The organism is Vibrio sp. HENC-03 (assembly GCF_000305755.2).
Taxonomy (GTDB): Bacteria; Pseudomonadota; Gammaproteobacteria; order Enterobacterales; family Vibrionaceae; genus Vibrio; species Vibrio owensii.
In genome coordinates, this window is record NZ_JH976047.1 from 127510 (window position 1) to 212941 (window position 85432).

Here is an 85432-nt window from a genome sequence, read left to right on the forward strand (position 1 = left end):
ATTCACGTTAAACGTAGCAACAGATGGCACTTACGATTTTACGCTGCAAGGCCCGATTGACCATGCAGCTAACAGTGACAGCCTGACGATTGATTTCCCAATTATTGCCACCGATTTTGATGGTGATACGACTTCGGCAACCATTCCAGTCACGATTACGGATGATGCACCAATCATCGATAATGTCGTGCCTCTGGCTGTGGATGAAGATGATTTGTCAGGCATTGGCTCAGACCAAACTGACGCTGTGTTTGTTGAAGGCGCGTTTACGACCACTCAAGGTTCAGACCGAGTGGTGAGCTACCAACTTGATTCAACTTCTGATCCTGTTTCAGGTTTAACTTCTCAAGGTGAGCCTGTTACTTTGGTAGAGACTGCGAATGCAGATGGCAGTTTCACTTACGTGGCTACCGCGGATGGCAATCCTGTCTTCACCATGAACGTGAATGCAGACGGCACATACAACTTCCGTCTAGAAGGTCCGGTTGATCATGCGTCAAACAGCGATGAATTAGTTCTAAACTTCCCAATCATTGCAACAGACTTTGATGGCGATACGACTACTGCGACCATTCCAGTTACGATTACTGATGATGTTCCAACCATTGATAACGTTGTCCCACTGACAGTAGACGAAGATGATCTCGCCTCAATTGGCTCAGACCAAAACGATGATGCGTTTATGTCGGGGTCTTTCAGCACAACTGAAGGCTCAGACAGCGTTGTTAAATACCAGCTTGATGCAACGGCAGACCCAGTAGCAGGGCTAACCTCTCATGGTGAGCCTGTCGTACTTGCTGAGACAACAAATGGTGATGGCAGCTTTACTTACACAGCCACAGCAGATGGCAATGCCGTATTTGAATTGGTTGTGAAACCAGATGGCAGCTACACCTTTACTCTGCAAGGTCCACTAGACCATTCGGTAAATAGTGACAGCCTACAAATTGATTTCCCGATTATCGCGACAGATTTTGATGGCGATACCTCAACAGAAACATTGCCTGTCACCATCGTTGACGATAAACCAACCATCACTGACGTAGATGCAATCCGCGTGGATGAAGATGACTTAGCGACGATTGGCTCTGACGGCTCAGATCCAATTTCAATCGATGGCAACTTCACTACAACGCAAGGCTCTGATGGGGTAGTAAGCTACCAATTAGATACTGCTGCAACGCCAGTTGATGGTCTAACATCACAAGGTGTGGCCGTCACGCTGGCTGAAACCGCAAACGGCGACGGTAGCTACACTTATGTAGCGACAGCAGGAACTGAAGCAGTATTTACGCTGACCGTTAATACGGATGGCTCATACAACTTCACGCTCCAAGGTCCAATCGACCATGCGACAGACAGTGATGAGCTGACGCTGAACTTCCCAATCATCGCGACGGATTTTGATGGTGATACCACCACAGAAACGATCCCAGTCACCATCGTGGATGATAAACCGACTATTACCGATGTCGATGCCATTACGGTTGATGAAGATGACTTAGGCACGATTGGCTCAGATCAGACTGACCCGATTTCAATCGATGGCAACTTCACCACCACACAAGGCTCTGACCGAGTAGTGAGCTATCAGCTCGATGCTTCTGCAACACCAGTGGCTGGACTCACATCACAAGGCGTGGCCGTCACGCTAACTGAAACCGCAAACGGCGATGGCAGCTTTACCTATCAAGCAACAGCAGGCACCGAGTCGGTCTTTACACTGACAGTGAACACTGATGGCTCTTATAACTTCACGCTTGAAGGTCCAATCGATCATGCTGTTGATAGTGATGAGTTAACGCTCAACTTCCCAATCATCGCGACCGACTTTGATGGTGACACCACAAATGCTACTATCCCGGTCACCATCGTGGACGATAAGCCAGTTATTACTGACGTGGATGCCATTACGGTTGATGAAGATGACCTAGCGTCAATCGGTTCAGACCAAAGCAATCCAATTTCTATTGATGGTAACTTCACCACCACACAAGGTTCAGACCGAGTGGTGAGCTACCAGTTAGATGGCTCATCAACACCAGTTGACGGTTTAACATCGCAAGGTGTGACGGTCACATTAACTGAAACTGCAAACGGTGATGGCAGCTTTACCTACGAAGCAACCGCGGGCTCTGAAGCGGTCTTTACGCTGACAGTGAATACTGATGGATCTTACAACTTCACGCTAGAAGGGCCGATTGATCACGCTGTTGATAGTGATGAGCTGACACTGAACTTCCCAGTTATTGCAACCGACTTTGATGGCGACACTGTCACAGAAACCATTCCAGTTACGATTGTTGATGATGTACCGACCATCACAGCGGTGGATGCGTTAAGTGTCGATGAAGACGACCTTAGCGGTGTGGGTTCAGACCCTGGCGGCGATCTGTTCGTTGAAGGGGCGTTTACAACCACACAAGGCTCTGACCGAGTGGTGAGCTATCAACTGGATTCAACCGTAGATCCTGTTGCGGGGCTGACCTCTCAAGGTGAGGCGATTATCTTGGTGGAAACCGCCAACGGTGATGGCAGCTTTACTTATGTGGCGACCGCAGACGGCAATCCGGTATTCACGTTAAACGTAGCAACAGATGGCACTTACGATTTTACGCTGCAAGGCCCGATTGACCATGCTGCCAACAGCGATAGCCTGACGATTGATTTCCCAATTATTGCCACCGATTTTGATGGTGATACGACTTCGGCAACCATTCCAGTCACCATTACGGATGATGCGCCAATCATCGACAATGTTGTGCCGCTGGCTGTAGACGAAGATGATTTATCAGGCATTGGCTCAGACCAAACTGACGTAGTGTTTGTGGAAGGCGCATTTACGACCACTCAAGGTTCAGACCGAGTGGTGAGCTACCAACTTGATTCAACGGCTGATCCTGTTTCGGGGCTAACCTCCCAAGGCGAGCCTGTTATTTTGGTAGAGACTGCGAATGCCGATGGCAGCTTCACTTACGTGGCTACCGCGGATGGCAATCCTGTTTTCACCATGAATGTGAATGCTGATGGCACATACAACTTCCGTCTAGAAGGTCCGGTGGATCATGCGTTAAACAGCGAGGAATTAGTTCTAAACTTCCCAATCATTGCAACAGACTTTGATGGCGATACGACGACCGCGACCATTCCCGTCACGATTACTGATGACGTTCCAACTATCGACAACGTTGTTCCACTCACGGTGGACGAAGATGATCTCGCCTCAATTGGCTCAGACCAAAACGATGATGCGTTTATGTCGGGTTCTTTCAGCACAACTGAAGGCTCGGACAGTGTTGTTAAATACCAGCTTGATGCAACAGCAGATCCAGTAGCAGGGTTGACCTCTCATGGTGAGCCTGTCGTGCTTGCAGAGACAGCAAATGGTGATGGCAGCTTTACTTACACTGCCACAGCAAATGGCAATGACGTATTTGAATTGGTGGTGAAGCCAGACGGCAGCTACACCTTTACTCTGCAGGGCCCACTAGACCATGCGGTGAATAGCGACAGCCTGCAAATCGACTTACCGATTATCGCAACAGACTTTGATGGCGATACGTCGACAGAAACACTACCTGTCACCATCGTTGATGATAAACCAACCATCACTGACGTAGACGCGCTCCGCGTGGATGAAGATGACTTAGCGACCATTGGCTCTGACGGCTCCGATCCAATTTCAATCGATGGAAACTTCACTACAACGCAAGGCTCTGATGGGGTAGTGAGCTACCAATTGGATGCGGCTGCAACGCCAGTTGATGGTCTAACATCACAAGGTGTGGCCCTCACGCTGACGGAAACTGCAAACGGCGACGGTAGCTACACTTATGAAGCGACAGCAGGAACTGAAGCCGTATTTACGCTGACCGTGAATAAGGATGGCTCATACAGCTTCACGCTTCAAGGTCCAATCGACCATGCGACAGACAGTGATGAGTTAACACTGAACTTCCCAATCATCGCAACGGATTTTGATGGTGATACCACCACAGAAACGATCCCAGTCACCATCGTGGATGATAAGCCAACTATTACCGATGTTGATGCGATTACCGTTGATGAGGATGATTTAGGTACGATTGGCTCAGACCAAACTGACCCGATTTCAATCGATGGTAACTTCACCACCACACAAGGCTCGGACCGAGTGGTGAGTTATCAGCTTGACGCTTCTGCAACACCAGTGGCTGGACTCACATCACAAGGCGTGGCAGTCACGCTAACTGAAACCGCAAACGGCGATGGCAGCTTTACCTATCAAGCAACAGCAGGCACCGAGTCGGTCTTTACACTGACAGTGAACACTGATGGCTCTTATAACTTCACGCTTGAAGGTCCAATCGATCATGCTGTTGATAGTGATGAGTTAACGCTCAACTTCCCAATCATCGCGACCGACTTTGATGGTGACACGTCTGCTGAGACAATTCCTGTCAAGATCGTTGATGACAAACCGACACTTGGTGGCATCGAAGCAACAAGTGTGCAAACGGTTGACGAGGACGATATCCCAACAGTCGGATCTGATGGTACGCAGTCGAACAGCATTGCAGGTAACTTCATCGCGACTGATGGCTCTGATGGCATTGTGGAGTACAGCGTTTCTGACCTAACGACTCCAGTACAAGGCCTGACCTCTGGTGGTCAATCACTGGTTATGGTTGAAGTATCAAACGCAGGTGGCGTTTCAGTTTACGAAGCTCGTATTGATGGCACGACGACACCAGTATTCCGTGTAACCCTCGATGCCTCTGATGACAGCTACACGTTCGATTTGCTTGCTCCTCTCGATCATCCAAATGCTGATGGCCAAAATGAACTTGTCATCAATTTGCCGATAAACGCGACTGACTTTGATGGAGACGTGTCGAACAACATCACCTTACCAATTACGGTTGTGGATGATGTTCCGACCATTGATGGTTTACTAGCAAGCAGCGAACAAACCGTTGATGAAGATGACCTACCAGCAGGTACGGATGCTGCAAGTGCAGAAGATACTGTTATTTCCGGTACTTTTGATATCACCGAAGGTGCTGACCTAGTTGCTTCTATTCAGCTGAGTGACCTGACCACGCCTGTTGCGTCACTGACTTCAGATGGTGAAGCTATCACCTTAGTTCTGTCTTCTAGCGCAAACGGCGTGAACGTATACCAAGGTGTCGCAGGCAATCCTGCTGAAGTGGTGTTCGAACTGACGTTGGATGCAACGAACAACACCTACGAGTTCGATTTACAGAAGCCGCTTGATCATCCCGATGGTAGTCAGCAAAACGAGATTGTTATTAACCTCCCTGTGACGGCGACAGATAATGATGGTGATACTTCACCAGCCTTCACATTGCCAATTACCGTTGTGGACGATGTTCCAGTTGTTACCAATATTGAAAGTCTACGTGTCGACGAAGATGACTTACCTCTTGGTTCTGATGGAACGAAAGAGCCATTAACGGTATCAGGTGAGTTCGAAGTCACTAGCGCAGATGGTATTGATGCTTTCGAATTGGATCTAAGCTCAAATCCTATCCCGAATCTGAAATCGGGTGGAGAAGAGGTAACACTTTCTCAAGACGTTGGCGCTTCAACTGCTGACGCGCTTGTTTACGTGGGACAAACACCGGGTGGAGTGACGGTCTTCACGTTGACACTTCATCAAGATGGTAAATACGACTTTGAGTTATCTGGTCAGTTAGATCACGCGGTTAACTCTGATGAAATTTTGTTGAATCTACCTGTGAAGATCACGGATGGCGACAACGATACCATCACTGCAACCTTGCCAGTGACGATCGTAGATGACAAACCAACCATTGATGCTATTAGCTCTGGTAGTACCTTGTCTGTGGATGAGGATGATATTCCAAGCCAAGGTTCGGACGACACGCCAGAATCCAATATCATTGGTGGTAACTTTGACGTTACGGATGGTGCCGACTCTATCGTTAGCTTCCAGTTGGATAGCTTGACGTCACCTGTATCTGGACTTACCTCAGGTGGTCAACCGCTTGAGTTGGTTGAGTTTTCAAATTCAAACGGTGTGATTGAGTACCGAGCTTATGTACAAGGTACGACGGACACCGTCTTTAAACTGACGCTAAATGGTTCAGCAGACAGTTATGAATTTGAACTGTTGGGTGCACTTGATCATCCTGCAGGTAACGATGAAAACTCGTTAGTCATCAACTTCCCAGTCAACGCGACTGATTTTGATGGCGATGTGTCCAATAACATTACCTTGCCGATCACCGTGGTGGACGATGTTCCTGCGATTGTAAAAGTGACAGACTCTAGCCAACAAACCGTTGATGAAGATGATCTTGCCGGTGGCTCAGACACGACAAGTGGCGATTCAACGGTATTAACCGGCGGATTTGAAGTCGTTGATGGTGCGGATGAGATTGTCAGTTACCAAGTTTCTGACCTCGATGCCGTTGTGTCTGGCTTAAATTCGAACGGCAACAGCATCGAGTTGAATGTGGTGAGCTCGGTTGGTGGTGTAACCAGTTACGAAGCGGTCATCACTGGTACATCAACTAAGATCTTCACGCTGTCTCTTGATGCGAATAACGACAGTTACCAATTTGAACTGTTGGGGCCAATCGACCATGACGCTGTTCAAGGTGAAAACAACCTTGTCATTGATATTCCAATTACAGTGACAGATTTTGATGGTGATACGTCATCATCATTGAACCTTCCAATCACCATTGTTGATGACATTCCTGAAATTACATCAGCAGATGCTTTGGCTGTTGACGAGGATGATCTTGCTAATGGCTCTCAGGCAACCAACAAAGACAGCCAGGAAGCAACGGGCAATTTCGATACGGTAGAAGGGGCAGATACGGTTGTCTCTTACCAGTTGGATCTTACTTCTAACCCGATCCCAGGAGTCACTTCAGGTGGTCTCGCGGTGACGTTAGTTCAAACCGCGGTAAGCAACAACAACTTTACTTATCAAGGTCAAACACCGGATGGTAACTCAGTGTTCACGCTAGTTTTGAACGCTGACGGCTCTTACAAGTTTACGCTTGAGGGTGCGTTAGACCATTCAACCCAAGGCGAAGATACACTCATACTCGATCTTCCAGTCTTCGCGACAGATGTCGATGGCGATACGGCCGGTATTCACTTACCAGTGACGATTACCGATGATGTTCCAACCCTGCACGATGCGTCTATTTCACGTATTGAGGGACAAGGAAACCGCACAGTTCGCTTATTCCGAGACCCTGTAGAAGGTGATGATGATCTTGGTGCTGACGGCGCACAAGTGACGTCATTCTCGGCTGATGATTCGGGTATTTACTTCAAGCAAAACGGTGTTGACTCGGACTCTGTTGATTTAAACGGCAGTAACCAAGTTGTGTTCGTTCACAAAGTTCTTGACGGAGTGGATACCGAAATCGGTCGTTTGATTGTGCGAACCGACGGCCGCGTGTCTTTCCGTCCAAATGACGATCTTGACCATACAGAAACCGATTCGATTGATTTCACCATCAACGTTGTTGCAACCGATGGTGACGGTGATACTAGTGATGCAGATGTTGATATCTCAATCACCGACCGTAACGCACAGATTAATACGTCATCCGTCACCGCGTTCGAGGACCAAGGTCGTGGTGGTGTTGTCGCAGGCGTGGATTCTGCAAATACCCAAGATAACCTATCAACCTTGGATGTGACGCCAGCGAAAGTCGATTTGGTTATCGATTTGCATGATATCGATCGTAACGAGAGCCTAGGTGACATCACTATTCGAGATGCCAATACTCACAACGGTACGTTTTACTATCGAGACGGTAGCGGCAACTACATTGAATTAACGCCTGTCGGTAATACGGTTGTGCTTGATGCATCAAATGTCGAGCAATCATTCAATGGTGAGCTTGTCTCGCTAGATAACTTGTACTTTGTACCAGATCGCCATTCCTCAACTGATGCTTCTGGTATCGATCCTCGTATCCGTGTGGAAATTCTTAACAATGGTACGCCAGACCACACGATTAATGGTCGCTTGGATATTGAAGTTGATGCGGTTGCTGATATTGCAACGTGGAACGCTAGCAGCACCTTCGATTACACCGTTGATGAAGATGGCAACAATGTTGAGTTAGACATTGAAGCGAACACGCAAGATATCAGTAACCCAGAGTCTATCGTATATGAACTTGTCTTTACCGAGGGTGGAGACAATGCGACGTTGGTTTACTCAGATGGTACACCTATTCCAGAAGCAGGTGGCAAATACCTAGTGGATGCGAGTCGTATTGACGAGGTTGAAGTGGATCCTTCGGAGCACTTCTCCGGCCAAATTAAGCTAGATGTAACCGCGATCACCACTGAAAGCACCAACCCACTAACAGGCAAAGAAACGGCGCGTTCTGAAACCGAAGAAATTGTGATTAACGTAAACCCAGTCGCTGACCAAGCAGACTTTGTGGTGAATCGCATCAACATTTTTGAGGATAACGCTCGAACTCAAGATACCGTTGACCCAGTGACAGACCACGATCCGCTCCAGTTGAGTGAAGTCATAACGATGACACCATCTGTTGATATCGACGGTTCGGAAGAGTTGTTTGTTCGTATTTCTAACTTTTCTGAAAACGGCGTTACGTTAGTGTGGCTGGATACTGCGAATCCAAGTCAAATAACCACAGTGACGGATGGTAGCGGTAATGTGCTTTATTATGAGATCCCGGAAGCGAATTTGGCGGATGTTGAAGTGCTTCCTGAGTTACATAGCAACAATGACTTCACATTCGATGTTGAAGGGATTGTAAAAGATAACGCTACGCTTTCTACTGGCTCAGTTCAAGATGTTCTCTCACTCGGAACTCAAACGGTTAATGTTGCGGTTAAAGGTGTTGCTGACATCCCAGACATTATCTTGCTTGACAAAGATATGGATTGGAAGGTCTTTAGCGATGGAACGACATCAGGTATCGAGACGACTATTCCAGAAAACGGCTCTGCGTCACTCAGTTTCTCGGTTGTTTCTGGTGAGTTCAAAGATAAGCCGTTAGATGGGTCTGAATCTTTAACTGTTATCCTGTCGAACATTCCAGACGGCGTTAATGTTGTGGATGCCGATGGCGGCAGTGTTGATTTAACCTTCGTAGGTTATGACGACAATGGTGAACCGATTTATGAGGCGAACATTACTGGATTGAACTTCAATTCTGGTATTCAAATCGTTCCGGAAAACTCGTCGACTGAAAATATCCATATCACAGGAACCATTATTGTCACAGAAGATGATGGTCATACTCGTGAAGTTGAGCGAGAAGTTCGCATTAAAGTTGAACCAGTGATTGATGCTCAAGACAACTATGTCGTTACGTCTGAAGGTAATGAAGATGCTCTGATAAACATTAATTGGGATCCAACCAACGCACAGAGTCCGGATACAGATGAGTTTTATGCTCAAGTAACCATTAGTGGTTTCCCTCCAGGCAGTTCTGTGTATGTTGACGGTGTATTACAAACTCTTACAGGAGACAGTATTACACTATCGCCAGAGGTAAATGAATCTGAGCAAGACTTCTCTTCACGCGTTACGCAAAGAGGGTACATTCAAGTTCAATTTGAACCAGATTCCAGCACGGATTTCAGCTTAAGTACGGAAGTTCTCGTAAAAGAAATCGATGCCGAGTACGTTGATTCAGCGAACCCAGGTGAGGGTATCGCTTCAGAAACGATTAATGGCACCGTCAATGTTCAAGTGAATCCGGTTGTAGAACCTGAAGACCTCAATGGTCCAGTCTCTGATCAAACCCGCCTGTTGGTTGAAGAATCTGATGGAACGGTTACGGATGTGATTCGTGCTGATGCTCAAGGCCATATCGATTTCACCATTAATAGCAGCGCAGGTGGCCAAACCGGTGCCAACATCATCAAGTATCAAGAGTTTGATAGCTCGTCTGATGAGGTGGTCACCCAACTTGTTGTGCAATTCGACAACATTGCCCCTGAAGTACTCGACCAGTTGATCATTGTTGGTGCGTCGAATGAAGGTAATGGCCGTTGGACGATCACTGACGAAGAAAACTTTACGATTATCGCGCCAGCAGGCTTAGACCTGACCCCTAACGACGACAGTGATGATGCGGATAATGGTGGCATCTCTTCTATTGGTTTGACGATTTTTGCTTTGGTTAATGACCTTGGCGAAGACACTGTAGAAGAAGATGCGACGGTACAGCGTCAGACCGATATCACGTTAGAATTCCCGACCACAATTACGCCGCAAACGAGCGTTGCTGCAGAAATTGAAGTGGATGATACGGTTCAGATTGATGGCAACGAAGATAATGTTGTTGATTTTGGTACTCAATTAGCCGCAAAAGTCACGACAGTCAATGCAGATGGTGTCGAGGATGTCCTTACTCTTGTTATTGACCCATCATCGCCAAATGTTGCACCGGGCCTAACAATAAGTGGTTCAGACGTTGATTTTGTCGATGGTAAGTTTGTATTCCAAGCGACAGTCGATGCGAGCGGCAACATTACTGGTCTAGATGGGCTCACATTGACGGTCGCACGTGACTGGGCGGGAGACTTTACGCTGCCGGTTACTTTTGTCACCACGGATACCGATTCTGGTGATGAGAAGATGATCACCGAACTCATTCCGGTTCAAGTATTGCCAATCGCTGACGTGCCAAGTTCATCTGGTGACCAACCATTAGATAACAATGTGACACCAGATGTTACGGTCGATATTACGGGCACGCTCGGTCTAGATGTTGACAAGCAACCAGTTAACGACCTTAACAATGATGTTCCGACTAACGATGGTATTGGCTACGAAGATGGCTTGATTCAACTTAACTTGAACGTCGACTTTGCAGACAATCGCAACAACTTACAATCAGGTAGAGAAACACTTACCAACATTAAACTCACGCTTGACGATACGACGTTAGGTGAGTTTGTTGACGCGAGTGGCAACTCATTGGGTACCAGCATCGAATTCAGTGCTGCTGAAATTGCTGCAGGTGCTCTAGATGAAGTGTTGTTCAAGCCGAAAGAGAATTACCCAGTTGGTGGCGGTCAAAATACCGTTCAAATTAATATCGAAGGGGAGATCACGGATACAGCAATCATCGATCAAACAACGCTTGCTAACCCTGGCGACGATACCGATGTTCGCACCTTCACTGATAACGTGTCGTTTGAAATCACACCAGTGGTTGATGACATTACGATAAGTGGTGCAGATCCTTCTCAACCTATCGTTGTCACAGGCGATGAAGATACCCTTGTTTCATTGACGCAGTCAGGCTCCGGCGTATCGGTGAGTCTAAATGATGATGATGGTTCAGAGCAGTTTGTTTCCTTGAAGCTTACTGGATTACCGACCGACTTTATTGTGACTTCTAGCTCTCCTGATTACACGGTGAAAAACAACGGTGGTGGTGAGTGGAGTGTTCAACTGAATGATTTGACACAAACGTCCGTTGATTTGAGCTCAATTCAAATCCAACCACCGAAAAACTTCAGTGGTGAAGTTGATATTGGTATTACAGCGTTCACACAGGAAGAGTTGCTTAAAGTACCTACGGAACACACTGGCAACTTCAAAGTGATCATTGATCCAGTTGGTGATGAGGTCGATGTTAACCCAGACACCTTAGTTTCAGGTAATGAGGGTGAAGACATTGAAATCAATATCAATGCTCTTGTGGTCGATAACCAAGAGTCGATTGGTGATGGTGCGAATTATGAAGAGAACGATCCAGAAACGCTTCGTGTAGAAATCGCGAATGTGCCAGACGGTGCAAGCATTGAACTTACCGACGGCACTGCATTTGCCGACCTAGGTGGCGGTGTGTTCGTTCTAGAGATTGATGCTCAAGATCTGGATAAAGTGGTCTTTAACTCTGGCGATCGCAACGATAACTCTTGGAATGGCACATTAGAGTTTAAAGTGCAGGCGGTTGATACAGGCTTAGATGGAAGCCAAAGCCTAGGCACACCGAAAGAGTTCGATGTTAATGTCGAAGTAGAAGCTGTTAACGACCGCCCAGAGTTCGTGAATACAGTGGATGTTGAAACGCAAGAGGATACTCCGTTACTGCTTGATGGCTTCAGCATCACAGACGTTGATGCGGTGCTAGATGATCCGAACGCTGAGTACGTGCTCAATGTTAATGTAGACAGCGGTATCTTGGAGCTCAACCCAACTCTCATCACTACTTACAACCTAACCGTGAGCGGTGATGGTACGGATTCCGTTGAGCTGAAAGGCACTGTGGCCGATCTAAACAATGCCATTGCAAACGGCCTGATTGAGTTCAATCCAGACCTGAACTTCTTTGGCGACGTTCAGGTGGACGTGACAGTCGATGACCAAGGCAATGAAGGTATCGTGATTGGTGGGGTAGATGACACCCTAAATACCAACAGCAGCAGCTTCAATATTGAAGTGATAGCGGTGAACGATACTCCAGAAACTACGCCAGTGTCGCTACCGGATATTGCAGAAGACAGTGGTGTGTTCTCTATCGCTGAAGCGGATCTTATTGCGAATGCGACAGACGTAGAAAACGACAACCTCACTGTTAGCAATGTTCAGTTAACCGATCCAAGTTCGGGCAGCATTACTTTCAACAGCGGTACTGGTGAGTGGGAGTTTACTCCAGCACCAGATTACAACGGTCCAGTTGAAATCACGTACACCATTACAGATGATGGCACGACAGATGGTGCATCCGATCCTAAATCGGTTAATGGCAGCGCGTCGTTCAATGTAACGGAAGTAAACGATGCACCAACAACGTCTGAAGTGACACTTTCTGATGTTGCGGAAGACAGTGCGGCGGTTGAGATTACCCAAGCTGATTTGTTGGCGAATGCCTCTGATATTGAGAACGACACGTTGACAGTGAGTAGCGTTCAATTGGTCGACCCAAGTAGCGGTACATTGGACTTCGATAACGTCTCAGGCACATGGTCATTTACACCAGCTCCAGGCTACAACGGTACGGTGAATCTGACTTACACCATTACCGATGACGGTACGACGAATGGTGCTTCTGATCCTCAGGCAGTGTCAGGAACGGCAACCTTTGAAGTCACCGAGGTGAACGATTCTCCGGTAACATCTGAGGTAACGCTAAGCAGTACGGAAGAAGATGGTGGCGCGGTGACGATTACTGCGACAGAACTTCTGAGTAATGCGAGCGACCCTGAATCGGATAACTTGACCATTAGTAATGTTGCTTTGGCAGACCCTTCGTCGGGTACGCTAACGCAAGTCAGTGCGACAGAATGGACGTTTGAACCTGCTGCAGATTTCTTTGGTGACGTTAACTTCACTTATGAAATCACAGATGACGGAACCACTAACGGTGCGCCAGACCCAATCACAATTGCTGGCACAGCAGTGTTGAATGTTGAAGCGACCAATGACGCACCTGAAATCACAGCTACGTCGGTAACGGATACGATTAACGAATCCGATGGCCAGAAAATTACGGGTATTAGTGTAAGCGACATCGACTTCACTGGTGCACAGGCGAACGAAATCATGACGGTGACTCTAGCGGTGACTGAAGGTGACGTTCGTGTTGAGCCGCCGGCAGGTAGTGGTGTCACTGTAGGGGCGGGTATGTTTGGTGAAATTATCCTAATGGGTACACCAGATAACATTAACTCCGTTCTTGGTGCGACAGATGCTTCTGAGGGCGTATTTGTGGATGCAGGAGACGTGGATGCCGCTTCAATCACCTTATCGGTGAAAGTTGAAGACAACGGTGTGTACTTCGAAAATGCATCGGGTACAGCATTGGAGGCGAATCAAGACTTCACTATCAATGTGACCCCAGTGGCTGATGCGCCAACGTTAGGTATCGATCCTCAGTTTAACTACGTTCGTCAAATTGCTGCTAGCCAAACCGCGAGCAGTCAAGGCCTTGCAATTGTGGGTATCATGGCGGCGTTGACTGACATTGACGAGGTACTTTCACTGGAACTAACGGGTGTACCTGCTAGTGCAGAGGTGACAAGCGGTGTTTCTCCATCAGACATTAGCTTCGATGGCACCACTTGGACAGTACCAAGCGATGAAATTGATACGCTAGAAATTGTGGCGACAGACACCAACAGTGGTATTGATATCGGTTCTTACGATATTTCGGTTACTGCGATATCAACAGAATCTAATGGTGATGAAGCGCAGTCTTCGCCTGTCCAAATTAGTTTGGATGTGAGCGGTGATAACGACGATATTGATCAGTCAAGCGCAACAGACGACAGCTACTTAGTTGGTGGAGACACAGGCATTAACTTAACTGGTGGGGTAGGTGACGACCTTATCGTAGGTGGCGATGGTGATGACGTGCTCATCGGCGGTTTAGGTTCAGACATCCTAACTGGTGGTGACGGCAGCGATACGTTCAAGTGGACGGTGGATTCTGTTGACGAAGGAGCAGTGGATACTATTACTGACTTTACCGTGAACGAAGACAGTATCGATTTGCGCGAGGTCATCTCTGATCTTAACAATCCGATGATCGATATGGATGATCTGCTTGGCCACATTTCGGCAGACTACGATGCGGCTACCGAGGCGGTATCGTTAAACATCACGACCGACACCAATGTGCACCAAACCATCGTTGTTGAACACTTAGGTGATGCGCTGGACTTTAACGGTCTGAGTTCGAACGAGATTGTTGAGTCACTGCTAAACAATAATGTGCTTGCCAATGGTTAACACAGCCTAAAAGCAAAAGCGCGATAGCTAATAGAGTTATCGCGCTTTTTTGTGTCTGGTATAAAAAGCAGTGTGCTGATTGATATTTGAAGCGTTGTTTAAACGTGAATGTCGAGTAGGCTGCCGATCACTTCATTGTTCTTATCAACAACTGATGCACCGATTCGGTTATAGCTTGCAGCTTGAGTTAAGTTAACGAGCGGTTCGATTGGATTTGAAGGCAATTCTGAGGAGACTTTATTGAAATTAAGCTCGTTGTCTTTGACGAGGTCAACTTTGTTAAACGCTAAATCGTTTTCTTTCACAAAGTCTTGTTGAATTTCATGCGCAGCACCTTCAGCCATCTTCTGCGACAGCTGAATCATATTATACTCGGACTGAATTCCTGATACTGGCATGTTAACTCTCTCACTTGTTATGCTTTTGTTAGCATAGGAAGTGTTGCAATTTCGTGCAAGTTCTTTATTCGAACGGTTTGATTATGCAAACAGTTTTGAAAGCATATCGCGTTCTTCGTTAGAAAGAAGCGGGCTTTCCTTTTTGTTAAGCGAATGACTAATATCACCTTGTAGTGATTTTAACTGAGCAGCAGTGAGCTCGTTAATCTTCTTTCTTAACTCATTAAACTGTTGAGTAGTCATTTCGATCTCCTCACATTTCTTGGGCTTCTCCTTCATCCACCCACCTCAGCGACCTCCATGGTCACAATTAAAGAATGTTCTAATATTCTTAGGTTAGTTTTTGAATGGTGTTTTTTTGTCCGAGTAATGTCAGTAAGCCTCAAGTAACTTGTAAGACTTTTCCTATGAATAAAGGCGGTAATCATAAAGGGGTAGAATCATAGTCTACCCCTTTAATATGCCTCGTTGGTTCAAGAGGCTTGTTTAGTTCACACGAACGGCAAACTTAGAGGCAAGAGAGTGTAACTCAGGCAGCATGCGGTAGATGAGGTGCAATTGCTGAAGCACCATTCGCGCAGAATGATCATCTTCATCACGCCATTCATTCAGGCGTTGTTCCAAATTGGTATCGTCGATCGACGACAAATCACACTCTTCACTGTTGTGATGCAATTGTTGATGTAACACGTCCAAATGTTGGTGAATACATCGATGAGCATCAAGAACAAGCTGGTGGATGGATTCATCGTCAATCCGAGTCCGATGCGCACCTAATGCTGATATATAACTCAACATTGCATGATTCAACGTTAAGAAACGGAAACTTTCATCCACTGCCGTTCGATATTTTCCCGGTTCCGCCAACATGGTGCTGATCGCGGAAGAGAGGTTAGCATCAGTGTTGTGTGCCTGACGACGAGCGATTCGATAGCTCAGGTTATCTTTCTTACCGATTCGATACTGACCTATGATCTGACCAAGGTATTGTTTATTGGCATCTATCGCGTCGGACATCACTTTATGCAGGCGCTTCGACTGCCAGTCCGGCAGAATGACTAAAACGGCACCAACCGCCAATACACAGCCAATCAAGGTATCAGCAAGTCGAGGCAGTACCACGGCGTAGCCTTCGCCTAATTGGTTGAACAAGAACAACACGAGCAGGGTGATAAAGCCGGTCGCATAACCGTAGTTGTTGATGCGAAACGCAAAGAACATTACCCCAGAGATGACAATAAAGACCAACTGGCTTTCTTGAGAAGGGAAGAAGGTCAGCAGGGGCACACCAATCAACAAACCTGCGAGTGTCCCGATAACGCGGGCTGTAAGTTTTTGTCGTGTTGCGCTGTAGTTAGGTTGGCAAACAAATAGCGTGGTAAGCAGAATCCAGTAACCACGGTCAATGTCGAACGCTTGGATAATTCCGTAACCAGCAGTTAGGGCAATCGACATGCGCAGTGCGTGGCGGAACAGCATCGAATCTTTGTGTAAGTTTGCAGAGATGCGTTGCCACATGGCTTTAAGCGTATGTGGGTTCGTATCATCCAGCACATCTTCTTCGAGGCGCTCTGCGTCTGGGTTATTAATATTGCTGAGCTGTTTTTCTACCGTCGCCAGGTTATTGAACAGGTAGGTAAGCTGAGCTAATAAGCGTTTCCAATGACTTTGCTCTTGTTCTTCCAAGTAACCTAGGGAGTTTTGTAGCTCTGCCAATGCAAGAATAGATTGGTCTGTGTGAGTGTACTCGTTGCCTAGTCGAATCGCATGAGCAATATCGCGACAAGCTTGCGCTTGAGATTCCAGTAAGTACTTAAAGCGGAACAAAACGTCTGAGCGCTCAAATTCGGTTGCCAAATCTTGGTATCGATAGTGGCTTGAACTCACGCGCTCGTGAATGTCTTGTGCAATAAAGTAAATATTAAGGAAGCGGTCGCTTGGGCCATCAATATGACCGCGCTTAGAACGGCTTAATAGCGTTGCTTTACAAGCATTCAGTGCATTAACGGTCGCAGCATTTAGTTTTGCCGCCTCGATGCGCATAGGCTGCGGAGTTAGGTTCGTGACTGGGTGGAATAGTTTCGCTTTGGCATCAAGGTAGTTGGCGATTTGTAAGAACACCGTCGCTAAGCTTTGTTGAACAGGTTGAAGTGGCCAGAACATCTGCCAAATCATCGACATGAAGTAGTACCACGCCGCACCGGTCAAGAGCAGCAATGGTTGGAACCAAATATTGGTGCTTTCATGAGCGCCAAGCATGGTGTAGATGGCTATCAATAAAGAGCCAAACGCGATGCTGGCGTATTTAGGCCCAATAGCGCCAAGCATAATAAAACCGAACGTTGAGATAAACAGGCCGATGGCAAAAGCCCATGGTGTATCAAATAAGATCTCAATTGAGAAAGCAGCGACGGCGAAACAGATGAAGGTAAGAATGAGCGCTTTTATCCTGCCCGTGAAACTGTCGTCGCTCTCAGCCAAAGCGGCAGCAATCACGCCCAAGATAAGAGGAGTAATCAAGGTATGTTGCTTAAAATACCAAGCAGGAATCACCACGCCTAAAAGGGTGATAAGAATCAGAATGCTGTAGTTAATGGTTTTGTTTGCCCAATAGAGGCGAAGTTTTAAAGCAGCTTGCACGATGCGCCTTTCGTTGCCGGTGGAAAACAGGAGAATTTTAACAAACTCACTATAGCGTGTTTATGACCTAATTTAATAAAAAACGTCACTTGCTCAGGAAATCAACAGAATTGTCATTGACTTAACTTGTTGTGAGAGAATCATGAACGAGCCGCTGTTCACAAATTCAACAGTAATGTGAATTTTAATTAAGAATACCGACAGAAGGCGATTTGTGCTTCATCCATCGCTACAATTTAACTGACTAAAATGATATAAAACGAGAACTTCTCTATCAAAAGGCGCACCTTTCATGCAGCTTACTGCCACTAATAAAGCACAGTTTTTTATTCAAAATGAGTATTACCAAGTCGAAATAAAAGAAAACAGTGTTTTATTAAGTTCAGTCGGCAGTGAAGAGCACATTCCATTTACGATTTGGAATGGCAAAGTTGGCGTTAAACGCGGCTTGATCTGGAGCTCTCTGCAGTTTTTTGCTCATGAACAAGATGGCAAGCAACAAAGCTGGTTAGTGCAAGGTTTGCCTTGGCCACAATGTCGTAAATTTGCTGTCGAAGCGGTTCGTCATTATCAAGACTGGCACAATACCCAGTGTCGAAAACTTGCTGAATACCTTCCTAAATGGGAAGACGAATTGTATCAACTCAAGCATCTTCCAGCTTACCTATCACACTCGAGAGTGCAGAATTGGGTCGACCAACTTAACGGCGAACTTGTTGAAATCAAAACCAGCTTGGTCGAAGCGAAAATGCGTATGCCTAAGCGTATGGCGGAGATTGAACCATGGCTGTCTGAGACTTCTCAAACCTTGAGTGAGCGTAACCATGAATGGCTAGAGAATGAACGTCCAAACTGGGAAGTTCTGTTCAGCCGTATTGAGTCTTCACCGCTTAACCTTTCTCAGCAGCATGCTGTGCTGCTCAATGATGATCATAACCTTGTACTTGCAGGGGCGGGCTCTGGTAAAACCAGCGTACTGACCGCTCGCGTGGCTTATTTACTTCAGAGCCACCAAGCGCAGGCAGAAGATTTATTGATGCTGGCATTTGGTCGTGATGCCGCGAAAGAAATGAAAGAGCGATTGGTCGATAAAGTGGGGCTCGCAGCAGAAAACGTGCGAGTGAATACTTTCCACCAACTTGGCTTGCGCATCCTTAATCAAGTTGAGCCTCAACCGGTTGAAATTAGCCCACTTGCTTTGGACGACAATCAACGCTCAGCATGGTGCATTGATTGGCTCAAGAAGCATTGGATGACGCCAACCAACTTCAAGCGTTGGCAAAAGCATTTAGATAAATGGCCGATTGCCTACTTGAAAGGCGATGATGAGCTTGGTAGCCACTCAGAAAACCCGAAACTGATCGCGTGGCTCGACAACCAACTTTCGCAATTGGCTGCCGTTGGCTTAACTAAGAAACAAGTCCAAGAAAAGCTTGTAAATCATCAAGATTACACGCGTTTGAACAGTGAGTTAGCACTTTGTTGGCCATGTTTTAGTGCGTGGCAAAAGATGCTTAAGGAAACCAATCAGGTTGATTTTCCAACCATGATCAGCCGTGCGACAGATTATGTGACGAAAGGTAAATTCATTTCACCTTGGCGTTTTATCATGGTGGACGAATACCAAGACATCTCACCAGACCGCTTAGCGCTTATTGAAGCGTTATGTGCATCAACCGAGAAGCAAACTGGTGCGACTTTGTTTGCAGTAGGTGATGACTGGCAGGCAATTTATCAGTTCGCAGGTGCAGATGTGGATTTGACGACTGGTTTCCAAGAACGTTTTACACATTCAACTGTGCATCACTTAGACACGACGTATCGCTTCAACAACCAAATTGGTGATGTGGCGAATACCTTTGTCCAAGAGAACCCATCTCAGTTGCCGAAGACGCTTAACAGCCACAAGCAACGTAAACAGAAGAGTGTGCATACTGCACCGAGCAACCAAGTTGAGAAGATCCTCGACCAACTGAACCAGCAAGCGAAGAAAACCAAGTCGGTGCTGCTGTTAGGGCGAAACCATTATCACAAACCCGATCTATATGACGATTGGTTGAAGCGTTTCCCGAACCTAGAGATTCGTTTTATGACGTGTCATGCGAGTAAGGGTAGAGAAGCTGACTTTGTGATTATTCTGTCGGTGGATGAAGGTCAATTCCCAGCGAAGAAGAAGCAAGCACATATCGATGGGGCATTGAGTGAGTCGAAAGACAAATACCCTTATGCAGAAGAACGACGTTTGTTCTATGTTGCTTTAACTCGTGCGAAAGAGAAGGTTTGGATCACCCACACAGGTGCAGGTTCTGCTTTTGTACAAGAACTGGTGAATGGCGATTATCCAATCGTCACTTCAAGATAATATCTTCCCATTTCTTGGGTAAAACAAAGGCGATACTGAGTATCGCCTTTGTTGTTTTTGCTCTATGAAACGCCGTTAATCGAAATTACGTGCGCTCAGCAAGGTATGCTTCGTAATCTGGTACTTCAATATCCACTTCTTGATCGATCAGCGGAGAGTTGAACAGGAATTTAGCGGTCGCACGGTTCGTTGCCACAGGAATATTCCATACGCTTGCAATGCGCAGTAGGGCTTTTACATCAGGGTCATGAGGAACGGCATTCAGTGGATCCCAGAAGAACACAAGCACGTCAATGTTGCCTTCAGATATCAAAGCGCCAAGTTGTTGGTCGCCACCCATTGGGCCGCTAATCATGCTCTTGATCGCAAGGCCAGTTTCTTTACTCAGCATGTGACCCGTTGTGCCGGTCGCGTACAAGAAGTGGCTTTGCAGCTTCTCTTTGTTCTCTTTTACCCAACGAAGCAATTCAGGTTTGCAGTTGTCGTGGGCAACCAATGCCACATGTTTGTGCGCTGGCATGGTACGAGTTGTTTTTTGCATCAAGTTATTTCCGTTTTTATGATTTTAAATTCGCTGCATCCAATAAAACACGTTTTTTGCCCATCAATCAACAGCCTTAACGCTGAATGTAGGCCTATATTCTGACGGAGATAACGAATCTTCAATTGTGTCGTCATGAAGTGTCTTTGGCGTCAGTGCTTTAATGGTAGGAGAAGCGTGTTTTTCATACGGTTGATGACGTAAGTAGTGCACTGCCTGCATGACAGAAAGGCGACCTTGTTCCACCATTTTGTCTGTTGGTGCGAATAAAACTTTGTGGCGCAACAAGCCACGATAAACACCATGACTTAGGTACACAGAAACCAAACCAATCTCCTCGGTTTTTTCTGCACTGCGCAACTCGCTGATAGCAGCTTCAATCGCTACCGCGCTGCCAACAATGTAATCAATGTTGCCCATATCAATGACACGTTGCACAAGGTTACGTTGAAGCTCTTTGTCGTTATCTGCCCAGTACGAATCGACGATACGGATATCGCTGTCTTTAATGGCTTCGTAAAAACCAGTTGTGACAGGTTTTGTTCCACCACGGGTTCTAGGGCCCAACAAAAGAGCGATATTGGTTTTTCCTGATCCTTTCGGGTGCTTCTCTGCAAGGTACTTACCCGCTTCATAGCCCATCCAGTACCAGTCAACACCGACAACGCCTTTGAGTAACTTTGATTGCTTTTCGTCGAGATCGAGTTGATTGACGGTGGCAAAAACAGGCGTCTTACCGACCCAATTTTTTAAATTGTGTTCATAGGCTTGAGGATCAACGGTACCAAGAATTATTGCATCTGCACCCCACTGGGTACACAGGGCGAGTTGTTGTTCTTGACGAGTTTTGTTCGGGTAGCCGCCCGCTTCGAGCACACGAAGGTCAACACCGAGTTTCTCCGCTTCGGAAACCATTCCATAGTTTACTGACAACCAGTATGAATCCTTTAAATGAGGGTATATGGCACAGATTTTCTCAGCCGCAAAAGTAGGCACTGAAGCGAAAAGTGACAATGCGAGTGTAGAATGCTTGAAAATTGTGCGAAATGAACGCTGATTTATAACCATGAAATGAAGTTCGTTGGCATAGATTAAGTAAACACTGCAAAATATAACGTAATATGTCGCCGAACACGAACATTAAGGTCAGGAAAATATGTTGCTAGCTACTGCAAGCATCGGTCGAAAACTGCTGTTGTCTTTCATTGCGATGGCAATGCTGGTGATGATATCAGCATTAATCGGTGTATCAGGGTTTTCTCTGGTAGCAAAAACAGAAAGGAACGTCGTGGACAGTGCCATTCCGGCAATGCTAGAAGCTCGACAAGTTTCTGAGCTCAGTACACGAATTATTTCGTCGGTACAAATGCTCTCTAATGCTCAGAATGAGCAAGAACGTAAAGAAGCCGGGCGCGTTCTTTTTGAACAGCTCGAATCGTTACTTACGCATATTAAAGAGCTTGGTAGTGAGTCGTTTGACTCCAAGCTGCTTGAAGCATTGGAAAACAATGTCCAGAACGTCATTGATAACTTAGCAGAGCTAGGCGTTACAGTCGAACGCAAGCTTTGGCTGACGAAAGAGATCGACACGCGCGTAGAAGAAATGCGTTTGCTGAGTGAAGAGCTAGAGCAGTTGACTCGTACCCAAGTGCAAAACACCAGCACGATTGCGGTCGCGAACGTAACGCACATTTATGACCTTCTTGACGCTAATAAGAAAGCGCAAGCATTCCAAGCTTTGGATGCTCTTGTTGAAGTCGATCTAGACCTGACAGAACGACTTCATGAGCTGCACCTGCTGGCGTTCAAAATGCTTAACCAAATTGAAGAAGCGCGCACGCTCACCAACGTTGACCGCATCCAACAAATACAAACCGCCTTTGAAGACAACCTGAAAATCATGAAGCGCCGCGTGCTTGCTGTAGAAGACCCGACGCGTTCAGAGCAAATGAGTCAATTACTTACCGAGCTTGGCAAACGTCAGGTCGTGTTTACTATTTTGCTTCAACAGTATGAGAACAACGAGCAATCTCAGCAATTAATGCAGAAAACTCTGGAGCTCTTTTCAGAGCTAAACGGGACAGTAAACAAGCTGGTGGATGATTCTAATAAAACGACCAGAATCGCCGTTGAAAAGCTGACTAGCACGCTCAAGTTTGCACAGTGGTCACTGACGGTGATCTCCATCATCGGTTTGATTATCGTTGTACTCATCCTTTGGCGCGTGGTTTACGTTTCGGTTATCAAACGCCTAGGTGAATACTCCTCTGCATTGCTTTCGGTTGCTCAAGGTAACCTCGCAGTAGAGTTGGAAGTGAAGGGCAAAGATGAACTGGCACACATGGGGCAGGCGATCATCACGGCGAGAAACACCGCACAAGCATTAAAAGTGGTGGCAGAGGGTGAAGCGCAAGCGAAACGTGAGTTGGAAGAGCACAAAGAACACTTAGAAGAGTTGATCGAACAGCGCACTTCTCAGTTGAAACAAGCGAACCGACGATTGAACGAAGAAGTGCTGAACCACGCAAAAGCACGCAAACAAGCGGAACAAGCAAGCCGTGCGAAATCGGCCTTCTTGGCCACCATGAGCCATGAAATTCGTACTCCAATGAATGGTGTTCTTGGTACGGCGCGTCTATTGATTGATTCTGGTTTGAACCCGATTCAGAAACGTTACGCTGAAATCATCAACCGCAGTGGTAAAACGCTACTGGCGATTTTGAACGATGTGTTGGATTACTCGAAAATCGAAGCGGGACATTTGGAAATACGTAGCTTAGGCTTTGATTTACACCAGATGATTGAAGATACGTTCCAATTGATGAACGGCAAAGCACAAGAGAAAAAACTGTTGTTCTCTTACCACATTGAAAGCGATGTAGGCCGCTACTGGAAAGGTGATGTCATTCGCATCAATCAGGTGTTGAACAATCTTGTTGGTAACGCGATTAAGTTTACCGAGCAGGGTGAAATCGACATCTATGTCAGCTTGAATCCAGAAGATGAAACGCAGGTTCTGTTTGAAGTTTCTGATACGGGTATCGGTATTGCCAAGAAAGATCAAAAGACGTTGTTTGATGCCTTCACTCAGGCTGAAGGCGGCATGAATCAAACTGGCGGAACCGGATTAGGCTTAGCGATCAGTCGACGTATTATCCAAGCGATGGGTGGTTGCTTGGAAGTAGACTCAGACGAGGGACACGGCAGCCGTTTCTGGTTCTCTATTCCTTTAGAGGAAAGCGAACCGGTAGAAACCGTATCGATCGCTAGTGCGCGTTGTAAGATTCGAGCGAAGGTCCTTGTTGTGGAAGATAACCCAGTGAACCGTGTGGTAGCGGAAGGCTTCTTGGAGAGCATGGGACACGAAGTTATTTTGGCAGAAAATGGGCTGGAGGCGGAGCAGATCATTGACAAGCATGATTTCGACATTGCATTGGTCGATATAAACTTGCCAGATTGCAATGGTGCTGATTTAATCCACCGCCTTAAACGTATCGAGCGCAATAAGCCTTCGGATAAAGCACTCAATCCAACGCCAATGGTCGCGGTTTCTGCCCATGTATTTGCGGAAGAAGTGGAAAGCTATTTGGCGGCGGGCTTTGACGGATATCTGCCTAAGCCGATGGAAAAAGAAGCGCTTTCTGCACTCATCCAAGATATGTTGGATGGCAAACAATTACTGCTTCCCCAAAGTGGGGAGTGCCTTGCTCAGGATGAGATAATTACAACAAGTGACAACGACACTGTGTCCGTCACAACAGACCTAACAGCAGAGGAGCCAGCGATGGTTATCATCAACCCTAATGTGATTCAGTCAGACATGAAGATTTTGGGCAAAGAGAAAATGCTTCACATCATCGACTTGTTCCGACAAACCAGCGCTGATGTTTTGAGCCAAATGGAAACTTCTGCACAAAATGGTGAAAGTCGAGCAGTAAAAGATCTCGCTCACAAACTAAAAGGCAGCGCAGGCAGTTTAGGTTTGACGGCTCTAATGAATACCTGCCAAAGCATCGAGATTGCATCAGAGTCATTAGAGGCTTACACAATGCTTCGAGCGGACTTGAAAGGGCAGGTGAGTGATTCAGTGATTGCGCTGGATGAGCTAATGGCAGAATAACGGCGGTCGTTTGATTTCAGCGCCACTTATATACAAAAACCTCCGGTTTGCGCCGGAGGTTTTTTTCTATTCGGTCAGATCATCTTCCCACTCGAACCGAGTGTCTAGAGCATAAGGATCATCTTCGAACGGATGTTCCATTCTGCCACGCAAGTATTCGAGTTGGTGCTCAAGCATGTTGACCGTGTCGTAATCCCCCTCTGAGCAGGCAACGTATATCTGTTGCTCGAGAGCGGCGATGTTGTCTCGGATACTCATGAGAACCCCCTTAAATCATCATCGATTCTCAAAACGATTATAGTCAAGTAAACCAAATTCGATCGGTTGTTTTGTACGATACCAATCGTGGATACGATCGCTAAATGGCCAGAACTTTTCAGAGCTTCGGCGAATAGCAAAATTATCCAGTAACTTAACGTAATCATCCTCCGATTTAAGGGTGCTAAATTGATCGACAAATTCTTTTACTTGATCTTCTTCGATTGAGAAAAACGCCGCTGGATAGCTGCCAACCACGCCTCGAACAATGGTCATGTCATCGTTCGCGAAGTCTCGATTGCTCTCCTCATCAAACAAGCTAGAAATGTTGATGTGAGCGTTGTTATGAATAAGAGTGAAAAGCTCATCTTCACCAGATTTGCTGCGTACCATCAGCATTGTGATTTGCGGTACCGTTTTTAGCCCTTCCCCACGAACTTGGTTGATGCTCGCCAGCTGTTGCTCATTCTCTACCGTAAGCGCGGTATCAATGATGTCGTATCGCGGCAATAAGACAGGTGATACTTGTTTGCGCAGAATATCCAATAGCTCCGATTTAGGAGCGTCGGTGTGATACACAACACTGGTCGGTTGGCTAAATGGTGCAACGTTGCGTTGTAAGAAGTCACTTAGTTGACGTGGTTGGTCCTGATACCAACTTGAATGTTCTTGGTGGCGCATATCAGCAGGAAGTAGGGCAATAAAGTTACTTTCCCCTTCAAGGCGTAAGAAGTCCATGAACATGCGGGTAATCAGCTGGTGGCCAAAGTTACCGTACACATCGAAGCCGGCAACAAGTAGGTAGTGGATACGTTCAAGCAGGGCATAGTCCAAAACCCAAGCCGTTTTCGGTTGTTCGCCCACCAAACCTTGCACTACTGATGCGCTGTCAAAGTGACGGAAAACCGTAAGAGCAGCATTTGGATTTGTACCGTTGCCGTCCCAAATTACGTCGGTTGATAGGTGCTCACCGTTCTTAAACCACTTGTTGATGAAGTCAGATTTGGCTTCTAGGTAGCGTGCTTGTTGACGCGAGTATTTCACCCAGTTGGTAACGGGAACAGTATTACTTTCTAGCTCGCCGGGAAGTTTTAGGTTAGCCGCTTGTGAGCGATAGAACTCGTTGACTTCAGGAATGTCGGCTTTGTCTGGGTCTAGGAAGAATACCCAGAAGCGATCATTGATTACGTTTAATGCCAGCTGACCACGGCATACAGGACCCTTGATGTAAGCCATGATGGTGTTCTGAGCGTTGTCCAACATGAACTTGAAGCGCGACTTCACCGGTAAATCGATGAAGGCGGTCATTGGGTTAGCTGCGATTTCAGGCTCGTAGCTTGGTAATTTCGCCACTTCGTAATCGGCATCGATGAACCATTTTTTCCAGTTCTCGATACGTTGTTTGTTCAGTGCAAACGGCATGTGCGTCTTGTCGACAATAGTACCTTGCTCAGGAATGATTCGGTAGTACACGCGCTCAACACCCGGGTCATCATACGGACGACGTGTTGTGATGCGCTTTACTGGCTCTCCCGGTGGCGTTGAGGAGCGGACGAGCGTGAAGAAGCGTGGTTGCTCACCATCCAGCTCAGAAAAGAACAGGTGCGATAAGAAAAGGTGTTCGTAAATATAACGAGCGGCGAGCTGGTTTTTGCGAGAACTCTTGTTCAGCAGCGTCTCGTATTTCTGAACCTCAGCTTTTTGTTGCTCGGTAAGTGGGATATGCGCATTCATGATGCCGCCATTTTCGAGCCAAAGCATGAGCGTTTGATATTCTATCGCCGTTAGATTCGGCATCCCGAAAGGCATTCCCCATGTCGGGTTGTCTTGTTCGTATTTTGCGTACTCTTCTATCGTCGGACACGTTTGTTCACGGTCGATAGAAAAATCGAACCCTTCTAATTGAACTTGATCAGGGAGTGGATGACGTTCCTTTTGTTGCAACATACGAGCAATCAAACCTGCATCCATATTAGCCGCCATGCTCTGCTCACGCTCGTTGAGCACAGGATGGAAGCCAGCATCACGCCATTCTTGCGTAGTTTGCGCGTCTTCAAATAAGCGAGTTGGGGCTGCTGCAGTCAAGCGTGTGCCTTCGTAAACCAAAGCTTTGCTTGCACCACGGTCAATGCCTTCTACGGAAGAGAGTTTTAACTGACAAGGGGCATCGTAGCAGGCGTGACAAACCACACATCGATTATCGACGATAGGTTTTACTTCATGTTGAAAGAAGTCCGCTTGGGGCGTCTCAATAGCAACAGTACGCTCACGCACTTCTTCAGGGCCAAACAGTTTGTCGTAGTTTAGGCCCGCATAGGTCGCACAACCTGCAAACAGAGTGGCGATACACAGTGTGAAAATTAAACGTAAATTCATTGAGTTATTTTGAGTAAATTGAATTTGCGTTAATTAAAGCAAAATAAGTCGCCAAATACCAAAAAGAAGCGGGATTAGTCGCGAAAAACAAAAAGAAAGCCCACCTAAATCGGTGGGCTTTTTCGGTAGTTGCAAAAGAAACTAGTTCATTTTTTTAACTTCTTGCTGAAGTTGCTCTAGCTGCTTCATCTTGCCTTGTAGGCCAAGAGATTGATAGCTAATCGACGCTGGGTTCATCATCTGACCTTGCTGCATTGGGTAGTCTGGCAGCGTCTTGAAGAATTCACCAAGAACGTCTTGGATAGGTACGAACAACCACATGTTGTCAGCCATCCAGCGCAGGTACATACCTGATTCATGCGGTGCTTTCTCGAATGGGTCAGCACGTAGGTGGATGATTTGTGGCCAGTTTGGAGAGAAGCGAATCGCGTTAGAGATATCACCTTCAAGAACCGCGAAGTTCAGTTTCCAGTCATTCCAACGTACCGCGTTTAGCTCGCCGTTTGCTGTGAAGTAAAGTAGTGACTCACGAGGGCCTTTTTCTTCTTTACCTTGGAAGTAAGGCATGAAGTTGTAACCATCGATGTGTACGCGCCAGTCTTTACCGTTCGCTTTATAGCCTTTCGCTAGCTTCTCTTTCACGTCAGGAACGCCAGCTGCAGCCATTAGTGTTGGTAGCCAGTCTTGATGTGCCATCATTTCGTTGATCTTAGTACCTGGTTCAATTACTCCAGGCCAACGAACAAGTTGAGGTACACGCATACCGCCTTCCCAAGTGGTACCTTTCTCACCATGGAATGGTGTTGCACCACCATCAGGCCATGTTACTGTTTCTGCACCATTATCGGTTGAGTAGATAACGATGGTGTTATCAGCAACACCTAGCTCATCAAGTTTGTCCAGTAGAACACCTACTTGGTCGTCGTGCTCAAGCATACCGTCAGCGTAGATACTTACACCTGATTTACCTTGGTATTTCTCTTGTAGACGAGTCCAAACGTGCATACGAGTGGTGTTGTGCCAGATGAAGAATGGCTTGTCTGCTTTCACGGCTTTTTCCATGAACGCCAGTGACGTTTCTAGGAATTCTTCATCCGCGTGCTCCATACGCTTACGCGTCATTGGGCCTGTATCTTCAATCTTACCGTCAGCAAAAGACTTGATTACACCACGAGGGCCGTAGTTTTTACGGAACTCAGGATCTTTCGGGTAGTAGTAAGTTTCTGGTTCTTCTTCAGCATTGAGGTGATAAAGGTTACCGAAGAACTCGTCGAAACCGTGGTTAGTTGGAAGGTGTTGGTCTTGGTCACCTAAGTGGTTTTTACCAAACTGAGCCGTCATGTAGCCTTGACCTTTAAGCAGATCTGCAATGGTCGGTGCCCAATCAGGAATACCGTGAGTAGAGCCTGGCATACCGATTGTAAGCAAGCCAGTACGGAACGGTTCTTGGCCTGTGATAAATGCTGCACGGCCTGCAGTACAAGATTGCTGACCGTAGTGATCAGTAAATAGTGCCCCCTCGTTTGCAATACGGTCGATATTCGGGGTCTCGTAACCCATCATACCTTGGTTGTATGCACTGATGTTCCAGTAACCAACATCATCACCAAAGATCGCTAGGATGTTTGGTTTGTCTGCTGCCACTGCTGCGCTTGAGGTTGCCAGTACGCCGAGACCGACAGCCAGCTTGCTCATTTGGTTAGCCATAAAAACTCCAAATTGGTTGTAAGTTGTAAAAGAAGCTTAGGTACCGCCCATGCTTCGTTGGCTATTAAGTTAATGATGCAATTGAAGAATGTCGCTTTATAGTGTTTATAACCATAAGTTATGTAGAGAAATAACTTGTTGTTTTATCAGTTGATTGTTTCAACCTTAGGATTTGTGGGGAAAACTGAAGCGAGACTCAGGTCACGTTAATCCGCTTTCTAAATAGGGATATAAGACCTTAGTTTTAACCAAAGTATAATTATGCTATTTGATTCGCATTAGTCTGTTTTGTGAGCTATACGTTTGTGTGCAGGATGCACTTTTCTATTACATACAGAGGTTTATATGACAGCGAATTATGGCGTGAAACGCCGATTAGCGATTCTTGCCGCCGCTTTTATCGGCGCGACAAGTAGCAGTATCGCAGCAGAGAAACCGAATATTCTGGTCATTTGGGGCGATGATATCGGTCAATCTAATATCAGTGCGTACACATTTGGCTTAATGGGATACAAAACACCGAACATCGATAGCATTGCAAAAGAAGGCATGATGTTCACTGACTACTATGGTGAACAATCTTGTACTGCAGGCCGTTCTACCTTCATTACCGGACAGACGGTATTGAGAACTGGCTTAAGTAAGGTAGGCCTTCCCGGTGCAGATTTAGGTCTTCAGGCTGAAGACGCAACGATTGCAGAAATGCTTAAACCACTTGGCTACATGACAGGTCAGTTTGGTAAAAACCACCTTGGCGACAAAGATGAACACCTTCCAACCAATCACGGCTTCGACGAATTTTTTGGCAACCTTTACCATTTGAACGCCGAGGAAGAACCTGAGAATGTGGACTACCCGAAAGATCCAGAATTCCGTAAGAAATTCGGTCCTCGCGGTGTTATTAAATCCTTTGCTGACGGCAAAATCGAAGATACCGGTCCTCTAACGCGTAAGCGTATGGAAACGGTAGATGAAGAAACGCTAGATGCGGCACTTGATTTTATGGATCGAGCAGTGAAAGCAGACAAGCCTTTCTTTGTCTGGTGGAACGCAACACGCATGCACTTCCGTACTCACGTGAAAGAAGAAAACTTGGGTAAAACAGGCATCAGTTTTTATGCCGACGGTATGGTTGAACACGATAACCAAGTAGGCGAGCTACTGAAAAAAGTGGATGACTTGGGCATCAAAGACAACACCATCGTATTCTACTCAACCGATAACGGCCCGCACATGAACTCTTGGCCAGATGCGGGTACAACGCCATTCCGTGGTGAGAAGAACACTAACTGGGAAGGTGCATTCCGTGTTCCTGCAATGGTTCGTTGGCCTGGTAAGATTGAAGCGGGCAGCGTTTCCAACGAAATTATGCACCACATGGACTGGATGCCAACGCTCCTAGCCGCTGCGGGTGATGATCAAATCAAAGAGAAGCTGCTAAAAGGCTACACGGCAGGTGATAAGACATTTAAGAACCATCTCGATGGGTACAACTTCTTGCCTTATCTAACTGGTAAAGAAGAGAAAGGGCCACGTGAAGAGATCTTCTACTTCACTGATGATGGTGATTTGAGTTCACTTCGCTTCCGCAACTGGAAGATCGTATTCCTAGAGCAGCGCGCAAAAGGAACACTGCGTATCTGGGCTGAACCGTTTACGCCATTACGTGTGCCTAAGATCTTCAACCTACGCATGGACCCATACGAAGTGGCGGACATCACGTCGAATACATACTACGACTGGTTGATTGACCATGCCTACATGTTGGTTCCAGCACAGGCTTATGTGGGTAAATTCTTGGCAACGTTCGAAGAATTCCCACCGCGACAAAAAGCAGCAAGTTTCTCACTTGATCAGGTGATGGAGAAGTTGCAGGAAAGTCACAATAAATAAATTGATTGCAAGTAAACGTGGGGCTCTTCGGAGCCTCTTTTTTTGCGCCCCGTTTCAGTTTTTCTTAAAACTCATGTAATTGCTTGTCTAAAAAGAAAAAACACTTCTATCTTTGATCAGAGTATAAAAAGAATCACACACAAGGACAGTTATGACTCAGTGGGCATGTTGGAAGCAGGCTCTGATCGGCCTAGCAGCGCTCGTCAGTTTTTCTCTGTTTGCACAAGAAACGCTTTCTTCTCAAGAACCTCTTGTTGGGCAGCAAGTAGGGACGAACACACCTAAATCAATTGATTCCTCGAAGCTTACCTATGTTGGTAGCGAAGCGTGTATTGATTGCCACAAGAAAGAAACCGAAGCGTGGCAAGGTTCTCATCACGATATGGCGATGCGTCATGCCGATGCGGAATCTGTTCTCGGTGACTTTGATGACCACACATTCACCTTTGAAGGGAAGCAAAATCGCTTCTATCGAAAAGGGGAAGAGTATTGGGTCAATATCCAAGGGCCTGATGGTGAGTGGCATGATTACAAAATCAGCTACACCTTTGCGTGGGAGCCGCTCCAACAATACATGGTGGAGTTCGAAGACGGACGCGTGCAGCTAATTCCTTTCGCTTGGGATTCGCGAACCAAGCAAGAGGGTGGACAGCGCTGGTTCCATCTTTATCCCGATACCACCCCAAAAGATGAGTTCTACTGGACGAACACGGGTCAGAACTGGAACTTCATGTGTGCTGATTGCCATTCAACTAATCTAGAAAAAAACTACGATGCAACAGCCAATACGTATTCGACGACCTGGTCAGAAATCAACGTCGGTTGCGAAGCATGTCATGGCCCTGCCAGTGAGCACGTAGAGCTTGCCAAACAAGCGGAAAAATCGGGAAATACCATCGCCTCAGCGAACCATTATGGTTTTGACCGAGATTTAGGTATGGCAGTAAAAGAGTGGGTCTACGAAGAAGGGCACAGTACGCTCCAGCCAAAAGAAATCGCGATGACTCATCAAGTACAAACCTGTGCGCAGTGCCACAGTCGTCGTACACAGTTAAATGAAAGCGCAGACCACGTTAAAGGCTCATTCCTAGATAAATACCGCCTCAGCTTAATTACACCAGAGCTCTATTATCACGATGGTCAAATCTACGATGAAGATTACGTTTATGGCTCATTTTTACAGTCAGCCATGGCAGAGAAAGGGGTAACCTGTACCAACTGTCATGACCCTCATACCGCAGAGTTAAAAATCCCTGAGGAAGCGGTTTGTGCTCAGTGCCATATTGCGTCTGACTACATGCCGGAGAATCACACGTTCCATGAGGCAAATACCGAGGCATCTCAATGCACTACTTGCCACATGCCGGAAACGACCTACATGCAAGTTGACCCGCGTCGTGACCACAGCTGGCATGTGCCACGTCCGGATCTAAGCCAACACATCAATACGCCAAACGTATGTACATCATGCCATGAAGACGAAACCAACCAGTGGGCGGATCAAAAAATAGGCGAGTGGTTCCCGAATTCGAAATACCGTAATCAACAACACTTTGCAGTGGCATTCTACGCCGATTCTATTGGTCATCGTGGTGCGCCTGATGCGTTAGCGTATTCCGCTCAAGACTCATCGTTGAGTGACATTATTCGTGCCTCTGCGTTAGAGCGCATGGGCGGCAATACCGGACAAAACACCCTAGTATCTCTGGCTCGCGCGGTGAAGCATGAAAGTGACATGATTCGTCTAGGCGCTGTTGCTGGGTCTTCTAGTTATGAGTTCAGTGACCGCTGGCAAATCCTCGAACCATTATTGAGCGACCCAGTCTTATCTGTGCGTGCAGAAGCCGCAGGTGCACTGGTTCGCCATTATCCTGAAATGAATCCTCTGCAGCGTGACAAGATCAAACAGCCATTGGAAGACTACATGGCAATCCAACGCTTTAATGCTGACCGAGGCTTTGGGCGAACGAACCTAGCGAATGTCTATCGAGACCTTGGTGACACAGACAAAGCCATTGCGTCTTACCAAAAGGCGATTGAAATTGAACCTTATTTCGAGAACAGCTATGCAAACTTAGCCGATTTGTATCGTGCACAGGGCAACGACAAAAAAGCATTAGAAACCTTGATGGCAGGGATTGAAGCTCAGCCGAAATCGAGTGCTTTGCCATACAGTGCGGGTTTAGCTTGGTTGCGAGTGGGTGACAGTGCGAGAGCCAACCAATACTTAAAACAGGCCGCGGAAACCGCAGAGCGAAACCCACAGTATTGGTATGTTTATGGGCTCGCTCTGGAGAAATCAGACGTGCTTGCGGCCAGCAAAGCGTTGAACACCGCTTACAAAGTGGGAGGCAACCCACAGCACTTGTTTGCGGAATGTGAGGTGCTGGCTAGAAACTACAAAGATGGCTCTGTTGCATTTGCTTTTGAGCAGTGTTTGAAGCAACTAGGAGAGTTTGCACCGGCTGATGTGATTCAACGTTTAAGAGCGTCTATAAATCAATAGGAGCGGCATGGGCAAACTCAAGTTGTTGCTTGACCTGTTCCCTTAAGCGTTGATGAGCAGGATTGTGCTCATCACGCTTGTGATACACGAACTTATAAGGAATATGGTCGATTTCTATCGGGCACTCAAGGACCTGTAACTTGAGTGCCTTACTCCATTTCATCGCAAACGAACGAGAGACAACACCTAAGCAATCTCGCTGTGCAACGTACATTGCCATACCTGCCAAAGATGACGTTACGATCTCTACATTTCGCTCCTGAATCGGCTCTTTTGCAAGCTGTTCGAAGCCAGAAGTGTTATTCCATTTACCTGAAAATATACAGTGATTTTCGCGATAAAAATCCTCCCGACTCAATGTCCCTTGGATTCTTGGGTGACTTTGACGACAGATGATCATTGCAGGTTCATGGTAGGCGTTTTCAATCACGAAAGAAGAGTCTTTGGTGATGATGGTATCAATCACCAAGTCCATTTTTTGCTGACGAATTTGTTCAAACAACAAGTATTTTTCCGGTGGAGACTCGTGGAAAACCACGTTTTCAATCGGATTTAAACTGTGGAGCAAGGTTTCGGAGCAGCAGACTTGAAAAGTGGTTCTTTCTGAAATGGCGTTGTCTACGATGCTCACTGCCTGACGAAACTGCGGCATGAGTTGATACGCGGTCGAAGTAGGGGCAATCCCTCGTCCTTGTTTGACGAAAAGCTGTTTTCCGACCACTTGTTCGAGCCTTTTAATCGAAGCGCTCACCGCTGGTTGCGTAAGGCCTAAATGGTCGGCCGCTTTGGTGTAGGACTGATACTCAGCCACCACCAAAAAAGTTTGAATCAAGTTTAAGTCCATCTTGTTACCCATAAACTAAATTTATATATCAACGTATCTGAACTCTATTTATCCGTCAAATAACAAGTTTTATCTTAATTAAATCTTGGTATCTAATTTTCTACCAAGATTAGCAGCAACGGATTTATGGAGCCCTTTTATGGCAAACCACGATAAAAAACGCGGCAAGAAGCTGGTATTAAACGCTTGCACGCTTGCGATTGGAGCGGCATCAGCGACCGCTTATTCGGCAGAACAACCTAACATCCTCGTTATCTTTGGTGACGATGTCGGTTACTGGAACTTGAGTGCATACAACGGTGGCATGCTGGCTTACAGCACACCAAATATAGATAGCATTGCAAGAGACGGTGCTAAGTTTACGAACTTCTACGCTCAGCAAAGCTCAACCGCAGGTCGTTCTGCGTTCATCACGGGGCAAATGCCAAAACGTACAGGCTTGTCTAAGGTTGGTTTGCCAGGAGCGAAAGAAGGGATTTCTGAGAAAGATCCAACTATTGCGACACTGCTACGTGACCTTGGTTACGCAACGGGCCAATTTGGTAAAAACCACCTTGGCGACCGCGATGAACACTTGCCGACCAACCACGGTTTCGACGAGTTCTTTGGTAACCTTTACCACTTAAATGCGGAAGAAGAGCCGGAGAACGTAGACTACCCACAAGATCCTGAATTTAAGAAGAAGTTCGGTCCTCGTGGTGTGATCCATTCTTATGCGGATGGCAAGATTGAAGACACCGGCCCATTGACGCGCAAACGCATGGAAACGGTTGATGACGAGTTCCTAGATGAAGCTGAGAAGTTTATCGAGAAACAAGTCAAAGCCGACAAGCCATTCTTTACATGGTTTAACACCACGCGCATGCACAACTTCACACACGTTCCAGACGACTACAAAGGTAAAACAGGCGCAGGTTTCTACGCCGATGGTGTGAAGCAACACGATGATCAAATTGGTCACTTGCTCAATAAGATTAAAGAGCTTGGCGTCGATGACAACACCATCATTGTTTACACCACAGATAATGGCCCAATGATCAACTTGTGGCCAGACGCGGGTATGACGCCATTCCGTAGTGAGAAAAACACTGGCTGGGAAGGTGGCTTCCGCGTTCCTGCAGTAATTAAGTGGCCAGGTCATATCCAAGCGGGCACGACGCTTAACGGCATTGTGTCTCTGGAAGATTTCTTACCAACATTGGTGGCTGCGGCGGGCAACAGCAACGTCAAAGAAGAGCTGTTGAAAGGCAAGAAAGTGGGCGATATGAACTACAACGTTCACTTAGACGGTTACAACCAACTGCCATACCTAACAGGTAAAACGGACAAGTCTGCTCGCAACGAGTTTGTTTACTGGAGTGATGACGGCGATTTACTGGCTCTACGCTACGGTAAATACAAATACCACTTCATGATCCAAGAAAACGAAACCGGTTTGGATATATGGAAGAAACCATTTACCAAACTCCGTGTACCACAAATCTATGATTTGAGTATCGACCCATTTGAGCGTGGCGATACTGGTATGGGTTACGACCGTTGGATGTACGAACGTTCATTCTTGATGATGCCTGCGGTTGAAAAAGTAAAAGAGGTCATGGAAACCTTCAAAGAGTACCCGCCGCGTATGGCTCCGGGCTCGTTTGTTCCGAAATAACGTTTTGTCCATAGGTCGATAGACCCTAGTTATCGTCCTTAAATGCAGCGCCCAACTTGGGCGCTGACTTTCTTCTGCTTTCGAGATCGTTCTTTATGAAAAAACAAACTCACATTCATACCACTCAAATGGCATTAACTCCCCTCAAAACGGCGTTTGCATCTAACAGTGAAAAAGTTGAACGACGTTTTCACGTGATGGCGAAACCGGGCGGAGCAAAGTGTAATATCGATTGTCAGTACTGTTTTTATCTGCATAAAGATGAATTACTCAATCAAGGCACTCAACCAAAAATGGATGATGCAACACTTGAGGCATTCATAAAGAGCTATATCGAAAGCCAAGACGGTGACGAGATTGTGTTTTCTTGGCAGGGTGGTGAACCAACATTGTTGGGGTTGGATTACTTCAAGAAGATTGTCGAACTGCAGAACAAGTACGCTAAACCGGGCGTTCGCATCGAAAACGACCTTCAAACTAATGGTCTTTTATTGAACGAGGCTTGGTGTCAGTTTCTGCATGACCATGGTTTTCTGGTTGGTCTATCGATTGATGGCCCTGAGTTTATCCACGATAAATACCGCAAAACCCGAAGTGGAAAACCGACCTTTCAACGCGTCATGCAAGCCGTTGATCTGATGAAGCGTCATAATGTGTCATTCAATGCTTTGGTGACAGTGAACCGCTTTAACGCTACATACCCGCTCGAAGTATACCGATTTCTCACTCAAGAACTCGGCGTCACTTATATCCAGTTCACACCTTGTGTTGAACCTCGCTCTTTCACTCAAACCGCTCCCCATTTCTGGAAAGAAAACATGTCGCCAAAACTTGGAAGCGAATTAGCAAAGCCGGGGCATTTGATGTCGGTCGTTACGGATTGGTCGGTCGATGCAGAAGAGTGGGGCGAGTTTCTGATTGCTGTATTTGGAGAATGGGTGAACAACGATCTTGGCAGAGTTCTGGTCAACCTGTTCGAAACTGCTGTCGCACAAGTGATGGGGATGCCTTCGCAGTTGTGTGTTAGCGCAGAGTTCTGCGGCAAAGGTCTAGCGATTGAACACAATGGAGATGTGTTTAGCTGTGATCACTACGTTTATCCGGAATACCAACTGGCAAACATTCATGACCGATCTCTGAATGAAATTGCTATCTCGACTCGCCAATACAGCTTTGGTATGGCGAAAAAGTCTTCTTTGCCGCAATACTGCCTTGATTGCCCATATTTGAAGTATTGCTGGGGAGAATGCCCAAAAAATCGGCTACTTACCGCGCCGAATGGTGAGGCTGGTCTAAACTACTTGTGTCCGGGAATAAAAATGTTCTTTGACCATTCGCTGCCAATTCTGGTTGGCATATCAAGGTTAATAAAGTCTTACAACTCAGGTGAATATAGCGAATATAACCTTTAGTTATTACTTTCAGTCTTATACTCAACTTTTAACGCTCAGGCTCCCGTAAACTCAATAGGTAGACTATGAACCACGCACAACAAGCCATTAATGAATTAATCGAACAAACTGAAAAAAGCGTCATTGGACAAAGCCATGTGGTTCAGGCTTTGGTGATAGGGTTACTGACCAATGGTCACGTACTTTTAGAGGGCTTACCGGGAACGGCAAAAACGCGCTCGGTAAAGTCGCTTGCGAACCTTCTTAACACCAGCTTTGGTCGTATTCAGTTTACTCCCGACTTGTTACCTTCAGACGTAACGGGTACCGAAGTGTACCAAGAGTTGGATGGTAAGCCTCAGTTGCATTTCCAACCGGGACCAATCTTCAACAGCATTGTGTTGGCGGATGAGGTAAACCGTGCGCCAGCTAAAGTACAAGCTGCACTGCTAGAAGCAATGGCAGAAGGTACGATTACGGTGGGTGATAAGACGCACGTCTTGCCTGAGTTGTTTATGGTGCTTGCAACGCAAAACCCAGTTGAACAAGAGGGTACTTACCCATTGCCAGAAGCGCAGATGGACCGCTTCATCATGAAAGTGACCGTCGACTACCCAGAAGATGAAGCAGAGCGTGACATTATCCGCTTGGTGCGAAGCGAAGAGCTAGGTTCAGAAACCAGTAGCGAATTAGTGACGCCACAACACATTGAACCAGAGCTCGTTATTGAAGCGCGACGCCAATTACCAAACATTACTGTTTCCGATTTAGTCGAGAACTACATCGTGGCGCTTGTGATGGCGACACGTAAACCAGAGCGTTATGCCGATTCCCAGCTGCAAAAATGGATCGAAATCGGCTCAAGCCCTCGCGCTTCAATTGCTTTAGACAAATGTGCTCGCGCTTATGCGTGGCTACAAGGGCGTGACCATGTAACGCCTGATGATGTGCGTGCAATGGTGCCTTCGGTACTGGGACATCGCTTCTCACTATCTTACGATGCGCTTGCCGATGGTGTTGATCATCAACGTGTGGTGCGAGAGTTGCTTGATTGTGTAGAAATCGGATAAGCGGGAGGAACTATGGCAAAGCCAACGCTTGCTCCTCAATCCCAAGGGCTCGACCCTCGCTTGTATTGCGATTACTCACGCTTAGTACGTTTACAAGCACAAGCCGAATCTTTCAGCTTACTGCCTCACTTAAAAGCGGGCAGTGTGCTTTCTGGACGTCACAACTCATTATTTCGCGGACGTGGTTTGAACTTTGAAGAACTGCGTCACTACCAACTAGGGGACGACATCCGAAACCTCGATTGGAAAGTCACCATGCGCACAGGCAAGCCTCATGTGCGCAGTTACACCGAAGAAAAAGACCGCAATGTGATTGTCTGTGTAGATCAGCGCAGTGCGATGTTTTTCGCCTCTACCGAGGTCATGAAATCTGTGGTTGCTGCTGAAGTGGCGGCTATGTGTGGTTGGCGAGTATTGAAAGACGGTGACCGAGTCGGATTTGTTATCGCCTCTGACTCTGCTTTATATCACAGCAAAGCTCAGCGTTCCCAAAACGATTTGCTCGCTCAACTGAAACGACTCTCTCAAGCCAACCAGCGCTTAAATGTGGACTCGTTAGATTCAGACAAAGTGACATTCAGTAAATGGATTGAGCTCATTAAACGGATGAAGCTAAAGCAATCCACGCTGATTTTCATCAGTGATTGGCGCGATTGCGAAGAGCACCATCTTGATCACCTTAAGCAGCTTCAACAGCACAACGATGTTCTCGCGGTGATGGTAAGCGATCCTTTAGAGCAGTCGCTTCCTCAAGATTTGGCAAAAGTGAAATGGGTGATTGGTGATGGTCGTTACCAGATCAACCTAGACAGTAAAGCCAAAGTCGATGCCGCCAGCGCCAGTTTGGTTGAGAAAGCCCAGTTACAACGTCAATCATTGGCACAACTCATGGCAATCAAAAAGCTGCCTCATATCGAAATCGATACAACCGGTGACCACATTACTCAATTCCAAAAACTCGTTGGAGGCCGATAAATGACAGACTTACACACGCCTCCAAGCACGTATATTCTGCGTGAGCTGCATGACGTCGCGGTGCCAGAAAGCGTCAGCTGGGTGCCACAAACCATTGGTTGGAAGATCCTTGCAATTGTCGGTGCGATTGTACTCATGTATATCGGCTACCGACTGGCACACCATTGGTGGGATAACCGTTACCGTAAAGAAGCCATTGAAGCGATTTCTCGTTTAACCCCAGATGACGCCAGCATGCCGAAAGCGTTGTTCTCGATTCTGAAAATCGTCTTGATTCATCTTGATAGCTCTCATGCTCGCTTGTTTGATACTGCGTTCCTACGCAAGTTAGATGAGCTTAACCCCAAGCATAGAATGTTTGATGACGAAGTATCGAAGCGATGGCTGCAAAGTATTGTTGACCCAAGTGTTGAACTGCAAAAAACAGAGCGTTTACAACTTCTTGAACGCGCAACTGAGTGGGTGAAAGAGCACGATGAGAACGCTCACAACATTGAAAAGCGCACGCTTGCCTACAAAGCGCGTGCATTAAAAGGAGGTCGCCATGGGTGATCTTCTTGCTTCATGGCTGGGCATGAGCAGTTTTGAATTTGAGCATCCGCTTTGGTTCATCATCTTGCCACTGCCTTTGGTGGTGTATTTCCTTGTCCCAGCTTACCGCACCAAACAAATGGCTATCAAAGTGCCTTTCTTTAGCCAGCTTGTGGACGCCATTGGTGAAACCCCATCAGAAGGCGCAAGCCAACTCACTCCGAGCTGGTGGCAGCGCGCAACGCTCATCATCTCTTGGCTTTTGGTCGTGACCGCAATGGCAAAGCCGACAGTGCTTGGCGAGCCACAGGTACGTGAAAGCTTAGGCCGAGATGTTATGGTCGTCGTCGATTTGTCTGGCTCAATGGCAGAGCAAGACTTCACGTCCAAAACTGGTGAAAAGATCTCTCGTCTCGATGCAGCCAAAGAAGTTTTGAGTGACTTTGCCAAAACGCGCAAAGGCGACCGCTTAGGTCTGATCTTGTTCGGTGACGCAGCATTTGTGCAAACCCCGTTCACGCCCGATCAAAAAGTGTGGCTAGAGTTGCTTAACCAAACGGATGTGGCGATGGCTGGGCAAAGCACCCACTTAGGTGATGCAATTGGTTTGGCGATTAAGGTGTTTGAGCAAAGCGAAAAGTCGCGTACCGACGTAGAAGAGAGCAAAGAGAAAGTCGCCATTGTTCTGACAGATGGTAATGATACCGGAAGCTTCGTTGAGCCGATTGATGCGGCGAAAGTCGCGAAAGCCAAAGATGTACGTATCCACGTGATTGCAATGGGTGACCCACAAACCGTGGGTGAAACTGCACTAGATATGAATACGATCAAACGTATTGCCAAAGAATCCGGTGGTGAGGCGTTTGAAGCGCTCAACCGTGACGAACTTGCTAAAGCCTATGATGAGATTGGTAAGTTAGAGCCCCAGATTTATGAAAGTACCACTTACCGTCCTAAGCAAAGTTTGCATCATTACTTAATGGCTTTGGTGGTTGCGATGTACTTAACCGCGTTCTCGTTAGCGACATTTAAGCGTCGTCGACTATCAGTGAACAGTGAAGCTTCTGCACAATCAGACAACGTAAAAGGAGAGCACCATGTTTGATTCTCCTTTCTCTAGCATGGGGCTAGAACAGTTTGTCACACAGTTCCATTTCATTCGTCCAATGTGGCTATTGGCGTTCATCCCAATGTTTCTTTTGCTTTGGTTAAGATGGCGAGAAGAATCCAAACCAAGCTGGAAAGACATTCTTCCTGAGCATTTACGTAAAGCATTAACGATTGGCGACTATGGTTGGCGAAAACAACTGCCGCTCAAGCTGCTTATGGTGATAGTGGCGATTGCCATCATCATCTGTGCCGGACCTTCTTGGGAGCGCCAAGCTTCACCGTTTGGCGAAGACAAAGCCTCCATGCTGGTGGTGTTAGATAACAACGATTCAATGTTGCAAAAAGATCTTCCGCCAAGCCGTTTGGAACGCTCAAAGCAAAAGATCCGTGACCTATTGGCAGCACGAAAAGGTGGTAGCACTGGGTTGGTTGTGTATGCGGGTTCTGCTCATGTCGCGATGCCTGTAACGCAGGACAGTAAAGTATTCGAACCGTTTCTAGCGGCGATAACACCAGAAATCATGCCAGTGGAAGGTAAACTTGCTGAAACGGCGTTGCCTTTGATTGACCAACAATTACAAGGCCAACCGGGTTCTACGGTTTTGTTGGTTACGGATGGCGTCAATCCTGCAACCATTACCGCTTACAAAAACTACTTTGCAGACAAGCCTTATCAATTGCTTATCTTGGCTGCGGGTAACTCGGACATTGTTTCTAACAACCCAGTCGATTTGGACTCGTTAAATAATCTTGCCAGCGTAACTGGTGGGCGCCTTGTTGAAGTGACGGTCGACAACAGTGACATAGAGAAGCTGAATCGTTTTGTTGAGCGAAACATGCAACTTAATGGCGAATCCTCAATGCCTTGGAAAGACATGGGCTATCAACTGTTGTTCCCAATTGCTCTCATTATGATGCTTTGGTTCCGCAAAGGCTGGTTAGTGCAATGGTGTGTGGTGGCGATGGTATCAACGTCTTTGTTTATGACGCCAAAAGCCATGGCGGAAACGGTCTCCCTCAAAGCGGACAAACCTGAAGTGGTGCAAGAGGTAACCGCCTGGGATAAAGCGTCTCAATGGTGGTGGGATTTATGGCTCACACCAAATCAGCAAGGACAGCGTTTGTTTAACAATAACGAATACCTTGAGGCAGCAAAGCACTTTACGGATCCGTTGCGTAAAGGGACGGCTTATTACTACGCAGGCGAATACAAACTGGCTCATACCGCTTTCTTGGAGATGCAAAACGATCCATCAGATGCGGTAAAAGACTATGGCTTGTACAACGCTGCGAGTGCGTTGGCGCGTCAACGTGAATACTTGGCCGCGCGTAATTTGTTGCAAACACTGGTAGACAAAGACACCTTAAGTGAGCAATTGCGACCAGACGTTGAGCACAACCTAAAAGTCATTGGTGGCATTGTCGAAGAGATTAACCGCACCAGTGAAAGCCAAGCGGGGACAACAGATGGACCCGAAGAGTCGTTTGAGCTGGGTGACAACCCGCAAACGGCAGATGGAGCAGACGAAAAAACCGCGGCTGAATTAATGCTGAAAGAGAAACTCAATGCGAACGAAATCCTTGGTAGCCAGGAACTGGCGGATAAGTGGTTAAAACGTGTAGAGGCCGATCCTAAGTACTTCTTGCGCGCTAAATTCCAAATTCAACTGCGTGAGCCCGTGAAAACGCAGCCACAACCGCAACTACAACAAGAAGAGGAGCAAGCACAATGATGAATGCATTCAAACTTGGCGCTGACTCCGTGGTTGGGCGTTTAAGCACTATCTTGATGATGTTTACTTTGCTTTTTACTGGTTTGGCGAACGCACAAGATATTCAAGACTTGCAGCGCAGCAATGACGTAGAGTTATTAGCGTGGGTTGGCAAGCAGGGAGCAGGGGCCGATACGAAGGAAGCCCCTAAGTTCAGTGTGAATGAGCAGGTGATCTTGTACATCGAAGTTGCAACGCCTCGTTGGTTCACTGGTGGTACACGCATTGGCAGCGTAGAAATCCCCAACGTGATTGCGAAGCAGCGTAACCAATTAGCAACTAACTATACCGAGCGCAAAGGGGGGCAAACGTGGTCTCGTCAGCGTTGGGAAATAACTTTGTATCCACAAGCCTCGGGGCAATTTGTAATTCCACCTGTCGCTGTTGGTGTGCAGGTCTCTGCGCCTGATGGTTCGAAAGTGGCTGGTACGCTTTATACGCAGCCAATTAAATTCGAAGCGTCTATGCCTTCTGGTTTGCTCAGTGATGACTCTGCGTGGTTTACCGCGACTAAAGTGAGTGTGGATCAGAAATGGACAACGTCTAACGATGAGCTGAAAGTCGGTGATGCAATCACTCGCACCATAACGATCAATGCACAAGACAGCTTGTCAGTGTTGCTTCCAGACTTGTTATCCAATGATTCTACTGCCAGCTATCAAGCGTATCCTCAACCAAACCGCTTAGACGATAAGCAAACGCGTGGCGATTACCAATCGAGTCGAATAGAAGAAAGCGTGTATGTGATCCAACAAGGCGGTGAGTTCACCTTGCCTGAACACAAGTTCCAATGGTGGAATAGCAAGAGTAAAGAGCTGGAAACAGTGGTGATTGAGGGTAAGACCTTCAAAGCCAAGCATACATTTAAATCCTTTGTTAGAGCTTATTCTGGCTGGTTGATTGGCAGCGCAGTGACGCTATTTGTTCTCGTTATCGCCGCCTTGAGCATTCACCGTTATTATCGTTCTCGTCCTACGCCGCCATGGTTAGTGTTCAGACGAATGGTGAAAGCGAATCGATGGGGCGCTGCTCGAGCAAGCTTGTATAAGCAGCTGAGAAGCAACACAGGCGGTCTTGAAATGAGTAAAGCCAGTGACTCTGACGTTTGGCAGAAGCGTTCACAGCGCCTACAAGAGGGGCAGGAGGACGCAAGCTTAATGAATGCGCTTTGGAAAGGGATACAAGCGCTGAAGCCAAAACGCCTCAAGTGGGCGATACCAAAGGCTTTGCCGCAACTCGATAAGCAGACAAGTAAAAAGAAATAAAAACGAAAGAGGACGCTGATTCAGCGTCCTTTTTTTATTCTTTTTAATCGCAATAAGTAAATGGGGTGTTTATTTTAACGTGCTACAACTGACGTAAAGAAATAATATATTTCAAATATATTTAATTCTTATCTTTTAAGTTTTTATTTAAAAGATATTTCATTGCGATATTAAACAGGTTTATTAATCGGTTATATATCTACAACTGCTATATTTGAAAATATATAACCTAAAATCACTTTAATTCCTTTCTGATGGAGTGTCACTTCCATGTGACAAGCTTTTCGTCTTAACCCTGATAAAGACGGCTTAATCAATGTATATTTCATTTTTGGTTTGTTCAAATAAAATAACACTTCAAAAATGGAATGATAATTTGCAAGTTTTTTGATTTAGATTATTAAAATTATCGGTGTATATTTCTGGGGAAACGGAAATGCGGAGTGATTCCGTTTTGATTTTTAAATATGTGAATAATAATTATCAGATTAAATTTAATTCTGTGTATTAAATTTATCTTAATATAATTCGTCGTCACTAGGCAGCTTTATTTTGTGAAGTTTAATTATCAGAAGTTTAATTCGAAATTATTTTAAAGGGTGATTTATGGAAGCTAATATTCACGACGATCCAATATTGGTGGCAGGCAAGAGGATTCTGATTGCTCAAGCAACTTTGGGTCTGGTATTCATCGCGTATGAGTACATGCGAAGCGGCTCTCTCAGTGCTGAGTCAGCGATTACTGGGGTGCTTATCGCGATTCTTCCATCTCTGTTCGGCATGGTATTCGCGTCCATTAAATCTAGGGTGAAACCAGAAGAGAGTTTGCGTGACCTCATGCATCTGAGTCGAAATATCAAAGTCATTTACACCATTGTGATGTTTGTTTTGACGTTTCGATTTATGGCTCTTCGCAACATCGTGGTCCTGATAGGCTTTTGTGTGACGATGTTTGGTCACTTCTTAACGCCGCTGTTCAGAGATCGCTTCGAAAGGAAGGCATAAATGGAGACTGTCCAGTCCGCTCATGAATATATTGAGCACCACCTGACCTTTCTCACCGCCGGCGACGGTTGGTTTGGAATTAACCTTGATTCCATGATCATGGTCTGGCTGACGGGGCTCGTTTTCATCCTTTCATTCCGTTATGCGGTGACGAAAGGAACGAAAGGAGTACCAGGACGATTCCAGTGTTTGATCGAGATAATATTTGAGTTCGTCGATGACATCGTAAAAGAAATATTTCAAGCAAAGGACAAGTTAATTGGTCCTTTAGCACTGACAATATTTGTTTGGGTGTTATTAATGAATGCCGTGGATTTGTTACCGATTGATTTAATTCCTGCACTTACTCGTGCTGTAGGCGTTGAACACTTCCGTGACTTACCATCTGCTGACGTCAATATTACGATGTCGATGGCATTAGGCGTATTTATTTTGGTGTTGGGTTATACGTTTAAAAACAAAGGCGTGAAAGGTTTTATTAAAGAGTTAACTACTCAACCATTTTCACATCCGCTGTTATATCCAGTGAACTTAGTTCTTGAATTGGTAACGTTAATTTCTAAACCAATATCTTTAGGTCTTCGATTGTTTGGCAATATGTATGCAGGTGAAATGATCTTCATTCTAATTGCATTAATGCCGTGGTGGATGCAATGGGCACTAAGTGTTCCTTGGGCACTATTCCACATTCTTATTGTTGTTCTTCAAGCATTTATTTTTATGGTACTGACCGTGGTTTATCTCGGCATGGCTGTTGAAGAGCATTAATTTCAAAATCTTGTTTCTTAATTAAAAAATTCAATTCTAGGAGTTGTTATGGATATCGTTAGCGCAGTTCTTTACGTGGCGGGTGCACTACTGATCGGTCTTGGTGCAGCGGGTGCCGCAGCAGGTATCGGTAACCTTGCAGGTAAATACCTTGAAGGTGTGGCTCGTCAACCTGATTTGACCCCAATGCTTCGTACTCAGTTCTTCATCATGATGGGTCTTGTGGACGCGGTGCCAATGATCGGTGTAGGTATCGGCTTGTACATCATCTTCGCTGTAGCGTAATTCGAATTAATAATTTTCATAACGTTATAGAAGAGAGGGTGCTATGAACTTAAATGCCTCAATGTTTGGTCAGGCGATCTCCTTCGTGATTTTCGTTTGGCTGTGCATGAAATATGTCTGGCCACCACTTGTAAAACTGCTTGATGAGCGTCGTGCTGAAATTGCCCAAGGTCTTGAGCAAACAGAAAAAGCAGCACAAGAGTTAGAACTGGCAAAAGCGAATGGTGAAGCGCTGCTGACAGAAGCTCGCTCAAAAGCTCAAGCCATCATTAACCAAGGTAAGCAACGTCAAGAACAGATGGTTGCGGAAGCGGTTGATCTGGCAAATCAAGAGAAAGCGCGCATTGTCGCAGAAGGCAAAGCAGAAGTGGAAAGCGAACGCAGCAAAGTTCGCCAAGAGCTGAAAGATGAAATGGCGGATCTGGTGATTGAAAGTGCCAGCAAGCTGATTAATCGCAATCTGGATAGCTCGGCTAACCGTGACTTGGTGAACCGCTTCATCAACGAAATGTAGGAGGGCACATGTCCGAATTGACAGTGGTAGCTCAACCCTACGCAAAAGCGGCGTTTGATTACGCACGCGACGCAGAATGCTTGGACGATTGGCAACAAATGTTTGCGATTACCCAAGTGGTCTTGGAACAACCTAACACACTTCTGGTCTTGAATGACCTTGATGAAGACGGTTCTGAACAACCATTGTTGGATCTGATTCTTCATGCTGGTGGTGAATGGTTGAATCAAAACTTCGAGAATTTTCTTCGCATTATGGAAGAGAACAAGCGCCTAAAAGCGCTCAGTGAAGTAAACGTTCAGTTCCAAGAGATGAAAGCGGATTACGAACGAACCATGACAGTAACAGTGCGTGTTTCAGAACCTCTGGATGAGGAACAGATGGCAAGGCTTAAACAAGCGTTAACTGAAAAGTACGGTAAAGCCATCACACTAGAAACACAACTGGATCCATCCCTTGTAGGTGGTGTGGTGATCACAGCAGGGCAGACCGTGTATGACGGCAGTGTCCTCACCAACCTAAGCCGATTGGCGACCAACCTACATGTGTAACGGGGTATAGAAATGCAATTAAATTCAAATGAAATCAGTGAATTAATCAGAGAGCGAATTGTTAACTTCAACCTCGAAAGTGAAGCGAGAAATGAAGGTACTATCGTCTCTGTGAGTGACGGCATCATCACAATTCACGGTCTTGCAGATGTTATGCAAGGCGAGATGCTAGAACTGCCAGATAACCGCTTTGCGTTGGCACTGAACTTAGAGCGTCATTCCGTCGGTGCCGTTGTGATGGGTCCATATGCGGACTTGTCAGAAGGGATGAAAGTAAAAGGCACAGGTCGTATTCTTGAAGTGCCAGTCGGTAACGGTTTGCTAGGTCGTGTAGTGAACACGCTAGGTCAACCAATCGATGGTAAAGGCGCAGTGTCATTCGACCGTATGGACCCAGTTGAGGTGATTGCCCCTGGTGTTATCGACCGTAAGTCTGTCGACCAACCAATCCAAACCGGTTACAAAGCAGTAGACTCCATGGTGCCAATCGGCCGTGGTCAACGTGAGTTGATCATCGGTGACCGTCAGACGGGTAAAACCGCGATGGCGATTGATGCCATCATCAACCAAAAAGAACTGGGCGTTAAATGTATTTACGTCGCAATTGGTCAAAAAGCATCGACCATTGCCAACGTGGTTCGCAAGCTAGAAGAGCACGGCGCACTAGAAAACACCATTGTTGTGGTTGCGTCAGCATCAGAAGCGGCAGCGCTGCAATACCTCGCGCCATACGCAGGTTGTACCATGGGCGAATACTTCCGTGACCGTGGTGAAGATGCGCTGATTGTCTATGATGACCTATCAAAACAAGCGGTGGCTTACCGTCAAATCTCACTACTTCTAAAACGCCCACCAGGTCGTGAAGCCTTCCCGGGGGATGTTTTCTACCTCCACTCACGCCTACTAGAACGTGCAGCACGTGTTAACGAAGAATACGTGGAGCGATTCACTAACGGTGAAGTAAAAGGCAAAACAGGTTCTCTAACTGCACTGCCAATCATCGAAACCCAAGCGGGTGACGTATCGGCGTTCGTACCAACCAACGTAATCTCGATTACCGATGGTCAAATCTTCCTACAAACTCAGCTATTCAACTCAGGCTTACGTCCAGCGGTTGACCCAGGTATTTCGGTATCTCGTGTAGGTGGTGCAGCGCAAACCAAAGTGATCAAGAAACTGTCTGGTGGTATTCGTACTGCGTTGGCGCAATACCGTGAATTGGCCGCATTTGCTCAGTTCTCTTCTGACCTAGATGAAGCGACACGTCGTCAGCTTGACCACGGTGAGAAAGTAACGGAACTCATGAAGCAGAAACAGTACGCGCCAATGACGGTTGCGGAGCAAGCACTGGCGATCTTTGCAGCAGAGAAGGGTTACCTCACTGATGTGGCATTAAACCAAATCTCTCGTTTTGAAGAAGAGTTGATGGCATTTGGTCGTACAAACGCGCAGCCGCTACTGGACAAGATCAACCAATCCGGTGATTACAACGACGAGATCGAGAGTGAGCTACACAGCTTGCTGAAAGAGTTCACTGCGCTGCAATCGTAGGACCACTAACAGGAGTCCGTTATGGCAAATACCAAAGAGATTCGCACCAAAATTGCTAGCGTGAGTAGCACGCAAAAGATTACGAGTGCGATGCAAATGGTCGCCGCCAGCAAGATGCGCAAAGTGCAGGAGAACATGCAGGCGTCCCGTCCTTACGCAGAGAACATGCGTAAGGTTATCGGTCACGTCTCGTCCGGTACGCTGGAGTACAGCCATCCTTTCCTTCAAGAACGCGAAGTGAAGCGAGTGGCTTACATCATCATCTCATCCGATCGAGGTTTGTGTGGTGGCCTGAACAGTAACTTGTTCAAAAAAGTATTGGCAGAAATGCAGGATTGGCAAGAGAAGGGCGTTGAAGTAGATACGACGCTCATTGGTTCGAAAGCAATCAGCTTTTTCCAGTCCCTCGGGAAAGTAATGGCACAGACTTCTGGCCTTGGTGATGCACCAAAACTGGAAGATATGTTGGGTGCGGTTAATGCCATGATGGAGCACTACTCCGAAGGCAAAATCGACCGCTTGTTCCTTGTTTACAACCAGTTTGTAAACACCATGGTGCAAAAACCCACGGTATTGCAAATGCTGCCGTTCCCGAAAGAAGACATTTCACGTGATAAAGAGGCTCGTTGGGATTACCTCTACGAGCAGTCTCCTCAAGACATTCTCAACCACCTGATTCAACGCTATGTGGAATCACTGGTTTATCAGGGTGTGGTTGAGAGTATCGCTTGTGAACAAGCCGCGCGGATGATGGCAATGTCTGCCGCGACTGATAACGCAGCGCAACTGATTGAAGACCTACAACTGGTTTACAACAAAGCGCGTCAAGCGGCGATTACTCAAGAGTTGAGTGAAATTGTATCCGGCGCACAAGCGGTTTAGAGAGAGAATTTGAGGTTTAAATTATGAGTATTGGCAAAATCGTCAAAGTCATCGGTGCGGTGGTCGACGTCGAGTTCGAACAAGGCAAAGGCCCAAAAGTTTACGATGCACTGAAAATCAACGATGGCAGCGATGGCTCACTGATGCTGGAAGTTCAGCAACAGTTGGGCGGCGGTGTGGTTCGCTGTATCGCAATGGGTTCTTCAGATGGCCTTAAACGTGGCCTAGAAGTGGAATCTACGGGCAACCCAATCACGGTACCAGTGGGTGAAGAAACCCTAGGTCGTATCATGAACGTGTTGGGTCATCCAATCGATGAATGTGGTCCAATCGGTGAGCAAGTGTCTTACGAGATCCACCGTGATGCACCAAGCTACGAAGAGCAATCTAACAGCACTGCGCTACTGGAAACGGGCGTTAAAGTCATCGACTTGATTTGTCCGTTCGCGAAGGGCGGTAAGATCGGTCTGTTCGGTGGTGCAGGTGTAGGTAAGACGGTAAACATGATGGAGCTTATCAATAACATTGCTAAAGCTCACTCAGGTTTGTCGGTATTTACCGGTGTAGGTGAACGTACTCGTGAGGGTAACGACTTCTACTACGAAATGAAGGAAGCGGGCGTTCTCGACAAAGTAGCCATGGTTTACGGTCAGATGAACGAGCCACCGGGTAACCGTCTACGTGTTGCGCTAACAGGCTTGACCATCGCAGAACGTTTCCGTGATGAAGGTCGTGACGTACTGTTATTCGTGGATAACATTTACCGTTACACATTGGCAGGTACTGAGGTATCGGCGTTGCTTGGTCGTATGCCATCTGCGGTAGGTTACCAACCAACACTGGCAGAAGAGATGGGTGTGCTTCAAGAGCGTATCACGTCGACTAAGAATGGTTCTATCACGTCTATCCAAGCGGTTTACGTACCAGCGGATGACTTGACCGACCCATCGCCAGCAACCACGTTTGCACACTTGGATGCGACCGTTGTTCTGTCTCGTAACATCGCTGCTTTGGGTCTGTACCCAGCTATTGACCCATTGGATTCAACATCACGTCAGCTTGATCCTCAAGTCGTTGGTCAAGAGCACTACGATGTGGCGCGTAAAGTTCAGCAAACGCTGCAACGTTACAAAGAGCTAAAAGACATCATCGCTATCCTTGGTATGGATGAACTGTCTGAAGAAGATAAGCGCTTGGTATCTCGTGCTCGTAAAGTTGAACGTTTCCTAACTCAGCCTTACCACGTAGCTGAAGTGTTTACGGGGCAACCGGGTGTATTCGTTCCACTAAAAGACACCATTGCAGGCTTTAAAGCGCTGCTTGATGGTCAGTACGATGACATCCCAGAGCAGGCATTTATGTACTGCGGCAACATCGACGAAGTGCTTGAAAAAGCGAAAAAACTGTAAAGCGCGGGAGGCAATATGGCCATAGCGGTTTCACAAAATACGTTTCAACTGAATGTGGTAAGTGCGGAGGGCACACTTTACTCAGGTCCGGCACATGCTATCGCGGTAGCCGGTGCGGATGGTGAGTTAGGTATTCGTCCTGGTCACTCACCGCTGATCAGTAAAATCAAGCCGGGTGTTGCTCGTATTACCGGTGACTTGTCTAAGCCTGAAGAGATTCTGTATGTCTCTGGTGGTTTGGTCGAAGTCCAACCTGATGTAGTCACTGTGCTAGCGGATACTGCCCTTCACGGTAAAGACATCGACAAAGCAAGGGCGGAAGAAGCTCGCAGAGCGGCGGAAGAAAACATTCGCGCGCATGTGGACGACATCAGCTTTGCACAGGCACACATGGAGTTGAACAAGGCATTGGCGCAACTTCGTGCAGTAGAACTAACGATGAGAATTCGTTAGTCACTTTTTCGGAATGCGGTCTGAAGAGTGGTAATCAACGGGGCAACTTCGGTTCGCCCCGTTTTATTTTTTGTGAAAATCATAAAGGGATTGATTTGTTTGGAGAGGTCGAACGTAAGAGTTTTGCAAACACTTTTATATAGCGAGGAAAGCATGCTGGCGTTAGAATCCATCACCCAAATTTTGAATAACGAGTATCAGATCCAAATGAGCCAACAATTTATGCTTCGTGCGTTGGAAGTGTCACGCAACGCGCTGCCTGCTTGTCAACCAAACCCACCTGTTGGTTGCGTGCTGGTCAAAGACGGTGAAATCGTATCAGAGGGGCATACACAGGCGATTGGTGGCAATCATGCAGAAGTTGAAGCTCTAAAGGCTTACAACGGTGATTTAAGTGACGTGACCGCGTACGTAACGCTAGAGCCGTGTTCGTTTGTTGGACGCACACCTGCTTGCGCTAAAACCCTAGTGACTTGCGGTATCAAAAAAGTGGTGGTTGCCATGTTAGATCCTGACCCACGTAACGCTGGTCGTGGTATCGACATTCTAAAAGAAGGTGGCGTAGAAGTGGAAATTGGTTTATGTGGAGAAGAGGTGAGTGCCTTTTTGACTCCTTACTTAGGAAAATCCTGAGCGATTTTCAGAATATTCTTCGTCAATGCGAGGTTAAAACTCGCGAAAACATGCATAGACGCTCAAATCCGGTGTTCTGAGTCGTTAACTATCATACTGTTAGCTAAAATAAGACCATGTCCTGTTTTATGTTTGCAAAATGAAGAGCACCGATTTAAACCTTATCCCAATTTTTGTGGCGATTTACGAAGAGCAGAACCTGTCTAAGGCCGCTGCTCGTCTTGATATCAGCCAACCTGCGGTGAGCAAAGCACTGGCTCGTCTGCGTGATATCTACGATGAACCACTTTTCCACCGAAGTACTTCTGGCGTCGAGCCAACCAGCTTTGCGATGGATATCTATCCCGCAATGGTTGCTGCGTTAAAAAACTTCACCTCTACGCTTTCCGCTTCTAGCAGTTTCGATCCTAAAGTTTCTAACCGCATTTTTTCGATCGCCTGTGTATCTGTAGCGAGCTATGAGTTGATGCCACAACTGATGCGTCAGATCCGCGAGCAAGCCCCTAATATCGGGTTAGAAGTGCATCCGCTGTTTACCGAAGATTACGAAAGCGACTTACGTTTACAAAGATACGATTTGATCATCGATTTGCCGCCACGTGGGCGAACGGTATTAAAAATGGACCCAATCTTTTCTGAGCGTTTGATGGTGGTATGCAGCTCTGAACACCCGCGCATTCAAGACTCCTGTTCGGTTGAGCAATTCTTGGCGGAAGAACACGTTGTTGTATCTCGTTGGCACGCTCGCAATAGTTTGTTAACGGGTGAAGACATTGAAGACTTGGCGAGTCGCAATATTGTGTATCGCGCGGCGGGTGCAATGGAAATGTTGCCAGTGATCAACGGCAGTGAATATATCGGTATGTTGCCACTGTCGACCATCGAACACTTCTCAAAAACCTATGACATCAAAGCCGTGCCGTTGCCTTTCAATGACAGTGTGCATGACCTTTGTGCGATCTGGCACTCTAGCCGCAGTAATGAAAGCGCGCATCAATGGTTAAGAGCTCAGCTAAAACAAGCGGGTAAAACGATTCGATAACGAGGAGCGAGCATGAAGACAATACGTGCCATTCTAAACGGTAAGAAAGCCGGAACCCCTGAACTTCGTAACGAGATCATGCGAATGCGAGAGCAGGGCGTAGATTTGCAAGTTCGTGTGACTTGGGAGTCTGCAGACATGAAGCGCTTAGTTAAAGAAGCGGTCAATGAAGGCATTAGACGTATTGTTGTTGCGGGTGGTGACGGGACTGTCAACGAAGCGGTCACAGCGCTCAACCAGATTGACGCGAATGCTCGGCCTGAATTGGCCATTATCCCAATGGGGACGGCGAACGATTTTGCGACGGCAACAAAAATCCCCACAACGATTCGAGAATCCATCGAGCTCGCGGTAAATGGTGACGCCGTTGCGGTAGATAGCGTTCAAGCCAACGATCGTTATTTTATGAATATTGCAGCGGCAGGTTTTGGTGCAGAGATTACCGCAGAGACGCCCGTAGAGCTGAAGAACTTTTTAGGTGGTGGCGCTTACACATTGACAGGACTAGTAAAAGCGCTAGGGTTTAAACCTTATGATGGCTCGTTGACGATAGAACAGGGCAGCTATCAGGGAGAAATTCTCGTTGGCGCGTTTTGTAATAGTCGCTTAGCTGGCGGTGGACAAGAGCTCGCGCCAAACGCACTTATTGATGATGGTTTAATGGACATTACTTTGGTGCATCCATTCTTGCCCCATGAGCTACCTCAAGTAATTGATGAAATTCAAAACCCAACCGAGACTGGGCAGTTTGTTAAGCATACTCAGGCGAGTTGGTTGGAGATTGATTTTCCTAAAACGCTACCACTAAATTTGGACGGTGAGCCATACCGTTCTAATAAGATTCGATTTGATGTCAAACCACAAAGCATTCGCTTGGTGCTTCCGCCAAACTGCCCTTGCTTGAGTGTTCACTAGAAAGACGAAAAGCCACCGCTGACGGTGGCTTTTGCTTAATTGGGACAAGGGATAATCGCTAGTGCTTAAAGTTTCTGAATGGTATCGACTTCAATTTGAGTTTTAGTCCATTCCGAATCCACTTCACCACGGATAGCAACTTGATCTTTTGGTGACACGTCTTGCCCCATCCAGTCTTCGTTGTCGATCTCGACTTGGATTTCACCCGTGTTGTCTTTAAATAGGTAAGTCTCATTGCCCAACGCTTGCACAATGTTACCCGTTAACAACACATAGCTGTCATCAGCCGCTTTTTGTGCTTCTTTGACGGTATTGATTGCAGCGGTTTCAGGACCGGTAAAGGCAGCCAATGCTGAGCCTGAAAGTAGGGCGAGCATTGACGCAAGAATCAGTTTTTTCATGCTAATGGCTTCCTAATTTAGAAATAGTAAGTAGAACCTACGTTGATTGATGCTGTGTTTGCGTAGCTATCAAGTTGGTACTTCGCATTTGCACCGATGGTCAATTGAGGGAAGATTTTGTATTCCGCACCAACAGAGAACACGGCACCCAACTCGTTATTCTTTTCTGTGCTGTGGAAAAGTGTTTTGCTCATTTCCACATCGTCATTTGAAACCAGTTCGTGCTCTTCGTACTTACCGGCTTTCGATTCGTATTGTGTGTAGCTCAGACCCGCTTTTACTTTGGTGGTCCATTTGTCGTTTAATGCGTAGCTAAACACAGGAGCAAGAGTGATTTGTTTTGCTTTGATGGATGAATCCCATTCCATTTCACGGTGGTAGTCTTTTCCATCAATATTCTGGATGCCTAGGTTCTTTGAGCGGCTATCTTCTAGTTCAAATTGGCTGTAACCCAGTTCTACTGCCCAAGAGTCGTTGATAGAGTAGCCAACAAAGCCACCAAAAATACCGTCTTCCAATTCAGGGTTTAGATTCACACCGTCAGCGTCAAAAGATGTTTCAAAATCGTGGTCGGTGGTGCCGAATCCATACTCCAAACCCACATAAGGCGCTGCTGCTACCGAAAATGAGCTTGCTGCTAGAATCGTCAGGACTGTTCTTTTCATTCTGTTTATACCTCTTCGTTTTGATGGGAGGCATTGTGTGTGAAGAGTCGTGAAGTGATCGTGAAGAAAAGGCTAACGATTGAAAATGAATAAAAAAACTCCCCAAAAGGGGAGATTTTAAAGAAGTCGTAATGGTGTTAGTAGACGGTGCACCATTCGTTTTTCATGTCGATAAGATGCCAGTTATCGCGTTGGTTGGCTTCATCCATCGCTTTATCTAAGTGGCCGACGCTGGATTTACGGTCGTATTTCCACTCACGATCTTCATCTGTGTGGTGAACGATCATCGCCATTGAGTTTGGTTGACTGGTTGCCCACTGCATCATCGCGTGGTCACCGTCTGAGTTACCAATTGCGAGAACCGGTTTCTTACCGATGATGTGTTGAATGTTTTCCACTTTACCGGCTTTGTCATCAATCGTTAGGATCTCACCTAACTTAGTCACAGTTGGTTTACCGTCGTTGTAGTCGTACTTGTATTTTAGTGCGCTACCAATGATTTGTTCTTCAGGAATGCCATACACTTCTGGTGCCCAAACACGCATAAAGTCCACGCCGCCACCAGAGACGATGTAGGTCTTAAAGCCGTGTTCTTGAAGATAGGTCACCATTTCACGCATTGGCTTGTAAGTCAGCTCGGTATACGCCTTACCAAAACGTGGGTCTTTCGCAGCTTTCAGCCACTGTGCGACCTTCTCTTGGTATTCTTCAACCGTCATGCCGCTGTGCGTGACTTTAACGATCTCAAGTAGTGCTTTTTCACCGCCCTTAAAAACGCCTTCGATATCATCGTTCAATACTGATTTGAACGGCTCTTGCGTCTTCCACTCTGGGTGATCTTTTGCCATGATTTTCACTTCGTCTAGCGCATAGGCCAACTGGAAGTAGAAAGGTTTTTCTGACCATAGCGTACCGTCGTTATCGAACACAGCAATACGATCTTGCTCAGGGATGAATGTCGATTTCGTTGTATCCAAAGATTGGTCAACGTAGTTTACGATGGCGGTCTTACTCGCTCCATCTTTCCAAGAAGGCAGCAAGCTTGGGTCGCAATCTAGAGCCATCGCTGAGAACGATAAACCAGATAAGACTGCAAGGGCACAGATGTGTTTCTTCATATTATTATTTACCTAAGTTTGAATGTATTGTTTGTATACATTTGAGGTGAAATGAGAACAACGTGGATCTAGCCTCTTTCCCTAACCATTTCCCTAACCAAGAGACGTGTTAATTGGTAAGAATGCGCAAAGGGGCAGTAACGTCGCTTCTCATGCGTAATCGTGCTTAATCAGCATCTTTAGCAAGGCGAAGTCCCATGTCCGACATAATTATAGACTGGCTTGCGAAATCTCGACGGAAATTCTCTGATTCATCAGAATCATAGGCAAAGCTACCGCCTCGCACGGACTTGTGTGCTAGGCCGGCTTTTTCATCTTTAGCGTTGTTTGGATTCTCGGTTGGGCCATAGCGGTAGAAAGTATCGTCATACGCGTCGATCACGAACTCACCAACGTTACCTGTCATATCATATAGACCAAGTTCATTAGGTTGTTTTTGACCTACGGGGTGAGCTTGGTTTTTGGAGTTGTCGGCATACCACGCCACATCAGCAATGTTGTTTGAACCTGCGTAAGTGAAACCTTGGCTCTTGTTACCGCCTTTTGCGGCAAACTCCCATTCCGCTTCTGTCGGTAAGCGGTAGCTTTCGCCGGTCAGTTCGTTCAACTTCTCGATGAAGTAATTCGCCTGCTGCCAGCTCAAGTTGTTAACTGGGATGTCAGCACCTTGGAAGTAACTCATTGAAGAACCCATGACAGATTCAAACAATTCTTGAGTGACCTCAAATTTGGAAATGTAAAAGCCGTCTACCTTTACTTCGCGTGCTGGGGTTTCTGCCTTCTTGGCGGAGTCGCTGTCCGATCCCATGACAAATGAACCGCCTTCAACCAACACCATGTCTTGATCAATGTTGAGCGCGATAGGGTGCGGTGATTGAGTTGCACAACCACTCATTAATACGCTGAATGATAGAATGGAAAGTGCGGTTAACGATTTGCTTTTAAATGATTTCATCAATAGTTTCTCGCCAAAAAAGTCACGATAAATATTAGCAATAAACGCTATGAAAAAAGGTTATAAACGGTATAACAAGCCTCTTGTATTAATGGGATTTATGATTAGGTCATCAAGGTGAGAATGGCGCGCTTATGAGCGTTCTCAGCTGCATTTCATAACGAAAAAGGTGACGTATGCACATTACTCAAGGTCCTCAGTTCAACGGTAAAGCCTCTAAGCGTTTACATGTCATGGCGAAGCCTATCGGGGCGGCTTGTAACATTGATTGCACTTACTGTTATTACCTCAGCAAACAGGACTTACTTGAGTACAAAAAAGGCTGCACGCCTGTGATGGATGAAGAGACGTTAGAAACCTACATTCGTCAGTACATTGAAGGACAGAACACGCCGGAAATCATCTTCTCTTGGCAGGGTGGTGAACCAACGATGTTGGGCTTGGATTACTTTAAAAAGATTGTTGAATTTCAATCTAAGTACAAGCCAGAAGGCGTGGTCATTTCAAACGATTTACAAACCAATGGCACGTTGCTCAACGACGATTGGTGTGCATTTCTAAAAGCAAATAACTTCTTGGTCGGTTTGAGTATCGACGGACCAGAAATGATGCACAACGCTTACCGAACCAACCGCGCAGGACGTGGCACGTTTAACCAAGTGATGAAGGCTGTTGAACTGCTGCATAAACACGAAGTGAAGTTCGCAACGCTAACTTGTGTCAACAATCTAACCAGCCGCAATCCTCTTGAGGTGTACCGATTCCTGCGTGATGAAGTGCGTTCTCCGCAAATGCAGTTTATTCCCATCGTAGAACAGAAAACGTTCCGTACTACCGCACCCCAAACATGGGAGCCGCAAGAGCAGCTGAAACAAGGCGACAAGCGTCTTATTCCTGGTCACAAAGACTCTGTGGTTGAGCCATGGTGTGTGGCAGACGAGGCGTGGGGTAACTTTCTTATCGCGATTTTTGATGAGTGGATTCAGCACGACATTGGCAAGGTGTTTGTTCAGTACTTTGAAGCGAGTGTAGAGACTTGGATGGGGCGCAAAAACCCACTTTGCACGCTAGGCGAGATTTGTGGCAAAGGCTTGGCAATGGAACCAAACGGTGATGTTTTCGCTTGTGACCACTACGTTTACCCAGAGTACAAGATTGGCAACATCCACCACGAAAAGTTAGACACCTTGGCGTATGGTCCTGAGCAGCAAAAGTTTGGCTTTGCCAAGACTCGCTCGCTAACCAAGCAGTGCCAACAGTGTGATTACCAATTCGCTTGCTACGGCGAGTGTCCGAAAAACCGTTTCATTCGCACCAAAGACGGTGAACCTGGGTTGAACTACTTGTGTGCAGGTTGGAAAAAGTTCTTCTCTCATGCTGATAAGGCAATGGCATACATTCTTCGTGCAACGGGTAACCCTGTGGCACATGGCAAATACAGCGATGCAGTGTTACGCCAACAAGCAGCGAAGCGTCCTGTATTCGAAACCAAATTTTAAGGGGATTGATATGACATTCTCAAAAACGTTATTAGCCATCGCTCTAGGCGTCACCGTAAGCCAATCTGTTGCCGCGCAGGATGAGACCTTGCTGGCACCAGACCAAGTTTCTTCTGCGAGCGTGACAAGTGCGGAGGAAACCCATTCAGCACAGATGTCGCCGCAGCAAGTGGTTGCGAAGTGGTCTTATCAAGCACAAGACGTGAAACAACCAGTAGAAAAGCGTATTGAAGCGTTGCATGAGCTGGCAAAATACCCAAGTCAAAACGCGCTGGTGGCAGTTGCACGCAGCCTTCAAGATCAAGACCCAGCGGTTCGTGAAGCCGCGATTGTGGGAGCAGAACCTTACACGATTGAACATCGCTGGCGCATGATTGAGCCACTGCTGAGTGATCCAGAAGCCATGGTCCGTATTACTGCCGCGACCAACTTAGTGCGTGACTTTTCTAACGTGAGCAGCGAGCAACAGCAAACGCTTGAAGCCCCGGTTGCAGAACTGATCAGCTACTTAGAGCCCAAGAAAGATGACGGCTCGAAACTGCTGTTAGCGGATGTCTATCGTTGGCACCATGAATGGGATAAAGCGGATAAAATCTATCAAGCTTTGGTGACCAATCAGCCTGAAAATCCACAAATCTGGTTAAGCTTGGCCGACAACTACCGAGCGCAACAACGCGATGCCGATGCGGTCAAGACGTTGGATTCTGCGATCAAACTTCACCCTGACAATGCGTCTTTACACTACTCGAAAGCGCTGACACTAGTACGTTTGGATGAGAAGAAGAATGCAGCGATAGAAATCGAAAAAGCGGCCAACATGGCGAAAGATAACAGCTACTACTGGTATCTCAATGGCGTACTGCAAGAAGACTACAACCTAGACAAATCGGTAAAGTCTTTTGAGCAAGCGTATTTGATCTCTGGTGCGCCAGAGCAACTTTATGCGGTTTGCGACATTTATGTTCGTTACGACAACCCGAAAACAGATGAGTGCTTGGGCGAACTAGAGAAAGTCGCACCAAGCTACGTGATTGATCAATTGAAAGAGAAGAAAGGTCAGAAGAACGCCAAAGTAAGCAGCTAAGGCTATTTGGCTCTTTTCCTAAGCTTGTGCTGTTACATAACAGACTGAGAACGGCACATTGAGGCGATTGAGCTCCTTGATCCAACGCCATTGGTTATCTTGGAGTTTATCGCCCGGACCTTTCACTTCTATCCATTCAAACTTCCCATCTTTAAAAGCAATCAAGTCCGGCATGCCGTTTCGATAGAGTTTTAGGTCGCTTAACTGCACGTTAAACAGTTCGACCAACAGGTCATTAGGGATGTGTTCAAGTGCGAGGGATATCAGCTCTTCGTTCACGTATGCCCAACTGACGAAGGGATTACTGATCCCAACTTTATCTCTGTATGTATCAAACAACGCCTGTGTATTCCCTTGTTGAACTTGCTCAAGCGCATTGTCGATAAGCTGCTTTCTTTTATCGGCAAAATCGGCGTGATACAAATCCAAGGGTCGATGTTGATAAGCGTTAATGAATGCGCCTTCTATCGGTGCAAAAATCGCATCCCACAGGGTTAATCCTAACAAGCTGTTGAGTAGGGTATTCTCGGAATAGAAAACGGTCCAACCTAAACTTTCGAAATGCGCTTTGGTTGCCAGCTCTACCCGTTGCTGAGATAGATCCAATTCGATGCGGTATTCGTTGCACTCGGGCTTGGTGGCTCTCGGGACTTTCAAGCCTTGTTTACGTTTAACGCGTTGTTCGAGCTTCTGTGCTACCTCAAACTCAGAGACATCGATAGGGTGGGTGAGCATTTCCGTGACAATGTCACTAAATAAATCGTTTTGTTCTAGCTTGTCGTAAATGCGAGCACGACGCTCTCGGCTTGGCGCGAGTGTGGTCGTCTCAAACAGCGCAATTGCCATCTCAAGCTCGTTTATGCGTTCGTAATCACGAGCAATGTCGTTAATCATGTGCTCGCGTTTACGATCGACGTAGCGATGTTCAACCTTTTCTGGCATTGCTTCGATAAGAATATCGAGGTTCGCTTTTTGTTTTCTGTCGCATTGCCAATAAAGGTTGGAGAGTTGGCTGAGTTCAATAAGCCGATCGATTTGCTCTCTACTCTCGAAGAATCGACGCGCTTTACTTAACTGGTATTGTTCGAATTGGTGTAAGCCTAAGTCATCAAGCACGAACTGACTGAGGTCTTGATGGGTATTAGCAAAAAACAGCGTCAGCAAAACATCAATCATGTGTGCGGAGTTAAGCTTAATCACCGTGAAATCCAGAGCCTCAAATAGCTCGAAACGCTCTTCACTCAGGCATGCTACTAATGCCTCTTTCTTGAGAGATTTAGGATGCTCAGGATAGAGCGTGACGATCTCTGGCTTGGTCAGTAGATTCGCTGCTAACTCCTGTATCGTTAGGTCAGGGGAGAGCGAGACAAAACCATGAGTTGCCAATTCATCCAAAGCCGACTGGATGTTCTCAATTTCTTGATAGTTGAGTTTGTCGCTACGAAACCAGCACCCTTTACGGCTGTATAGGCGTACAAGAAGGCACTGTGCAGGCTTGTTTAAGCTACCAAACGCGGACAGCCATTGGTGTTCATCTTGGCTAAGTAAGTCGCTGTACCACTCGGTAGCGTGCTGTGTGAGCTTGAAGAAGTTATCGAGATAGTAATCTGGCGCGAGTTCGACGGTGTTTTCCATAACCAACTAACAATAAAAAAGGCTTAACCCATAGGTTAAGCCTTTTTCGAATCAATTTCTGCAGATCTATTAGATAAATAGAACTGGACTGTAGATTAAGCGTTTTTCAGTTGTGCTACTTTCGCTTCAGTCAGTGGCTTAGTGATGAACGCTAGTACGATACACACTGCCATCATTACTGCTGAGATAGTGTAAGCAAGACCGTAGCCGTCACCGTTAGTCATAGAGAAACCAACAACAGCTGCACCGATTGCACCACCGATACCCCATGCTGTGTAAAGCACGCCGTAGTTAGTACCGTAGTTCTTCAGACCGTAGAATTCAGCCGTTAGAGTAGGGAATACTGCTAGAAGCGTACCGTAACCTACTGCTGCGATTGCTGTACCGATGATTAGCGTGAACTCAGTTTTGAACGTTGCGAACAGAACCATGTTGATGCCCTGTAGAACGAACGCTAGAAGAAGAGTACGTACGCCACCGATCTTGTCTGCAAGCATACCTGCCGCTACACGACCGCCTGAGTTAAATACCGCAAGGATAGACGCTAGGTAAACCGCGTTTGGTAGGTTCGCTTGAACGCTTGCGATAGTTGTGATGTTACCGATGATCATAAGACCAACAGAAGCTGCGAACGCGTACATGATCCATAGAGAGTAGAACTGTGGCGTTTTAAGCATTGCTTTCCAAGTTAGGTCGTCAGACTTCTTAACAACCTTAGGTGCTTGACCTTCTTTTACTTTAGGCTCCGCTGGAGTGTAATCCGCTGGTGGGTTGTTGATTGTTGCTGCTAGAGGAACAGCGATAGCAAGGATACCAACGCCAAGAACTAGGAAGCTTGTTTGGATGCCCATGCTGTCGATCAGCGCAGAAGTCACAGGAGCTAGGTAGATAGCTGCTAAACCGAAACCTGCTGCGATGATGCCGTTAACCATACCTTTCTTAGATGCGTGGAACCACTTCATTGCTGAAGGAGAAAGACACGCGTAACCAAAACCGATACCTGCACCAGTGATTACACCGAAAGTGATGTTCAGCATTAGTGGTGAGTTAACAAAACCAGACGCGATCATGCCTAGACCTGTTAGAACAGTACCTAGGATTAGGATCAAACGTGGACCCATACGGTCTTGAAGAATACCTGCAACAAGAAGACAGATAGAGAAAGTAATAGTTGCAGTCGCGTAAGGTGCAGATGCTTCTGCTGCGCTCCAGCCTGACTCAGTCACTAGTGCTTTGTTGAATACACTCCAAGCATACAGGATGCCAAGACAAAGGTTGATACAGAATCCTGCTAACAGGATGCGCATAGCTTTATCAATCTTGCTCATTTTTGTTCTCAGTAATACCTCTTGGCAGATAGCAAAGAGGGGTCGGTTTAAAGATAGGGTTTACTCAAAATAAGTTTGCGTTTTTCAACACATAACGTAATGAGCGCGGATTATAACCAATAAATGTGTGATTGGAATCTCTTTTTACCCCTGTGGCTAAAAATAATTTGAAACATTAAAAATGATTGTAATGAGAGCGTTTTATATATGAAGAAAATGTTGATCTAACGTAAAGAAGCTTTGGTTTGGTAGTGAGATCCTAAGTGAAACAAGGTTGATAGCTCGAACATGGGTGTTTGGCTCACAGTTTAAGCAAAAAGTTTCAAAATGTTTAAGTGTTAATGTTCTGTAACAAAAGTGGCCAAAATAGAGACTGCTTTTTGTAAGTGCAGGATCTAAAGGGTTTATAAATTCGAGAATGTTAACCGCTTGTAATAACTAGATTCGAAAGGGAGGCTTGAACATAAAGTGAGCAAAAAATGTGCTTGTAATTGCTAAATAGATAAGCAAAATAGGCCGAAAAATGAGTTTTCATTAATGAAAGGATGCTTTTCTCTACTTGTAGTGAGGTGACTTATGAAATTGTTCCTATTACTTATGGCTTCTGTTTCTGCAGGTGTCGCATCAGCAGATCACATCCATTCATTCATGCTAGGTCTTTCTATTGCATCGCTTGCAGTAGGTAGCTGCTACTTCTTCGCATTCCGTAGTTCGCGTTTCCCACAGCTTGCTTTGTTCTTACTGATCTGTGGCATGTTGTCTAAATTGACGATTACTGTGGTTGGTGTGATGTGGGGGATGTCAGCTGAGCTGATTACTTCTCCAATCGTATTTGCTTTGTCTTACTTGTTCTTCTCACTAGCAGTAACTTACCTATGGTTCAGCTACCGTCAAAGCATCACCAAGATTCCTGAGCGCTTCAAAGCGGCTTAATCAAAGTAATCAATTGATGAACACAAAAACGCCAGCGATTATCGCTGGCGTTTTGCTTTCTGTGTTTAAATCGTCACAGTCAGCGGAGGCTCGGGTACTTCCAAAAAGCATGCTATCACTCGATACAATTCGCCTTCTGCAACGGTGATCTTCCCATCCGATTCAATAGCCAAGCGGCACGCTTTAACGAACTGGCGTCGTTGAACGGGTTTCAGTTGCAACAACAGCTCTAATGCAGCACGGCTCAAGCGCCAATTCTTGTTTGCAGGCTCTAACGTTACTTCTGCGAAACCTAAAGACGTTAGGGCTGAACTAAATGCAAGTTGCGCCGCTTGTGGCTCTGAGTGACTGACCCAAGCGAGCTCCCTCAGTAACCAATGTACACTTGCTTCCAGTTGCTTAAGGGTTTTGTTCTGGCGAGTAAACCCAAAAGGTGCGATGAGCTGCTTCTCAAGTAAATTAATGACGCACCACTCACCGAGAGAGTAATGATTGTCAGTTTGTGATAATTCACGCAGCACTTCACACAACCGGTTCTTTTGGCCTTCACTGAGTGCTTTTAGGGCAGGGACCGCTAATTCCAAAAGAGGAAGGCGCAAATGCATTGGCAGCTCGTAATCTAACCAAGGTAATAACTTTGCGTGCGACACCATTGGAATATGACCTTTGATCATCTCACGCTGCACTTTGCTTCCATCAAAAATCAGCAGCAACGCAATAAAACGAGCGCTATAAGGTTCACGTGCTATGTCGACCAAGTCTTGTGGCAATTGGCTAATGAGCTGTTTCCCTGTCTCACTTAACTCTGAGGAAGTTGGCGCGACACCCTGTGGCTCAACGTTCTGGGTACTTAAGTCTTGGGTACTAAAGTCGGCATCCGACGCAAATCCACTGACTTGTTCATTACCGAAAGTTGCTCCTTGGCTACGACTTTTACTCAAAAAGCTGCCATCCCAATTAGGCTCAATCCGGCGAATCCTTTCTTCAAGTGGTGGGTGAGTAGCAAATAAACCAGTAAAGCCAGATAAGTTGCTCTGACCAAACATCATATGGCTCATTTGGCTGCTTGCTTTGGCGTTAAGATAAGACCCAGCGTTGCAACCACCTATCTTTTTTAAAGCGCCAGCGATGCCTTGATCGTTACGAGTAAACTGAACCGCACTCGCATCGGCTAAGAACTCCCTTTGTCTTGAGATTGCCGCTTTAATCATTGAACCAAACAATGTGCCAACCCAACCTAGAATCAAGCATACAATCGCTATCAACATAATGACGGCAAAGCCTTTATCTGAATCGGAAGAGCTTCTTGAGACGCGATTGGTGTGGTGTGTGTTGTCTAACACCAGATGACCGAAATGGGCAATGCAAGTGATGCCGAAGAGTACCCCGATTAAACGTGTGTTCAGGCGCATGTCTCCGTTTAAGATGTGGCTAAACTCATGAGCAATCACGCCTTGTAATTCATCACGTGTGAAGGTGTCTAGTGCGCCTTGTGTGACACCGATTACAGCATCATCGATACTCATGCCTGCGGCAAACGCGTTGATACCTCGTTCTTCCTGCATCACATAAACAGGAGGAACGGGAATCCCTGATGCGATCGCCATTTCTTCTACCACGTTAAGAAGTCGCCTGTGTTTGGCGTCTATCGTGTTGGAGGAAATCAGCTTACCACCAATGCTTTCTGCAACGCCTCGGCCACCGTTCGAAGATAAGTCAGATAGGCGAATCATCGAACTTATTGCTACGATCAACACGACACCCGCAAAGCACAGTAAGACATAGCTAATGGCCGTGTTTTGATCAAATGGCTCACCCGTCACCCCATAGTAAATACCAATCGATAGGACGCTGACCAAACCCGTAATGACAAATACCGCTAAGGAAAACAGAAACACCAAAAGCCCGGTGCGTTGTCGCGCGGTATCTTGATGGTCAAAGAAATTCATTAGAACTCAACCTTAGGTGCTTCTTGGATGGCTTCAGTGTCTGCAAATTCCAACAACTTGCCGTCTTGGAAACCAAACATATTGGCAAACAAGACTGGTGGGAAAGTTTGCTTGTAGGTGTTGTAGCTGGTGACTGCATCATTAAAGGCTTGGCGAGCAAAAGCGACTTTATTCTCTGTGCTAGTCAGCTCTTCTTGCAGTTGGCTCATGGTTTCGTTGGCTTTCAGTTCTGGATACGCCTCTACAACCACATTTAACTTGCCTAGCGCATTTTGTAGCATGCCTTCTGCTTGTGCTAATTGGCTGATGGCGGCGTCGCTGTCTGGCGCATCACTGGCTGCTTTTAAACCAGTGATTGCTTGGTTTCTAGCTTGAATCACTCGCTCAAACGTTTCTTTCTCATGCTCCATGTAGCCTTTTGCGGTGCTAACAAGGTTTGGGATCAAGTCGTAACGTCGTTTCAACTGTACTTCAATCTGAGCAAAGCTGTTTTTAAAGCGATTACGTAGCGTCACTAGCTTGTTGTAAATGCTGACCGCGAACACCGCGATAAGCAAAATGATGACGATAAAAACAATAAGTGAAGTCATAGTAAGTTCCATTTTGTGAATGTATGAGATTTTTATATAAGCTGTTGAGATAGTAAGCAAATCAGACTGCTGAGAATGTGGAGCACTTTGAAAATATGGAACGCATTGCTTAATTAAACGCACTACCTAATAGAACGAAGGACTGGTGAATGAAGAAGAGAAGGGCGTAAGGGAAGAGTCGTAGAATAAAAAAGGCTCGACGTAGAAGCCGAGCCTTTATTGATTAGCGTGATGTAACCGCAGTTTATGCCGTCATTGGTACAAGCACCATAGTACCGATGATCACAGTAATCAGACCTGCAAGAACTGGCACCGATGTACGTTTTACTACTTCGAATGGACTGATGTTTGCCATACCAGAAGTCGCAACGATTACACCAGATACTGGTGAGATAGTACGGCCTAGGTTAGAAGCTTGTAGCATTGGGATGATTAGGAACGCAGGGTTAAGACCCATCTTCGCAGCCAGTGAAGGAGCAAGCTCTACGAACGCGTAGAATGGAGCATTACCAGAACCCGTTGCAATCGCAGCAGCAACAGTTAGACCGGTTAGAATAAGCATTAGCGCGATACCGCCAGCACCTGCGTTGTCTGCAAGGTGTAGTAGGTTATCGATAGCACCAATTGACATAAGACCTTGCGCGAATACACCCGCCGCAACCAACAGCATTACTACGCCTTTGAACGCATCTGCCATGCCCGCATAACAAGAATCAAGATCCTCAAGCGACTTCTTACCGTCAAACTTGTTCACCACATAGTGAATCACAGCGCCCAAGAAGATAGAACCTACCACAATAGTGTAGATGTCTAGAGTCAGACCAGGAATCGTGCGACCGTTGAATAGGAATACACCGATGATTGGTAGGAAAGGAAGAACCGCATAGAACGCTGGCGCATCTGCTTTGATCTCAGATACGTCAATCTTTTCCATTGGCGTGTTGTCTTTCTTATCTAGGTATTTATTCCAGAAGAATGCCGCTGCAGCCATTACGATGATTGCACAAATAGACACAGGCAGTACGGTTTGAACCGCGAACACGTCAAGCGCTAGGCCTGATTTTTCTGCCGCGATAACCACGTCACCAGAAGTTGGTGAAAGGATGATTGCCGCTGGTGAAGCACACACTGCTACCGCAGCAGGGCGAGAGATACCCATTGCTGTCATCATTGGGAATAGGGTAGCCATTAATAGCACGCCTAGACCTGTTGCTGAACTCACTGCAAGAGACATCAAACATGCCACGATGTAAGCCGCTACCAAAAGGACGTATGGAGACTTGATAACAGAAAGCGGTTTAGAGAACTGTTTTACTACTACATTGTTTGCGCCGATGTGGGTCATGTAAGACGCGAAGCCACAAAGTAGCATGATTTGCATACCAAGGCCGCCGCCACGGTATTGAAGCATGTATTTTACGTACTCTAGTGCGTCCGTCACCATATTACCCGTTGAGGTTACTTTTGATGGCAGAACGTCATGGCCAAGTAGACCAGTCATAAGAAGCAAGCTAATACCTGCGGTTAATAACACGCCAGCGGCTTTGTAGCCTTTGACAATGAAATAACCCACAGCAATGGTCACTACCAAGCCAATTAAGAGCTCTAACATAGGGTTGTCTCCAGATATTATGAAAAAAAGAAAGAAACTGTTTCAGTTTATGTCAGAGAATTTACAGAATTCTTTCCTGTGGCACGAGACTAAATTAGAGCTAGCATGATCTAAAACAAATAATAGATTAATAAATAATTGCGTTGGATTATATTGTTTAAATTACGTTTTTCAGGTGTTATGTACTGGTTTTGTTGTTTTTAAAGAAACGAAAATATGAACAATTTGTCGAATAAAAATCGTACGAAATGATTAAAAAGTGGGAAAAGCGATAGTTCGAGCTAGATCACGTTAAAGGGGCTTGATTGAACAAAAAAGCTCCGAATGAACGGAGCTTTTGTTTTGACGTCTTTATATTGAAGCGCGAGTTACACGTTATGCGTAGCGTCGCACTAAGAGGTTCCAACTGCGTTGTTGACGTTCAAATTCTTCCTTAATTTGTTCGTATTTCAGCTTTGATACTGAGCGTTCGTACTTTTTCACTACGGTTGCTGTTTTCTCACCAAGCACTTCTTTTCGTGCTTCATAATATTCTTGCATGTGGTGTACGAGTGCATCGAATTCCTGCTGAAGTTGGTCACGAATCGATTGGCTATTTGGTTTCGTTTCTAACTTTTCTTTTGCCTTTTTCAATAACTGAGTTGCGCGCGCTTTTTCGATACGGAAAGTCGATGTCGTACGAAGTTTGGTGGTTAACCCAAGCCAAGAGCATGATTTGATCAACCATTTAGTCGGGTCGTAATGCCACCAGTACACACCATTTCGGTAATCGTTCTCAAAGATGTGATGGAAGTTATGGTAACCCTCACCAAAAGTGAAGAAGGCTAATATGCCATTATCACGAGCGGTGTTTTTGTCGGTGAAAGTCTGTTTACCCCAGACATGCGCCAACGAATTGATAAAGAAAGTGGTGTGATGGCTCAAGAACAGGCGAGCGGCACCAACGATCAGGAACATTCCCCAGATATCACCATAGATAAGACCTAGTGCAAGAGGGAAGCCAATATTAGTCGCAATGGCTAAAGGAACGTAATACTTGTGCTGCCATGCAACGATCTTGTCTCGCTTCAAATCACGACAGTTTGTGTACTCGTTCTCTTTTGACTTGTTGTAATCGCGAAGCATCCAACCAATATGCGAATACCAAAAACCGCGTTTCGCTGAATACGGGTCTTTGTCATTGTCATCCACATGTTTGTGGTGAACACGATGATCAGAAGACCAATGCATTGCACTGTTTTGAAGAGAGAAAGCACCACCGATGGCAAAGATGAATCGTAAAACTGGGTGGGCTTCATAGGTTTTGTGGCTCCACAAACGGTGATAACCCGCGGTAATGGAGAGATTGGTAAAACTAAAGGCGATGATACCCCAGATCAGATGTTCCCAACCTAATCCGTAGTGGTATGCATACCAAGGCAATACAACAAAAGTCAGAATAAAACTGGCAGAAAATATCAATAGATTCAACCAGATAATGGGCGGTTTATTATGCGTCACGATGTGTCCCTAACTTTGAGCTAACAACTGTTCGCTAGAATATCAGCGTACACGTGTAAGTCAAACTAAAGTTAGGCGACTTTGTTTCGAGTTGTGACAGTTCTATCGCTAAGGCCAAACTCGCAATAATCTGGTGTAGTCAGTGGGATTTTTTGCTTTTAAACGAATAATGAGTAGTATTAATCAATGAGCTGTGGCTATAGATTTGTAAAATCTGCCAAAAATATGTAGTTAAAGAGGTGGAAAATGCCAAAGCTCGTTAGAGAAGCAATAAAAGAACATAGGAATACGTAATGGAATTACGATTAGCGGAATATAAGGATTATGAACGCATCGCGCAGTTGCACGTGGACAGTTGGAAGCGTCACTACCGTGGTATGCTAAGTGATGGTTATCTTGATAGCGAAGCCATCGACGATAAATTGTTGATTTGGCAAACTCGCTTAACCAACCCACCATTTAACCAGCATGTGGTGTTAGCCGAAGAGGGCGGGCTTCTTCTTGGTTTTGTTTGTGTGTTTGGGAATCATGATTTTGAACGCGGCAGTTTTATTGAAGCGCTTCATGTGGATGACAGTTATCGCGGTCGCGGGATCGGGAAGCAACTCCTATTAGCGGTTGCAGAATGGCAACAACAATATTTTAAAGATAGTGGTTTGTACCTTGAAGTGATTTCTCAAAATGAACCAGCAATCCAGTTCTATCAGCATATTGGTGGACAAGAATGCCAAGAACGCAACTGGAAAGCGCTGGGTGGTGGTGAAGTCCTTGAGAAAGTGTTCCGTTGGTCAAATGCACAATCACTGGTTAATGGCATAGAAGAAAACGTGGTTTACTCGTAACGGTTGTAACCAGAAACCTAATTCAGGAAAGAGCAGCGACGTGCTGCTCTTTTTAGTTCGTGCCGTTCTAAAAGCGTAATCCCATCGCTTTTAGTTCATGTTCACATTGTTCTGCGTGTTTAAATTGAATTGCCGCTAACCCTACCGCTCGTGCCCCTTCAGCGTTATAAGGCATATCATCAAGGAACACGGTTTCTTGCGCGAGGAGTTGATGGGTTTCCAACAAGCTTTGATAAATCTCTGGCTGAGGCTTTAACAATCCCAGCTCTGCTGATACCGTCGCGCCTTCAAATAGTGGCCAAAAGTCGTAAGTGGCTTTTAGAAATTCAACGATCTCTACCACGTTGTCGGTCAGTGCAAACACGTTATATCCTGCGGCTTTGATGCGTTTAAGAAGCTCGACACTGCCATACATCAGTAATTGAGTGTGTTTCACGTAGTAAAAGAAACGTTCGACTTCGCTATCTGAAAGTGCTTTTTCCGATTGATATCGCTGTTTAGCTTGTGCTTCAGTAATAAGCCCTTTGTTCAAGTCTAACCAGATAGTGCTCATAAACAAGTCTTTGGCTAACGCCTCGGCGTCGACATCATTGCCAAATGTCAGCCTTACAATTTCTAATGGCGACCATCTCACCAACACATTACCCACATCGAATACGACATTTTTTTATTGCTATTGATTGCATAGGTGCCCTTGTTTGATAAGTTGAATAGGAGAGAGAGGGTTGCTTCGCTGTGTGTATGTTGCACGGCATTCATGTACAAGGCTTTGCGTTACATCCCATTTTCTGTTGAATTAACAATCAAATTTGCCTAATTATTAGTTTTGTGAATATAAAGCGCTGAATTTAAAGTAGAGCGTCGCGAAATATTTGATTAATGTCTCACTGCTTATGTGCGTTAACTAATATATAATTGGAAAGCAAATATAAACAAAACAATGCAAAACACAAAATCAGTAAACGCTAGGCTCAGTAGATAAAGTAAATATGGACGCGATTCGCAAAGTATATCAGTACGCAGAACCCAATCTTACCCTTGTAGGATGGATGGGTTTTGTCGGCTTTCCAATTTACTACGTGGTCTGGGCATTTATGTTCCCACAACCATACGAAAACTTGCCACTTCGTGTCCTTTGCTCAATTTTATTCTTCGGTATCATTTATCGTAACCGTGTGCCATTTGAATGGCGTCGGTTTTTACCCGCTTATTATCAAGTCGCCATAACGCTCTGCTTACCTTGTTTCTTCTTTTACATGTTGCTGATGAACAACTGGTCGAATGTATGGGTGATGTCGTTTATGTCGGCGATATTTCTTCATATTCTGCTCGTCCATATCACTTGGGTGATGTTTGCTCAGACCTTTGCCGGTATTGGGCTTGCGACATTCTTCGCTTGGATAGCTCAAGGGTTCCACCTCGAACTCACAATGGATTGGACGCATGTGCCAATCTTCTTGTTTATCTATCTGTTCGGTAACTTGTTCTACTTCAGAAATCAGGTTGAGCACGAAGCAAAAGTATCCTTGGCGAAATCTTTTGGTGCCGGCATTGCACATGAGATGCGAAACCCATTGAGCGGTTTGCTGACTTCTATTGATGTTATTCAATCGGTTCTGCCAAACCCAAAAGAGGGTAAGAAGGCGCAATACACGTTAAGCGATGAAGACGTGACACTGTTACGAGAAGTTAGCAGTGACGCGATGAAGATCATCCACTCAGGGAATGAAACCATTGATTTGCTGCTTACTTCAATTGATGAGAACCGTGTATCTCGCTCAACATTCAAAAAGCATTCAGCACAAACCGTTGTCGAGAGTGCGATCGAAAGTTTCAGTTACAAACGTTCCACCGACCGTTTCGCGATCTCTTTAGACGTAAGAAGCGAGTTCGATTTCTTGGGCAGCGATACGTTGCTTAAGTATGTGATGTACAACTTATTCAAGAATGCGTTCCATCATCGTAGTTCCGAAGATTTCCATATTCACGTCACCATGTATAGCGATGAGTTCACTAACCAAATCGTGGTGACGGATAATGGTTCGGGCATTTCTCCGGATGTACTTCAGAGTATTTTCCAAGACTTTTATACCACGGGTAAATCCGGAAACTACGGTCTTGGTTTGCCTTTCTGTAAGAAAGTGATGCGCTCGTTTGGTGGCGATATCCGTTGTCAGTCGGAAGTTGGCGAGTGGTCACAATTTACCATGACGTTCCCAACCATTGGCTCAAACGCAGTCAAAGAGATTAAGAGTGAATTAACGAAGCTAAAAACGATTTTGTTTGTGAGTGAGCAAAACATTTTAGTCTCGAAAGTAACTGATATTGCGCGCTTTATGGGATTCGAACTCACGGTACTTGATGTGCCGGCGATGATGAAGAAGAAAGAGTATGAATTCGAGTTTGATTTAATACTGATCGACATGGAAAGCTTAGACGTGCGAGGGAGTCACCTTGATAAAGTTGAATCTTTGCTCTCTTTTACTGAAGCACGAATCGTGTATCTCTTTGAGCACCATCCAATTCAACGCGCAAGAAACGTGTCTTTCGAACCGATTTGGGTAGAAACCCAAGCATGGCTGCTGAATACCAGAGCAACCATCGACCGTCTTCTCTATGATGCAAACTACGTAGTGCCAGTGATGCCGGTGAAACCTCTGGATTCGACAAACAAGCGCACCATTATGGTGGTGGACGACAACGAGTCTTTACGCAAGTTTACGGCTATGTTGCTTGAGAAGCAGGGCTTTGACGTGATTCAGAAAGAAGATGGTCAGCAAGCAATCAATGCGTTAGATGCGAACGATGTCGATTTGATTTTAATGGACATTGAAATGCCAGTGATGGATGGTGTGGAGGCGTCTCGTCGAATTCGAGGTTCAAATAAGGCGTATTCAACGGTGCCTATCATTGCGCATACTGGCGACAGTTCACCGATTACACTAGATAAGATTGGCTCATCGGGGATGTCGGATTTCATCGTGAAACCCGCCGACAAGAACAGACTGTTCGACAAGATTGCTAATTGGATTTAACCCAGCGTTCTTAACCTAGTCATCTTAATTCCTCGTATTGTTAACCCAGTATCACCACGGGGAAGCAAAAGGTCATAATAGAGCTCAGCATAACGCTGAGCTCTTTGTTTTTCGGCAGTCACAAGCTTCCATTCAAACGTGCCGTTTATGATCTGTTAAACAAACTCTAGTTCTGGATGGTTATACGCTTCCTGACAAGCGGTCAGCACATGGTCAATGTCGCGAGACGTCATGTCGGCGTTGATTGAGAAGCGAATAATGTTTTTATTCTTTCCCGTTGCCGGGCGACAAAATACAGCGCCAAAGACATTACGTTCTTCCAAGAAGTCACGTACTCGCTCGGTATTACGCTCGCTACCGCACTCTAACGCGATAATCTGTGATTCGCTGCGGATATTGAAACCAATCTGCTTAAGGCCCGTTCTGAGCTCTTTAGCGCGATTGAACAGCATGGTTCGTTTATCATCGGCGTCTTTAATCACTTCGAGCGTTTTCTCCAGTCGAATGACTTCTTGTGGCAGAACCGTTGAACTAAAAATGGCCGGGAACGCAACAAATGGCAACGTTCGCGCCAGTTTTTCCGGGCCGAGAATCGCTCCTGCTCGATAAGCAAAGGTTTTTGCCAGACTGACAGTAATGAAATCTACTTGATCAGTGAGTTCCAACGCTTTTACCAAGCCGGAGCCGTTAGGCCCGTGTGTTCCTAACGAGTGGGATTCATCCACCACTAAAGCACAATCAAACTCACGCGCCATTTCGTAGATGTCGTGGAGTGGGGCGATCGTGCCTATCGTGCTATAGACCGAATCTATCACGATAACACCTGAGCCATGACGCTGGATCTGCTTGCGCAAGTGGTTCATGTTGTTGTGCATGAACGGATGCGCTTGTGCTCCTGCGGCCCTAATACCTTCCCACAATGACATATGCGCAAAGAAGTCGATATAGACCGGCGTTTCAGGTGGACAAATGGTCTGCAACAATCCTATATTCGCAGCCCATCCCGATTGGGAAAGCAAGCAACTCCCCATGCCGACGTAATCCGCAAGCTGCGTTTCAAATACAGGCTTCGAATCATCATCTTGCAAGAAAATCGCAGACATAACGACGTTATCATCATGCTCAGATATAGCATCTCGGTGAGCTTTTTGAATCTGTTGGTTATGAGATAGCGATAAGTAATCGTTACTCTGCATGACCACAGCGTCGGGTTGCGGTCGTTTCCCTAATACCAAGTGCTTTTGGTTCTCGTTCTGCTCAATCAGATCTTGAATATAAAAGTCCAGGCGTTCCTCAACAAAAGAAGGAAGTCGTTTCGTTTTTAGTTTATCACTCATAATAAGTTCTCTTCGTAATACAGAAAAACGCCAGCGCTGACAGTTATATAGTTTGACTAATATGAGTGAGGTGTCATTAGTCAAGTTGCATAAGTTTGCGTGCGCCTGCAAACTCGGCATTTAAGGGTTGGGTGAGCTTTGTAACTCCTTACCATTCGGGGGTCTAACTAAGATCGCGCTTAAAAAATAACCGTTAAAACACATAATTAATATTTATGAATTTGTTCGACTTTTCCTACAAAATTTAACTGGAGGGCAAATTGTTAGGGGATGAGGGTAGCGGTACGTTTAGTGGTTTTCATTCCATAAATAATGAGAAAAGCGTCGCTCTTTTGCACTGCAATGAAAAAAATTTAAGCATAAAAAAAGGCACGTGTATCACGTGCCTTTGGAAGGAAGTTAAGAGGGGAATTATCGCTTGTTACGAAGGTAACGCTTACGACGTTCTTCTTTGCGTTTTGCTTTTTCTTCTTCTTTACGAGCGGTTTCAATCTCTACTTCAATCAATTCTTGAGTGATCATCTCAGGCAGTTCAAGAGTGATTTGTCCCAATGTGCCTTGACGAAGTTCATGAAGAAGGATCTCAGACACTTTGTGAAGGTCTACTCGTCCGCCGGCACGTAATGCACCGCGGCGGCGACCGATCTCTTCCATCATCTCGATATCCGATTGTGGCAGTTCGTCGATTTGGTAGCGCTCTTTTAGCTTTTCAGGGTAGTGAGCCGCTAGGTATTCCACCGTGTAGAACGCGACTTCATCGTATTCCATTGCAGTGTCCTTTACCGCGCCGGTTGCAGCAAGACGGAAGCCACTGTGTGGGTTTTCTACTTTTGGCCATAGAATCCCCGGAGTGTCAGAAAGAACGATACCATTTTGAAGGTTAATACGTTGCTGACGACGTGTAACCGCTGGTTGGTTACCCGTCACTGCGATAGTTCGGCCGGCCAACGCATTGATAATGGTGGATTTACCAACGTTTGGAATACCCATGATCATGGTACGAATGTTCTTGCCAATTTCTTCACGATGCGGGGCAAGTTTACGTACCAACTCCATAATTTTTAGGACTTCAGCCTGTTGAGAGGTGGTAATAGCAATCGCTTTTACGTTGTGCTCTTTCTCGAAGTGGTCAATCCAAACTTGAGTTAATTCCGGGTCCGCAAGATCACGTTTGTTAAGCACTTTTACTACTGGCTTATCGCCCTTGAGCTCCGCGATCATAGGGTTTTCACTACTAAAAGGGATACGAGCATCAAGCACTTCAATAATGACATCGATTTGAGGGATCGCTTCTGCAATCTCTTTTTGTGCTTTATGCATGTGGCCCGGGAACCACTGGATAGAGTTGTTAACCATTTGAAAAATCGCCTTATTGTTTCATGGTTATGCTGGTGGGCTACTTAGCTTAGTTACATCACTTATGGGGATGTTTAGGGAGTGGGGCAATCATCACCACTCGTTACCACTGCAGCGAGTCATGTGAGGATCTTAACACTTTATTGAGAGAGCGGAAATGTTAGAGCAGACTGACAGAGAGATATTTAGGTGCTTAAGCCCTGTTTTAGCGGCAATGCGGTTACTTTCAAGTCGAACGGGGTTTTCTTTCAAGCGCAATCAGCTCATTGTGACGTAGAAAACTATGCCGCAATGAGCTGAATTAGAATAGACAAGAGGGCGTTAAGAGGCGGAGTCGAGTAGTACGTTGATCAGTTCTTCGCGCTCAGTTCTTGCGGCTAACATCATTTGCATGTTCACCGGTGGAGCAGGGTTAGTGCGGATGTAACGAGCGTAATCAACAGGCACACCATCCACAATTAATTCTAAGTGCAGGTGAGGGCCTGTTGTTCTTCCCGTATTACCAGTTCGGCCGATGGTTTGTCCTTTCGTTACGTGGTCACCCACACGAACATCGCTACGAGACAGGTGTAAGTAACGAGACATGGAACCGTTGGTGTGGCGGATATTAATGTAATTACCGGCAAAACGATTGTAGCGTGACTTCACGACGACACCATCTGCAATACTCTGTATTGGTGTTCCAATTGGGACGGCGTAATCAGTACCTAAGTGTGGTGCAATTAAACCTGTTACTGGATGTTTTCGCTTCAAATTAAAACCAGAGCTAACTTTGTACTTTTTTGCTAGTGGAAATGAATAATATGGCTTTCGAATTAACTTATTGCCATATTCATCGTAAGCGTTGTTGTCGCCATCGTTAATAACAAAGAAGTCTCTTTTACTACCGGAATAGTAAAAAGAACTGATGTATTTTTCATTATAACTATTTGTTCGGGTTTTTATTGAGAACTTGTCGCCTTTTCTTACTGAACCAATAATGTCGAATTCATTTTCGATTAATTTTATCAAAGATTTTATCTCTCGCTGAGATAATCCTGCATTAATCAAAGAAGTCACGAAAGAGTAATCGATCACGCCTGTGGTGATCTTGGATCGCTGAAAGTACGTCTCGTAGATGTGTTCGATGTTACTGTGGATTATTTTATTAGAAACAATAGCTTGAGGTTTTTTTGTGACTACGCTTGGTTGCTCTTCAGGAGTAAGTAGATGATGAGTAAAAGACACGCCGGCAATGATGACGAATGCAATGAGCACAAGGGGTAGAGCAATGTTTTGTGTATGTTGTCTTAATATTAAACTTGTCATTAAATCGAAATTATGCTTAAAGGCGAAAAATTGAGGGGAGTATAATATTTAAAATAAAATCTTACACGCCGTTATAGTCAATTCCTGTGTTTTTACTAATTAAATAACGATAGATGTGAAGTAGCGCTGCTAAAGAGGTTTAAAACTACCTATTTTCTTAGCGTTTATGTTTGATTTTATGGTTATTTTGTCACGTTGAGAAAATCCTAGACAATAATATAATCGCGGCAAAATATACTCTGCCAAATTACTATGTTCACTAAAAATACGCTAAAACCAACGTTAGGTCTCATGGCTGCTTCACTTTTATTGAGTGCATGTGGCGGTGGGGATGGTGGTGACAATACACCGCCAGCTAGGAATACAGGAAGCATCTCAGGTAACGTTTTTGACGCTCCGGTCAATGGCGCCAAGATCGAGGTGTTTGAATACAAGGATGGAAAAGTCGGCAGATTGCTTGCAAGCACGACTTCTGATGCCTTTGGTGATTACAAGCTTGAATTCGAATCCTCTTCGATGCCTTTGTATGTCGTCGCGCAGCAAGGTAGCTACACCGATCCTCTCACTAAAGAAATTGTGTCATCGAGTGCGGGTAAGACTTTGCGCCTAGAAGGGGTAGTGAATTTTAGTGAAGGTAGTGATCAGAAACTAATGCTCACACCACTGACTAATATCGTTTCTGGTTTAGCTAAGTATAAGATTTCCGGTGGGGAATCTGGCTCAGATGCGGTCTCTGAAGCCTTAGATAGTATCAATGGGATGTACGGGTTCAATGTCAATGAAACCACTCCGATTGACATAACGAAAGGTGGTCAAAGTAGCTTTGCCACTCCTGGTCACCAATACGGAGCTTTGCTAACAGCATACTCTTCGTTTTCTTATGACCTTATTAAAAAATACGGTCAGTCTGAAGATAACGTCTATACCTCGATGCATTTCGCTGACATTCAATTTCGTGATGTCATCGCTGATGGTCTTCTAGACGGCTTAGAAATCAGTGACTCGACAGGTGCAGTGACGCCGCTTACGTTTGGTCAGCAGAGAATTACCAGCGACGTTTACACTCAAGATCTTTCTCAACACGTATTGATTGTAGTGAACGACCCAGAGCTTAACATCTCAGGTACGGATGCTGATGATTACGTTGCTTTTAGTCAAAAAATTAATGATTTGGGAAGCCATGGTACGACCGATGGTGTTATTCCACCACGCGATGAAACCGAAATCGATACAACACCACCAACCGTAACGCGCACCGATAGTGATATATTAGCAAGAACAGATAGCGTAGATATCAGACTCAACGACGATATCGGTGTTCAATCTGTTTCTGCTTATGTGCAATACCAATTACATGGTGCTTGGTCAAGCGAATTCAAATGTAACGACCAACAGACTTCTGGCAGTGAGTTTTGTTCGGTAGACGCAAGCGGATTTGAAGTTGGTGTTCGTGAAACAAACATCAAAGTAAGTGTCGATACAAAAGCTATTGATGCCGTTGAGGTTGACTCAGACACTGGCCTTTCTAATGTGACTGCTGCTCGTTTGGTGTTTTACACGGCAGACGTTTTAGGCAATGAACTTGTTCCTGGTAGCAATTCTGGCCATTACGTAAATTTCGAGTGGGATAATGACGCACCAGTCATTTCTGTTACTTCTGCAAGCGCTATCAACAACGAACTTCAAGAGTACGTATTAAAAGGCATAGTAAAAGAAGCGTCTCAAGACATAAAGTCTGTCAGCGTTTCATTTAAAAGCGGGCTCCCAGAAGATGTGGCTTGTACTCCTGTAACGGCAGAGTCGGGCAGTGCTTGTGAATTTAGTAAAGCCTATTCGACGGACGAATTCTTATCTACGACTACGTTCGATGTTAAGGCCACTGACACCAAAGACAACGTCGGTGAATACCAGCATGCAGTAAGCCGTGACGATCAAGCTCCTGCTCAGATCATTACGTACCCTGAAGGGACATCGATGAACTACGTTAATGTGACCGTCGATGGAGAAAGGTCTACGTACGAAGGGGTTTACACGCAAGATACTTATACATCAGACAATGTTCAGTCGAGTAGAGACTACTTGAAGATCGATTATGTCTATGCTGCTTCTGGCTTGAAATCAATTGATGGCGTTGATTTCGCGAACTTTAACGTTAACCTGTTAAAACAGAATAAGATCCCTTACGTACGAGTTCGAGTTTCCGATGTGAACTCTGATACTGTGTTGGGCTCAAGTGCCGACAAGCTCAAACTAGTCGTGAAGTACTACGTAAGCCAAAACAATGACAACAACTACGCATTTCAAAACACAACACAAACCGTAGCATCGACGGACACTATCACCGCGAGTATCCCTCACGAAACTATTTTAGATAGCGAAGGCAGAGTTGATGAAGTTATTTACTACGTTCCCTTCGTAAAAGAGGTACTTGGTGATGGTTTTAAAAACGTTTCAGAAAACGCCAGTCAGAAACTGGTAATTCAAACCATCGACGAGTCCGACAATGAAAGTGCGACTCAAGAAGTTTACTTCCGGAGCAGTTTTGACCTACCTACGATGACGGTTGTGACCCCTTTCATTGGGGCACGTGTGCAATTAGAAGGTTTGAACCCAAATGGTGAATTCACTTCTCTAGCAAGTTGTACCACTATTCAGCAGCCAGAAAGTGATCAAACTAGCGCGCTTGATGTGGCTTCGTGTGAGACCACGACGGACGTTGTCAATTACGATTTCATGCGCGTACGTTTAATTGGCGTTGAAGGGACGGATCCTCATTATTACCAATGGAAAGACGATGAAGGCGCCAAAGCGAGCGTTATTCTAAACGATGCCAATATCGGCGCATATTTTGAACTTGACGGTTCGAATACGTATTACGTGACTGAGCTTGCCACTTACCAGACAGGTTTGTTTGATTACCGTTGGAATCAGGTAGAAGCTGGTGACAAAACGTCAGAACGCGCCTCGCAAATTCTTACGGATGTGAAATACGCGCTAGCTGGCGGTAATGATTCATTCTTCGGATTCGATCCAACCGTTACGGCTTACGCTACAAACGAGATGCTGAAGGAGCCAATTCCTAGCGATCTCTCTAACGACTACCTGCATCGTTTTCTTGTTGAAGCAATTGATGACTTAGCTCAGGACACACCTCGTAATAACTCTTCTGATTTCGCCTCCGCTATTTATGACGATCTTAGCTACGATGGTAAAGCAAACGGAATTGGTGCTGGTGGGAATCAAATCAAATTGGATGATTACGAATTCGACTCTGATACCTACCGCAAAGATCTTGCTCAGTCTTACTACGATATCATGACTGAAAAATACGGCATCCCGGATAATATTGCTCAGCTTTATGCCGATGATATTTCTACGGCTAATCCTAAACTTGGCGAAGACAATATCTTTGATAGTGGTGGCGGTAGTATTGATATTTATCCTCCGAAACAAACACTAACAATAGAGACTGGCCGCGAAACCATGGTTGGCAACAAGCGCTATGTCGCAGGTGAAGTGGTATCTAGAGTAGTGTTAGAAGATCCATCTGGGGTTGTAGAGGAAGGTGACCAAGCCCCGAAATTCCAAAGTATGTGGTATGCCACCGATGACCCCAATACTGCTATTCCATCGGAACTTCAACCACAAGAATCTGGCGATAGCGATAAATTTAGAAAAGAGTACTTCTTTACCTTAAATACAGAATCAACAGATCTCACCGATATCATCGAGTTTGCACTGGAGACAACAGCATTCGATACCAAAGGTAATGGATATACTGAGGCCGAGCCTCTTGTAGAGCGTTTGTATGTAGATAATGACTATCCGGAGGCGAGTTACATTCCTCCTATAGGTCCAGATAAAAACCCTATCGGGGAAGATGTTTACTTGAACGCGAATTCTGTGCATGAATTAACCTTCAAAGTCGAAGATGTAGTTGGTGACCAATTAGACAAAAGAAGCTTGTCATTTGTGAACTATTCGAACAACGCGACCGTTGAATACTCGAGCGAGCAGTTCGCTAGCAATCAACAAGATGCTTTTGTTGTAAAACTTTGTACAGGAGTACTTTGTGAAAGCCAAGGCAAAGTTATCTATCCTGGCGATGGTAACTGGAAAGTTAATGTTAATGCTGAAGATAACCTAGGAAACCTAGTTAACCAGCAAACTGTGAATGTGCCTAAATTCGACATACTAATTGACTCGGAAGCACCTGCAGTAAACGGTGGGGTAATTGACCAACGGTTGGGAGGGAACTCAGCGTGGGTTCCTGATATTGACGCCGGTGACTTAAGTCCACTGAGTGAAGTACAAGTGGATATGAAAACTCAGTTTGGTAAGCGTTTTACGTTACAGCATTATGAAACTGAACCAGTTGAGAGTGAAGAGCCCTATCTATTTGGTACCCAACCGAATGTAGAGGTACGTCTAGTTGCTGACGCATTTAAATATGAAGAGACAAATACGTTCTATGTCAAGGCGATTGACAGCGCGTATCCTAAAGCGGAAGCAACTGGTGAGTTCATTTTTCAAGTAGATAACAAAGGCCCTGAGATTGAGCTTGCTACTCCTTGGGTGGTTGACAGCAACTCTGGCAAGAGTGGAGTGTTAGGTCCGAACTTTAAAGTTAGCTTAACCTCTGTGAAAGATGATTCAAAAGTGAGCAATGTAGAAATTTGGCAGGTTGGAAGCAGTGAAGCGATACGTTCAATTGAACCTAAAGATCCTGCTCAGCCTTTCGATATTGAGATCAATAGTACTCAAAGTGGCAATATTACGATCGATGAGAACAATAGAGCTGATCTATTTGTTAAAGCGATAGATGAATATGGCTTTTATTCCGATACAGAGGCAAGAAGCATAATCTTGGATCGGGAAGGACCTGACTTACAACTGAATGGGTTTAAGCCTGAAAGTTACTATCGTGGTGATTATGTCTTTACTCTTTATGCTCAAGACTTGAATGAAACAGGTGCGCCATCTACTGAAGGGGTAAACAAAGATACCCTGAAATTCAATAGTTTTATCGACACACCTTCTAATCCCGATACTCAAGTTGAAGAGGATATGAAGGTCAACTTAGGCGGACAAAATGACGGTGATAGCTCTACTAGAACTATAAGACTGAAGGGTGCTGATGTTCGTGGAAATACCACGGAAATAGACTATGAAATTAGGGTTCAAAATAAGCTGCCTACCATAAAGAGTGTGTCGTTTTCTTATGAAGATGGGACAGAGATTACAAATGGATTAATTACACGTAATGATCCGGTGATCATTACCATCGATGCTGAGGACGCAAGTGGCATTCCTCAAGTAGAAGCTACTTATAAGTACGGTGATACAACAAACAGTATACAATTCAGCGAAGAGGAGTCTGGAAAATGGAAAGGCAGGCTAACTTCTGCCGAGCTTTCTAATGACGGTAGCTACGAATTGAAATTTAAAGTGTACAACAATGTTTTATACAACACCGGAGATCGCCCAGTAACTGAAAGATCCGAAACCATAAACGTTCAACGTGAAGGGGTGGTGCTATCAGTTGCTCAACCTGAGAACTTCCAAGCTCATATTTCTAGCAAGACTCTGAGTGTAGTCTTTAATCCAGTTGGTGACGTTAAGGCGAAAACTCTTGAATGCTGGGTCAGAGAAAACTATACGTCGACGGAAGTCCCTGATGATGGCTCAAGTAATGCGTATTCTGGTGTGATCAGCAATCCGCAAGAAAACTACAAGTGCGATGTAACGACAGATGTGAATATGTCCGTAAACCCTGTTGTTCTAATCACCAGAACTGTTGGTCAGAATGATACAGAGACCGTCAGTAAATTCAGCTTCAGCATGATGGATATTGAAGCTCCAACCGCTCAGGAAGATACCTACCAGCTTGATAGCAACAATGTTGGTTTCGATGCTGATGGAAACAAAATCTTAAGTATCACTCTGAACTTTAAAGATAATTTATCCGGAGTGAACACTGAGCTAACTGAGCGTCCTGTACTGGTAAGAAGCAAGTTTAACCTAACGTTTGAGCCGAAAAGTTGTAGTACTAGTGCAGATCTCACTACGTGCACCTATACTGAGCTTTATTCAGACATTATCGCTTCAGGGGTATCAAAGCATCTTTATACTATCAAGAACCTTTCCGATAGAGCAGGTAATGCAGCTCCTGATCATGCGTTAGAGTTGTTGTTGCCGCCACCTGGTTCAGTTCAGATCGAAATCACGAACCCTGAGAACGATAGTATTATCCGAGGTTCAGAACTTTCAATGGACTTCAAAGTGAAGGTTGGGAATAACTCAATCCTAGAAAACCTCATTGCCACAGTGGATGGTCAGTCATATAGCTTAAAAGATAACCCTGATAATTTCTCACGATTTAATGACTGCGGAGATGACTACTCATGCTCTACGTTTAAAGCGCCTCTTAGTGACACTTTAGATGGTCAAGTGATCACTCCGTCCATTCAAGCGCTTGATGTATGGGAGGATTCAAATTCAGCCGATGTTGACGTGATGGTTGATAACAGTAAACCAATAATTGATAGCGATGTTATTGTCAGTGAATCACCTACAGACCCTAGTTTGGTTAGATTCCTGTTTTCTATCAGAGATGAAGGCAGCGGTATCGCTACTGTCAAATATACAACAACGAACCCGAGTCATGTTTTCAACAAAGAGGCAAGTGTGGATAACTCACATCTCTATTTTGAACTTCCGAAAACTGAATTAGAAGGGTTAAGTCAGCTTCGAGTTAGCATCCAAGCTACGGATAAAGTGGGTTGGACTGAAAACCAGACACTCGATATTGATCTGACAGCGCCGACTATTACTCTCTCATTTAATGACATGACTAGCTTGCTGGGAGGCAAGCTAGCATTCACCAAAGAAAGTCAATCGTTCACGATTACGTCTACAGAGGGGGAGCATGTCAAGGCAACTCATTATTCCATTGATATGGTTCCAACTACCGGAGACCCGCTTAACTTCAACGGCAATATTGTGTCGTCAAGCGCGACTGGTACCATGGATTTTGCAATTGATGACCAAGCTGAATACATATACAAAGTGACAGTCACTGACTCAATGGGACGTGCTGTTACAGACTTTAAGCTTTTTAATAAGACTTATGATGCCAAAGGTATCGAATCTGTTGTTGATCATGAGTTACCGGTTATCACTGGTATCACTGCGGATCAAGTTTCTATGACGCCGACGGATGACAAATATAAGTTGGATGTAACTGCTGATGTGACTGATAAAAACTTAAGTTCGGTAACATCAACGGCTGATAATGGTTCGGGTCTACCAGTAGGGCCACAGTCAATCACGGAACCTACTAACGATGGCGACCCTTATGTGTTCCACTACTTATTATCGCCAGGAGATTACACGATAAAAGTAATCGCGTCTGATGCTGTCAGCAATCAAACGGAAAAAACGACAATATACAAAGTAGAAGCAGCAACAGTCCCTGAGCTAACAATATCGACTACAGCAAGCACACCTTTGGCTGGTGGCGTCGAAGTCCCACTTACGTTTACTTTTACTGAAGAAGTCACAGAATTCGATATTTCAGACGTAAAGTTAGATGAGAATAATGGTGGTGAGTTAAAACCTTTATCTTGGAGTACCACTGACAACATAACTTGGACAGTCATATACATAACACCAGAAAGAGAAAATAAAGACATAACCATTCGGGTCGATGATGAGAGCTATAAGAGCATCAACACTATCCCCGGAAAAGGGGATAGTTTGGTTCTGGGGGTCGAAGGTGTGTTACCTACGCTGACTAAAGTAACGTTTGATCCTCTGCATCAAGAAATCGGAAAGGCAGTAGACATTAAGCTTGAGTTTGACAAAGAGTTGCAAGAGGCCACGGCAACATTGGGAACGAACAATGTTACTTCGCTAACGGCTGATCCTGCTGATAAGAAAGTTTGGACCGGAACCGTGAATGTGCCGAACTCACCAGAACTAGGCGTTGACCTAGTGGTGAGCCAATATAAAGACCTAGTAGGTAATGTCGGCGATGACAATACGTCATATGAATTGCCAATTACCCCAACCTTAACCGTTGAAAATATCAGTGATGTTAACGAAACGGGTGCTGAAAGCGTTGCAGTC

The 85432-nt window shown here is 45.7% G+C and carries 54 protein-coding genes; 31 read left to right on the top strand and 23 right to left on the bottom strand.

The features are described from left to right. A partial coding sequence (locus tag VCHENC03_RS24615) for a T1SS-143 repeat domain-containing protein (protein ID WP_083481779.1) occupies positions 1-14731 on the top strand: 14731 nt, incomplete at its 5' end. Positions 14732-14829: 98 nt separating this feature from the next. On the opposite strand, the gene VCHENC03_RS24610 is transcribed toward VCHENC03_RS24615, so the two are convergent. The 3 genes from VCHENC03_RS24610 to yccS all read right to left on the bottom strand — a co-directional run bounded on the left by VCHENC03_RS24610 (position 14830) and on the right by yccS (position 17769). Next, a complete protein-coding gene (locus VCHENC03_RS24610) occupies positions 14830-15096 on the bottom strand; it encodes a hypothetical protein (protein WP_005437768.1) in 267 nt (88 codons plus the stop codon). 114 nt (positions 15097-15210) lie between these two features. Continuing rightward, a complete protein-coding gene (locus tag VCHENC03_RS27660) occupies positions 15211-15372 on the bottom strand; it encodes a hypothetical protein (RefSeq protein WP_009704155.1) in 162 nt (53 codons plus the stop codon). A 243-nt stretch (positions 15373-15615) separates the two neighbouring features. Next, positions 15616-17769, bottom strand: coding sequence for a YccS family putative transporter (gene yccS / locus VCHENC03_RS24600; protein ID WP_009704156.1), 2154 nt, complete (start codon positions 17767-17769; stop codon positions 15616-15618). 292 nt (positions 17770-18061) lie between these two features. On the opposite strand from yccS, the gene helD reads away from it, so the two are divergent. Continuing rightward, the gene (helD, locus tag VCHENC03_RS24595) at positions 18062-20131 is read left to right on the top strand and encodes a DNA helicase IV (RefSeq protein WP_009704157.1); all 2070 of its coding nucleotides are present in this window, start codon (positions 18062-18064) and stop codon (positions 20129-20131) included. A gap of 85 nt (positions 20132-20216) precedes the next feature. Here helD and VCHENC03_RS24590 read toward each other — a convergent pair whose 3' ends face one another. Continuing rightward, positions 20217-20672: a methylglyoxal synthase gene (locus VCHENC03_RS24590; RefSeq protein WP_005437764.1), complete on the bottom strand. Its 456-nt coding sequence runs from the start codon at positions 20670-20672 to the stop codon at positions 20217-20219. 63 nt (positions 20673-20735) lie between these two features. After that, positions 20736-21785 (bottom strand): TMAO reductase system periplasmic protein TorT, encoded by a 1050-nt coding sequence (torT, locus tag VCHENC03_RS24585; protein ID WP_083481777.1) that lies wholly within the window; start codon positions 21783-21785, stop codon positions 20736-20738. A gap of 43 nt (positions 21786-21828) precedes the next feature. Between torT and torS the strand changes: the two genes are divergently transcribed. Continuing rightward, positions 21829-24792 (top strand): TMAO reductase system sensor histidine kinase/response regulator TorS, encoded by a 2964-nt coding sequence (gene torS, locus VCHENC03_RS24580; RefSeq protein ID WP_009704159.1) that lies wholly within the window; start codon positions 21829-21831, stop codon positions 24790-24792. Positions 24793-24858: 66 nt separating this feature from the next. Here torS and VCHENC03_RS24575 read toward each other — a convergent pair whose 3' ends face one another. The 3 genes from VCHENC03_RS24575 to VCHENC03_RS24565 form a co-directional block, all read right to left on the bottom strand. Beyond that, positions 24859-25050: a hypothetical protein gene (locus tag VCHENC03_RS24575; RefSeq protein WP_005447215.1), complete on the bottom strand. Its 192-nt coding sequence runs from the start codon at positions 25048-25050 to the stop codon at positions 24859-24861. A gap of 18 nt (positions 25051-25068) precedes the next feature. Further along, entirely contained in the window at positions 25069-27426 is a 2358-nt protein-coding gene (locus VCHENC03_RS24570) for a fatty acid cis/trans isomerase (RefSeq protein WP_009704160.1), read from the bottom strand. Positions 27427-27567: 141 nt separating this feature from the next. Then, positions 27568-29133: an arylsulfatase gene (locus tag VCHENC03_RS24565; protein ID WP_005437756.1), complete on the bottom strand. Its 1566-nt coding sequence runs from the start codon at positions 29131-29133 to the stop codon at positions 27568-27570. Between the two features lie 345 nt (positions 29134-29478). On the opposite strand from VCHENC03_RS24565, the gene VCHENC03_RS24560 reads away from it, so the two are divergent. Further along, entirely contained in the window at positions 29479-31026 is a 1548-nt protein-coding gene (locus tag VCHENC03_RS24560) for an arylsulfatase (protein ID WP_009704161.1), read from the top strand. A 151-nt stretch (positions 31027-31177) separates the two neighbouring features. After that, positions 31178-33532, top strand: coding sequence for a tetratricopeptide repeat protein (locus VCHENC03_RS24555; protein WP_009704162.1), 2355 nt, complete (start codon positions 31178-31180; stop codon positions 33530-33532). Here VCHENC03_RS24555 and VCHENC03_RS24550 read toward each other — a convergent pair. Beyond that, positions 33519-34388, bottom strand: coding sequence for a LysR family transcriptional regulator (locus tag VCHENC03_RS24550; protein ID WP_009704163.1), 870 nt, complete (start codon positions 34386-34388; stop codon positions 33519-33521). The two genes, VCHENC03_RS24555 and VCHENC03_RS24550, sit on opposite strands and share 14 nt — an antisense overlap. A 127-nt stretch (positions 34389-34515) precedes the next feature. Between VCHENC03_RS24550 and VCHENC03_RS24545 the strand changes: the two genes are divergently transcribed. From VCHENC03_RS24545 to yegS, 20 genes are all read left to right on the top strand, one after another. Next, positions 34516-36033: an arylsulfatase gene (locus VCHENC03_RS24545; RefSeq protein ID WP_009704164.1), complete on the top strand. Its 1518-nt coding sequence runs from the start codon at positions 34516-34518 to the stop codon at positions 36031-36033. A gap of 95 nt (positions 36034-36128) precedes the next feature. Then, positions 36129-37445, top strand: a complete 1317-nt coding sequence (locus VCHENC03_RS24540) for an anaerobic sulfatase maturase (protein ID WP_009704165.1) — start codon at positions 36129-36131, stop codon at positions 37443-37445. A gap of 65 nt (positions 37446-37510) precedes the next feature. Continuing rightward, positions 37511-38494, top strand: a complete 984-nt coding sequence (locus VCHENC03_RS24535) for an AAA family ATPase (RefSeq protein WP_009704166.1) — start codon at positions 37511-37513, stop codon at positions 38492-38494. 12 nt (positions 38495-38506) lie between these two features. After that, complete coding sequence (locus VCHENC03_RS24530; protein WP_009704167.1) at positions 38507-39469, top strand: DUF58 domain-containing protein; 963 nt, start codon at positions 38507-38509, stop codon at positions 39467-39469. After that, the gene (locus VCHENC03_RS24525; protein ID WP_009704168.1) at positions 39470-40021 is read left to right on the top strand and encodes a DUF4381 domain-containing protein; all 552 of its coding nucleotides are present in this window, start codon (positions 39470-39472) and stop codon (positions 40019-40021) included. Then, complete coding sequence (locus VCHENC03_RS24520) at positions 40014-41105, top strand: vWA domain-containing protein (protein ID WP_009704169.1); 1092 nt, start codon at positions 40014-40016, stop codon at positions 41103-41105. Before VCHENC03_RS24525 ends, VCHENC03_RS24520 begins: the two co-directional genes overlap by 8 nt. Next, the gene (locus VCHENC03_RS24515) at positions 41098-42843 is read left to right on the top strand and encodes a vWA domain-containing protein (RefSeq protein ID WP_009704170.1); all 1746 of its coding nucleotides are present in this window, start codon (positions 41098-41100) and stop codon (positions 42841-42843) included. Before VCHENC03_RS24520 ends, VCHENC03_RS24515 begins: the two co-directional genes overlap by 8 nt. Then, a complete protein-coding gene (locus VCHENC03_RS24510; RefSeq protein ID WP_009704171.1) occupies positions 42840-44147 on the top strand; it encodes a BatD family protein in 1308 nt (435 codons plus the stop codon). Before VCHENC03_RS24515 ends, VCHENC03_RS24510 begins: the two co-directional genes overlap by 4 nt. A gap of 606 nt (positions 44148-44753) precedes the next feature. After that, complete coding sequence (locus tag VCHENC03_RS24505; RefSeq protein ID WP_005431832.1) at positions 44754-45152, top strand: ATP synthase subunit I; 399 nt, start codon at positions 44754-44756, stop codon at positions 45150-45152. Beyond that, positions 45153-45920 (top strand): F0F1 ATP synthase subunit A, encoded by a 768-nt coding sequence (gene atpB / locus VCHENC03_RS24500; RefSeq protein ID WP_005533315.1) that lies wholly within the window; start codon positions 45153-45155, stop codon positions 45918-45920. A gap of 48 nt (positions 45921-45968) precedes the next feature. After that, complete coding sequence (gene atpE, locus VCHENC03_RS24495) at positions 45969-46205, top strand: F0F1 ATP synthase subunit C (RefSeq protein ID WP_004727739.1); 237 nt, start codon at positions 45969-45971, stop codon at positions 46203-46205. 43 nt (positions 46206-46248) lie between these two features. Continuing rightward, complete coding sequence (locus tag VCHENC03_RS24490; RefSeq protein ID WP_005431830.1) at positions 46249-46719, top strand: F0F1 ATP synthase subunit B; 471 nt, start codon at positions 46249-46251, stop codon at positions 46717-46719. A gap of 8 nt (positions 46720-46727) precedes the next feature. Then, on the top strand, positions 46728-47270 hold the full coding sequence (locus tag VCHENC03_RS24485) for a F0F1 ATP synthase subunit delta (protein WP_005431763.1): 543 nt from the start codon (positions 46728-46730) through the stop codon (positions 47268-47270). Between the two features lie 12 nt (positions 47271-47282). After that, complete coding sequence (gene atpA / locus VCHENC03_RS24480; RefSeq protein WP_005437731.1) at positions 47283-48821, top strand: F0F1 ATP synthase subunit alpha; 1539 nt, start codon at positions 47283-47285, stop codon at positions 48819-48821. Between the two features lie 21 nt (positions 48822-48842). Continuing rightward, positions 48843-49703: a F0F1 ATP synthase subunit gamma gene (atpG, locus tag VCHENC03_RS24475; RefSeq protein WP_005431811.1), complete on the top strand. Its 861-nt coding sequence runs from the start codon at positions 48843-48845 to the stop codon at positions 49701-49703. A 23-nt stretch (positions 49704-49726) separates the two neighbouring features. Beyond that, entirely contained in the window at positions 49727-51112 is a 1386-nt protein-coding gene (atpD, locus tag VCHENC03_RS24470) for a F0F1 ATP synthase subunit beta (protein WP_005431749.1), read from the top strand. A 15-nt stretch (positions 51113-51127) separates the two neighbouring features. Next, complete coding sequence (locus VCHENC03_RS24465; protein WP_005431788.1) at positions 51128-51565, top strand: F0F1 ATP synthase subunit epsilon; 438 nt, start codon at positions 51128-51130, stop codon at positions 51563-51565. Positions 51566-51772: 207 nt separating this feature from the next. Continuing rightward, positions 51773-52198, top strand: coding sequence for a bifunctional diaminohydroxyphosphoribosylaminopyrimidine deaminase/5-amino-6-(5-phosphoribosylamino)uracil reductase RibD (locus VCHENC03_RS24460; protein WP_009704172.1), 426 nt, complete (start codon positions 51773-51775; stop codon positions 52196-52198). Between the two features lie 139 nt (positions 52199-52337). Further along, a complete protein-coding gene (locus VCHENC03_RS24455) occupies positions 52338-53240 on the top strand; it encodes a LysR family transcriptional regulator (RefSeq protein WP_005437729.1) in 903 nt (300 codons plus the stop codon). 12 nt (positions 53241-53252) lie between these two features. Beyond that, complete coding sequence (yegS, locus tag VCHENC03_RS24450) at positions 53253-54155, top strand: lipid kinase YegS (protein ID WP_009704173.1); 903 nt, start codon at positions 53253-53255, stop codon at positions 54153-54155. Positions 54156-54220: 65 nt separating this feature from the next. On the opposite strand, the gene VCHENC03_RS24445 is transcribed toward yegS, so the two are convergent. From VCHENC03_RS24445 to VCHENC03_RS24430, 4 genes are all read right to left on the bottom strand, one after another. Further along, positions 54221-54556 carry a YgiW/YdeI family stress tolerance OB fold protein gene (locus tag VCHENC03_RS24445; RefSeq protein ID WP_005437727.1) on the bottom strand — a complete coding sequence of 112 codons (336 nt, stop codon included), beginning with the start codon at positions 54554-54556 and terminating at the stop codon, positions 54221-54223. 17 nt (positions 54557-54573) lie between these two features. Then, on the bottom strand, positions 54574-55221 hold the full coding sequence (locus tag VCHENC03_RS24440; protein ID WP_009704174.1) for an AcfA family outer membrane beta-barrel protein: 648 nt from the start codon (positions 55219-55221) through the stop codon (positions 54574-54576). A 137-nt stretch (positions 55222-55358) separates the two neighbouring features. Beyond that, positions 55359-56339 (bottom strand): HAD family hydrolase, encoded by a 981-nt coding sequence (locus tag VCHENC03_RS24435; RefSeq protein ID WP_005431814.1) that lies wholly within the window; start codon positions 56337-56339, stop codon positions 55359-55361. Positions 56340-56505: 166 nt separating this feature from the next. After that, entirely contained in the window at positions 56506-57294 is a 789-nt protein-coding gene (locus VCHENC03_RS24430; protein WP_009704175.1) for a formylglycine-generating enzyme family protein, read from the bottom strand. Between the two features lie 176 nt (positions 57295-57470). Between VCHENC03_RS24430 and VCHENC03_RS24425 the strand changes: the two genes are divergently transcribed. After that, complete coding sequence (locus VCHENC03_RS24425; protein ID WP_005437723.1) at positions 57471-58793, top strand: anaerobic sulfatase maturase; 1323 nt, start codon at positions 57471-57473, stop codon at positions 58791-58793. Between the two features lie 10 nt (positions 58794-58803). Continuing rightward, positions 58804-59877, top strand: coding sequence for a HEAT repeat domain-containing protein (locus tag VCHENC03_RS24420; protein ID WP_009704176.1), 1074 nt, complete (start codon positions 58804-58806; stop codon positions 59875-59877). A gap of 18 nt (positions 59878-59895) precedes the next feature. Here the strand turns inward: VCHENC03_RS24420 and VCHENC03_RS24415 are convergent, their stop codons facing one another. Continuing rightward, a complete protein-coding gene (locus tag VCHENC03_RS24415; protein ID WP_009704177.1) occupies positions 59896-61512 on the bottom strand; it encodes a VRR-NUC domain-containing protein in 1617 nt (538 codons plus the stop codon). Positions 61513-61607: 95 nt separating this feature from the next. After that, complete coding sequence (locus VCHENC03_RS24410) at positions 61608-62840, bottom strand: L-lactate MFS transporter (protein WP_009704178.1); 1233 nt, start codon at positions 62838-62840, stop codon at positions 61608-61610. A gap of 576 nt (positions 62841-63416) precedes the next feature. Between VCHENC03_RS24410 and VCHENC03_RS24405 the strand changes: the two genes are divergently transcribed. Then, the gene (locus VCHENC03_RS24405) at positions 63417-63773 is read left to right on the top strand and encodes a hypothetical protein (protein WP_009704179.1); all 357 of its coding nucleotides are present in this window, start codon (positions 63417-63419) and stop codon (positions 63771-63773) included. A 65-nt stretch (positions 63774-63838) separates the two neighbouring features. On the opposite strand, the gene VCHENC03_RS24400 is transcribed toward VCHENC03_RS24405, so the two are convergent. The 4 genes from VCHENC03_RS24400 to VCHENC03_RS24385 all read right to left on the bottom strand — a co-directional run bounded on the left by VCHENC03_RS24400 (position 63839) and on the right by VCHENC03_RS24385 (position 69424). Then, entirely contained in the window at positions 63839-65722 is a 1884-nt protein-coding gene (locus tag VCHENC03_RS24400; RefSeq protein WP_009704180.1) for a M48 family metallopeptidase, read from the bottom strand. After that, positions 65722-66312: a LemA family protein gene (locus tag VCHENC03_RS24395; RefSeq protein WP_009704181.1), complete on the bottom strand. Its 591-nt coding sequence runs from the start codon at positions 66310-66312 to the stop codon at positions 65722-65724. The genes VCHENC03_RS24400 and VCHENC03_RS24395 overlap by 1 nt, the downstream gene beginning before the upstream one ends. Before the next feature lie 244 nt (positions 66313-66556). After that, positions 66557-67924: an anaerobic C4-dicarboxylate transporter DcuC gene (dcuC, locus tag VCHENC03_RS24390; protein ID WP_005437706.1), complete on the bottom strand. Its 1368-nt coding sequence runs from the start codon at positions 67922-67924 to the stop codon at positions 66557-66559. Between the two features lie 375 nt (positions 67925-68299). Then, positions 68300-69424: an acyl-CoA desaturase gene (locus VCHENC03_RS24385; RefSeq protein WP_020197465.1), complete on the bottom strand. Its 1125-nt coding sequence runs from the start codon at positions 69422-69424 to the stop codon at positions 68300-68302. Between the two features lie 293 nt (positions 69425-69717). Here VCHENC03_RS24385 and VCHENC03_RS24380 point away from each other — a divergent pair, with 293 nt between their 5' ends. Beyond that, complete coding sequence (locus VCHENC03_RS24380) at positions 69718-70266, top strand: GNAT family N-acetyltransferase (protein WP_009704183.1); 549 nt, start codon at positions 69718-69720, stop codon at positions 70264-70266. A 67-nt stretch (positions 70267-70333) separates the two neighbouring features. Here VCHENC03_RS24380 and VCHENC03_RS24375 read toward each other — a convergent pair whose 3' ends face one another. Continuing rightward, positions 70334-70915 (bottom strand): HAD family hydrolase, encoded by a 582-nt coding sequence (locus tag VCHENC03_RS24375; protein ID WP_157620988.1) that lies wholly within the window; start codon positions 70913-70915, stop codon positions 70334-70336. A 340-nt stretch (positions 70916-71255) separates the two neighbouring features. On the opposite strand from VCHENC03_RS24375, the gene VCHENC03_RS24370 reads away from it, so the two are divergent. Then, positions 71256-73301 carry an ATP-binding response regulator gene (locus tag VCHENC03_RS24370; protein ID WP_032801937.1) on the top strand — a complete coding sequence of 682 codons (2046 nt, stop codon included), beginning with the start codon at positions 71256-71258 and terminating at the stop codon, positions 73299-73301. A gap of 155 nt (positions 73302-73456) precedes the next feature. On the opposite strand, the gene cqsA is transcribed toward VCHENC03_RS24370, so the two are convergent. The 3 genes from cqsA to VCHENC03_RS24355 form a co-directional block, all read right to left on the bottom strand. Next, positions 73457-74758 (bottom strand): alpha-hydroxyketone-type quorum-sensing autoinducer synthase, encoded by a 1302-nt coding sequence (gene cqsA / locus VCHENC03_RS24365; protein WP_083481778.1) that lies wholly within the window; start codon positions 74756-74758, stop codon positions 73457-73459. Positions 74759-75049: 291 nt separating this feature from the next. Next, positions 75050-75994 (bottom strand): ribosome biogenesis GTPase YlqF, encoded by a 945-nt coding sequence (gene ylqF, locus VCHENC03_RS24360; RefSeq protein WP_009704187.1) that lies wholly within the window; start codon positions 75992-75994, stop codon positions 75050-75052. A gap of 321 nt (positions 75995-76315) precedes the next feature. Then, positions 76316-77302, bottom strand: a complete 987-nt coding sequence (locus tag VCHENC03_RS24355) for a peptidoglycan DD-metalloendopeptidase family protein (RefSeq protein ID WP_009704188.1) — start codon at positions 77300-77302, stop codon at positions 76316-76318. Between the two features lie 291 nt (positions 77303-77593). Between VCHENC03_RS24355 and VCHENC03_RS24350 the strand changes: the two genes are divergently transcribed. Next, on the top strand, positions 77594-85432 hold a 7839-nt coding region (locus VCHENC03_RS24350; protein WP_032801938.1), incomplete at its 3' end, for an Ig-like domain-containing protein.

Excerpts from the sequence above, each read along its gene's own strand:
- atpB (WP_005533315.1), top strand. The coding sequence starts at position 45,153 with ATGGAGACTGTCCAGTCCGCTCATGAATATATTGAGCACCACCTGACC.
- VCHENC03_RS24405 (WP_009704179.1), top strand. The coding sequence starts at position 63,417 with ATGAAATTGTTCCTATTACTTATGGCTTCTGTTTCTGCAGGTGTCGCA.
- VCHENC03_RS27660 (WP_009704155.1), bottom strand. The coding sequence starts at position 15,372 with ATGACTACTCAACAGTTTAATGAGTTAAGAAAGAAGATTAACGAGCTC.
- VCHENC03_RS24485 (WP_005431763.1), top strand. The coding sequence starts at position 46,728 with ATGTCCGAATTGACAGTGGTAGCTCAACCCTACGCAAAAGCGGCGTTT.
- torS (WP_009704159.1), top strand. The coding sequence starts at position 21,829 with ATGTTGCTAGCTACTGCAAGCATCGGTCGAAAACTGCTGTTGTCTTTC.
- VCHENC03_RS24560 (WP_009704161.1), top strand. The coding sequence starts at position 29,479 with ATGACAGCGAATTATGGCGTGAAACGCCGATTAGCGATTCTTGCCGCC.
- dcuC (WP_005437706.1), bottom strand. The coding sequence starts at position 67,924 with ATGTTAGAGCTCTTAATTGGCTTGGTAGTGACCATTGCTGTGGGTTAT.
- VCHENC03_RS24510 (WP_009704171.1), top strand. The coding sequence starts at position 42,840 with ATGATGAATGCATTCAAACTTGGCGCTGACTCCGTGGTTGGGCGTTTA.
- VCHENC03_RS24540 (WP_009704165.1), top strand. The coding sequence starts at position 36,129 with ATGAAAAAACAAACTCACATTCATACCACTCAAATGGCATTAACTCCC.
- VCHENC03_RS24490 (WP_005431830.1), top strand. The coding sequence starts at position 46,249 with ATGAACTTAAATGCCTCAATGTTTGGTCAGGCGATCTCCTTCGTGATT.
- VCHENC03_RS24410 (WP_009704178.1), bottom strand. The coding sequence starts at position 62,840 with ATGAGCAAGATTGATAAAGCTATGCGCATCCTGTTAGCAGGATTCTGT.
- VCHENC03_RS24545 (WP_009704164.1), top strand. The coding sequence starts at position 34,516 with ATGGCAAACCACGATAAAAAACGCGGCAAGAAGCTGGTATTAAACGCT.
- helD (WP_009704157.1), top strand. The coding sequence starts at position 18,062 with ATGCAGCTTACTGCCACTAATAAAGCACAGTTTTTTATTCAAAATGAG.
- cqsA (WP_083481778.1), bottom strand. The coding sequence starts at position 74,758 with ATGCCGAGTTTGCAGGCGCACGCAAACTTATGCAACTTGACTAATGAC.
- ylqF (WP_009704187.1), bottom strand. The coding sequence starts at position 75,994 with ATGGTTAACAACTCTATCCAGTGGTTCCCGGGCCACATGCATAAAGCA.
- VCHENC03_RS24610 (WP_005437768.1), bottom strand. The coding sequence starts at position 15,096 with ATGATTCAGCTGTCGCAGAAGATGGCTGAAGGTGCTGCGCATGAAATT.
- VCHENC03_RS24590 (WP_005437764.1), bottom strand. The coding sequence starts at position 20,672 with ATGCAAAAAACAACTCGTACCATGCCAGCGCACAAACATGTGGCATTG.
- atpG (WP_005431811.1), top strand. The coding sequence starts at position 48,843 with ATGGCAAATACCAAAGAGATTCGCACCAAAATTGCTAGCGTGAGTAGC.
- VCHENC03_RS24455 (WP_005437729.1), top strand. The coding sequence starts at position 52,338 with ATGAAGAGCACCGATTTAAACCTTATCCCAATTTTTGTGGCGATTTAC.
- VCHENC03_RS24550 (WP_009704163.1), bottom strand. The coding sequence starts at position 34,388 with ATGGGTAACAAGATGGACTTAAACTTGATTCAAACTTTTTTGGTGGTG.
- VCHENC03_RS24520 (WP_009704169.1), top strand. The coding sequence starts at position 40,014 with ATGGGTGATCTTCTTGCTTCATGGCTGGGCATGAGCAGTTTTGAATTT.
- VCHENC03_RS24535 (WP_009704166.1), top strand. The coding sequence starts at position 37,511 with ATGAACCACGCACAACAAGCCATTAATGAATTAATCGAACAAACTGAA.
- VCHENC03_RS24555 (WP_009704162.1), top strand. The coding sequence starts at position 31,178 with ATGACTCAGTGGGCATGTTGGAAGCAGGCTCTGATCGGCCTAGCAGCG.
- VCHENC03_RS24505 (WP_005431832.1), top strand. The coding sequence starts at position 44,754 with ATGGAAGCTAATATTCACGACGATCCAATATTGGTGGCAGGCAAGAGG.
- VCHENC03_RS24445 (WP_005437727.1), bottom strand. The coding sequence starts at position 54,556 with ATGAAAAAACTGATTCTTGCGTCAATGCTCGCCCTACTTTCAGGCTCA.
- VCHENC03_RS24575 (WP_005447215.1), bottom strand. The coding sequence starts at position 25,050 with ATGAGTATCCGAGACAACATCGCCGCTCTCGAGCAACAGATATACGTT.
- atpA (WP_005437731.1), top strand. The coding sequence starts at position 47,283 with ATGCAATTAAATTCAAATGAAATCAGTGAATTAATCAGAGAGCGAATT.
- VCHENC03_RS24565 (WP_005437756.1), bottom strand. The coding sequence starts at position 29,133 with ATGGCTAACCAAATGAGCAAGCTGGCTGTCGGTCTCGGCGTACTGGCA.
- VCHENC03_RS24380 (WP_009704183.1), top strand. The coding sequence starts at position 69,718 with ATGGAATTACGATTAGCGGAATATAAGGATTATGAACGCATCGCGCAG.
- VCHENC03_RS24430 (WP_009704175.1), bottom strand. The coding sequence starts at position 57,294 with ATGAAATCATTTAAAAGCAAATCGTTAACCGCACTTTCCATTCTATCA.
- VCHENC03_RS24530 (WP_009704167.1), top strand. The coding sequence starts at position 38,507 with ATGGCAAAGCCAACGCTTGCTCCTCAATCCCAAGGGCTCGACCCTCGC.
- VCHENC03_RS24415 (WP_009704177.1), bottom strand. The coding sequence starts at position 61,512 with ATGGAAAACACCGTCGAACTCGCGCCAGATTACTATCTCGATAACTTC.
- VCHENC03_RS24400 (WP_009704180.1), bottom strand. The coding sequence starts at position 65,722 with ATGAATTTCTTTGACCATCAAGATACCGCGCGACAACGCACCGGGCTT.
- VCHENC03_RS24515 (WP_009704170.1), top strand. The coding sequence starts at position 41,098 with ATGTTTGATTCTCCTTTCTCTAGCATGGGGCTAGAACAGTTTGTCACA.
- atpE (WP_004727739.1), top strand. The coding sequence starts at position 45,969 with ATGGATATCGTTAGCGCAGTTCTTTACGTGGCGGGTGCACTACTGATC.
- yegS (WP_009704173.1), top strand. The coding sequence starts at position 53,253 with ATGAAGACAATACGTGCCATTCTAAACGGTAAGAAAGCCGGAACCCCT.
- VCHENC03_RS24465 (WP_005431788.1), top strand. The coding sequence starts at position 51,128 with ATGGCCATAGCGGTTTCACAAAATACGTTTCAACTGAATGTGGTAAGT.
- VCHENC03_RS24435 (WP_005431814.1), bottom strand. The coding sequence starts at position 56,339 with ATGAAGAAACACATCTGTGCCCTTGCAGTCTTATCTGGTTTATCGTTC.
- VCHENC03_RS24525 (WP_009704168.1), top strand. The coding sequence starts at position 39,470 with ATGACAGACTTACACACGCCTCCAAGCACGTATATTCTGCGTGAGCTG.
- atpD (WP_005431749.1), top strand. The coding sequence starts at position 49,727 with ATGAGTATTGGCAAAATCGTCAAAGTCATCGGTGCGGTGGTCGACGTC.
- VCHENC03_RS24370 (WP_032801937.1), top strand. The coding sequence starts at position 71,256 with ATGGACGCGATTCGCAAAGTATATCAGTACGCAGAACCCAATCTTACC.
- VCHENC03_RS24460 (WP_009704172.1), top strand. The coding sequence starts at position 51,773 with ATGAGCCAACAATTTATGCTTCGTGCGTTGGAAGTGTCACGCAACGCG.
- VCHENC03_RS24440 (WP_009704174.1), bottom strand. The coding sequence starts at position 55,221 with ATGAAAAGAACAGTCCTGACGATTCTAGCAGCAAGCTCATTTTCGGTA.
- VCHENC03_RS24420 (WP_009704176.1), top strand. The coding sequence starts at position 58,804 with ATGACATTCTCAAAAACGTTATTAGCCATCGCTCTAGGCGTCACCGTA.
- VCHENC03_RS24425 (WP_005437723.1), top strand. The coding sequence starts at position 57,471 with ATGCACATTACTCAAGGTCCTCAGTTCAACGGTAAAGCCTCTAAGCGT.
- VCHENC03_RS24355 (WP_009704188.1), bottom strand. The coding sequence starts at position 77,302 with ATGACAAGTTTAATATTAAGACAACATACACAAAACATTGCTCTACCC.
- VCHENC03_RS24570 (WP_009704160.1), bottom strand. The coding sequence starts at position 27,426 with ATGAATTTACGTTTAATTTTCACACTGTGTATCGCCACTCTGTTTGCA.
- VCHENC03_RS24395 (WP_009704181.1), bottom strand. The coding sequence starts at position 66,312 with ATGACTTCACTTATTGTTTTTATCGTCATCATTTTGCTTATCGCGGTG.